The sequence below is a fragment of the Acinetobacter sp. RIT698 genome (assembly GCF_009668065.1).
Classification (GTDB): domain Bacteria; phylum Pseudomonadota; class Gammaproteobacteria; order Pseudomonadales; family Moraxellaceae; genus Acinetobacter; species Acinetobacter guillouiae.
In genome coordinates this window covers 1-115,343 of record NZ_WJYH01000008.1, presented here as the reverse complement: position 1 = coordinate 115,343, position 115,343 = coordinate 1, and the positions used below count along the sequence as shown (strand labels likewise).

Here is a 115,343-nt window from a genome sequence, read left to right as displayed (position 1 = left end):
AATTAGTTCTTGAAAATTTAAATTCTAGTTTTTCTCCTGATTCAAGGGAATACAAATATTTAGAAACTATAATTTAGCGCTGGATAAGTAAAAAATAGAGCCATTAGGCTCTATTTTTTTAATGACAACTTATATGTCACTTCTTACCAGCTCAACGCACCACCAGTTTGATAATCAGTTACACGCGTTTCAAAGAAGTTCTTCTCTTTACGCAAGTCCATCATTTCAGACATCCACTGGAATGGGTTATTTACACCAGCAAACTGCTCAGGTAAACCTAACTGCGCCAAACGACGGTTACAGATGAATTTCAAATACTCTTCCATCATCGCTGCGTTCATACCCAATACACCACGTGGCATTGTGTCACGCGCATATTCGATTTCAAGCATAGTACCTTCAAGAATCATTTGAATGATTTCTTCTTGGAATTCAGCAGTCCACAAGTTTGGATTTTCGATCTTGATTTGGTTAATCATGTCGATACCAAAGTTCAAGTGCATAGACTCATCACGTAAGATGTACTGGAATTGCTCAGCAACACCATTCATCTTGTTACGACGACCCATTGACAAGATCTGGCTGAAACCACAGTAGAAGAAGATCCCTTCAAGTACGCAATAGAATGCGATCAAGTTACGCAGTAAGATTTGATCGTTTTCAGGTGTACCTGTTTGAAAGGTTGGATCACATAAAGACTGAGTATATTTCAAGCCCCAAGCCGCTTTACGAGCAACTGACGGAACTTCACGGTACATGTTGAAGACTTCGCCTTCATCCATACCTAAAGATTCGATGCAGTATTGGTAAGCATGCGTATGAATCGCTTCTTCAAATGCTTGACGCAAGATGTATTGACGGCATTCAGGGTTGGTGATGTGACGGTAAATCGCCAACACCAAGTTGTTTGCAACCAAAGAATCCGCAGTAGAGAAGAAACCTAATGAACGCATCACGATGGTACGCTCATCTTCGGTTAAGCCATTTTCAGACTTCCAAAGTGCGATATCGTGGTTCATGTTAACTTCTTGTGGCATCCAATGGTTTGCACACCCGTCTAGATACTTTTGCCAAGCCCACTCGTATTTGAACGGTACAAGTTGGTTTAAGTCTGCGCGACAGTTGATCATGGCTTTATCATCAACTTGTACACGTTGTGCACCCATTTCAAGCTCTTCTAAGCCAGGTGCAACGTCTAACTTTTCTAAGGCGTGAGATGCTCTTGCCAACGAATCGGTTGGATTTGTTGATCTTGCTGTATAGGTTCCAGCGGATTGTGTAGTTGCCACATTCTGCGATGACTGCTTTGTATCAGATACCACTTGCGAATCAGTCGTTTTTTTCTGTTCGACGGGCGCAGGCTGGTGAGCTTGTGCAGCTTGTTTCTGTTCATCATCTTCAAAATCGTCCCAACTTAGGATAGACATCGTTGTTCTCTCTTCGTTGTTAATATCTATGTTCGACATCTCACAATGGAAGATGTCACTACTATACGCTTATTCTGTGCAAGCAAAATTAAGTTTTGCCGATAGTTGTTTTGTTCTTGTTCGAAAGAACAGATATCCACACTACTTATTTTGCTTACGCTTTTGCTGCTTACGGATCGCAAAGAATGCATAGACCGCAGGCACGTAAAAAACTAAAAAGGCTAAGATCAGCACGATTACGCCTAACTCATAGTTATGACTTAAATGGAACATTTCTTCGCCTTTTATAATTTCAGATTTTTTGAATCCCCCTAAACCCCCCTTTTTTTAAAGGGGGGACTTTATTCCCCTTGAGGATTGGGGAGGATTACTTACTGACAAGCTTCACAATCTGGATTGTCGATTGAACATGCTTGTGGTACTGGTGCTGCTTGAGCGAAACCATCTTCTTCAGCAGGCGCTTCAGGTTTAGTTTCTTGAGCAACCGCAGCCACTGGTGCAGCAACAGTTGTTGCTTTTACTGCGTTTAAAGCACCCGTGTTAATGGTTGATTTTTCCGCAGAGGTTGCACCTAATGCACGGAGGTAATAAGTGGTTTTAAGACCACGTAACCAAGCCATCTTATAAGTGATGTCTAGTTTCTTGCCATTTGCACCAGCGATATAAAGGTTCAATGACTGTGCTTGGTCGATCCATTTTTGACGACGTGATGCAGCATCTACGATCCAACGTGTATCGACTTCAAATGCAGTCGCAAAAATTGCTTTTAACTCTTCAGGGATACGTGCAATTTTTTGTACTGAACCCTCGAAGTGTTTCAAGTCGTTAACCATCACAGAGTCCCAAAGACCACGATCTTTTAACGCACGTACCAAGTACGGGTTGATCACTGTAAATTCACCAGAAAGGTTAGATTTTACATAAAGGTTTTGGAACGTCGGTTCGATAGACTGTGAAACGCCACAAATGTTTGAAATGGTTGCTGTAGGTGCAATCGCCATCACATTTGAGTTACGCATACCGTCTTTTTGAACTTTAGTACGTAATGTATCCCAGTCCAAACGTTGAGTACGGTCAACTTCAAACATACGCTCTGGACGTGATTTTGCAACGATATCTAAAGAGTCGATTGGCAAGATACCTTGATCCCACAATGAACCTTTAAATGTTGAATACACACCACGTTCAACAGCAAGGTCGCTTGATGTTTGAATCGCGTAGTAGCTGATCACTTCCATTGATTCATCAGCAAAATCTACTGCTGCATCAGAACCATAACCCATACCCAATTCATATAAAGCATCTTGGAAGCCCATGATACCCATACCGACAGGGCGGTGTTTCATATTTGAATTACGTGCTTGTTCAACTGCGTAGTAGTTGATGTCAATCACGTTGTCGAGCATACGAACAGCAGTTTTAACTGTACGCGCTAATTTTTCACGGTCTAATGCACCACCTTGAACATGTTGTACAAGGTTGATTGAACCTAAGTTACATACTGCGATTTCATCTTTATTGGTATTTAAAGTGATTTCAGTACATAAGTTAGATGAATGCACTACACCTACGTGTTGTTGTGGTGAACGTAAGTTACATACGTCTTTGAATGTGATCCAAGGATGACCTGTTTCAAACAACATCGATAACATTTTGCGCCATAAGTCTTTCGCACGGATTTTCTTATGCAGCATGTTGTTTTCTTTTGCAATGCCTTCGTAGTAAGCATAGCGTTCAGCAAATTCACCGCCAGTTAAATCATGCAAATCAGGCGTTTCAGATGGCGTGAACAATGTCCACTCAGCATCTTCAATTACACGTTGCATAAACAAATCTGGAACCCAGTTAGCCGTGTTCATGTCGTGAGTACGACGACGGTCATCACCAGTGTTTTTACGAAGCTCTAGGAATTCTTCAATGTCCAAGTGCCAAGTTTCTAGGTATGCACATACTGCACCTTTACGTTTACCACCTTGGTTTACTGCAACCGCAGTATCGTTGGCAACTTTAAGGAAAGGTACAACACCTTGTGACTTACCGTTGGTACCTTTGATATATGAGTTCAAGGCACGTACTGGTGTCCAGTCATTGCCTAAACCACCTGCCCATTTAGAAAGAAGGGCATTGTCACGCATCGCACCATAGATGTCGTATAGATCATCTTGAATGGTGGTTAAGTAACAGCTCGACAATTGTGGACGTAACGTACCTGAGTTAAACAGTGTCGGTGTAGACGCCATATAATCGAAGCTAGACAATAAGTCATAGAATTCGATTGCACGGTCTTCACGCTGTTCTTCATTTAATGCAAGTCCCATTGAAACACGCATAAAGAATAATTGCGGAAGTTCGAAACGTACATCATTTGAGTGAATGAAGTAACGGTCAAATAAAGTCTGTAAACCTAAATAGGTAAATTGGTTTGAGCGTTCTGGTTTGATCGCAGCTGCCAATTTTGCAAGGTCAAAGTTTAAAAGCTCAGGAGAGAGAAGCTCAAGCTCGATACCTTTATTTAAATAAGTTTCGAGTGCATCGCCTTCGATAGTATCTGTGGCTAAACCTAAGAATTTTAAACCTGTCGCAACCAAGTCATCACGTAATAAACGTGCAGTTACATAAGTATAGTTTGGTTCTTGTTCGATACGGGTACGTGTTGCCATCATCATCGTGGTTGAGATGTCTGACTGTTTTACACCGTTATATAAGTTTTTAACTGTTTCATCGACAATGGCTTGAACATTGATGCCTTCTAAGCCTTCACTTGCTTTTTCAATCGTGGCTTGAAGTTTGCCCAAATCTAGAGGCTGAAGCTGACCGTTCGCATCTGTGATTTGTAAGGTTGGGTGATGATGAGCACCGGTTTGTTTACGTGCATCAGAACGTTGTTCACGGTAGATCACATATGCACGTGCAACTTTTTGTTCGCCTGTACGCATAAGCGCCAATTCAACTTGGTCTTGAATTTCTTCAATGTGAATTGTTCCGCCAGAAGGTAAACGACGATTAAAAGTATTCATCACCATCTCTGTGAGCTGAGTGATGCGATCATGAATACGGCTTGAATCTGCACTTTGTTGACCTTCTACAGCCAAAAAAGCTTTACCAATTGCTACAGAGATTTTATCTGCATCAAAAGCGGCAACATCACCAGTGCGTTTAATCACTTGTAGTTGACCAGGGGTTGTAATGGCGTTCATTGTCAGCGTAGCTCCATTGTCATCATTGTTATGTTTATGGACCATTTGAATCGGACAAACTGCAAAATTTGTTGTCACGATGTTTGAGGACTAAACACAATACTTAGTGGTTTAATTTAATTTAGAACACAAGATACGGTAATTTTAAGGGTAGATCAATATTGACATTTCAAGAATATTTTATCCCTGAAAAGTAAATTTTTATTTGCATCTTTTTACCTCAAAGCGTCATTTTTCTTATATGCCTTATGAGACAAGCACATAGCATAGCAAAGACTCCGCAGAGTGCTTATAGATAAGTGTGTGGATAACTCAAAAAACGATAAACTGATGAGACAGAATATGAACAATGAAATATTTTGTATAAAAATTAGTCCAGCTATTGATTGTCTTGAAGAAATTTAAAAATGATGTGTATTGATTTTATAAAACTGCCTACAATTCAATAGTTAATAAAAATATAACAAATTGATACGCTCATGTATCAGTTTGGTGAATGAGGTCTTGTTTACATTGTAAACGTGTGTATATTGCAAAACATAGTGTGTTGAATCTGCGAGATTTGTAGCAGACTCCAAAATCAAATATAGGGGCAAATAGATGAGCCAAGAAGAAAAGTTACCAAAGATTCTGATTGTTGAAGATGACGAGCGCCTAGCTCGCTTAACTCAGGAATACTTAATTCGCAATGGATTGGAAGTTGGGGTAGAGCCAGATGGTAACCGTGCGATTCGCCGCATCATTGCTGAACAACCAGACTTGGTTGTGTTGGATGTGATGTTGCCGGGTGCAGATGGTTTAACCGTTTGTCGTGAAGTTCGTCCACATTATCATCAACCGATTTTGATGTTGACTGCACGTACTGAAGATATGGACCAAGTTCTTGGTCTAGAAATGGGTGCAGACGACTATGTTGCTAAACCTGTTCAACCACGTGTCTTGCTTGCGCGTATTCGTGCATTATTACGTCGTACAGACAAAGCGCCTGAAGATGAAGTTGCACAACGTATTGAATTTGACGATCTTGTGATCGACAATGGCGGTCGTTCAGTGACACTGAATGGTGAGTTGGTTGACTTCACCAGTGCTGAATATGATCTACTCTGGTTATTGGCATCGAATGCAGGCCGTATCTTATCGCGTGAAGACATCTTTGAACGTCTCCGTGGTATTGAATATGACGGTCAAGATCGTTCGATTGATGTACGTATTTCACGTATTCGTCCAAAAATTGGTGATGATCCTGAAAATCCGAAACGTATTAAAACTGTACGTAGTAAAGGTTATTTGTTTGTTAAAGAGACTGGTCTATAAACGATGGGTCAGTCATCTAAGATGCTTGTCCATCACAGGACAGGCATAAAGAAGGTTAGTTTGCGTGTCTAAACACAGTATATTTTTGCGCATCTATGCAGGATTAGTCATTCTTGTTGTGTTGGTTGCATTGTTTGGATATTTACTTGTCCAAATAATTAATTATCAACGTGCGCAGGAATATCGTGAGTCTCTCACAGATGGAATTTCATTTGTGATCAGTGAAGGTGTGGCACGTCAGCAAACTGAACAGCAGCGCCTAGATTGGATTTCAGATGCATCTGATCTATTAGAACTTCCCATTTATTATCTCGAAGCACGCAAAGTTGACTTATCTCGTACTGAAGAAAAACGTATAGAAAGTCAAAAGGCAGTGGTGCGTTATGATGCAGAACAAGGGATTGCCTATCTGGTGATAGGGATCAGAAATGACCCTAAACACTATTTATATATCAAAGTCGATCAAATTGGCGAACGCCAAATGAAGGCACTTCCGGTATTTATTCTGGATTATTTGGTCTATTATCCCGGTCAAGAACAAGAATATCTTAAAAAAATTCAACAACATTTCTCTTATCATGTCGGTGTGGAAAAGATTTCTCAGCTCAATCTCGATTCAGAGCAAATTGGTCGTTTAAGGTCAGATCAAAGTGTGATTTTATGGCGTGACAGTGCAACTGTACGCGGTACCACCATTTCGATTGTTTCACCCTTACCAAACTCACCTACAGATGTGTTAGTGCTTGGCCCCGTTCCAATGTTTAACTGGATGCCCGTCAAATTGGCAGCCGGAATTACATTGCTGAGTATGTTCTTACTCTGTTTAGGGGTGTATGGCTTGATTGTGCCGATGCAACGTAAGTTGAAACAGGTGAATGAAGCCTTGGATGTGATGAGAACAGGGGATATGTCGCAACGTGTACCTGTTGAGGGTTATGACGAAATGGCCAGTCTAGCCACCAGTTATAACAGCATGTCTGACCATATACAGCGTTTGATTGAAGCACAGCGTGAGTTAATGCGTGCGGTATCACATGAGTTACGTACACCTGTGGCGCGAATCCGTTTTGGTATGGAAATGCTGGCAGATGAAGATGACCATGAATATCGTTTGCAACAGGTCGAGATGATTGATAAAGACATCGAAGCGTTAAATACGCTGATTGATGAAATCATGACTTATGCGAAATTAGAGCAAGGTACACCTTCATTAGATTTTGAAAAAATTGTATTGATTGATGTATTAAAGCAAGTTGCAGTAGAAACCGAAGCATTAAAAACCCAAAAGATTATCCACCTCAACCCACTTTCATCTGATGTGATTGTGGATGCAGAACGTCGTTATTTACATCGTGTTGTGCAAAACTTGGTGGGGAATGCAATACGTTACTGTGATCATCAGGTCAATATCAGTGGTGGTGTCAATCACCAGACCAATATGGCTTATGTCTGTGTAGAAGATGATGGCCCCGGAATTCCAGAGGAAGACCGTAAACGTGTATTTGAGGCATTTGCACGTTTAGATGATAGCCGTACCCGTGCTTCGGGTGGTTATGGTTTAGGACTTTCAATTGTTAGTCGTATTGCGTATTGGTTTGGCGGGACGATTGAAGTTGATCAAAGCTCAGATTTGGGTGGTGCAAGATTTACCATGTCTTGGCCTGTAGAGCGTTTTAAAAAGAAAAAAGCTTAATTGTTAAATCATGCTGTTAAATATTATCAATTAAGCGCTATTTGACTTGGTTCATCAGTCATCTTTAAAGTCATTATTTAAGATAAAACCACCCTCATCCTAACCTTCTCCCAACAGGAGAAGGGACTTTCAATACAAAAAATCACTCAAAAATGTTGGATGCCTTTTGATCTATATTTTTAGAAGATTGGAATTACTCCATCCACGGCAATGCGAGAAGTTGGGAACAGAAAATGACAAATGAAAATATTTTTCTAAGAGAATTTCCAATATATAAAGAGTCAATGATAAAAATATTGAATCTGATGATTTCTGATGACTATGAGGAATTGGTGAAAAATAAACTGGCCTATCCATCAACGGCAAATGAATATAGAGTTGCTGTAAATGAATTTGCGCATTTAAGTGGATTTGTGAAAATGACACAAATCCCTGACGATGTACTGGAGGATACAGAGGTTTTCTCTCTCAAAGGAGATCGTGTTAATAAATATATAATCGATGTCCAATTATGGTTTGATGATTCTGAATCAGATTTATATGCTGTTTTTTGTGCACCAATAAATGCAAGTAAACTATTACATTTGTATGATATTCGCGTTATGTAAAAATAACGATATCTATCGGAACATCAAAACGGACTCTTTGTCAGACCTTTCTAAGCATAATTACGCAGACCAAACTGAATAGCTTGAGCATTGATGTTGATATTGATAATGATAATATTCATTAAGGAAATTTGAATGGTGAACGCTAATTTTGATATTACTATTGATCATGCATTTAATGGAAATGGGCATCCTGCATTTATAATAAAAATTGCCAACCAATTTATTGAAATTAATATTTATATTTCAATTGACCAAGTGGAAGAATTGAAAAAAATAACAACAGATACTGTTACTTGTATACAGGCAGGAGAATCTGCCAACAGTCCAGTTCATTGGAAAAAAGGTGATGATGGCGAGATTTATATTTTGATCGGGGAGGATTGTGAATCTTGGGATATCGTATTAACCATCAGCATTGATTTAATTGCAGAAATTATCACAGGTATTAATGATCTTGTATAAAATTGAGTTTTTCAGAAGATTTTGACGTCACTACGAATGATCAAGGTTTATTTTTGCATCTTCGGTTTCAAAGGCCATTGGCAGTGTTGGTCTATACTGCCGCCAGTGAACTGATCCATGCCATCAACCTAGCATGCGATACTGGGTTCAAGTCATCAGCTTCGAGCACGACACCATGGGACAGCGATCCTGTTGGGCTTCGTGTAGTGTGGAATACTGGATGAATAAGAACAATGCTATTGTGGACTGAAGGCTTGGTTTCAAATAAAAAAACCACCGAAAATTTCGGTGGTTTTTTATGTCTGGATGTTGTTCAGTCTAGATTTTATTGTTGAAGCGTCGCATCAGGCGCAATGATTGGCTTACTGTCTCGCAATGCTTGTAATGCATCATGATTAAAGTCAATCAATAAGCTATTTTGTTCAGCGTCAATTTTATAACTGCTAATGATTTTTTGATCACCTTGAATGGTATCAATACGATATTCATCCGCGATATTTAAAATCCCTTCTAGATTTGTCGTGGTTGCGGCAAGATCTTGGCGGAAAAGCTCATAAACATCTCTTAGATCAAAAATTGCATTTTGTGCATCAGCGTGTTTTTTGACGTAATTTTCAATATGACGAATCAGTAATTGTGCAAATAAAAAATAGTTTGGCTTGCTGCTGAATTCCATCTTGTTTTACCCCTAAATTATTGATTTAAAGTTGTTCATATTGAATAGCATATACATAAAAGTCGTTCAATGTGTATAGGCTCTGTAGACAATTCGTCTAAGTTTGCGACAACGAACACCTTTTACTGCAATTGGGTGTTAAATATACAATTTACTGATTTAAGTGGCGATAAGTTACTCACCTTTCAGACGGCTTTGGCTTGGGCCAGTTTGGGTGAGCTTAAGTAGGTGGTGTGTGCGAAAAATGACATGATTGACAGTGCTGACTATTTTGAAAATTTAAATCAGAAAATCACAGGAGGACACAAGGTAGGTCAAAAGTAGGCATTGAGCATTTGGCGCTGGATGGTTTAAAGCGGGTTATTTCACTGAAATAAGTTGGTTTTGATAATAGTAAAGTATAAAAAATTATAAATAACTTTGTAATATTTAAAAATTATCACAATAAGATAATTTTTATCACTTGATTGATCTAATGTGACTATTTTATCACATAGAATGTAACAAAATATTTTAGGTGGTAAATCCTTATATTTGTAGAAATTAGCCAATTAAATCGCAGAAAAGCATAGATAAATCGAAGCTTTTATTTGGACTGAATCGGATTAAGCTACTGATTTGTCATTTTTAATTCATGATTAAAAAATAAACTTCGGAAAAACTAATAAGAATAGGGATGGAAATTTGATAAAACGATAAGTCAGCGCTGTATCGCTGTGAATCAGGAAAAATTATGGCTTTTGTCTAAAAAATCATCCGAAAGACTTAGAGCTATTAACTAGCAACAGATGACATCAATCGGGTACAATTGACCAGATTTATTTTGTGTTTGGTGTATTTGCAAGGCCAATACATACATTCTTTGTTAAATAATAGGCCTGCCAGGAGTTATCCCCGCATGAGTGCCATTACTCCATACGATTGGGCAATCATTGCCTTCGTGATCGGCGTGACATTTTTATGTGTCTTTATGCTCACCGTTCCTTTGCTCCTTGGGGGTAAATCATGGGGACGTGCGAAGCAAGAGCAATTTGAATCAGGTGTGGTTAGTGCTGGTGGTGCACGTATCCGCTTGTCTGCGAAATTCTACCTTGTTGCAATCTTCTTTGTTGTATTCGATTTGGAAGCCCTCTATTTATATGCATGGGCGACATCTGTACGTGAAGTAGGTTGGGTTGGTTTTTCAGCTGCAGCTGTATTTATTTTAGTTTTACTCGTTGGTTTGATTTATGAATTATCTACAGGTGCATTGAACTGGTCACCTTCAGATAAACGTAAAATCGCAGGGATTAAACCTAAAATTGGTTCACCAAATATGGACCTTGCAGAAATTACTCGCTTCAATTCAATTGAAGAGTTGGTGATGGATCCTACTGGAACTATTCCAGCTCAATCTTCTGGTCGTGTGAAAGATAAAACACCGACCATGTCTCTGAACAAGGAGTAACTCGGGAATGAAATATACTTTAACCCGTGCGAATCCAGAAGCTGAACAATATCCGCTTCAAGATCGTCAAATTGTGACAGATCCACTTGAAGAAGAAGTGAATAAAAATGTGTTCATGACTCGCTTAGAGGATGTGGTACACACAGCTGTAAACTGGGGCCGTAAAAACTCAATATGGCCTTTTAACTTTGGTACATCTTGCTGCTACGTTGAATATGCAACCACGTTAACCGGTGTGCATGACTTGTCGCGCTTTGGTGCCGAGGTTATTCGTGCTTCGCCACGTCAGGCAGATTTGATGATCGTTGCAGGAACTTGCTTTGTTAAAATGGCACCTGTAATTCAACGTTTGTATGAACAAATGCTTGAGCCTAAATGGGTGATTTCAATGGGTGCTTGTGCAAACTCTGGTGGTATGTACGACATCTATTCTGTTGTACAAGGTGTGGATAAAATCATTCCTGTTGACGTGTACGTTCCAGGTTGCCCACCACGTCCAGAAGCATTGATTCAAGCCTTGATGTTATTGCAAGACCAAATTCAATTAGAACGTCGTCCGCTCTCTGCGGTAATCGGTGATGATCTTCAGCCAGTGTATAAGCCAAAGATGATGCCAGAACGCGACCGTAAGAACGCTGAACGTATTGCAGTGAAAAACTTACGCTCTATGGATGAAATTGAGTAATTTTTTCTGATGAGTATTTGACATATCTGATGGATATGGTCATCAGGGAATTTGACAGAATTTGTATTAAATAGGAAGCCAAGCCAATGGCTGAAACTGAAATTGCTATGCCAGAATCGACTCCAGTTGATTCCCGCCCAGCATTTGCAATTGTAGAAGATCTCAAAGCCAAATTTGGCGAGAACTTTTACGTGCAACCGACGTTTGAAGATTTTCCGACGGTCTGGGTTGAGCGCGCACGTGTACAAGAAGTTCTAATGTACTTGCGTACAGTACCACGTCCTTATGTGATGCTGTTTGACTTATCTGCGGTCGATGAACGTTTGCGTAACAACCGTGATGGTTTACCTGCATCTGATTTCACAGTGTTCTATCACTTACTTTCATTAGAACGTAATAGTGATATTCGTATCAAAGTGGCGTTGAGTGAGAACGATATTAACGTTCCAACAGCGACCAATATTTGGCCAAATGCCAATTGGTACGAGCGTGAAGCTTACGATATGTTTGGGATCAATTTCGAAGGGCATCCAATGCTTCGTCGTATCTTGTTGCCAACCTATTGGGAAGGTCATCCACTACGTAAAGAATATTCTGCACGTGCGACTGAATATACACCGTACATGCAAGACAAGGCTAAACAAGATTTCGAACAAGAACATCTTCGTTTCGTTCCAGAAGATTGGGGTCTAACACGCGGTAACGCCGATGAAGACTTTATGTTCTTGAACTTAGGGCCTAACCATCCATCTGCGCATGGTGCATTCCGTGTAATTTTGCAGCTTGATGGCGAAGAAGTGAAAGATTGTGTGCCTGATATTGGCTATCACCACCGTGGTGTGGAAAAGATGGCTGAACGTCAAACTTGGCATTCATTTATTCCATATACAGACCGTGTTGACTACTTAGGTGGTTGTGCGCAAAACATGCCTTATGTCATGGGTGTGGAGCAACTTGCAGGGATTACCGTTCCTGATCGTGCACAATGTATCCGTGTCATGATGTCTGAATTATTCCGTATCAATAACCACTTGTTGTATATCGGTACTGCGATTCAGGATGCCGGTGGTATGACACCAGTATTCTATATGTTTGCGGATCGTCAAAAAATCTATGACGCAATTGAAGCGATCACAGGTTTCCGTATGCACCCAGCATGGTTCCGTATCGGCGGGACGGCACATGACCTTCCAAACAACTGGCAAAAACTGATTCGTGAAATTCTCGAATGGATGCCAAAACGTTTGAAGGAATATCATACTGCTGCACTGAAAAACTCAGTATTTGTGGGTCGTACCCGTAATGTTGCGCAATACGATGCTAAATCAGCATTGGCTTGGGGTGTAACAGGTACCGGTTTACGCGCGACAGGTATTGATTTTGATGTTCGTAAATATCGTCCATACAGTGGTTATGAGAATTACGACTTTGAAGTGCCGTTAGAGTATGAAGGCGATGCTTACGCGCGTGTGATGGTTCACTATCGCGAAATCGAAGAGTCGTTAAAAATCGTCAAACAGTGTTTGGATAATATGCCTTCTGGTCCTTATAAAGCGGATCATCCATTGGCAGTTCCACCACCAAAAGATAAGACTTTACAAGATATTGAAACTTTGATTACGCACTTCTTGAGCGTGTCATGGGGTCCTGTAATGCCAGCTGGTGAAGCCTCTGTAATGGCAGAAGTGGTGAAAGGTGCGTCTAACTATTACTTGACTTCAGATAAGTCAACCATGAGTTACCGTACCCGTATTCGTACGCCTACTTTCACCCACTTGCAGCAAATTCCTTCCGTGATTAACGGCAGTCTTGTATCTGACTTGATCATTTATTTAGCGACAATTGACGTCGTTATGGCTGACGTGGATCGCTAAGGGGTAAACGCATTATGATGATTTTGACTGATAAAAAGCCACGTGTGAATGTTGAAGGGATTCTGACCAGCGAAGAAATCCATGAAATTGAACATCACATGGGTCACTACCCATACCCACGCGCAGCGTCTTTGGATGCTTTAAAGTGTGTACAACGCCGTAATGGTTGGGTGGATGACGCGCAGTTACATGCAATTGCTCAATTATTGACAATTACAACTGCGGATTTAGAAGGTGTTGCAACATTCTATAACCGTATATACCGTCAGCCTGTAGGTCGTCACGTAATTTTATTATGTGATTCGATTGCATGTTTCTTGATGGGTGCGGAAACTTTAGCAGAAGCTTTCCAACGTGAACTGGGTATCCAATTTGGTCAAACGACAGCTGATGGTCGTTTTACTTTATTGCCGATCTGCTGTTTAGGGAACTGTGACAAAGGTCCAACCCTAATGATTGATGAAGATACACACGGTTTGGTTGAAGTGACTTCTGTGAAACAGTTATTGGAGAAGTATGTATGAATACCGAACCAAGACCAATTTATGGCGAAGGAAACCCTGAAACTCACCCATTAACATGGCGTTTGAGTAAGCAGGAATTTGTTCGTAGTGCTGATGACTATGAAGCTTTAGAAGGCTATGCAGGCTTTAAAAAAGCGCTTTCAATGCCACCTAAAGATGTTCTTGAAGTCATCAAAGCAGCGACTGTAAAAGGTCGTGGTGGTGCAGGTTTCCCAGCAGGGATTAAATGGTCATTGATGGCACCCAATGATGGTGGTCCTCGTTACCTGATCTGTAATGCCGATGAAATGGAACCGGGAACATTCAAAGACCGTTTGTTGATGGAAAAACTTCCACATCAATTGATCGAAGGGATGTTGATTGCAGGTTATACCCTCGAAGCGACTCAGGGTTATATCTTCATTCGCGGTGAATACATTGAAGCTGCACAATACTTAAATGAAGCTTTAGAACAAGTGCGTGCTAAAGGTTATTTGGGTGACAACATCTTAGATACAGGTTGGAATTTTGACCTGCATGTGCATACCGGTGCGGGGCGTTATATCTGTGGTGAAGAAACTGCATTGATTAACTCACTCGAAGGCCGTCGTGCAAATCCACGTACTAAGCCGCCATTCCCGCAAGTTGCAGGTGCATGGGGCCGTCCGACCATCGTAAACAACGTAGAAACCTATAACAACTTGCCAGCAATTATGTTGCGTGGGCCTGAGTGGTATATCGGTTTGTCTGCGGGTAAATCTAAAGATCCAGGCACTAAAATTTATGGTGCATCAGGTAAAGTGACTTTCCCTGGTCTTTGGGAATTGCCTTTTGGTACGACTGCACGTGAAGTGATTGAAGACTATGCTGGCGGAATGCGCGATGGTCTTAAACTGAAAGCATGGTTACCGGGTGGGGCATCGACTGACTTCTTGGCTGCTGAACACATTGATCTTCCAATGGATTCAGAAAGCATTATGAAAGCAGGTTCTCGTCTAGGTACATGTTTGTTAATGGTCGTTGATGAAACCCAGTGTATGGTTTCTGCAACGCGTAACTTAGAAGAATTCTTTGCACGTGAATCATGTGGATTCTGTACGCCATGCCGTGATGGTTTACCTTGGGCGGTCAAAGCACTTGTCGCAATTGAGAAAGGTGAAGGGAAGATGGAAGACATTCAACATCTTCAAGAACTGACTCGCAAATTGTGGATTGGTAAAACATTCTGTGCTCACGCACCAGGTGCGATGGAACCATTGATGGGTGCACTCAAATATTTCCGTAGCGAGTTTGAAGCTAAAGTGACAGATCGTCCTGTAGCCCAAACCAGCCACGTAGAACAAGTTTAAGGAATTCGACTATGGCTACAATTCATGTCGATGGAAAATCGTATGAAGTCAATGGCTCGGAAAACTTGCTACAAGCATGTTTGAGTCTTGGCATCGACATCCCATATTTTTGTTGGCATCCAGCTTTAGGTTCTGTCGGTTCTTGCCGTCAATGTGCTGTTACTCAATATGCGAATCCAGAAGATACTCGTGGTCGCTTAGTAATGTCATGTATGACTCCTGCATCTGACAATACCTTTATTTCGATTGAAGACAAAGAAGCAAAAGATTTCCGTGAATCGATTGTGGAATTCTTAATGACCAACCACCCACACGACTGTCCAGTCTGTGAAGAGGGTGGTCATTGTCATTTACAAGATATGACAGTAATGACGCAACATGATCGTCGTCGTTATCGTTTTACCAAACGTACGCATCACAACCAAGAGTTAGGTTCTTTCATTGCACATGAGATGAACCGTTGTATCGCATGTTACCGTTGTGTTCGTTACTACAACGATTATGCCGGTGGTACAGACTTTGGTGTTTATGCCAATGCATCACGTGTCTATTTCGGTCGTCCAGAATCAGGCACTTTAGAGTCAGAATTCTCTGGTAACTTGACTGAAGTGTGCCCAACAGGTGTATTTACCGATAAAACCCATTCGGCACGTTATAACCGTAAGTGGGACATGCAGTATGCGCCTAGCGTATGCCAAGGCTGTTCTTCAGGTTGTAACATCTCTCCAGGTGAGCGTTATGGCGAATTACGTCGTGTAGAAAACCGTTTCAATGGTGACGTTAACCAATATTTCCTTTGCGATAAAGGTCGTTTTGGTACGGGTTATGTGAACCGTGAAGATCGTCCACGTCAGCCGCAATTCCGTGCTGCAACAGAAGTTAAAACTGTTTCTGTTGATGTGGCACTGGATTCAGTGATTGAAAATGTTCAAGGCAAAAAAGTCTTGGGTATTGGTTCTCCACGTGCATCGTTAGAATCAAACTATGCGTTGCGTGAGTTAGTTGGCCAAGAAAATTATTCAACTGGTCTTTCTCAAAAAGAACAGAACTTGGTTGAACTTGCTGCATCGATTATGCAAGCTGAGGGTGTTTATAACCCAAGTATGCGCGAAATCGAAAGCTATGATGCAGTCTTGATCTTGGGTGAAGATTTAACGCAAACTGCACCACGTATGGCACTGTCTGTTCGCCAAGCTGCGAAAAACAAAGCCAAACAAATGGCTGCAGACCGCCGTACCCAAGATTGGTTAGCTGAACCTGTAAAACGTATTGGTCAGGATGCAAATTCTCCAATCTACATCTTGGCTGCAACACAAACACGTTTAGCTGATATTGCTGAGGGTGAAGTTGTTGCTTCTCCAAACGATATTGCACGTTTAGGTTTTGCGATTGCTGCGGGTGTAAACGGTGATGCGATTCTTGGTTTAGATGATGATGCTAAAGCATTTGCACAAACCATTGCAGATACGTTAAAAGCTGCGAAAAAACCATTAATCATCTCGGGTACTAGCTTACAAGATGCTGCCATCATGGAAGCTGCTGCACAAGTTGCACAAAACCTAGGTGGAAATGCAGGCTTAACATTGACAGTTCCAGAAGTGAACTCAATGGGTATGGCTTTGTTTGGTGGTTTAAGCTTAGAACAAGCATTTGCTCAAGATTATGAGTCAATCATTATTGTTGAAAATGATTTGTTCCGCCGTTTACCTGCTGTACAAGTTCAGGCTGCTCTAGACAAAGCGCAAAGCGTGATAGTGCTTGATCATTCTGAAACTGAAACCGTAAAAGCGGCTGATGTTGTCTTGTCTGCTGCAAGCTTTGCAGAAGGCGATGGAACAGTGGTCAGCCAAGAAGGTCGTGCGCAACGCTTCTATCAAGTTTATGACCCAAGCTATTACAAACCAGAATATGCCATCAAAGAATCTTGGCGCTGGTTACATGCCATTGAAACGGGTGTGAAAGGTAAAGCGATCTCGTGGACATTGTTGGATGACGTAATTGAGTCTGTGGTCAAAAATGTTCCAGTTCTTGAAGCAATTCAAGATGTTGCACCTGATGCGGGTTACCGTGTTCATGGCTTGAAAATTGCCCGTGAACCACGTCGTTACTCAGGTCGTACTGCAATGCGTGCACCATTAAACGTACATGAGCCGAAACAACCTGTAGATGTCGATTCCGCATTAACATTCTCTATGGAAGGTTATGTTGGACCGCAAAATGCATCGTCATTGGTTCCATTTGCATGGGCACCGGGTTGGAACTCACCACAAGCTTGGAACAAATACCAAGATGAAGTGGGTGGTCACCTTAAAGGTGGTGATTCAGGCGTTCGTTTGTTTGATCGCTTAGTAAAACGTCCTGCACGTAGCTATGTGGCGCCAACTGCGGTTGTGGCAAATCCAGAGAGTTTCCGTCTGGTTCCAATGCATCATATTTTCGCTTCAGGTGAATTTACGATTAAAACGCCGGTGATGGAATCGCGTATTCCAGAAGCGACTTTTGCCGTAGGCGAGCAAGATGCAGCACGTTTAAATGTTCAAGATGGTCAACAACTGACAGTGAAAGCAGGCGAAACGACGATTAGTCTTCCTGTGCATGTGATTGAATATTTACCAACAGGTTATATCGGTTATCCAGTCGGCCAAGCACCAACAGTTTCACTTGCTGAACCTGTATCTGTAACGGTAGGAGTGTAATCATGAATGAATCTTTACGCGCACTACCGACATGGGCACAAGACTGGCCAATCGCTTATTCAGTGATTCAAGCCATCGTAATTTTGTTGGTTGTGGTTTTACTGGCCGCTTTGATGTCATTTATTGAACGTCGTTTGCTGGGCTTATGGCAAGACCGTTATGGACCAAACCGTGTTGGTCCTGGCGGGATGTTCCAGATCGTTGCCGACATGTTGAAAATCATGTTCAAAGAAGACTGGACACCAAAGTTTGTAGATAAGTTAACCTTCCGTTTAGCACCAGCAGTGGCAATGGCGACTGCAGTACTGTCATTCATGGTTATTCCTGTTTCACCTTACTTAGGTGTTTCAGACATGAGTATCGGGCTATTGTTCTTTATGGCAATGGCAGGTATCGCAGTATATGCGGTGTTATTTGGTGGTTGGGCATCCAACAACAAATATGCGTTACTAGGTGGTCTACGTTCAGCAGCACAAACCATTTCTTATGAAGTCTTTTTAGGGATTTCATTGATGGGTGTGGTGGCAATTGCAGGTTCATTTAACTTGCGTGACATCGTAGAAGCACAACGTGATGTATGGTTTGTGATTCCGCAATTCATTGGTTTCATGATCTTCGTGGTTGCAGGTGTTGCGGTAACGCATCGTCATCCATTTGACCAACCAGAAGCTGAACAAGAATTGGCAGAAGGTTACCATGTCGAATATGGTGGTATGAAATGGGGGATGTTCTTCGTTGCTGAATACGTCAACATCATTTTAATTTCAGCACTGATCGTGACTTTATTCTTTGGCGGTTGGTTAGCACCATTTAATTTAAATATTCCATTCATTCCAGATGCGTTCTGGTTCATTGCGAAAACAGCATTCTTTGTAATGATGTTTGTCTTGGCACGTGGTTCTTTAATGCGTCCACGTTATGACCAAGTTATGAATTTTGGTTGGAAAGTGTGTTTACCACTTGCATTGGTCAACCTTTTGGTGACTGGTGCTGTGATTCTGATGAATCAGGCCTAGGACAGCAGGGAGTACAAAATGTATAAAATTCTAGCTGGCGTAGGATCAATTGTTCGTTCGTTGTGGATGGTGTTTAGCCATGTCACACGCAAACGCGATACGATTTTATATCCAGAAGTGCCAGCCGAACAAATCGTACCTCCACGCTACCGTGGTCGTATCGTATTAACACGTGACCCAGACGGTGAAGAGCGTTGTGTTGCGTGTAACTTATGTGCGGTTGCATGTCCTGTTGGTTGTATTTCATTGCAGAAAGCTGAAAAAGATGATGGACGTTGGTATCCAGAATTTTTCCGCATTAACTTCTCACGCTGCATTTTCTGCGGTATGTGTGAAGAAGCATGTCCAACAACTGCTATTCAGTTAACACCAGATTTTGAGTTAGGCGAATATGTCCGTCAGGATCTTGTTTATGAGAAAGAAAACTTACTCATTTCAGGACCGGGTAAATACCCAGACTACAATTTCTACCGTGTAAGTGGTATGGCAATTGATGGTAAAGAAAAAGGTCAAGCGCAACGTGAAAGTGCGCCTGTAGATGTACGGAGCTTATTACCATGATGTGGCCATTTTATTTAATGGCTCTCGTGGCCATTGTTTCGACGATTCGTGTTGTGACCAACACCAATCCAGTACATGCTTTATTAAGTTTGATCGTCTCTCTACTTGCTGTTGCAGGGATCTTCTTGATCATTGGTGCACCATTTGCAGCTGCGCTTGAAGTGATTGTTTATGCGGGTGCGATCATGGTGTTGTTCGTATTCGTGGTCATGATGCTCAACCTTGGTCAACATACAGTTGACCAAGAACGTAAATGGTTGACTTCAGATGCTTGGGCTTATCCAGCACTCATGAGCTTCTTAGTTGGCTTATGTTTGGTTTGGGTATTAGGTTCAGACTATACCCAACATGGTGCAGTACTTGGAACTCAAGTGATTGGACCTAAAGCAATTGGTCAAGCACTCTTTACCCACTATTTATTATTGGTTGAAGTTGCCGCAATGTTATTGCTTGCAGCATTGGTTGCAGCATTCCACTTAGGCAAACGTGAACCGAGTGCAGCAGAGGATAAACAGTAATGGGCAACATTCCTTTAGAACATGGTTTGATCGTCGCAACTATCCTTTTTGCACTGGGTTTTTACGGTGTAATGGTGCGACGCAACCTATTATTTATGTTAATGAGCCTTGAGATCATGATGAATGCAGCAGCATTGGCATTCGTTGTGGCAGGAAGTGCATGGGCACAACCTGATGGTCAAATTATGTTTATTTTGATCCTCACACTTGCTGCGGCAGAGGCTTGTATCGGTCTAGCGATCGTCCTCCAGTTCTATCATCGCTTCCATCATCTGGATGTAGATGCTGCTAGTGAGATGCGCGGATGAGTTATTTATATTTAACGATTTTATTTCCGCTGATTGGCTTTGTACTTTTAGCGGCAGGACGTAATAAACTTCCTGAAAATGTAGCAGCAATTATTGGTGCGGGTTCTGTTGGCCTTTCTGCTTTATTTGCATTGATTGCAGGTATGGACTTTGTTCAGCAGGGTTCAGTTGCGCAAGCACAGCATTTATGGACTTGGTTCAATGTAGGCGGTTTTGCACCGGGTGTAAGTTTGCATCTTGATGGCTTGTCATTGTTAATGATGGGCATGGTGACAGGTGTAGGTTTCCTGATTCACATCTTTGCAACTTGGTACATGCGTGGTGAAGAAGACTTCGCACGTTTCTTCTCATACTTCAACTTATTCGTTGCCAGCATGTTGGTGCTTGTATTGGGTGATAACTTAGCGTTGTTATTCTTAGGTTGGGAAGGCGTAGGTCTGTGTTCTTACCTGTTGATTGGTTATTACTACCAAAACCCTGCAAATGGTTTTGCGGCAATTAAAGCATTTACAGTAACGCGTGTTGGTGATGTATTCTTACTGATCGCATTGTTCTTGCTTTACCAACAATTTGGTACTTTACACATCGGCACGATTGTTGCCAATGCTTCACAAGTTCTCGCACTTGATCATAACTTGGCATTGATCACGTCACTGATGTTGTTCTTGGGTGCAGCAGGTAAATCTGCGCAAATCCCATTACAAACATGGTTGGCAGATGCAATGGCTGGTCCGACACCAGTATCTGCATTGATCCATGCTGCAACAATGGTTACCGCTGGTATCTACTTATGTTGCCGTATGTTCTCTGTGTTTGAAATGACACCAGAAGTGATGCAGTTCATTTCGATTACGGGTGCTGTAACATTGTTGGTTGCTGGCTTTGCGGCTTTGGTTCAAACAGATATCAAACGTATTCTGGCTTACTCTACCATGAGTCAGCTCGGTTATATGTTTATGGCTGTGGGTGCAGAAGCGTATCAAGCAGGTCTGTTCCATATGCTTGCACATGCATTCTTTAAGGCATTATTGTTCTTGTCTTCTGGTGCGGTGATCTTGGCTTACCATCATGAGCAAAACATCTTTAAAATGGGTGGCTTGTTCTACAAAAATAAATTCTTATTTGCTTGCTTCGCGATTGGTGGTGGTGCACTTGCTGCAATCCCATTTATTACGATCGGCTTCTTCTCAAAAGATGCAATCTTGGGTGCTGTTTGGGCGCAAGGTCAATCTGTCGCATTGTATAACTCATTGTATTGGGTTGGTGTTGCGGGTGCATTCTTAACTTCGATTTATACATTCCGTTTAATTTGGGTTGTATTCTTTGGTGAAGAAAAAACACATTATCACGAAATCAAAGGTGCAACGTATTGGGCGCCTTTAGGTATCTTGGCTGTTCTTTCAACAGGTTTGGCTTACTTCTTAAAAGCGCCAGTGATGAACATTTTAAATGCAGCACATATCCCTGCATTTGAGGTTTCTCAAGCGATTGAAGAAGGAATGCATGGTGCAGAACACCTTGCAGTCGGTATCGCATTGGTCGGTTTAGCTGTAGGCGTGGTGTTATTTGCTTTCGCTTATAAAGCGGTGCAAGGTTTTGCAGCCACTTCATTTGGTGCTGGACTTGCAAATATCTGCCGTAATGCATTTGGTTTCGATTCTTTATACAACCTTGTATTTGTTCAACCTTATTTACTCATTGCGAAAATTTTAGGTCGTGACCCAATTGATGGTTTATGGCTGGTATTACCTGCAATCGTAAATAGTGGGAATAAATTTACAAGTACCCGTCAAACAGGTTCATTACGTGAATATGCATCAAGTATGTCACTCGGTGTAGTGGTATTGCTGATGATCTTGATCGTGATTCAGGTAGTGGGGAAATAAGATGGAAATCACAAACAATTGGATTTTACCCGCACTGATTCTTGTACCTTTTATTGCAGGTTTCGCGTGTTGGTTGGTCGATAAACTTGATAAACATTTGCCACGTTATATCGCATTAGTCGGTATGCTCGTTACATTGGGCTTAACACTGATTTTGTGGAAACAAGGTGGCTTTAGCTATGAGTTGGGGGCGAAGACTCCAACTTGGGCAGCAGAATTTTATTTACCTTGGATTAAATCACTTGGTATTAACATTCATTTGGCTGTAGATGGTCTTTCATTGCTGATGGTGGGATTGACTGCATTACTGGGTGTACTTGCAGTTGGTTGTTCATGGGGTGAAATTCAAAAGAATGTCGGCTTCTTCCACTTAAACCTGTTATGGTCTTTGGGTGGGGTAATCGGGGTTTTCCTTGCAATTGATATGTTCTTGTTCTTCTTCTTCTGGGAGATGATGTTAGTACCTATCTACTTCTTGATCGCACTTTGGGGTCATAAAGGCGCAGACGGTAAATCACGTGTTTATGCTGCAACCAAGTTCTTTATCTATACCCAAGTCGCAGGCTTGATCATGCTCATCGGGATCTTAGGCTTAGTGGTCTACGGTTCTCAGATGTCAGGTACGATTAGCTTCGACTATAACTACTTACTTGCAGTTGCAAACACTTTAGATGCTCAGGCACCACATATTGCCTATGCATTGATGATCTGTTTCTTTATTGGTTTTGCGGTCAAGCTTCCAGTATTTCCATTACACGGTTGGTTACCAGATGCCCATGCACAAGCACCTACAGCAGGTTCTGTAGACTTAGCGGGTATCTTGATTAAAACTGCTGCGTACGGTTTACTGCGCTTTGTATTGCCATTCTTCCCAGCAGCATCTGCACAATTTGCCGATATTGCGATTATTTTAGGTTTGATTGGTATTTTCTACGGCGCTTGGTGTGCTTTCCAGCAAACAGATATGAAACGCCTGCTTGCTTATACTTCTATTTCGCATATGGGTTTCGTATTACTTGCACTTTATGCCGGTAATATTCTGACGTTCCAAGGCTTAATGATCATGATGTTGGCACATGGTTTGTCATCTGCTGCATTGTTCATTATGTGTGGTCAAGTGTATGAACGCTTACATACCCGTGACTTACGTTTGATGGGTGGTATTCGTGGTCAATTCCAGTATTTACCATTCTTCTTGATGTTCTTTGTCTCTGCGCTTGTGGGTATTCCAGGTCTAGGTAACTTTATTGGTGAATTCCTGATCTTGATGGGTTCATTTGCTAAGTTCCCAACATTTACCATCATTGCGGCGATTAGCTTGGTCTTTGCCGGTCTTTATGGTCTGATCCTGATCCACAAAGCTTTATTTGGTACACCAAATGAAGAACAGAAAAAGCATTATGAAAGTCCATTAAAAGACTTGAATGTACGTGAAACAGTAATTCTATTGATCTGTGCATTTGGCTTATTATGGTTAGGTGTGTATCCACAAAGCTTCCTTGATATTTCTCACTCAAGTATGGCGTGGTTATCAAATAGCTATATTCCAGTTCAAGAAGTTGTTGATGCGGCACAACAAGTCGTATCTCAACAAAATGTGGAGATCCAATAGTCATGAACTTCACTATGTCATTTTCGGGTCTCATGCCTTTAGCACCAGTTTTTATTGTTGCTTTAACCGCTGTAGTGGTGATGATCCTAACCTCGATCAAGCGTAATCATAATTTGATTGCGACTGCATCGGTGGTGGGTCTAAACCTTGCTGCAATTGATATTTTATTCATGATGTTTGGTGGTTCATTTGCACCATCAAATGTGATGAACATGTTTGTGGTTGATCCATTTACATTGTTTTATCAATTTATTGCAGTAGTTGCTGCACTCGCATGCTGTACGTTATCTCACGCTTATATTGAAACTTATAAAGATAATCGTGAAGAGCTTTATATCTTGATGTTGATCTCTGTAACAGGGGCAATGTTGATGGTGGCAAGTTCTCATTATGCATCGTTCTTTATTAGCTTAGAGCTTTTGTCAATTCCTGTGTATGGCTTATTGGCATATACGCATCAGCGTGGAAAATCGCTAGAAGCAGGCGTAAAGTATTTGGTACTTTCTGCAACAGCTTCAGCAATCTTATTGATGGGTATGGCATACGTCTATGCTTATACAGGGACATTGTCATTTACTGACTTCCCAGGTTTGTATGGAAATCAGTTAGCACAAACGCAACAAATTGCGTCTTTGGCTGACTTTATTGAACAGTTAAAAGGTTTCCTTGCTCAACCGATGATTTTGTTGGGTTCAGGATTAATCGTGATTGCGATTGCGTTTAAATTATCGCTTGCGCCATTTCATAAATGGACACCAGATGTTTATCAAGGTGCGCCTGCGCCAATCGCGACCTATCTTGCAACTGTTGCTAAAGTTGCAACCATTGGTTTATTGGTACGCTTTATTTTAAGTTCAGGTTTCATTCTTGTACCGTCTATCGTGACTGTATTAACTGTGATCGCTGTACTTTCGATTTTAGTCGGTAACTTCCTTGCATTACGTCAAGTCAACTTAAAACGAATTTTGGGTTATTCATCAATCGCCCATTTTGGTTATTTATTGATTGCTTTGATTAGTTTAGGTTATGCAAGTTTAGGTAGTGTAAGTGTGTATGTGGTGACTTATACCTTAACTACGATTGGTGCTTTTGGTGCTGTCGCGTTAATGTCAAGCCCATATAACAATGTTGATGAAGCCGAGTCGCTTGCGGATTACCGTGGTTTATTCTGGCGTCGTCCAGTACTGACTGCGACGTTAACAGTGATGATGCTTTCTCTTGCAGGGATTCCATTGACCGCTGGTTTCATCGGTAAGTTTATGGTGGTGATTGCTGCTGTAACCACAGAACATTGGTTCTTGGCGGCTATGGTTGTGGTGGGTAGTGGTATTGGTTTGTATTACTACTTACGTGTGATGATCGTGATGTATATGACTCCACCAGATAATCCTCGTATTGATGCAGTTGATCATTGGGGACAAAAAGTGGGTGGTTTGATGGTGCTCGGCGCTGCTGCTTTGGTATTGATCATTGGTGTTTATCCAGATCCAATCATCAGCTTGGCGTTAAAATCAGAAATTTTATCTCCTTTACATTTCTTGATGAGCCAACAACACTAATCGCAATAAAATCCTGCTATTAACAAAAAAAGCCCTCATTCATTGAGGGCTTTTCTTATCTCTGATATAAAAAACATTTATAATAATGGAAATTTACTTTTATCCTTTTAGGTGTCCTCCCGTGTCTATTCAAGAAATTCGTCATCCACTTATTCGTCATAAATTAGGTTTATTACGCCGTGCTGACATTAGTACTAAGAATTTCCGTGAACTCGCTCAAGAAGTAACCATGCTTTTAACTTATGAAGCAACCAAAGATTTACCTGTGTGTGATCATGAGATTGATGGCTGGAACGGTAAAGTCACAGTAGACAGAATTGCGGGTAAAAAAATCACTGTAGTGCCGATTTTACGTGCTGGTATTGGCATGTTAGAAGGTTTTTTAAATCTCATCCCAAGTGCTAAAGTTTCAGTTCTCGGTTTAGAACGTGATGAAGAAACCTTGGAAGCACGTACCTATTATAAAAAATTGGTTCCAGATGTACAAAACCGTTTAGCCATGATTATTGACCCGATGTTGGCAACAGGTTCTTCTTTAGTTGCTGCAATTGACGTATTGAAAGCAAGTGGATGTAAAGATATCCGTGTTATGGTTTTGGTTGCAGCGCCTGAAGGGATTAAACGTGTTGAAGCCGCGCACCCAGATGTAACGATTTTTACCGCTTCAATTGATCAAGGTTTAAATGAACAAGGTTATATCGTGCCAGGTTTAGGTGATGCTGGAGATAAAATTTTTGGTAGTGTGCAAAAAGATTAAAATTTAGTATGATCAAAGGAGGCTATAGGGGGCCTCCTTTTTAATGATAAGAGAATAAAAAATGTTTAGAAAAGGGACTGTTACCTTTTTCGATAATGATTTAGGGCAAGGTCTAATTGAATTAAGTGATCATCAACAAGTTGTTTTCAAATTAGAAGATTTCTCAAATCAATTGCTACTTCCTCAAATTGGTGAGCGGATTAAATGTGTCGTTTTAGAGCAGAGTGATGGTTTATTTGCCAAATTTATCGTACGTTTAGATCATAAAAATTATGTGAATGATCAAAATAAGTCCTCTGTTTCACATCTTTATTCAGAAAATACCTATGAACATATTAGAAATGTTCGCAAAGCGCTGAAAAAGAGAAGGGGATTGGCTGATGAAGGCTTATTGACCCCCCAAACGAAAACTCAGGCTGAGCAAGCCGTTTTACCTGACACTATTCTAGATATTAACTTAGTTGTAGCAGATCAAAAAGTAACAGTTATTGAACCCATTCAAACAATAATCAATGATCCTGCAATCGAAGAATGGGGCGGAAACTTAAATCAAGCCAAAGAGATTGAACCTGTAACGCAAACACAAGTTGACCTTTCTGTTAAAGTTATCCAGAATACTGAATTGAAAGACGAAACTCATACATTTGATAACATTAAACCCGTTGAAGAAATTCATGCTATTACTGTTGTTGATGTGGGTGAGGCGAATCAAAACATTGAAATCACTGAGGGTAATCAGAGCGCAGTGTTGCTTAGCCCCTTAAAGGTGATAGAAGATGGTCAAAATTTTAAAGGGGATGATTTATATTTTAACAGCCAAATTGATCGGCAGTTGCTTGAAAAGCATATGGATTTAACGGCATTTCAACGTTTAATTCAAAAGTTGAAAGTTAAATTTTTATATTCCAAACGCAAACAAGCTGTAAAGAAAATTCGATCTGAAAAACGCAAGACTTTGAATCCTTGGGTGGCGATCGTCGCTGTGGTGATATTCATTGCGGTAAGTTCTGTGATGTATGCAATGGATCGTTATAAGCAGTACAAAGTTGAGGCTGAAATGAGACTTCAACAATATCAACAAGAACAAAAGGACAAGATTAAACAGCAGAAACGAAAGGCATATTCACACTAAACATCTGAAACGAGTTGAATATATTTTACGATTCATACTTATTTTAAAAGAGAAGTTATATGTTTTATTTGGGGCAAATCATTGAATATCATCATGATAAAGGTTACGGACTTTTATTGGATCATAATTCAGCGCAATCTGTAATATTTTACATCGCTGATTTTCCAAAAGAAGGTGGTCAACCGAAAAAAGGCGAAACCATAAAATATGTAATTATCAATGTACATGGAACATTGAAAGCACATCAAATGATTCGTTTAGATGTTGCGATGAGTAATGACTTAAAAAATAAAAAGATCAATATTGATAAGCAAAAAAATATTTTAAGACGAAGTAAAAATGAAGGGCAGAAATTCGGTTTTATGTCTGTGGTGATTTTGGTGATTGTTTTTGGTTTCGTTTATTTTAGCTTTGCCACATGGAATCAATACCAAACCTATCAGGAAGAACAACATGCTAAATTTGCCCTGTTAGAACAACAACAGAAGCAAATCGTTGAGCAACAGCGTAAAGACATTGGTTATGTCAAACCTGTAAAGTTTAGTGAAAAATCTCAAAATGCGTTAAATAGCCATCATCACTCAGCGCAAAAACAGAATGAAGCAGTATCGGTACAAAGCAACACAACTGTATCGACAACAGCATCAACGGAAAAATCACCTTATCAATGCGATGGTCGTACGCATTGTAGCCAAATGACATCTTATGATGAGGCGGTATTTTTTATTAAAAATTGCCCCAATACGCAAATGGATGGTAACCATGATGGTCGACCATGTGAACGGCAATTTGGTAAATAGCTTTTAAGTTAAGAATGAGGGTCTGATGATAATTCGTATACGTTTGCGACTGGGTGTGTTTTTTAGGCGATACTAGGCGCGAAGTATGAAATTTAGTCATTCTAAATGAATAGTTCGCAACAACGTAGCGGCAAAAATACGCTAGTCCCCCGCTGCGCCTTGCGCTGCAAACAAAGCAGTGCTTTGTTCTTGCTCAGGGTTGTGGCTAAAATTATCTCAGCCTAAATTGAAACTCGAGAATAGCCTCACTATTTTCATTCATGCATTACGACGTATACATCTCCTACTTAATTTTAATCTACAACGTAAACGATTTATGAAATGTCAGCAGACCCTATAAAAGCTCCAAGAGGAGCTTTGGTTTTAACCATTTTCACAAAATTTTAAGAAGGCTCTTAAGCCCGGTCCTTGGTACTTTTGACGATGTACCAGCATATATAGCGGGCGAGCAAGTTGCCAGAATGGTGTATTTAAAATCACCAATTGTCCTTTGTCGAGCAAAGGCTGAATCGCCAATTTAGAAATACATGACATTCCTAGACCACCAGCAACGATTTTTAAAATCGCTTCATTATGACCTAGGGTTAAACGGATATTGGCATCTTCAAGATCTTTTAGAATGGCATTGTCAAAGACTTCACGTGTTCCAGAACCTTCTTCACGTAATATCCATTCAACATGCTGAAAGTCAGACTGTTTTAATTCACGATGTAAATTTGCCAGTGGATGATTAGGCGAACAACATACCGCGAGTTCGTCGTCTCGCCAATGAATACATTGAAGTTGTGGTAGGAAGCATGAACCTTCAATCAATGCCAAATCGAGTTGGAATTGGTTGACCGCTTCAATCATTTGGCGGGTATTGCCGACTTGAAGCTGTAAATGCGCTTGAGGTTGAACTTGTAAAAAGTTTGCCATTAAGTCGGGCATTAAATAATCACTGATGGTCAGTGTTGCACCAATCCGTAAATCAATACTTTGTAGTTCACCTTTGGCTGCTTGTTCAAAGGCTTCACAGCGACCTAAAATTTCTAAAGCTTGAGGAAGTAAGAAGCGACCAAGATCATTAAGCTGTAAGCGCTTACCAAGACGATCGAAAAGCGGAGCACCCAGTCCATCTTCTAAATCTGCCAAAGCCATACTTGCCGCACTTTGAGTCAACCGAACCGCATCACTTGCTTTGGTCACGGTACCTTCTTGAGCGACAGCAACAAAAACCGCCAACTGGCGTAAAGTCATTCGCATAAGTAGAGCCTTAACATTTTAATATTCATAGATTATATAGTCATGCTACCATGAGGACTATGTTTCATGCCACGAAGAAATCATGTCAATTGAAAAATTTAGCATAGAAAAGGTTTTGTCTGTTCAGCGTTGGACCAATACACTTTTCAGTTTCACCATGACTCGACCTGCCCATTTTAAGTTTACCGCAGGGCAATTTGCTCGCATTGGTTTAAAAGTGGGTGATGATTTGGTGGTAAGAGCATATTCCGTGGTTTCATCCCCATTTGATGAAACACTCGAATTTTTTTCAATCGTTGTTCCTGACGGTGCATTTACTTCCAATTTACAGCATCTACAAGTCGGTGATGAGCTTTATTTGGAAAAAATCCCCTATGGATTCTTAACTTTAGCACGTTATCAATTGCCATTGCCTAAAGATTTGTGGTTGTTGGCAACAGGTACAGGTTTAGCGCCGTTTATTTCGATGCTACAAGATTTTGAAACTTGGTCAAAGTACGAAAAAATCAACTTGGTGTATAGCGTAAGAACTGAATCTGAATTGGCTTACGTCGATCGGATTCAAGAGATAGCCCAGCTTTTTGGTGAGGGGCATACAGGTTTTAAATTTATCCCGATTGTTACGCGTGATCCCAATGCAGCCTTGCATGATCGCTTACCAATTTTGATTGAAAATGGTGAATTGGAAAAAGCCGCTGATTTAAAATTCAATGCAGATACCACTCATGTCATGCTATGTGGAAATCCACAAATGGTAGATGACACCAAAGCCGCATTAAAAGCCCGTGGTTTAACGATGAATCGTCGTGGTGAAGGCAATATTGCTGTAGAGAATTATTGGTAAATCACTGGATCGGCATCAGCAATTGTATCAATCGTTTTAGATGAGAGACGCGGCTAAGCATCTTCTCTTTAATTCTTTCATGTCAGAACCAAATATTTTTTAGCTAAAAGATGATTGCTGAGTGTGTGGTGTATATGCTGTTAATCGCTCGGTTGAATAAGCTTTTGCATCAACACGTGTATCTTGATTGAGCATCAATTGTCTTAATAACTGTGCTGAAGCAGGTCCCATACATAAGCCATTACGGTAATGTCCAAAATTTGCCCATAAATTATTCAGTTCAGGCATTTTTCCAATATATGGAATGCCTGTTGGTGAACTTGGACGCAATCCTGCCCATTGTTTGACGATGGGGAAGTTTGCTAATTCAGGGACCATCTCGATACAGGCTTTATAAATATTTTGTTGTGTTTGTACATTTGGACGCTTATCAAATCCGATATGGTCCATGCTTGAACCGCATACGATATGACCATCTAGGCGTGGGATCAAATACATCACATTGTTCATACACATGGTGGGTAACCAGTTTTCAGGGGTTTTAAATAACATCATTTGTCCCTGAACAGGCTCTACTGGGATCGAAAGCTGTAATTGATCTGCCCAGCAATTTGACCATGCACCCGTTGCAATCACAAATTGGTCTGCGACAAAATGTTGTCCATTGGCACTTTCAACAGACTGAATTTTTTGATTTTGAATATTAAATTTTTCGATCCATGTATTTTCATACACTTCAACTTGAGGGTGTTGTTTGAGGTAGCTAATCAGTGATTTAAGAAGTCGCGGATTTCTAACATTGGCTAGATGTGGAAAATAAATTGCATGTTGAAACTGTGCTGAAATATGGGGGTTGACGGTTTCAAGCTGCTCTCTTTGCAGGTATTCACAATGCTGCATAGGGTCTTGATACTGGTCTTTATAATTCAGTCCAAGCTCAAAATCTGCTTCGTCAAAAATTAACATTCCCGTGTCATGGATTTGAAAGTCTATCCCTGTTTTAGGTTGTAGTTTCTCATTCCATTGTTGGTAAAGTTGTTTGCCGTGTTGTGCCAGATGATTGACTTCATTGGGATATCTCCACGGATACATGGGTGACAGAATACCACCACCCGCCCATGAGGCGGCATGTCCAGCATGTTGTTGATCGAACAGGGTGATGGTGCAGCCTTGTTCAACAAGTTCAAGCGCGCTGAGTAAGCCACTTACTCCAGCACCGATAATGGCGATATGCATTGTGTATTCTGTACCAATTTAGAATTTTAATCCCCACCTGCAAAAGCAATACTGCTTATCTTTTGAAAGAGGGGACTTTCCGTCCACGACTGAATCAGTAATGGACGCTTCCTTTTTTTAAAGGTGAGGAACCATGAGTTCAGTAAGGGAGGAATGATTTACTTCATCTCTTTTAACTGACGTGCTGCATCTTCCGCATAATAGGTCCAAATACCATCTGCACCTGCACGACGGAAGCACATCAATGATTCCATAATCACGCTTTCAGATAACCAACCATTTTGGATAGCTGCTGCAAGCATGGCATATTCACCACTGACTTGATAAACAAAGGTCGGGACACCAAAAGTATCTTTAACTTCACGTACTACATCCAAATATGGCATACCCGGTTTAACAATCACCATGTCCGCGCCTTCTTGAATATCGAGGGCGATTTCATGCAGTGCTTCAGCACGATTACCGACATCCATTTGGTAGTTATACTTATTACCACCTTTTAGGTTGGATGATGAGCCAACTGCATCGCGGAAAGGGCCGTAGAAACTAGACGCGTATTTTGCAGAGTACGCCATGATGCTGGTATAAATAAAATCGTTACTTTCTAAAGCTTGGCGGATTGCACCAATACGGCCGTCCATCATGTCACTTGGCGCGATCACATCTGCACCTGCCTCAGCATGGCTTAAGGCTTGTTTGATCAGGCATTGAACTGTTTCATCATTTAATACATAGCCTGTATTATCAATAATGCCGTCCTGACCATGTGTGGTATAAGGATCTAATGCACCATCCGTGATGAGTACCATCTCAGGTAGTTCTTTTTTTAACAAACGTAAAGTATTTTGAACTAAACCGTCTTCATGCCACGCAGCTTCAGCTGTTAAACTTTTGTCTTGTTGTGGTGTAACGGGGAATAAGGCAAGTTTTGATACACCAAGTTCTAATAGGGTTTCTGCTTTTTTCAACAATAAGTCTGCTGACAATCGTTGAACATTTGGCATACTTGGTACATCTTGGCTTTGGTTTTGTCCCGGAAGTACAAATACTGGATAAATGAGATGATCTGCCGTGAGTTGAGTCTCTCTTACCATTGCTCGAAGCTTATCGTTTTTACGGATACGGCGCATACGAGTAGCTGGAAAAGCAGGACGATTGAACGTATAAGTCATAACAATCTCGATGTTCAGTATTAAACTAGGCATATATTGTAGCCCTTTCATATATTTTTTGGGAAAAAGCTGAAAATTTTTCTCAATATTGGTTTCGAAATGATGATGAGTGATTCTTCTAAAACTGATTCTGCGCCTAGCGAATCGCAAAAAAAGTGGACTGGTAATTTACATTTAGGTGCGAAAGCAGATTTAAATGTGGTGCTTAACCAACTCACTAAAGCGTTTAATGGTTCGCCTTATTTTTCACATAACAATATGCAAATGCGTGTTGTCAATGATGAGATTGAAGGCTATATCGAAATGAAACCGTATTTGATTGGCAATGTCGCATTTCAAATTTTACATGGTGGTGTGGCTGCGACATTGCTGGATAGTATTGGTGGAATTGTGGCAATGGGGGAGCTGTATAAACGTGCAGAGCCAGACCAATTGCCAGACACGTTAAAAAAAGTTTCTCGTTTAGCAACAGTCGATATGCGTGTGGATTATCTTGCACCTGGGCGCGGTGAATACTTTATTGCCAAAGCTGAAACCTTGAGAATGGGGCGTAAAGGTTGCACCATGCGTATGACGATGTTCAACAATGAAGGTAAGGCGATTGCAACAGCCATTGCTTCTTATGCCTATTGATCAAGCTGACTAAGTGTACTAATCAGTACACTTTTGTATTCATTGTGTCAATATAAGCCAGTAAAATACATATTTTGCTGGCTTATTTTTTTTCAAAAAAATATGAATATCAATAAGATCGACCTCTTTTATAAAGATAAACTATAGAGTAATATTTTTATTCTCATAATATGATTTTTACCTGTAAAATTGGGCACCACTATTTTAAGAAGTTGACTTATTCAACCATCAAGCAACGTCATATAGATATGATTAAGCAGTTTTTCAGTTTATATCTCCAAAATGCAAAGATGTTTTGACAAGTCCAAGTAAGCTAGGAACATGCGATGACTGACGCGCAAACGACGAATGCCTCTCCAAATGATGAAAATCAAGCGCAAGCGGATTTGGAAGCCAAACAAAAACGTAAAAAAATGCTGAAGATTTTTGCCATTATTGTTGTTGTAGCTGCAATTCTATATGCAATTTGGGCTTTTATTTTTGGCAACATTGTTGAAACGGACAATGCCTATGTCGGTGCTGAAACTGCTGAAATCACCTCAATGGTCAGCGGACAAGTTGCTGAGGTTTTGGTCAGTGATACTCAACAAGTGAGAAAAGGCGATGTACTTGCGATTATTGATAATCGTGATGCAAAAATCGCTGTTGCAGAAGCTGAAGCGGCATTGACCAAAGCCAAGCGTCAATATACACAAAGCTCGGCAAATAGCAGTTCATTGTCCTCACAGATTTTAGTCAGTGCAGATGATATTAACAGTGCCAAAGCACAAGTGGCGCAAGCCGATGTGGCGTATCAACAAGCACAGCAAGAGTTTGCCCGCCGTCAGCAGTTAAGCGCGACAGGTGCAATCTCTAAAGAAGAATTTAGCAAAGCACAAAGTGCTTTAAACAATGCTAAAGCAAATGTCGATGTGGCAAAAGCAGCATTGGCGCAAACAGAATCTAAACGTAAAGCTGCACAAAGTAATTTAGATGCCAATGAAGCTTTAATTCGGGGGACCTCACAAAGTTCAACCCCTGACGTATTGGTGGCTCAAGCCAAACTTGATCAAGCACTTTTAGATTTACAACGTACAGAAATTAAAGCGCCGTTAGATGGTGTGATTGCCCGTCGTAGTATTCAAGTGGGGCAACGTATTGCACCTGGGACAAGTTTGATGAAAGTGGTGCCTTTGGCTGAACTTTATGTGGATGCAAACTTTAAAGAAAGTCAGTTGCAAAACGTGAAAGTTGGTCAGAAGGCAACCCTCACTTCAGACCTCTATGGCAAGAAAGTAGAGTATCACGGTACGGTGATCGGCTTTTCTGGTGGTACAGGTTCAGCATTTGCGTTGATCCCTGCACAAAATGCGACAGGTAACTGGATTAAAGTGGTTCAACGTCTTCCTGTACGTATCAAACTCGATCCTAAAGAGTTGGCTGAGCATCCATTACGTGTGGGTTTATCCATGAATGCTGAGGTTGATACCTCTTCAGCGAAGTAATCACTTATGAATACAGCAACGTTTCAAAGTGAGCTTAAAGGTGGGCGCTTACTTCTCGCCGCCTTCTTTTTAGCACTTGCCAATTTTATGGTCGTACTGGATATGACCATTGCCAATGTTTCTGTGCCCCATATTACCGGAAGTTTAGCAGTATCAAGTTCTCAAGGGACTTGGGTGATCACCTCCTATGCCGTTGCTGAAGCCATCTGTGTACCTTTAACCGGTTGGCTTGCAGGACGTTTTGGTGCTGTTCGGGTATTTACCATCAGTTTAATTGGATTTACCACATTTTCAATTCTTTGTGGTTTATCCAATAGTTTGGCGATGTTAGTGATCTGTCGTATCGGACAAGGTTTATTTGGTGGTCCAATCATGCCACTCAGTCAAACTTTGTTGATGCGTATTTTTCCACCCGAAAAGCATTCTCAAGCAATGGGGATGTGGGCAATGACGACGGTTGTTGGACCGATTCTAGGTCCTATTTTAGGTGGTACGATCAGTGATAACTGGTCATGGCATTGGATTTTCTTTATCAATATTCCAGTGGGTGTGATTTGTGCTGTTGGGGTGATGCGCCTATTAAAAGTTGCTGAAACACCAATTGCTAAACTCCCGATTGATACCATTGGTCTAACGCTGCTGATCGTTTGGATTGGCGCATTACAGTTAATGCTCGATTTGGGGCATGAGCGAGATTGGTTTAATAACAGCTTTATTTGTATTTTGGCTGTGATTTTGGTGGTTGGATTTATTGCCTTTTTCATCTGGGAATATTATGAAAAACATCCCATCGTCAATATACAAATTTTCCGATACCGTGGCTTTACCATCGCAACAATCTCATTGGCTTTTGCCTTTGCGGCATTTTTTGGCAGTATTGTACTTATTCCACAATGGTTACAGATTAACTTGGGCTATACCGCATCTTGGGCAGGTTATCTGACTGCGACAATGGGCTTTGGTAGCTTGATGATGTCGCCTGTGGTTGCCAAACTTGCGACTAAATATGACCCGAGAGCCTTGTCGAGTTTTGGGCTGATGATTTTGGGTGGCGTCACATTAATGCGTTCATTTTGGACCAGTGATGCTGACTTTATGGCGCTGGCATTACCACAGATTATTCAAGGTTTTGCGGTACCGTTTTTCTTTATCCCACTGTCTAATATTGCTTTAGGTGTGGTACGTCCAGATGAAGTGGCTTCTGCTGCGGGTTTGATGAACTTTATGCGAACCATGGCAGGGGCGATTGGTGCATCTATTGCTGTGACCATTTGGGATGATCATACCAAGCTGGCACGTAGTGAAATCGTGTCAACTATGCATGTTGAGGAAACTCAGCGTAATTTGGTCAACAGTGGTTTTAGTCCTGAAATGGCGTTGGGTACCATTTCCAACTTGGTGGATAAAGAGGCTTTAACGCTTTCGGTTAATCATGTGTTTTTGATCTTTGCGATGATCTTTATTTTTGCAGGATTGATTATTTGGTTATGTCCAAAACCGAAAGGGAATGTCGGCGCAGGGCATGCACATTAGAATTTAAGTTGTATAGAAGCCTACTGAAAAGTGGGCTTTTTTATCGCTGCAATTAAGATGAGGCAAGACTATTTTTTGCTATTTTATCTATTGATCAAGATCAGGGTATAATACAGCGATTGTGTACCGCGATGAGTAATATGTATGAAGCCTGAATTCCAGCAAGGAAAAATTAAACAATACGATGCCGATAGAGGCTTTGGCTTTATTGGTGGACTTGAACAAGATATTTTCTTTCATATTTCGGATTTTCCGCTTGCAGAGGGTGAGCCAAAGCGAAATGAAAGAGTTAAATTTATCGTTGTTGAAAATAACGGCAAGTTAAAAGCAACCAAAATTGAGCGTGTTGAAGATCAATCAGCAAAAGCAAAAAAGACTAGAATTGTTGAAAACAATAAGTCGATTACTAATAATTTGTTGTCTAATTTTAGAAAGTAATAGGCGTATAGATTTAGGCCATTTTATTTTTGGGTTATTGGGTCGTAGTTTTTTAGATAAATCCCTTTAATTGAAGGGATTTTGTATGAGGGAATTGGTTTTTTAATATAAAAATATTCCTTTGCGCTGCTACAATCGCAGTTTCCCTCTTTTTTGAAGAGGGGAATGTGCGAATTTTATGATGGTATTGGATTCGCAAAATTGCTTGCTGAAAACGAAGTGCAAGAAAGGGCAATTGGAAAAGATTAAATAAATTTAAAAGAAGAACAGCAATGCAACCCTATAACAAAAACTTAAAACAACTGTCTCGTGATCTTAGGAATAATATGACGGATGTAGAATTGTTGCTTTGGTCAAAGTTACGACGCAAGCAAATTTTAGGTTTACAGTTTTATCGTCAGAAACCGATTTTAAATTACATCGTCGATTTTTACTGTCCTGCTATAAATTTGGTGATTGAATGCGATGGTGGGCAGCATTATACAGATGAGGGTTTAGAAGCTGATCGTATCCGTGATGAAGCATTGACTCAACAAGGTTTAGTTATCTTAAGATTTGATAATGGTCAAATTTTGCTGGAAATTGATAGTGTGATTTCGAAGGTTTTTGATGTGGCGAGTCAGCATTTGGAATCCCCCTAAATCCCCCTTTGATAAAGGGGGACCTGCCGTGAATTGGAAGATGGTATTTGATTTGAGCTATTCCTCTCTTCTTGCACTTCGTTTTAAAGGAATACTTTAAAACTTGTTCAGGGACGAGCTTTCACGTAATTCAATCGAGACGCGCAGTTCCCCTCTTTGAAAAGAGGGGTTAGGGGAGATTTAAATAAATCTAAGCAATCGAATCATCCAAATTCGGTGCTAACCAACGCTTCGCTTCATCCAAAGTCCAATTCTTACGCTTTGCATAATCTTCTAGCTGATCTAACGCGATTTTACCTACGTTAAAATATTCAGATTGTGGGTTGGCATAGTAGAAACCACTGACACTTGATGGTGGCCACATTGCAAAACTGCTGGTCAATTGCGTACCAATCTTATCCGTGGTGCCTAACCAATCAAACAAAGACGCTTTTTCAGAATGCTCAGGACAAGCAGGGTAGCCTGGCGCAGGGCGAATACCGACATACTTCTCTTTGATTAATTCTTCATTAGAGAGTTGTTCATCTGCCTGATATCCCCAGAACTCTTTACGAATACGTTCATGTAAATGTTCAGCAAACGCTTCAGCAAAACGATCACCCAAAGACTGTGCAAGGATGGCCGAGTAATCATCACCTTTGGCTTTATACTCATGTGCCATTTCTTCTGCGCCAAAAATTGAGACGGTGAAACCACCCAAGTAGTCTTCGGCTTGTGCTTTGGTTGCAACAAAATCAGCCAAGGACAAATTCGGTTTACCTGTAACTTTATCTGATTGCTGACGAATATGATGGAAGGTATGGGTTACAGATTGACCATCTTCGCTAAAGACCTCAACAGAGTCTGCGGCTGAACGGTTTGCAGGATAAATCCCAAAAACGGCACGCGCATCAAAACGTTTATTATCAATAATGTCTTTTAGCATTGCCTGAGCCTGATTATATAAATCAGTTGCAGCTTCACCGACAATCTCATCGTGTAAAATTTTCGGGAATTTACCCGCCAAACTCCAAGAGATAAAGAATGGTGTCCAGTCAAAATATTCCACCAATGTATCAAGTGGATAATCGGTTAAGGTTTGCAAACCAATAAAGTTAGGTTTTACGGGTGGATTGGCGGCAAAGTCAATTTTTAGACCATTTTCAATGGAATCTGTATACGACAATTTAGCTGCTTTGGGTTGCTTATTGGCAATACGTTCACGTACTTTTTCGTATTCAGCACGATGTTCATCGACAAATTTAGGTTTCATTTCAGGAGACAATAGGGTGGTTGCAACACCCACCGCACGAGAAGCATCGGCAACATAGATCACTGCATCATTTGAGTATTGCGGATCAATCTTTACTGCGGTATGTGCTTTCGATGTGGTTGCACCACCAATCAACAGTGGGATTTTAAAACCCTTGCGTTGCATTTCTTTTGCAACAAACACCATTTCATCAAGTGATGGGGTAATCAAACCTGATAAGCCGATAATATCGACTTTTTCATCAATCGCAGTTTGTAAAATTTTCTCGCAAGACACCATGACACCAAGGTCAACAATGTCATAACCATTACACCCAAGTACAACACCAACAATGTTTTTACCAATATCGTGTACATCGCCTTTTACAGTCGCCATCAATACTTTACCTTTGGATTGGCTACCTGTTTTTTCAGCTTCAATGTACGGGTTTAACCATGCTACAGCTTGTTTCATCACGCGTGCAGATTTGACCACTTGAGGTAAGAACATTTTACCTGAGCCGAATAAGTCACCGACCACATTCATACCGTCCATCAATGGACCTTCAATCACATCAAGTGGACGTTTGGACTTTAAGCGGGCTTCTTCAGTATCTTCATCGATAAAGCTAGTAATCCCTTTGACCAATGCATATTCAAGACGCTTTTCAACAGGTTCATTACGCCATTCAAGGTTTTCAACCTGTTTTTGAGCAGCACTTTGACCACGGTACTGTTCAGCAACTTCAAGCAATTTTTCTGTTGCATCTTGACCGCTGTCACCTTGATTCTGATTGAGAATGACATCTTCAACAGCAGCTTTCAGTTCTTTAGGAATATCATCATAGATGGCCATCTGACCAGCATTGACAATCCCCATGGTCATGCCTTGTTTAATGGCATAGTAAAGGAATACAGAGTGAATGGCTTCACGAACAGGTTCATTGCCACGGAAAGAGAACGATACGTTCGACACACCACCAGAAATCATGGCATGTGGTAAGTTTTGTTTAATCCAGCCCGTTGCTTCAATAAAGTCCACAGCATAGTTATTATGTTCTTCAATCCCCGTTGCGACAGCAAAAACGTTCGGGTCAAAAATAATGTCTTCCGCAGGAAAACCGATTTCATTCACGAGCACATCATAAGAACGCTTACAGATTTCACGTTTACGTGCGGCAGTATCTGCCTGACCGGTTTCATCAAATGCCATCACAATGACAGCTGCACCATATTGACGGCATAAACGTGCTTTATGGACAAACTCGTCATAACCTTCTTTTAAGGAAATCGAGTTAACAACAGGTTTACCTTGTACACATTTTAAACCTGCTTCAATGATTTCCCATTTAGAGGAGTCAATCATGATTGGCACTTTAGAAATTTCAGGCTCAGATGCAACCAGATTTAAGAAATGTACCATCGCATTTTGCGAATCGAGCATTCCTTCATCCATATTGATGTCGATGATTTGCGCGCCTGAAACCACTTGTTGTAATGCAACATCAAGTGCTTCGGCAAAGTTTTCTTCACGGATTAAACGGAGGAATTTTTTAGAACCCGTGACATTGGTACGTTCACCGACATTGACGAACAATGAGTCGTCATAAATATTAAATGGCTCTAAACCACTGAGGCGACATGCAGGCTTGATGTCAGGAATTTTACGCGGTGGTATGTCTTTGACCGCATTATAAATGGCACGAATATGGTCAGGTGTTGTACCACAACATCCACCAGTGATATTGATCAAACCACTTTCAGCAAATTCTTTTAAGAAGGCTGCTGTTTCTTCTGGTGTTTCATCATAGCCACCAAATGCGTTCGGTAAGCCAGCGTTTGGATGCGCTGAAACAAAAACATCGGCAACATCTGATACAGTTTTGACATGTGGACGCATGGCATCTGCACCCAAGGCGCAGTTAAATCCAATCGACAATAAATCGCCGTGACGCACAGAGTTCCAGAATGCTTCTGCAGTTTGTCCTGTTAAGGTACGACCAGAAGCATCAGTAATTGTGCCGGAAATCATCAGTGGTAATTCACGACCAAGCTGTTTAAAGACTTCTTTTACCGCAAAAATTGCTGCTTTACAGTTTAAGGTGTCAAACACCGTTTCAATGAGAAGGATGTCTGCGCCACCTTCAATTAAAGCATGCGTGGCTTCAATATAATTTTCTTTGAGTTCATCAAAGGTAATGTTACGAAATGCTGGATCATTCACATTTGGTGAGATAGAACAGGTACGTGATGTTGGCCCCAATACTCCAGCAACAAAACGTGGTTTGTCAGGGGTTGAGTATTTTTCACAAGCAGCTTTGGCAAGACGGGCAGCTTCAAAGTTAATCTCATGGACTAAATCTTCCATGTGATAGTCAGACATTGAAACCCGTGTGCCGTTAAAGCTATTGGTTTCAATAATATCAGCACCAGCATCTAGGTAAGCTTCATGGATGCCTTGAATAATTTGTGGCTGAGTTAACACCAAAAGGTCATTGTTGCCTTTTAAATCAGATGCCCAGTCAGCAAAACGCTCACCACGGTAATCAGCTTCTTCCAGTTTATGGCGTTGGATCATAGTTCCCATTGCACCATCAATAATTAGGATGCGTTTGGCAAGAAGCTCTTTTAACGTGGTAAGCGTGGACATTAAAACTCTCAATAAAATCGGATTTTAAAAATAGCCGATATGTTATCAGAATGTAGACTTTCAAGGTACCAATCTTGACACACTTCCTGATGACAGATTTTTGATCTAGACAATTTAAAAAAATTCAAATAATTCATTCTAAAAAATCATGCATTTAGGGGAATACATGATTTTTTTGCACAAGCGTAAAAAAATGTTGAAACTCCAAGCTTAAGTGTTAACTTAATCACATAATTTATTATAAATGTGAGATAAAACTATGAATAAGGTCTATAAAATTGTTTGGAATGAATCTTTGGGCACTTGGTGTGCTATTTCTGAGGTATCTAAGACACGGGGTAAACGATCTTCTGCTAAAACAACTGTTGCAGGTGCGTTATTGGCAATTTCAGCATTGACTATGTCGAGTATGGCTGCTGCGGCTGATCACTATGTCAGTATCAATGATGGTGGTACTCAAGGGGGGAATTATAATAATGATGGAGCAACAGGTCTAAATGCGATTGCTGTAGGTGTGGGTGCGAGTGCAACTGGTGAGAGTGCGATTGCTATTGGTAATGTCACCAGCGATGCTGCAAATAGTATTGCGATTGGTAACAATAATTCGCTAAGTAATAGCGCAAGTTCTAGTACTGCAATTGGGCACAATAACAATGTTACAGGTAATGAAGCTTTAGCTTTAGGTGCTAACAATACTGTAAAAGATTTCTCTGGTGTTGCAGTAGGCAGTTATAACAATGCCGAGGGATATCGTTCTATTGCAGTCGGTGCGGAAAATAAAACTAAAGGTCAATGGTCTTCTGCATTTGGTGTTTGGAATATCGCAGAAGGAGAGCGAGCTACAGTTTTAGGTGCCAATAATACAATCCAAGGTCGTCGTGCTTTAGGTATGGGTGTCGCCAACGAGATTTCAAGTGCAAGTGAATATAGTTCAGCTGTTGGTGCATTTAATAAAATTACAGACAGTATTAAGTCCTTGACTGCGGGTTTTGGTAATACAGTTATTGGCGGTGAGAAAAATAATGTTCTTGGGAACGAAAATACACTGAATAACGCCAAGAATACGACTGTATTAGGCAATAAAAACACGGTTGCTCAAGAGAATACTCAAGTCCTTGGTAACAATGTCACAACGACTCAAGCCAACAGTGTTGTGTTAGGTAACGCATCCACAGATCGTGCAGCGACTGCTGTAGATAAAGTCAGCATTAATGGTGAGGATTATGCATTTGCAGGTGTGGGTTCTGCTACCAATGGCGTCGTCAGTGTGGGTAAAGTGGGCGGTGAACGCCAAATCATCAATGTTGCTGCAGGTGAAGTCAGCGCAAGCAGTACAGATGCAGTGAACGGTTCGCAGTTATATGCAACCCATAAAGCAATTGCTGATAGTCAAACCCATTATGTCAGTATCAATGATGGCGGTACCCAAGGCGGGAATTATAATAATGACGGGGCAACAGGTAAAAATGCTGTAGCAGTAGGCGTAGGAGCGAGTGCAACGGGTGAGAATACGATAGCTATTGGTCTAAATGCAGGCACTAACAATGATGGTAGCTTGAATACCAGTGTTGGATCGAACAGTGGACAAAATATTAACGGCCACAAAAATACAGCTTTAGGTGTTGGCGCTGGTCGTGATGTCACGGGAAATAACAACACAGGATTAGGTGTGGATGCGGGTATAACTGTTACTGGTGATAGCAATCTTGCTGTGGGTGATTTTGCTGGAGCGAAGGTAAGAGGAAGTGGTAACACCGCTTTGGGTAAGATGTCGGGTTTTATAGTAACTGGTACCGCAAATACTGCGACTGGCCAAGAGTCAGGCCGTAATGTCGAGGGGCATAATAATTCTGCTTTTGGTGTGAAGTCAGGTAATAATGTCCAAGGGGATAGCAATCTTGCTCTCGGTGATTCAGCAGGTGAAAACGTTACGGGTAATCGTAATGTCGCCTTGGGGCGAGCAGCGGGTCAGGGACTAAATAATGTAGATGATGCAACTAGTCTAGGAAGTGGGGCAAAGGCAGCTGTTCGTAACAGTGTTGCCTTAGGTGCAAATAGTGAGGCGATCCGTGATGTAAACAGTGAAGTTGCCTATGTACCCTTAGGTACAACGATTGTTGCAGCTAAGGCGGCGGGTGGTGAAGTATCAGTGGGTGCGGTTGGAAAAGAACGCCGTATTAGCAATGTTGCAGCGGCGAGCCAAGATACTGATGCAGTAAACCTATCACAACTTAAAGCAGTTCAGGCTGCAACAACTACACATTATTTAAGTATCAACGATGGTGGTACTCAAGGGGGGAATTATAATAATGATGGAGCTGTTGCAAGTGGTTCAGTGGCAATTGGAGTAGATTCGAGCAGCTTTGGTACTTCGGGTGTTGCAATTGGTCACAATGCAGATGTAAGTGGTTTACAAGGTATCGCTATTGGTAACAATGCTCAAGCTGGTTACCAAAGTATAGCATTAGGTTTTGATACTGTAGCTACAGCTTTTAATAGTATGGCACTCGGTAATCGAGCAATTGCCTATACTGATGGTACAACTTTGGGGCAAGGTACTTATGCTAATAAATTAGCCACAGCAATGGGCAATGGTGCATTGGCAGTCGGTCAGGAAAGTTCAGCTTATGGTTATAGTGCCCTAGCAGGTACAGACTCATTTAATCAGCCTTCAGCAGGCACAGATCCAGACACAATTGGTAAAGCATATGCCACAGCTATGGGATCCAGAGCCAAAGCTAGTGCTCAAGGTTCTACAGCAGTTGGCGCTGGAAGTGTGGCTGAAGTTGATAATGGCATTGCTCTTGGAGCAAATTCAGTAGCAAATACAGGAGCTGGTGTTGCAGGTTATGTGCCGATCAGTGCAAATCAGCCACAAAAAGATGCAATAAATGCAACTCAATCTACATTGGGTGCAGTCAGCGTAGGTAGTGTGGGTAATACACGTCAAATCACAAATGTAGCCGCTGGTACGATAGATAGTGATGCTGTAAATGTAGCACAACTTAAAGCAGTTCAGGCTGCGACAACTACACATTATTTCAGTGTTAATGATGAGGGTATTCAAGGTAACAATTATAACAATGATGGGGCGACTGGTAAAAATGCTTTAGCTGTGGGCATCGGAGCTAAGGCGGTTGGGGAAAATGATATTGCCATCGGTTCAGGTGCGCAAGCAATGGGTGGTCGTGCTGTGGTGATCGGCCTCAATGCAGGGAGTGGAAATATTTCGGATGGGGATGCCAATGTATTGATTGGTATGAACGCTGGCACTAACAATGATGGTCGTTGGAATACCAGTGTTGGATCAAACAGTGGGGATAACACCAAAGGACAAAGAAATACAGCTTTAGGTGACTATGCTGGTCGTGATGTCACAGGGAATGGCAACATAGGATTGGGTGCAAGTGCGGGTGTAAAAGTTACAGGTGAAACTAATCTTGCTGCGGGTGCATCGGCTGGCGGTAATGTAGAGGGAAGCTATAACACCGCTTTGGGTAGAACATCAGGTGTAGACGTAATTGGTAACTCAAATACTGCGACTGGACTAGACTCTGGCAGTATGGTTAGGGGAAGTAGTAACTCAGCTTATGGTCAGATGTCTGGTCGTAGTGTTACTGGCGATAGCAATGTAGCTATTGGTGTAAGTTCTGGCAACAATATTTCAGGGAACTACAATGCTGCATTAGCCTATGGAGCAGGTAACAACAGTGTGGGAAATCTTAACACTGCTTTAGGCTTTACATCGGGTATTGAAGTTAAAGGTGATTCCAATAGTGCGGTGGGTGATTCAGCAGGACAAAGAGTTATAGGTAACCAGAACACTACTCAAGGTAGGGTGGCCGGCCAAGATATTTTTGGTCACCAGAATACAGCAGTAGGTGCAGGAGCTGGTTCTAATGTGGGCACCAATATCAATCCTAGTAATTATAACAGTGCTTTGGGTATCAATGCGGGGCGTAATGTCCAAGGTAACAGTAATCTCGCTCTTGGTGATACTGCGGGTAATAACGTTACAGGTAGCCGTAATGTCGCCTTGGGGCGAGCAGCGGGTCAAGGGTTGAGCAATGTAGATGATGCAACCAGTTTAGGAAGTGGGGCAAAGGCTGCTGTTAGTAACAGTGTTGCTTTAGGTGCAAATAGTGAGGCAATCCGTGATGTAAACAGTGAAGTCGCTTATGTACCGTTAGGTACAACGATTGTCGCAGCCAATGCAGCAGGTGGTGAAGTATCTGTAGGTATGGTTGGAAAAGAGCGCCGTATTAGCAATGTTGCAGCGGCGAGCTTAGACACCGATGCTGTAAACCTATCACAACTTAAAGCAGTTCAGGCTGCAACAACTACACATTATTTCAGTGTTAATGATGAGGGTATTCAAGGTAACAATTATAACAATGATGGAGCAACTGGTAAAAATGCTTTAGCTGCAGGCCGCGCTTTAGCAGGTGGTGAATCCTCAGTTGCTATTGGTGAAGGTGCATCTGCAAAAGCCGATTTTTCTACCGCAGTGGGCTTTTTGAATACTGTAACTGGTCAAACATCTGTTGCAGTGGGTGGTGGCAATATTGTAGCTGGTAAAAACTCTACCGCGGTTGGTGCAAGTAATAACGTTACTCAAGAGAATACTCAAGTCCTCGGTAATAATGTCACAACAACCCAAGCCAACAGCGTCGTTTTAGGAAATGAATCCACAGATCATGCAGCGAGTGTTGTAGATAAAGTGACGATTAATGGTGAGGATTATGCCTTTGCAGGTGTGGGTTCTGCTGCCAATGGCGTCGTCAGTGTGGGTAAAGTGGGTGGTGAACGTCAAATTATAAACGTTGCTGCAGGTGAAATTAGTGCAACCAGTACAGATGCTGTCAACGGTTCACAATTGTATGCGACCAATAAAGCAATTGAAGACAATAGGATACATTACTTTAGTATCAATGGAGGGCCGACTAGTTTGAACAACAGTAATTATTACAATAATGGGGCTACTGGTACGGATTCGATGGCAATAGGTATTATGGCGAGTGCTAGCGGTGATGGTGGTGTAGCGATCGGTTCTTTGGTTGATGCTCACGGACTCCTCTCTGTTGCACTTGGGAATAGCAGTTCGACTAGTGGCATAAAGGCCGTTGCAGTAGGAACTTACAATATTGCACACAGTGATAGTAGTGTTGCTATGGGCTCTGAAAATAATGCTTATGGTAAAGAGTCTATAGCCCTTGGATACCTAAACTTTGCAGATCAAGACCATACAGTTGCCATTGGGCGATATAATTTTGCATCTAGCATTGGATCGGTGGCTGTGGGTAATGAGAATGTAATATCGTACAATGCTAATGAGAGTTCAGTCTTGGGCAGTTTTAATAAAGTTCAAAACAGTATTCAGGCTTTGGCTATTGGTGGGAAAAATACAATAACAGATAGTGATAATAGTCATGCTATTGGTGGATCCAATACATTGAATAATGCTAAAAACAGCACGCTTATTGGTAATGAAAATACTTCTTCACAAGACAATACCTTTGTTCTAGGAAATAAAGTTACTACCAGCCAAGCCAACAGCGTCGTTTTAGGAAATGAATCCACAGATCGTGCAGCGACTGCTGTAGATAAAGTCACTATTAATGGTGAGGATTATGTCTTTGCTGGTGTAGGATCAACAGCCAATGGTGTCGTCAGTGTCGGTAAAGTCGGTGGTGAACGTCAAATCATCAATGTAGCTGCAGGTGAAATTAGTGCAAGCAGTACAGATGCCATTAACGGTTCACAATTACATGCGACAAACCAAGCGGTTGAAAAACTTTATGCTGGTGCAGGGGATACAACCCATTATGTAAGTGTCAATGATGCTGGTACCAAAGCTAATAATTACAATAATGATGGTGCAAGTGGAGCGCTTGCTGTAGCGGTAGGTATTGGTGCGAGTGCAAAAGGAGATGGTGCTACTGCGCTTGGTCTTAATTCATCTGCCAAGAGTAAAGATGCGGTTGCGATTGGAACGGATACGCGTGCCGAGCTGGAAGGTAGTGTTGCTCTTGGTAAAGGCTCAGTTGCAAATACTGCGGCGGGTATCGCTGGCTTTGATCCATTGACAGGGTTTGGTTCTACCAATACTGGTAGTACATGGCGAAGTAGTGCAGCGGCATTTTCCGTGGGAGATGTCTCAAGGGGTATCACTCGTCAAATTACTGGTGTAGCAGCGGGTACAGCAGATACAGATGCGGTCAATGTTGCACAATTAAAGGCTGCAATATCTAAAACCAATGAAGCTAAAGGATCTACAGAAACTGTAAGTGCAGGTAAAAATACTGAAGTAACAAAAACTACTAAGGCTGATGGCTCAACTGATTATCAAGTTGCAACCAAAGATGATGTAAGTTTTGAGTCGGTAACAGTGGGCAATATTAAAGCTGATTCACAAAGCAATACCATCAGTGGTTTGGCTGACGGTAAGGTGAGTGCTGATTCTGATCAAGCAGTTAATGGTAGTCAATTGCATGACACCGCTGAAAGTGTTGCAAATGCATTGGGTGGAAATGCAAAAGTTAATCCAGATGGAACGATCAAAACCAGTAATATTGGAAATACAGGTAAAGACAATGTACATGATGCGATTGCTTCAATACATGGACAGGTTGCTGGCGCTAAAACCAGCGTGTCTGCTGGTAAGAACACTGTTGTAAACAGTAGTACCAATACGGATGGTTCAAATAACTATCAAGTGGCTTTGGCAGAGGATATACAGTTAAATTCTGTTACTGCGAATCAAGTCACTGCAAAGCAAGTTACAGCGAATAAGGTCAATGTGGGTAAAGTCACGATTGATGGGACAACAAATAAAGTCAGTGGTTTAGCAAATGGTGAAATTACCTCAACCTCTACTGATGCCATTAACGGTTCACAATTACACCAAACCAATAGCAGTGTGGCGCAACATTTAGGTGGCAGTTCAACACTGAACAAAGATGGTTCGATTGGCGCACCTACCTATAATGTCGCTGGGGGAACTTTCCATAATGTAGGGGATGCCTTGGGCGCTATAGATACTCGGGTAAGTAATCTGGAACAAGCTTTCTATGACACCAATAAAAACATGGATGACTTGCGTAACGATACTTATGCGGGTATCGCAGGTGCGATGGCGGTAGGTAACTTACCACAACCCACTGAAGCGGGTATGAGTATGGTCAGTGCGGGTGTCTCTGGTTACCGCGGTGAAACTGCTGTGGCGATCGGGGTGAGTGCGATTACAGACAGTAATAAGATCGTTTGGAAAATGGGTGCTTCTGCTGACAGCCGTAGCAATATTGGTGGTGCAGTGTCTATGGGCTATCAGTGGAAATAGTTTTAATTAAACATACGTATTAACTTTATATTCAAGATCGACTTTCAGGATAATCTTCAACAAAAAACTCAGTGTTTACAGAATGCTGAGTTTTTTTATGCACATTAGAAATTGAAAAGTAAACGATTGCTTGATCTGTTAGAGCAAGCCTTTAAAAATGTGTGGAACTTTCTTCGGATGATCTCTTTATTTGTTTGGCACATTCAATTCAAGACGATTTGTTGATGAGGCAGAGTACTTTAGTGAAAGGAAAATTGTTGGCCTTAAACTTGCTTAGATTCGGTAAACGGAATTTATTGGAACATATATAAAAATAAACTTAAAAGGATGTTTGTTTTTTCATCAATTTGTCATAAATTTCATGAAAAATAGGCATGCCAAATGGTAAATAGTTCAAATTGGTCTGAAATATTACAAATATTATTTCAGCCTGAAATATAATATTTTGCTTAAGTTGTATTGGGTTTGTTGGCATAAGATACTAATTATAAATAATAAAAATATTAATTTTGTCGCTTGTGTAGCGAAACACTGAGGTGAAATAATTATAAATTTCACTTCATATGACCTCTATTTGTCATATAATTGTCACAATTTAATTGAACAATAAGCGCATTCTAATATTCGCTAACTTTCTGCATGAATTCGAATTTACCTCCCGTCTCAGATTCTGCACAATCGTCTCAAGCTGCTAAATCGACGAATGTCCATGTACCTACACCGAAATTTTTTATGCCGGTGTTTCTGACGATCATTATTGCTACCTTGATTTATATTGGGGTACAAGTTAGTGCAGATTTAGCACATGTTCCACCGTTAAGTCTTTATTCAGTGATCCTTTTAGCGACAGCGTTATTTATCGCTTTGGGTTTTGAGTTTGTAAATGGTTTTCATGATACAGCCAATGCTGTAGCAACCGTGATCTATACCAATGCATTGCCTGCACCTGTAGCAGTCATGTGGGCAGGCTTTTGTAACTTTCTTGGGGTAATGGTTGCCAGTGGCGCAGTTGCGTATGGAATTATTGCCTTACTTCCTGTTGAATTGATCATGAATGTAGGCAGTGGTGCTGGTTTTGCTATGGTTTTTGCCATGCTGATTGCGGCGATTCTGTGGAATTTAGGCACGTGGTTCTTAGGGATTCCAGCATCGAGCTCTCACACTTTGATTGGCTCAATTTTGGGTGTAGGCATCATGAACTACATTTTGCACGCTTCAACTGGTGCAAGTGGTGTAGACATGGATCAAGTGCTTAAAGTGGGTAAAGCATTACTGTTTTCTCCTTTGATTGGTTTTGCATTTGCAGCAATTGTATTTTTGATTGTTAAAAAAATATTTAAAAAACAACTTGAGTTGTTCCAGCCCCCTGAAGGCAATAAACCACCACCACCTTTGATTCGTGCGATTCTGATTTTCACCTGTACCGGTGTAAGCTTTGCGCATGGTTCAAATGACGGCCAAAAAGGTATGGGCTTAATCATGCTGATTTTGATTGGTATTGTGCCTTTGGCTTATTCGTTGAATAGAGGATTAGACCAACAGCATTTACAGTCATTCTCACAATTGTCTGGTCAAACTGCGACGGCAATTTATGCTCAACATGCTGATATTCCAGATGAACAAGCGCGTGTAACCATTACTAAATTTATCCAGACCAAAGAAATGAATCCTGAAGTTGTTCCTGCATTGGCCAGTTTGACTGATCATTTGGGCGAGCGTGTTGGAAAATTTGGTGATCTAAAAGATATTCCAGAAGCAGAAGTATCGTCATTGCGTAATGATATGTACTTAAGCACCACGGCTTTTAAACGCTTGGATAAAGCGGATCAACTTCCAAAAATGGATGAAGCTCAGGGCAAAGTAGTAAAAGAGTATCGCAAAAACTTAGATTCTTTCCTTCAATATATTCCAAACTGGGTAAAAGTTGCTGTGGCATTGGCACTGGGTTTAGGAACAATGGTCGGTTGGAAACGTATTGTGGTTACTGTGGGCGAGCGTATTGGTAAACATCATATGACCTATGGTCAAGGGATGTCTGCTGAACTTGTGGCAATGTCGACAATCGCTGCTGCAGATGGTTTTGGTTTACCCGTTTCAACGACTCATGTACTCAACAGTGCGGTTGCGGGAACCATGGTTGCCAATAAAACTGGATTGAATTTTGCAACAGTCAAAACGATTCTTTCCGCATGGATTTTTACCTTACCTGCAACGATTTGTTTATCAGGCGGTTTATTCTGGTTATTTTTAAAAGTATTTTAATTTAAAAGCTAGAGATGGCGATTGTTTTAAAAGTTGAATGATCGCTGTTGCTTGAATTAAAAAGAAAATGAGTGCACTCCGGTGCACTTTTTTCATTTGGATAATGAATGTTTAAATTATGAATAACACAATTTCACCATTGAAAAAAACTTATAAAAAAATTAAGGTGTGGTTGTAAATCAAACTTGAGAAAAATGAGCATGTATTTAAGAAAATCACTTTGTGCTGCTGTATTACTTGGAATGTCTTTACCTGTATTTGCACAGGGAATCGTATTAAATAATGAAGATCTTCGCACAGATTTGAACTGGTTAAATCAGCAAGGTGTGATTCAAATCAGTACATCGACTTGGCCAATGAGTGGGGATGAAATTCAACGTGCCTTATCTCAAGCAAAAGTATTAAACAACACCCAACAAAAAGTTATTGATTCAATTCAAAATGCATTAAAAGCAGATAATCAAACTGCAAAATTAGGTTTATTTGCCGAAACTGATCAAAAAAATATTCCTCAAGCTTTTGGGGATAGTGCAAAAGCACAATATGTGGGTTCATTAGAATTTAATGCGGGCGGCGAAAACTGGGATGCAAAGCTTCGTGTTAATGGTGAAAAAGATCCACAAATTGACAATGGTCAAGATGTCAATGTGGAAGGTTCATATATTGCAGGGAAGTTATGGAATCAATGGGTTATTGCGGGTCAAATCCCAACATATTGGGGACCGGGACATGATGGTAGTTTGATTCGTGGTGATGCCAGCCGTCCAGTTTATGGTTTTACGGCGCAACGTGCTGAACAAAAAGCTTTTGAATCTAAATGGTTGTCTTGGATAGGTCCTTGGCAATATCAGGCATTTGCTGGGCAGTTAAATGATTATACGGCTGTGCCTGATGCGCGTTTAATGGGATTGCGCTTAACTGCTCAACCATTGCCATATTTAGAAATCGGGGCATCACGTGCTTTCCAAATTGATGGAGAAGGTCAACCAGGAAGTGCAAAAGCTTATTGGAATGCTTTTATTGGGAAAGACAATGAGTGTGCAGATAGCACTTGTACAGGGGTGGGTAATCCATCCAACCAGCTTGCTGGATTTGATGCGCGTTTAAATCTTCAATCTTTGCTGAATGTTCCTATGAGTTTTTATGGGCAATATATTGGTGAAGATGAAGCTGGTTTACTACCCTCTAAAAAAATGTATTTAGCTGGTGCTGACTATTCGTCAAGTTTTAAAAATTTGCCATACCAGCTGTATGTTGAATGGGCGAATACAGAAACAAATGGTGATCCATTAGGTGTTTCTTATAGTCATCATGTTTATAAAGATGGTTATTACCAGCAAGGTTTCCCATTGGGGCATGCAATGGGTGGTGATGGTGAAATGATTTCTGTCGGTGGTGATATTCGTTTTGATGTGATGAATCGTTTATCTGGTCGTGCACTGTATGCCAAAGTCAACCAATCTGCTGCTTTCTTTGGTGATAAGCAAATCAACTTAGCCTTCCCAGAAAAAGACAAAATTAAAGCTTTAGATTTAACTTGGACACATTATATTAAACCAACCATGCCATTAAAAATTAATGGTTGGGTCAGTGGTTCTGATGTACATGGCAATGATGCAGGTGCTTCTGTAGGGATTGAAATTCCTTTAGACAAAGCATTGTTCGGTCATTAAGTCCATAGTTTTCGGCTGTATATATCCAAGTTTCGGCATATACAGTTTGATAAGTTGGGACTAAGCTAAAATCGCTTCTTTAAAATTTTTACAAAAGAAGCGATTTTTCGTTTTTGATTGTTGGTTGAATTATTTGATATGCAGATCTTCAATTTTTTAAAGGCTGACTTGAAAAGGGTGAGCCTTTTTTATGTTTAGGCTTGATCTTTCTCAAGCGGGAGCGTTTAACGGTCATTATTAAATGAATTACATCTATTAGGGTCTGTTGACATTTCATAAATGGCTGCGTTGTAGGCTAAAATTGAGCAGGCAAGGCATGAAACGAAGAGAATAGCGAGACTATTTTCGAGTTTCATAACGCAGACTGAGATAATTTTAGCCACAACCCTTCGGGACTAGAGTGTTTTTTGCTGCTACATCGTTACGAACTATTTATTTAGAATGACTAAATTTCATATTTCGTGCCTTGTATCATCTAAAAATCACTCGTAGTCGCAAACGTAGACGAATTGTCAACAGACCCTAGTTATGCTAATGCTTTTTTATATTGGATAAATCCTGTTTTACTCGCAATACGATCATATAGATGTTGGGCAGTAATATTGGATTCTTGAGTAAGCCAATAAACGCGGTCAAACTTTGTTGCGCAGACCAGATAACAATGCTCAATTAATTGTCGTGCTAAACCTTTATTCCTAAAAGCTTCATCCACAAATAAATCTTGTAGATAACAATAGGGTAAATCTGTCCACATGCTCATATGTGCAATCAAATCTACAAAGCCAACCACTTGACCATTTACTTTGATGGCAAAACCAAACATATCAGCTTGTTCAGGATTTGTGATTCGCTTCCAAGATAATCTTATTTGTTCGTCACTGAGTTGTGATTTATAAAATGTTAAATAGCCGCGCCAAAGTGGAAGCCATTGCTCAAAATCAATCTGTTCTAGTGCAATAATTTGTGTGGTTATACTGATCTCTTGTTGTTACTTATGATGTTTTTATATATGAATATAAAAAAACAAGCAAAAGGGTTGAGGTGTAAATCACTATAATGAATATAAATTTTAATATGTGTAATAAGTACACGTTTTTGTGAGCTGGTGCTGTCAATGCCTATATCTGAGGAAAGACTTACTCATCTAAAACAGCTTGAAGCTGAGAGTATTCATATCATCCGTGAAGTTGCTGCTGAGTTTGAAAATCCAGTGATGCTTTACTCAATCGGGAAAGACTCAGCTGTCATGCTGCATCTTGCTTTAAAAGCATTTTATCCTGCTAAACTTCCTTTCCCACTGTTGCATGTCGACACAGGTTGGAAGTTTAAGGACATGATTAAATTCCGTGACAACATGGCAAAAGAACACGGTTTTGATCTGATCGTGCATCAAAACAAAGAAGGTAAAGATGCAGGCGTAAACCCATTTGATTATGGTAGCTCAAAATATACCGATATTATGAAAACCCAAGGCTTAAAACAGGCATTGGATAAATATCAGTTTGATGCTGCATTTGGTGGTGCACGCCGTGATGAAGAAAAGTCACGTGCAAAAGAACGTGTTTATTCTTTCCGTGATGCTAAACATCGTTGGGATCCTAAAAACCAACGTCCAGAGCTTTGGAATCTTTATAACGGTAAAGTTAATAAAGGCGAGAGTATCCGCGTATTCCCATTGTCAAACTGGACTGAGTTAGACATTTGGCAATATATCTACCAAGAAAGTATTCCTTTGGTACCTTTGTATTTAGCAGCTGAACGTCCAGTTGTTGAGCGTAGTGGTACGTTGATCATGGTGGATGATGAACGTATGCGTTTAAAAGAAGGTGAAGTTCCACAAATGAAATCGGTACGTTTCCGTACTTTGGGCTGTTACCCGTTGACAGGTGCGGTTGAATCAACGGCAACAACACTGCCTGAAATTATCCAAGAAATGCTTTTAGCCACAAGCTCTGAACGTCAAGGTCGTATGATTGACCATGATGAAGCAGGTTCGATGGAAAAGAAAAAGCAAGAAGGCTATTTCTAAGTATTTTTTATATGAATCTCCCCCTAACTCCTCTTTATAAAAGAGGGGGAACTCCAGCAAGAAAACGGAGGACTTAGGAGGATTTAAAGATATAGCAACCGATTTCAAAATATTGTGGAGCTTTGAGCAATGTCTCATCAATCAGAATTAATTAGCCAAGATATCTTGGCATATTTAAAACAGCACGAAAATAAAGACCTGTTACGTTTTTTGACTTGCGGTAATGTGGATGATGGTAAATCAACATTAATTGGTCGTTTACTTTATGATTCAAAATTGATTTATGAAGATCAATTACAAGCAGTAACCCGTGATTCTAAAAAAGTGGGCACCACAGGTGATGCACCTGACTTGGCCTTGCTTGTCGATGGTTTACAAGCTGAGCGTGAGCAAGGTATTACCATTGATGTGGCTTATCGTTATTTCTCCACTGAAAAGCGTAAATTTATCATTGCTGATACCCCAGGGCATGAGCAATATACCCGTAACATGGCCACAGGCGCATCTACCGCAGATCTTGCAATCATCTTAATTGATGCTCGTTATGGCGTACAAACACAGACTCGTCGTCATACCTTTATTGCGAGCCTATTGGGTATTCGTAATATCGTAGTTGCGATTAACAAAATGGACTTGGTTGAATTCTCTGAAGCGCGTTTCAATGAAATTCAAGTTGAGTACAATAATTTTGTTAATCAATTGGGTGAGCGTAAACCTGCCAATATCATCTTCTCGCCAATTTCTGCATTGAATGGCGATAACGTTGTAAATAAATCCGAAAATACGCCGTGGTATCAAGGTAAAACCTTGATGGAAACATTGGAAACTGTTGAAATTACACATGATGTAAGCAAGCATGAATTCCGCTTTCCTGTGCAATATGTGAACCGCCCTAACCTCGATTTCCGTGGTTTCTGCGGCACGATTGCTTTAGGTGAAATCAAAGTTGGTGATGAAATTGTGGCTTTACCGTCTGGTAAGAAGTCAACAGTTAAAGAAATTGTCACTTTTGATGGTAACTTAGCGCATGCTATTGCTGGTCAAGCAGTGACTTTGACCTTGAATGATGAAATTGATATTTCGCGTGGTAATGTCTTGGTCAAAGCAGGTGAGCAACCGCTCATTTCACGTTCTGCTCGTGCGACAGTCGTATGGATGACTGATCAGCCTTTAGTGTTGGGCAAACTTTATAATGTGAAGTTTGGTACACAAACCATTCCGGCTAAGGTTGCGAAGATTAACTATCGTACCAATGTCAACACATTGGAAAAAATGCAAGTTGAACAGCTTGATTTAAATGCAATTGCAGATGTAACGATTGAGTTTGATGCACCAGTGGTATTTGACCGTTATCATGATAGTCGTTATACGGGTTCTTTTATCTTTATTGACCGTTTAAGTAATGTGACTGTTGGTGCGGGTATGGTTGAAGCTGCGGTTGAATGGACTGCACACAATGAACCTGTCACTGCTGAAGCTCGTGCTGCACGTTTAGGTCAAAAACCTGCTGTGGTTGCTGTATCTGTTCAAGCACTTAAACATGCACAATCTCTTGAAAGCTTGCTGATTCAACAAGGTGTTGTTGCGATTGCAAAAGCAGGTTTATCAAGCGATCAAGTTGCATTGCTTCGTCAAACTGGTGTTGTGGTGGTGACGGATGTTGAACAGGGTGCTGATGTAGCATTTGCTCAAGAAGCGGTTGAAGAATTGGCTGAAAAAATTGTGGAATTGGTTCGTCTTTAAGAGATTGGATTGGTTGAAAACCCGCGCAAGCGGGTTTTTTTGTATACAATATCAAAGTTAAATTTATTGTTAATCATAGATATGGATGAATTCTTAGTTTTTTTAAAAGCTAATACTGGCTTAATTACATTATGTGCAATTTTAGTAACTATAATATTTGGTTTATTGACTGCTAGACATAATAGGAAAAGTAGAGAGTTACAGCTCAAGTTAAATATATTTATTGATTTGGCAGAAAATATAGTACTTGCGTTATATGAACTGAAACATCCGATTTATGTAAAGATTGAAGAAAATATTGAATTTCCAATAGAGTTTTTTCAAAGTCTTGCAAAAGTAAAAATTGTTTTAGGCGCAAATTCTTTGGAATTAGTCAGTAGATGGGAAAATGCTTATACGTCTATATACTTTGAAATGATTGAATTAGGTTATAAAATTGTTGATATTAAAAGTAAGATTTCTGCAATAGACCCTGTAATCAGTAGACTGGAAAATGAGCTAATATTTTTACAACAAAAATATTATGACTTTTTTATTAAAGGTGATATGGATGCTACAGAACGAGCTTTTGAGCACAAAGAGTCTATTAATGATCTAAAAGAAGAATATGTAGAGAAAAGACTAAATTTAATTTTAGAAAAATGCAGATTAGAAGACATAGCGAATATTAAACTTTTTGAAAGGAAATGTGAAATGGCTGAAATTAATACAGACTTACTTAATGCTTTTCGTTCAGAATTAGGAATAAAGACCATTAAGTTTAACAAAGCTAAACACGAAGAAACTATGAAACAGTGGGATAAAAAGCTAAAGGACTTGATAAAAATTAGTAATGAAAAAAATAGTTATTACTAATTTTATTAATAAGGTAATTTTACTGATTTTTTATAAACTTGAATTAATATAGCTATAACTCTAACAAAGTCAAAAGCTAATAATCAGATTCTAAAAATTATAAATCTGAGTATTTATCTATCATGAGGAAGCAGTTTAGGTAAATAGGGGGGCATTGATTAGTAGCCATTGCGAAAGCTAATTAGTGTTCAACGTAATACTTAAACAGACTTGCAACAGCACAAGCAATAAAATTTAGTTTTAATTCAAGTTAAGATTTAATGGTAGGTTATGTAATGAAAACATTTTTCCTGATTGGTATTGCAAGTATATTGACAGCCTGTGCCTCAAACCAATCGAAGAAAATACATGAGCCGACCAAAGAATGCCGAAACTATCATGCAATGATGACGGCACCTATGGAGCCGATGGCAATACAACGTTTAAAACAAGCTTGTGATGAGTCCGAACAACAAAAATAATTAATGATAAATCGTGTGTCGAAGATTATAAAAAATGCGCTAATCCCAAAGGCTTGGCGCATTTAATTTTTATATTGTTGCGAATATTGTAGTTAAAAAGCATGTTGCGTTTTTAAAGTCAAATACGCTCGTAAATCTTTTGGATAGTCTTGAATCAATTCTAAAAACAGCGCTTGATTACCTTGATATAAAGCACGCGTGGCTTCCTCATAATTTGGCATATTGCCTGACATTGCAGACATAAAACGATCAGTTGCTTGTTTTGCCAGCATTTTATTACTTGCTGAATCGGGGTTATTTAACTCTTGGTCAATCAATTTTCGAATCACAGCAGACGCACTAGAACTTTGTTGATCTAACCAATCCCAATGCTTTTGCTGTAAAGTGATTTCACGAGAAATTACCCCTAATTTAGGGCGACCAACTTTTTTAACCGCTTCAGGTTCAGCATAACGTTGTTGAATATCGGCTATGGATCCGATGATATTAACATCAATGGCTTGACCTGTTTGATCATTAAAAATCAACACAGGTGTGGAGGTGTTTTGATGAGCCTTAATGGTTAATGCCACGTTTAATAGAGAATCAGTGATTAAACGCTCATTGCCAATAAAGGCAGTGTAGGTATTTTCAGTGTTCATTTTAAAACCTTTAGATATTTTTATCTGGGTAAAATTAATTTGTGTTTGAATATTATCAGGGTAAAATTAAATTAGCAAACAAAAAATGATCAGTATGGTCTTTGATGCTTAAAAATGGCAATAAAAAAGCATGTAAATCGTTAAGAATTACATACTTACTTATCAAAATATAATCAATTAAAAGCGATAACCTATTTTTAAACCATAAGCGAGTGCATGGTTATCTGTAAAATCAGCAACATAACTTGTTTTACCTGACTGTGAAGCGATTTGCCCTTCAGCATCACCCAACCAAAAATATTTAACACCACCAGCAATAAAGGTCTGAGCTGTAGGGCTAAATTGAGCACCAATACCGACATTCCAATAGCCTTCAGTTGGCCCAAGTGCTGTAACTGGATTTCCTGCACCAGAGTCCCAGCCTACAGAAACATTAGCCATCCATTGTTCGGTAAGTTTACGTCCTACACCAACATTGGCAGACCATTGATCTTTAGAATACGACAATAAATTAAAACCATTGGGTTGCGCGACAGAAGGTAGCTGTCCGACGATTTTAGAAATTGCACCAAATTGAACGGGCTGAATTCTAAAATTTTTCCAATTCACCCAGCGTACATTGGCAAAGGCAACAGTGTCTTTCATGATGCCACTTTGTAAATCTAAATTCACCGATTGAGGTGTGGTGATTTTAGATTCACTCTTGCTACTGGCAATTTTGTTTGCCACAGCATCAGAAATGACACCAAGTTTAACCAGTGCAGGTAAGCTTGAAATATTTTCAGTCGTCGCGGCTTCATGGTCGATTTCAGAACGGTAGGTTATAGAGGTTTTGAAGGCAATTTCAGGAATTTGATAAGCGATACCTGCGAGCCAGCCGACACCACTATCTTTTTTCATTGTGACATCATAACCATTGTATACACTGGTGGCTTGACCTCTTAAATGTAGTTCTCCTTTAATGGTTTGGTAAACACCTCCTGCATATAAATTTAAATTTTTTATAGGTTGGTAACCAAAAATCATACTGAGACTATCTGAGTCTACTTTGGCAGATGTATTACCTTTACCAAGATAAGCTTTAGTGGCATCGACTTGGTTGCTAATCTCTGCTTTAACGCCAGTATTAATCTGGTTTTTTATCGTTTCATTGGTATTGTATGCATTAAGGGTTTGATTGTACTTGATTTGACCTTCGGCCGAATTTAAGTTAACCCCTTGAGCTTGCAATGTTAACGCGACTTTTTGTTCCGAACTTAAAGCAGAAAATTTTTGATCAATCATTGAATTAAGTAATTTTTGATCTAGTATCGTTGTCTTATCATCTGTGACAAAAATATTATTGCCAGCGTATTTTACTTTTGCCCCAAAGGGTTGATCGTATAACAAACCAAATGAAACTTTGTCTGCGATTTGCAATTTGATTGCTGCATTTGGAAAATAGTAGTCATCTCCCATATCTTGAATATTACGACGAGTCGCTGAAACATCTGCTTCTTTACCCGTCACCGTTGGATCTAGTATTGAAATTCCTGCTTCAAAATAATGATTGGGTTGAAGGAATGCAGAAATAGATTGTCCTGATCTATCCATTGCTGCTGCATAGAGTGCTGAACTCGGTATATAAATCGAGAAGAGCGCAAGCAGTACTTTGTTGATTTTCATCATTATCAGCTCCTTGATAATATGTTTTATTGAGATTATTTTTATTTCAAATTATAGGTTGAAGCTTAATCACATACGCTATGATTGGTATGACCATAGCAAAAATACAATTTGAATCAAGTGCTAAACTGGACATTGTGACTAAATGTTTATGTCATTTATGCAAGTCTTTATTTTAAAGCTGTTTTAGCCAGCTTTTAGCTATATAAACAATTGAAAACTATATTTTTGTAAGGATACTCACTCTATTTTGTAGACATTGGTGGCGAAATATTTGCACATGCACTGGTTTATGTTCAAATACAGAAAACATGAAAAGTAATGAATGGAATAGGAAAGAAAGTATGTCTACAAATAACATGCAACAGGTCATTATTACAGAACCCGGTGGTATAGAAAAACTGGCTTATGAAACGGTAGAAATTCCTCAACCCAAAGCAGATGAAGTTTTGGTTAAAGTCCATGCATTTGGGATTAATCGGCCCGATATTTTACAGCGTCAAGGCTTATATCCTATGCCAAAAGGGGTGACACCTGTTCCTGGTTTGGAAGTTGCTGGAGAGGTGATTGCAGTAGGAGAAAAGGTCACTTTATTCACTGTCGGGGATAAGGTTTGTGGACTGACCAATGGTGGTGGTTATGCAGAATATTGTGTCGTGCCAGAATCTCAAACCATTAATATTCCAGAAGCTGTAAGTTTTGTTCAAGCTGCAGCAATACCTGAAACCTTCTTTACGGTATGGGCCAATCTTTTCCAAATGGCACATGCCAAAGCAGGTGAAACACTATTGGTACATGGCGGCACAAGTGGTATTGGTACAACCGCGTTAATGTTAGCGCAATCACTTGGTCTGAAAAGCTTTGCAACTGTAGGTTCAGATGAGAAGATTCAAGCCATTCGCCATTTGACCGATGCGATTAATTATAAAACTCAAGACTTTGAACAGGTCATTCATGAAAAGACCCAAAATGAGGGTGTCGATATTATTCTTGACATGGTTGGGGCGCCTTATCTAGATCAAAATCTAAACCTACTCCGTAGAGATGGGCGTTTGGTCTATATTGCATTTTTGGGTGGTGCAAAGGCCAAAGAAGTAAAATTAGGGCAGATTATGATGAAACGCCTCACTATTACCGGTTCAACTATGCGTGCGCGTACAACTGCTGAAAAAGCTGAAATTGCCAAAGGTTTGATGGAACATGTCGTTCCATTGTGGGCAAAAGGTGAATGTTTACCCATGATTTATAAAACATTTAAGTTTGATCAGATCCAAGCTGCGCATGCATGTATGGATACAGGTGAGCATATTGGTAAAGTTGTGGTGGAAGTGATTTAAGATAAGTTTTTTCTATTTAACTTTGTAATTATACTATTTCTCTAAAACTTGATTCATATTATTAAAGAATTAGCACTGCCTCATCTTAGGTCGAAAAGTTTAAATTAATTTGTGTAGGCAATGCCTCACCCTTGCACTGCGAATAAAGCAGTGCTTTGTTCTTGCTCAGGATGAAAAGTGAGAAAAATCCTTTGTTGAGCGAGGGGTACGTCCTGTACCCCCGCTCAACCGCGACATCCATGTCGCCACGCGATAGATACACCATGTATGATTGAATGATACAAAAAGGTTCAATTTATATTTAGTTCATTACATTGATTAGTATTCACAGGGCCGTTTAAATCCTCTTATAAAAATTTAAGCGACTTCTAAAATTAAATTTTATTCGGGTGGTTAAAAGCCTGCTAATACGATCTTACCAATGCTTTTACCTGACTCAATCAGTGTATGAGCTTGGGTTATATGCTCAACATTGATTTGACCGAGGTTTTGTCCCAAAGTAGTTTTGATTCTTTGGTCATCAACTAATTTTGAAACTTTATTTAAAATATCACCTTGTCGACTGAGATCTTTGGTTTGGAATGTAGAGCGGGTAAACATCGATTCCCAATGAACAGAAACAGACTTAACTTTAAACGGGTTAATGATAAAGTTTTCAGGATCATCAATTAAACCAAAATGACCTTGAGGCGCAATCAAATTGGCAATGGCTTGTGTATATCGCCCTGTACCATTAATTGAAAAAATATAGTTGGGTAGCCCAATATTTAAGTCTAGGACTTGCTGTTCTAAAGGTTGGCTATGATCCACAATATGATCAGCCCCAATTTCAGTCAGCCATGCTTTAGATTCTGGGCGGGAGGCTGTGGCAATAACAGTAAATCCAGTCAGTACTTTTAACAATTGAACCGTAATAGACCCTACACCACCTGCAGCGCCAATGACTAAAATCACAGGTTTTTCAACTTTGGTGTCTTGGATTTTTAAACGGTCAAATAACATTTCATATGCTGTGAGTGACGTTAAAGGCAAGGCTGCGGCTTCAGCATCACTTAATGATTTAGGTTTTAGTCCAACGATACGTTCATCGACCAATTGGTATTCAGCATAAGAGCCTTGTCTTTGGTTTGAACCTGCATAAAAAACTTCATCACCCACTTTAAAATTCTGAACTTTTTCTCCGATTGCTTTCACGATCCCAACCGCATCATGACCCAAAATTTTCCAAGTATCATTGTCAGGCGAAGTACGCTGTCGCATTTTGACATCGACTGGATTGATTGAAATGGCTTTAACCTCAATCAGTAAGTCATGACCTGTTGCAACTGGCTGTTCGATTTCGATTTCGGAAAAAACATTGGTTTCTGAAATTGCGAATGGTTTTTTATAAGCAACAGCTTTCATACGGTTTCACTTTTTATTGGCATATCAAATCAATAGCAAAAAAATCTCAATTAAGAAAGAAAAAAATTGTCAGTCTATACTTATTGATAACATTTTATCGAATGGTCTTAATCAAAAAATTTGGACAGTAGTAAGCGTATAGGCAAGATAAACAATTGCCAGCATGTGTAAAGCGGCAAGGTCAGCCAATTTCCATGATTCAAGGTGCGGTTAAAAGTTTGTCGTTCCTTTTGATAAACCGCAGGAGTAATTTGGTAAGCAAATACGAATAAAATCACTGCCAGCACAAGGAACAGAGGTCGTGGTTGTTGAGCAAAATAAAAATAGATGAGATACAAGGCGGAATAAAAACTGGTACCAGCGAGTAGGGCTAAAACAGACATTGAAATATCATCCTTTATTGTTATTTGATCAGGTAGAGATACATCGTAGTAGAGTAAGATTATCTCTGACTTAATTTTAAAATTGTGCGAAAATAGAGTTTCTATTTATTTTTGTTTTAGGACTCCCATGACAGATTCTTCTGCTTCATTAAGTGATATTGAAATTTTAGACATTCTTCAGTCGATGAAATCGGATGAACTGAATGTTGAAGCACAAAAAATCATTCGTGATGGTGGAAAAGCAGGGCGTCAAGAAGCACATAAACAGGCATTAGTTGCTTTACATCAAAGCTTTGAAGACAAACTTGTTGAAGCAGTGACTTTGGCTTTAAATTTAAATGAAGCGCAAGCCAAGAAAATTCGTTATAAGAAAGATCGTGTTCGTATTTTAAAAGCTAAAGGTATCGATTATTTAGCCATTGATGGTGCAGAAACCGCTCAAGTGCTATCGCAAGTTGCTCAAGCGATTATTCGTGAAGATGCAACCGTGACGCGTGACCTGCATAATATTTTCCCTTTCTGGAAAGAAGGCTGGCCAATGGTGCAGTTCGATAGTGCCTATAAAATTTTAGAAGATGACATTTCAATTCATTATCAAGCATTGCTCGATGTCTTGATTCATCCTTAATTGGATTTGATTCTGAATAAATCATTGTTTTAAATAGATGATGAAAATAAACTATTTAAGATGAAAAAAAAGCCGATATAAATATCGGCTTTTGTCTATTAGTGTAGTGTTGAATAGAGTGGGAATACACCGAGTAGCATGGCTGCAACCAGCATTACCAAACAGGTCAGAATCGCCCATTTAATGGTGAACTTTTGATGCTGTCCAAATTCGATACCAGCCAATCCACATAATAAATAGGTAGAAGGAACCAATGGTGACAGTAAGTGCACAGGTTGGCCGACAATTGAAGCACGCGCCATTTCTACAGGTGTAATACCATAATGACTCGCCGCTTCTGAAAGAATCGGTAACACCCCGTAGTAGAAAGCATCATTCGACATAAAGAAAGTCAAAGGCATACTAATCACAGCAGTAATTGGCGCTAAGAAAGGCCCCATACTTTGTGGAATAATCGCCACCAATTCTTTAGACATCGCATCAACCATGCCTGTCCCTGAAAGAATCCCAGTAAAAATCCCTGCAGCAAAAATAATACCCACAACGTTTAAGGCACTACCTGCATGATGAGCAACCAAAGATTTTTGCATATCGACATCTTTATAGTTCACCACCAATGCAATACAAAGCGCGATCATAAATAAGATCGGTAAAGGCAACACCCCTTTCACCAAACAGATCATCAGTACAACGGTTAATAAACCATTGAACCATCTTAAATGTGCACGATTTGCTTCTGGGTTACTTGAAATTTGAATGTCATCACCATGACTAACATCAAGTTCAATAATACCTAAGCGTTTACGTTCCATACGGCCATACATAAAACCGACAAAGTAGAGCCAAAGAATAGCAGCCAGCATTGGTAAAACCATAGGCACAAAGATTTCACTTGCCTCTACATGCAGCGCACTTGCAGCACGTGCCGTTGGTCCACCCCACGGGGTAAGGTTCATGATTCCGCTTGCCAGCATCATTAAACATGCCATGATCAACGGACTCATACCTAATTTTTTATAGAGTGGGAGCATCGCTGCCACACAAATCATGTAGGTGGTTGAACCATCACCATCAAGAGAGACGATGAGTGTCAGAGTAATGGTACCAATTACGACTTTAAGTGGATCACCTTTGACCAGCTTTAAGATAAATTTTACAGAAGGATCAAACAATCCCGTGTCAATCATGATGGCAAAATAGAGAATTGCAAAAAGTAGCATTACGCCTGTTGGTGCAAGTTTTTTCACACCATCAAGCATCATTTCACCGAGCTGTTTGATTTCTAAATGCCCAAGGCTATCGAAATAGAAGCTAAGACCGTAAGCGATTAATGCAAATAAAATTGGAATAAGTGTGAGTGCTGCAAGTGCAGTCATTCGTCTAGACATGATTAAGTACATAAAGCACAAAATCATGCCCAAACCTAATACGGTTAGCATAGTTCGATCCTTGAATGAGACTTTTTTAACAGAAGTCTTTTAGTTTTTTAAGCAGAAGCATGCTAATAGTTATTTGATTAAATTAAAATATCCTTGTAGAAATACTGAATTCAGTACTATTTTTTAAATAAATAGAGTATTCAAAACAGATATTTAAAAATGAATATTATTTTTGCACCAAAATGGTTATAAAATTTAAATTATTGATTTTTAAATTTATTATTTTTTTTATTTTATAAGTTGTGGTCATGTTAATTTTCATATTTTTAAAATTTATAAATCAAAAGCCCATAATCTAATCAATGACCTTGTGAATCTCTCGATATTGAAGCACCACTTTTCATAAAAAAAGCTTAGCAAGGTAATTGCTAAGCTTTAAATACGCAAAAGAAACTTATTGTGAAGAATCTTCTGATGTTGATGGTTCTGCTTTTTCAAGTAATCGTGTGACAAGTAGCTGGTCAATTTTAAAATGATCAACATCGACCACTTCAAATTTATAACCACCAAAAATCACTGTGTCAGCTGGTTTAGGAATTTTTCTTAACTGATACATCATAAAGCCTGCCAGTGTTTCGTAGTTCTCTTCATCTGGCATCTCATCAATGGCTAAAGCATGCTTCATGTCTTCAATTGGGGTACTCCCATCAATCAACCATGAGTTGTTATCCCGTTTAATGATTTGTAGCTCTTCATCCATTGGTGTAACCCAGTCGCCCATCACTGTGATCATGATATCTGACAGGGTAATAACACCAACCACAAGTGCATATTCATTAAATACCACCGCAAATTTTTCTTTGCTTGAGCGGAAGCGGTCAAGAAGTTCAGAAAGGGTCAATGAGTCAGGAATGGTTAATACTGTACGAATAGTTGATTCATGTAATTGATTAATTTTCTGGTTATTCAGAATACGCACCAAAATATCTTTGGCATCTACATAGCCAATCACTTGATCAATGGTTTCGTTACAAACCAGGAACTTTGAATAAGGGTATTCAGCTAGCTTTTGGCGGATACTTTCTTCTGGTTCTTTTAACGTAAAAAACACCACATTTTCACGTGGGGTCATACTGGATGGAACATTACGTTCTTCAAGCTCAAATACATTTTCAATAAAGTGATGTTCTTGCTTTTGTAAAACACCTGCCTGAGCACCAGCATCCATTACCGCTGAAATATCATCAAAGGTAATGTTGTCTTCACGTGTTGTATTGACTTTAAACAAGCGGAACAACAAATTAGCCACCGCATTGATAAACCATGCTAAGGGTTTACAGACCACGATAAAGATCTGGATGGGATTAATGACTGAAACCGCAATTTTTTCTGGTGCAATCATTGCCATACGTTTTGGCATTAAATCGGCAAAAAGAATAAACAGTGAAGTGACTAAAGTAAATGAGAGGACAAAGCTAATGGTTTCTGTCCAATTTCCAACATAGAAACGCGAGACAAATTCAAGAAAATAAGGGCGAAAGGCACCTTCACCTAAAATACCGCCAAGAATAGCAACAGCATTTAAACCGATTTGGGATGCGGCAAAGAAATCGGCAGAGTTTTGCTGTAAGTCTAAGACTTTTTGTGCTCGCTCATCGCCAGATTCGGCAAGAATTTTGAGTTTAACTTTACGCGCACCTGCAAGGGCGATTTCAGTTAAAGATAAAAAACCAGCTCCTGCGATGAGGACAGCGATGATTAGGATATTCTGGAACAGGCTCACGAATCCACCTATGGATCATCATTATTATGAGATATTTTTAACACATAAAAGGGGGTGGTAGTGAGTAACACACTACCGATCTGGAATTAGTATAAGCTTGAAATGATAAGAATTTAAGAAAATTCCTATTAATATTGAGAAAAATGCGAATTATTTTGCATAAATTCACGATTTTCTTCTTCAATCATTTGACGTGCAACATAAAGAATCAATTGGCGTAACCATCGATGTGCAGGGTGATGATGAAGTAAAGGACACCATGCCATTTTTAATTCAAACTCAGGAATGTAAAAAGGCGGATCTTTAATGAGTAAATTTTGGCTTTTGGCCTGCAAACGTGCGATACGGGTTGGTAACGTCGCAATCAAATCAACATTTGAAGCCAACAATGCTGGCATTTGATAATGACGGGTAAAGACTGAAATTTTACGCTTTTGACCAATTCGCTCTAAAGCTTGATCGATCCAACCTAATCCTGCTTGTTTCTCAGGATTCACACCAAATCCAACACCCATACCTGTTTTAGATACCCAGATATGTTGTGCATCTAAATAACTTTTAAGATTTAAATTACTCGAAGCGGGATGTTTGTTATTGAGTAAGCAAGAGAAACTATCACGCCACACTAAAACTTGGTGAAAACTTTGTGGGATTTCATTAAAACGGTTGATGGCTAAATCAACTTTACCTTGTTCCATGTCACGATATGACACGTCACTTGGTGTTAAAAAGTCGAGTACAACATTCGGTGCTTCTGAGCGCAACGCTTTGACTAGACGAGGAACAAGTGTCGCTTCGGCATAATCAGAGGTCATAATACGGAATACACGGTTTGAAGTATAAGGTCGGAACTCAGTACGAGGTTCCAAAATCATTGATAAATCAGACAGTGCGTCACGGATGCGGGGTTGTAATTCTAAAGCACGTTCTGTTGGTGTCATACCTTCAGAAGAACGAATTAAAAGAGGGTCATTAAATAAATTACGAAGACGACGTAAAATATTACTCATTGCGGGTTGGGTAACACCAAGCTGTTCAGCAGCACGAGTCACATTTTTTTCACGTAAAAGAACGTCAAGGTAAATTAAGAGGTTGAGATCGACCCGCTCCAGATTCATAAAAAAAATACCGAAAATAAAATTTAGAAATCACAGGGGATTATGCCATAAGGAAATGCTTTTGTGTAAAAAGTAGATAAAAAAACAGCAGGCGATTTATTGTTGTAGGAGGATCAAGATTTATTGTCTTAGTTTTGAATAGAGATGCATGCTTGAATAAATCTTAATCTACTCATTATACCTCAAGACCAGCAGATTTTTGAGCAGTAACACCATTTATCGATGAATGAATTAGATTATTATGCTTTGTATAATTATTGATCATTCAGGGTATTTTTATATCAAAAAAAACCAGTTCTGGTTTTTTTGTTACAAGCTCAGACTTAAGTCTAATAGTGATAAAATGAATAAATTGCCTTATATTTAAGCAAAACATGGGCGGTCGCTATTTAAATAAAATTCTATAAATTAAAGGTTTATTGGTTTTTAATATAATTATAATACGACTTTGATCTACATATTTTTTAAATAAATACTGAAAATTAACTCAGAATATTGGATTAATTTGAGGAGTCAATCTAAGCTAAGACCATAACAACGAAGTGTTCTAAATCTGAACAAACAAATACCGAGTGGATTTAGCTCTTCGATTGATGAAATCCTAATATTATTACAGGAACATATCATGACTACATACCAAACAGCGATTGATGCAATCCGTGAATTAAAAGCAAAATTCGGAAGCACATGGCGCGATATTAGCCCAGAAGATGCTGCGCGTATGCAACTGCAAAACCAATTCAAAACTGGTTTAGATATCGCTAAATATACAGCTGCGATCATGCGTCGTGATATGGCTGAATATGATGCTGATTCTAGCAAATACACTCAATCTTTAGGTTGCTGGCATGGTTTTATTGCGCAACAAAAAATGATTGCGAACAAAAAATATTTCGGTACTACAAGCAAACGTTATATCTACCTTTCTGGTTGGATGGTTGCTGCACTTCGTTCAGAATTCGGTCCACTTCCTGACCAATCTATGCACGAAAAAACTTCTGTACCTGCTTTAATCGCTGAAATCTATACATTCTTACGTCAAGCTGATGCGAAAGAACTTAACGATTTATTCCGTGCGCTTAAAAAAGCAAACGAAGCTGGTGATACTGCTAAAGCTGCTGAAATCACTGCTCAAATCGACGGTTTCCAAACTCACGTTGTGCCAATTATTGCGGATATCGATGCTGGTTTCGGTAACGAAGAAGCGACTTATTTACTTGCACGTAAGATGATTGAAGCTGGTGCTTGTGCACTACAAATCGAAAACCAAGTATCTGATGCTAAACAATGTGGTCACCAAGCTGGTAAAGTAACAGTTCCACATGAAGACTTTATCTCTAAAATCCATGCATTACGTTATGCATTCTTAGAAATGGGTCTTGATGACGGTATCATCGTTGCGCGTACTGACTCTGAAGGCGCTGACTTGACTCAAAAAATCCCAGTGGTTAAAGAGCCAGGTGATATTGCTTCTCAATATATCAGCTACTTAGACACGACTGAAATTGATATTGCTGATGCTCAAGAAGATGAAATCTTAATTAAACGTGATGGTAAATTACACCGTCCTAAGCGTTTAGCTTCTGGCTTATATCAGTTCCGTGAAGGTACTCAAATTGACCGTGTTGTACTTGACTGTGTGTCTAGCTTACAAAACGGTGCAGATCTTCTTTGGATCGAAACTGCGACTCCAAACGTTGAAGAAATTGCACACATGGTTAACCGTGTACGTGAAACAGTTCCAAATGCGAAGCTTGTTTATAACAACAGCCCATCATTCAACTGGACTTTAAACTTCCGTCAACAAGCTTACGATCGTTGGGTTGCTGAAGGTAAAGACGTTTCTGCTTATGACCGTGCTAAATTAATGAGCGCTGAGTACGATGCTTCTGAATTGGCTGCTGATGCTGACTCGAAAATCCGTACATTCCAAGCAGATGCTTCTCGTGAGGCTGGTGTATTCCATCACTTGATTACACTTCCGACTTACCATACTGCTGCGCTTTCTACTCATGAGCTTGCACAAGGTTACTTCGGTACTGAAGGTATGTTGGCTTATGTTGCTGGCGTACAACGTAAAGAAATCCGTGGTGGTATCGCTTGTGTTAAACACCAAGCAATGGCGGGTTCTGACATCGGTGATGATCACAAAGAAATCTTCTCTGGTGACAATGCACTTAAAGCGCATGACGATGCTAAAAACACAATGAACCAATTCGCTGCTCACTAAGCACTGATTTGATTCGAAAAACCCAGCGTAAGCTGGGTTTTTTTATGGCAGAAGATAAGCAATTGTAGGGTTTGAGATTGCTAGCTTTAAATGATATCAACCAACAAGATGTACACTTTAGCTGGTAAATAGGGGGGATATTGAATAATAATTATAAAAGTAAGCATACTGCTATTTGAAGTAAATCAAGATTGGGTGAAATTAAAATATGGTTAAAGACTGAATGAAATAGTGTGACTCTATAAAAGTTTATTTATTCATGTTGATGTGTATAAGTATTTAAATCATTGTATTCAATAGTGATGAGGATACGTTTGAGAGTTTTGAGATATACATTGAGAAAAAGAGGGCTATATAAAATAAAAATGCCCAATGAAATTCATCAGGCATTTATTGATTAACAATATTGAGTTGTATCGTGTTATTCGCGTATTTAGTCGTTAAGCAAACTTTGCCAATACGTCTAAGAAACCTTCTTTTTGACGCGGATATTCTGCGATCACATCATGAATACGTTGACCTTCAGGATTGGTTGCATTGATGTCTCGACCATCAGCAACAAATTTGGTCAACAAACGTTCATAGTCAAACGGGCGCATATGTTTAAATGCGTGATAAAGTACATGAAAATCTGTATTGGTACCTTCAGGAGGAAGTTGATCTAAGTAGGCAAATACACGCTCGTCTGACCATTCTTCATTGAACGTTGCTGGCTGTGAAAGTGCCATAACAGCATCTCCTCAAAATAAAATAATTCTAAATCAAATGATTGATTTGCAGCATTATATAAACCTTATTGAGCTTTTGTTTAATAAGGATAAATACAATATTTAGCTGAAAAAAATCTAAAATAAAAAGGGCAAAATATATTGCATGAGTAAAAGCAATGCTTTTTGACTCTGCCTTATATTTTGCCCTGAATCAATTCACTTGACTAATCAATAATGAAATTATCGTTCTTCAGGTAAATTGATATTCATTTCCAACATTTCAATGTTGGCTTCAGAACGAACTTGCATTTGAATATGCTGTTCATCCACACCACGGACATAACGATTAACCACTTGCATGATTTCTTTCTTCATTTGGTCAATCTTGTCTTGGCTTAAACGTTTGCCCAAACCGTTTTCAGAAGCAACAATAACTTTTAAGCGGTCTTTAGCAGTTTGGGCGCTAGATGGTTTGTCATCATTGCTAAAAAGTTTACTCCAAAATCCTGCCATTTCTACGCTCCAAATAACCGTGCTAACCAACCCTTAGGTTTCACTGTAATATGTCGATAAGGACGTTCCTCACCCAAGAAACGCGCAACTAAATCATCATATGCTTGCCCAGCAGATGCTTCTTGATAAAGAATGACAGGTTTACCTTCATTCGATGCCTGAAGCACGCTAGGGCACTCTGGAATGACGCCTAAAGTTGGTACACGTAAGATATCTTTTGAGATATCATCAATGGTCAACATTTCTTGTTTATCGGCACGCTCAGGGTTAAAACGCGTAATACATAAATGCTTACGAACACGCCCTTCGTTGTTTTCTACTTTTTTCGTCTTACTGTCGAGCATACCGATAATACGGTCTGAATCTCGAACAGAAGAGATTTCTGGGTTTGTTACAATAATTGCTTCATCTGCATGATACATGGCTAAAATCGCGCCACGCTCAATCCCCGCAGGTGAGTCACAAATAATATAATCGAACTCTTGCGAAAGCTCATCGATTACACGAGCAACACCATCATCGCTCAACGCATCTTTATCACGGGTTTGTGATGCAGGTAAAATATATAGATTTTCAATATCTTTATCACGAATCAATGCTTGTTGTAAGCGTGCTTCGTTATTGATGACATTAACAAAATCATACACCACGCGGCGTTCACAGCCCATGATCAAATCTAAATTACGCAAACCCACATCGAAATCAATCACAACAGTTTTATGACCACGTAGGGCTAATCCTGTTGCAAAAGATGCACTCGTCGTAGTTTTACCTACGCCACCTTTGCCTGATGTAACGACAACAATTTTGGCCACCGAATCCACTCCTGTTATGGTCATTTTACCCGATTAAACGAGTTTTATATGGTGTTAATTTATACCTTAAAATTGCAAAGCTTCAAACACTAGCTCTTGCTGGTCATTCAAGTAAATATGTACAGCCTTTTTAATGACATCTTGAGGAATGTCATCTGCCACACAATATGTTCCTGCAATAGAAACCAATTCGGCTTCTAGTGAATGACAAAAAATTCTTGCAATGGTGTTACCACCTGCGCCTGCAATGACTCTACCACGAACACTGCCATAGATATGTATATTTCCTGAAGCAATCACTTCCGAACCACTGTTAATACCAGCATTCAGTATGATGTCCCCATGATCTTGAACTAGGCATTGACCAGTTCTTAAAATTTCATCATGGTATGAGGTTATATGACTCAATGTTTTAGGTGTATCAACGCTTGCATTTGGGGTCGCCACAGTTGGAGCTTTTACTGGTGTTTCAACCACTTGCTCTTTCGTCGGTTTAATCCGTTGCAATGGACGATCGGCAGGCAAGACTGGAAATTGAATTGCACGTGCTTGATCACCCAATAAACCATCAATCACAGCCATAGGCTGTAAATCTAGACTGATAATGAGTTGAATCAGGGCAATAAGCTCTTGTTCAACTGTGCTATCAATAATGACTAAAGCCCCTTGATAAGAGGTTTCACTCATCATTGAAGTTAATTGCTGGCGGATGGCATCATGATCATTAGTATCGAAGGTTAATCGGGTAAAATTAACCATTCTGCCTGTAATCCGTATATCAGCCATAATTATTCCTTAAAAGGCGTGTGACCTAAATTTTCTATCTAAGCGTCAAAAATTGTGAAATAGGGCAAATGCTAGAACATATTGAATGATTTCTCTAGCAAAGATACAAATATTTTCAATGAATTGCTTATTCTTTGAATCACTTAATCTTTTACTTGATCATTTTTTTCTAATTCAAGCTGCCATTGTTTTACTTTCACTTGTTTCCTTAACGATTCTAAACTTTCATAGACCACAGATTCAACCAGTTCTTCAAGCTTCTGATTTTCAATATTTAACTGGCTTAATTTGGTTGAGATCAGTTGATAGGTCGCGTTTGGATTATGTAGATTGCCTTCTGTAAAAGGTTCAACCAATCCTTGGGTAATGTTCTCACCTAACTGTTGTCCAATATTTTGAATCTGATTTTCAATCATACTGCCTGCAATTGGGATCATGCGCAATAACTGGGTCAATTGTGGGGTGTCCTCAATCGCTTGACGTACAATCTGTCCGACATTATGGCTAATCACATGACTTTGTGCTTTTAGTTCAGTGGCCAAAGACTCTTGTAAGACTTCAGCTAAAGTTTGTGCAAAACGCTCTCTATGATGATCAATTAAATCATGAATGATTTTTTTATGACTTGAGCTGGTGTCTAATTCTTGTTTAATTCCATCAATGACTGTAATCACAACACGATCAGATAATTCTTCCATCAGCACTCGATAATAAAACAGCACACGTTTTAGAATGTTATCGGGAATAACCTTATAACCTAACTCATGAAAATGATAAGCAATAATACCGACGCGAATTAAACGTAAAAAACGTAAATAAGGAATAATCGCTAAAATTTCGTACCAATGAATAAATGGAAAGAAAAACCAACGCGCATGGTGTTTGTTGATAATTGCGATGAGCCAGCGAATGCCTAATTCAACAATCAAAAAGGTGATAAACCAGCTTTCCGTTTTAATCACCCATGGATGCAGATCTGTTTTGTAATACTGTAAAACTTGTGGTAAATGAATTTCATTGAAAAGCCAGTCACCAAAATTACTCATTAAAAAAGCGTTGGCACATAAACAGAATAGATTGAAGACGATGATAAACATCATAAAGATGTCATAACCAAAAGCGATCCACCATCCTCGTGACATATCGTTTTTCGTTTCTGTACTGTTTTCGAGTGGTGGAACTTGCTCTGTCATATCCATCCTATTCTGTGGTTTTTTCTTCAATTGAACGTTAGTGGTTATATTTTTGTTTTATGGTGCTAATCAGTTGATCTTTTTCAGTCCATAAATCATCAACCCAGTTTTGAAAGCGTTCGCGATATTCTGCATCATCTTCATAATTGCCACCCAATACCCATTCAGGAATCTCAATTTTACGCATATTGACCACAATTCGTGGTACTTCACCTAACCAAAATTCTCCATAACCGGGTGCACCATCTGGATAAACAATGGTCATGTCCACCAGTGCGTCAATCTTATCACCTAAGATATTTAAAGCGAGTGCGAGTCCACCTGCCTTAGCTTTAAGTAAATTGGTAAAAGGGGATTGTTGTTGAGCATGTTTTTCTGGGGTAAAGCGTGTTCCTTCAAGATAATTGAGCAATGTGAAAGGCTGGCTTAATAACTGTTCACAGGCTTTACGTGCTTCTTCCATATCACGTGTTTTCAGTTCAGGATTCTTTGCAATTTGCTCTTTGGTATGGCGTTTCATCATCGGAAAGCCAAGAATTTTAAATGCTTGCCCGACAAACGGTATAAAGATAAGTTCCCATTTGGTGAAAAAACGGGTGAGTGGCATACGGGTTAGACCAAAATACTGGTTTACTGTGGTATCGACCCAACTTTGGTGGTTACAGGTCATTAAATAACGACCTTGCATATTTAAATCCAAGTTTTCATCAACGGTAATGTCCCATTGTGTTTCGGGAAGAACATGATCAATCAACCAATTATTGACACTTAACCAACTATTGGTGATATTGATATTGGTTTCATCCACCTTTTTTGACTTTTTAAATAATTTGGTCAAGCCTAAAGCTAAAACAGGTGGGCCGTGAAAAAAAGTACTGCCAGTAATCACTGAGCCAACGGTTAAACCTTTCGTAATTTTTTTTAAAATAGGTTGCTTCTGCTGTTGAGATGACATAGAACAGTCCTAATGATTTATTGTGAGTGCCAGTTCAAGCGACTAGATATTTTTTACTGCTACGTTGCGACATTGGAAACCATGTTTATCATTATTTAGAATGAATAAATTTCGTATTTGTTGCCTCGTATCACCCAGAAATATACATAATCGCAAACATAGACGAATTGTCCACAGCCCTTAAATATAATCGTTACAATGCAATTTAAAAAGACACATTTAATGACTATGTATAAATTATGATGATCACTTTTGTAAATTTCATTGTAAATATTACAAAATGTAAAAAAATACGTGATTGTTAACAAAATGCCTATAGTGGCACTTTGTTTTTTATACCAAAATTAAGTTAACAAAAAACACAACTTGGAGGCATGCAATGCGTGCACTATTAATTACAACACTTACAGCAGGGGCTTTAGTACTTTCTGGCTGTCAATCAACTGGTAATAACATCGGTGGTATGGAGTACGACAAATCTGCTATTGGTGGTTTGATCGGTGCAGCAGCGGGCTATGGTTTGTCTCGTGGTAATGCAAACTCATCTGCACAAAACAATCGTGCAGCAGCAATTGGTGCGCTTTTAGGTGCGGGTACTGGTCTTTATTTAGACAATAAAGAAAAGAAATTACGCCAACAAATGCAGGGTACTGGTGTAGAAGTTAACCGTAATCCAGATGGTTCTGTTGCTTTAGTTATGCCAGGTAGTATTACATTTGATACCAACAAGTCATCAATTAAACCGAACTTCTACGGTACTTTAAATAAAGTTGCACAAACTTTAATGGAAGACAACAAGAGTGTAATTCTTGTAACGGGTTATACCGATAATACAGGTAATGATTCAATCAATATTCCATTGTCTCAAAACCGTGCGTACTCAGTTGCAAACTACCTTAAAGGTAAAGGCGTGCAAAGCCGTATTGATACTCAAGGTTATGGTTCACAAAACCCAATCGCAGATAACTCAACTGCAGCGGGTCGTGAACAGAACCGTCGTGTAGAAATCAGCATTTATGCGGCAAACTAATATGCAACAAACCAAGAAATCGCAATAAAAGTAACGTATTTTTTGGTTGAAGGCATTGAGTTGAAAGCATTGAAAAGGAGTCATGGTTCGCTATGATTCCTTTTTTTATTTTCCAAATTTTTGCTTAAATCTTATCAATTTGTTTAGGCATGAGGTTAAGGTTTTTTATCATTATAACTAAAGTCGATGCGGTGACAGTCTTTCTTCTTGCTGCAATGAGTTATCCGTTATGATGGCTTTGGGTGATAGCTTTTGGTTAAGCTTTCGCCACTTGATCACCAGTCAACTGAATAACAACAACTCATAACAAAATAGAGTATTGAAATAAGAAGGTTTGAAACTAAAGCAGAATTTAACTGAAATGATTTTTATCTGGTTTTTATATTGGAAAAATTCAAATTAAGCATTTTGCAACTCTACTTTAGATGACTATAATCGAGCTCGAAGTTTTTAGAGGATGAACAATGTCGAAAGCAAGTCAACTGAATGACAAGCAACTTGAAGCCATGAAATATACTCAAGGACCCTTGTTAGTACTTGCAGGGGCGGGTTCAGGTAAAACCTCAGTAATTACAAGAAAAATTGCGTATTTGGTCCAGCAGTGTGGGATTCCTGCGCATCGAATTACCGCAATGACCTTTACCAATAAAGCTGCACGTGAAATGAAAGAACGTGTGGGTAAGTTGTTAGGTAAAGAAGAAGGGAAAGGGCTTTCAGTTTCGACCTTCCATACCTTTGGTTTAAATTTATTACGAATTGAGCTGAAAAATACCCCACTTAAAAATAATTTCTCAATCCTTGATGCAGATGACTGTAAGCGTATTCTTATGGACTTGATGCATCGTGATAATTTATCGGGTGCTGAAAGCAAAGAATTGATTGCTAAAGCCATGAAGAAAATTTCTGATTGGAAAAATGATTTGATTGTGCCTGAGCAAGCACATACGACTTGTGAAACACCAGAAGATGTGCAGTTTGCCCACTTGTATCAATTATATGAACGAAATTTACGTGCTTATAACGCTGTAGATTTTGATGATCTGATCGTGATGCCAACACGTCTCTTACAAGACAATGCAGAAGTTCGTGATCGTTGGCAAAACCGGGTTCGCTATCTACTCGTGGATGAGTATCAAGATACCAATACCGCGCAATATATTTTGGTAAAATTATTGGTCGGTGTGATGGGGCAGTTCACCGCTGTAGGTGATGATGACCAATCCATTTATGCATGGCGTGGCGCAAAGCCTGAAAATATGGCATTGCTAAAAGAAGATTTCCGCAATTTAAAAGTGATTAAACTGGAGCAAAATTACCGTTCTACCAGTCGTATTTTAAAAGCCGCGAACCATGTCATTGAAAATAATCCACATATCTTTGATAAAAAGTTGTGGAGTGATAAAGGTCATGGTGAAGTCATTAGAATCATCACCTGTCGTAATGATGATGATGAATCTGAACGTGTGGTAAAAGACCTGCTCACGCATAAATTGATGAATGGTAAAAACTGGAAAGATTATGCGGTGTTGTATCGCGGAAATTTCCAAGCACGTGTATTGGAAACTCAGCTACGTCAAATGCAGATTCCATACAAGCTCTCTGGTGGTCAATCTTTCTTTGGTCGTGCAGAAATTAAAGATGTGATGAGCTACTTACGCATCATCATTAACCCTGAAGATGACAGTGCTTTCCTTCGTATTATCAATACGCCTAAACGTGCAATTGGCCCAGTAACACTTGAGAAGTTAGGTCTTTTTGCCCAAGAAAATCATTTATCACTGTTGGCTGCGGCAAGTGATCAACGCTTAACTATGGTGATGCCGAAAAAGGCCACCACACAATTGGCTGAGTTTGCTGGCTTTATCAATGATTTCACTCGTGAATTGTTAGATGACGATGAACCTGTTCCTAAAATTCGTCAAATGATGAATGATGCAGGCTATATCGATTATTTACGTGAAACGGCTGCAACGCCTGCACAAGAAAAAACCAAGATTGATAATGTGGAGATGCTCTATACCAGTATTCAAAGCTTAATCAATCGTGCTGAAGATGTAGATGAAAAGAACATTGAAAGTGTGATTCGTAAAATGGTGTTGCTGGATATGCTTGAGCAACAACAGGAAGATGAAGACACTGATAAGGTCAACCTGCTGACATTACATGCATCTAAAGGTCTGGAATTTCCATTTGTTTATATTATGGGCTTAGAGGAAGAGCTTCTGCCACATAAGAACTCTATTGCCGCTGAAACGATCGAAGAAGAACGCCGTTTAATGTATGTAGGCATTACCCGTGCACAACAAGGTTTGACCTTAACTTTGGCTGAGCAGCGTAAAAATGGTGGGCAAATGAAACAAATGACCCCAAGCCGCTTCTTAGATGAATTACCACAAGATGAGTTGGATTGGTTAGGTCGTAAGAAAAAATTAGCTGAAAATGTTGATCCTAAGCAACAGGCACAGCAATATTTACAAAACTTAAAAGCGTTATTAAAACGTTAATTTTTTAAATCAGTTCTTTTATTTTTCTTTCGATTTGCTTTTAAACAGATCGGAAGACATAGAAGAACCTTTAACAGCTTTATTTAACCAAGGATTTCAATATGAAAGTTCAAGTAAAAGTACTTGATCAACGTTTAGGTCAAGAATGGCCAATGCCAACATATGCAACAACAGGTTCAGCGGGTTTGGACTTACGTGCATGTGTTGAAGAAGCAATTCAAATTGAACCTGGTCAAACTGTGTTGGTTAAAACAGGTATGGCCATTTATATTGAAGATACTAATTTTGCTGGTCTGGTTTTACCACGTTCGGGCTTGGGCCATAAGCATGGGATCGTATTGGGCAATTTGGTTGGCTTAATTGATTCAGATTATCAAGGCGAATTGATGGTTTCTGTTTGGAATCGTGGTCAAACCACCTTTACTTTAGAGCCAGGTGAGCGTTTAGCACAGTATGTTTTAGTGCCTGTAGTTCAAGCGCAATTTGATATTGTAAGCGAATTTGAAGCGACTGAACGTGGTGCTGGTGGTTTTGGTCACACTGGGAAGAACTAGATTTCTCTCATTATTTTAAAGCCTGATTTATCAGGCTTTTTTAGTATTATGTTTATTTGTAACAAAAAGTATGTATAACGCTGTATATAAAATTGAATATATTATCAAGAGTTTTTTAGTATATTGCATTTGACCCGATATAAATATTCTCATATAAATGAATTGCTTGCTTATCATTAGAGCGATAAAGCTGACGAAATAAAGGGTTAAGCAAATAGAAGTTTTGCTTATGAAAAAGATGAATGATTTTCCTTTTCAGATTTTCCGCGCCTATGATATTCGTGGAAAAGTTGAAATGATGCCACCTGAATTGATTCAGGCAATCGCATATGCTTTAGTTGATCAACTGATTGAAAAGGGTCAATCAAAAATCACCTTAGGATACGATGCACGATTAAGTAGTCCTGCATATGCTCAAATTATCAAACAGGTATTTCAAAATAAAGACATTGAAGTCACTGAAATAGGTTGTTGTGCTACGCCACAATTGTACTTTGCTGCAAGAAATACGCAGGGCAATGGCATTATGGTGACAGCGAGTCATAATCCAAAAACCGACAATGGTATTAAATGGATTATGCAGTTTGAGCCACCGTCTCCTGAAATGATTCAAAACATAGGCACTCAAGCAAAAAGTTATCTGCAAAGTGAGCAGTTTCCATTGCTTGATACAGGATCGTTTGTTCAAACAGCGGCTCATCAAATTAAATCTGAATTTTGTTTATCCTATAAATCTGCATTATTAAAAGATATTCACTTAACCCGACCGCTCAAAGTCGTGATTGATGGCTTAAATGGTTCCGCAGGCTTTTGTGCTAATCTTGTTTTAAAAAAATTGGGCTGTGAGGTGATTGCATTACGCTGTAATGCTGATGGAAACTTCCCTGACCATGCACCAGATCCTTCACAAGCCACACATTTAGAATTATTACGACAAAATGTACTCAATCATCAGGCAGACATTGGTATCGCTTTAGATGGTGATGGTGATCGCGTGGTTTTATTGGATGAAAATGCCCATATTATTTCAGCGGATCGGCTTTTAGCATTGTTTGCCCAAATGTGTTTAAAAGATCATCCACAGCATGAAATTGTGTTTGATGTGAAATGTTCATCTATGGTACGTCAAGTGGTTGAACGTTTGGGCGGTCAAGCCAAGATGATTCGAACTGGTAGCAGTTTTTTACGCAAATACATGTCGCAATCAAAAGGCCAGGCTGTCTTTGGTGGTGAGTACGCAGGTCATTATGTATTTAATGATGGGCGTGGACTTGGTTATGACGATGGTCTATATGCTGCCTTACGTGTGATGGAATACTTATGTGGTTTCCCTCAAGCAACATTGTCTGAAATCTTAGCTTGTTATCCAGATCGTTTTTATACTGAAGATACCTATATCAGTACCCATCGTACTGATCCGAAAATTGTTTTGAATGAGATCGAACAGCTCAGTCAACAATTTGGTGCTGAGCTGAGTAAAATCGATGGTGTTCGCCTTGATTTTGAGCATGGTTTTGGCATTATTCGGGCATCAAATACAGGTGAATATTTTACCGTACGTTTTGATGCAGATTGTCCAAATTGTTTAAATGAAATTCGTCAGACATTTGCGTCTATGCTCAGTGATCGTTATCCTATGATCGCCCAAGATATTCTACAGGCACACTGATTTCTTGCATCATCCATATTCATCAGTCTAATTCCTACAGCTCACTAAGGAGAGGCGAATGCCACATCAGCATACTGGCATCGACAAAGCGCAAATATTGACAGAGGCTTTGCCATATATTCAACGATTTTCAGGTAAAACACTCGTTGTAAAATATGGTGGCAATGCAATGACTGATCCAGAGTTGGAAAGCTCATTTGCTCGCGATATCGTTTTACTCAAAACTGTAGGTTTAAATCCGATTGTCGTACATGGTGGTGGTCCACAAGTAGATTCATTGCTTAAACAGTTGGGCCGTGAGTCTGATCGTATTGATGGAATGCGGGTAACGGATCCTGCAACCATGGAAGTGGTCGAGATGGTTTTAGGCGGCAGCGTCAATAAATCTATCGTTAATCTGATTAATCAGCATGGTGGACGTGCCATTGGTTTAACGGGTAAAGACGGTAATTTATTGCGTGCTCAAAAGCTCTTGATGGAAAAGACACTTGCAGATGGTACAGTCACGCAAATTGACTTGGGTCTAGTTGGGGAAGTGACTGGGGTTAAAACTGACGTTTTAGAAATGTTTACCCAAAGTGATTTTATTCCAGTGATTGCGCCTTTAGGTGTAGATGAAGACGGTCAAACTTATAATATCAATGCAGACTTAGTCGCAGGTAAAGTGGCAGAAGCTTTGGGCGCGGAAAAATTGATTCTATTGACCAATATATCAGGTGTTTTAGATGAAAATAAAAACCTCCTGACTGGACTAAGTACTCAAGAAGTCGATCGTCTCATTGAAACTGGGGTGATTTACGGGGGGATGATTCCTAAAGTGGGTTGTGCCTTAGATGCGGTTAAAGGTGGGGTTGTGAGTGCGCACATTGTAGATGGGCGGGTACCTCATGCAACACTCTTAGAAATCTTTACCGATCATGGTGTAGGAACGTTAATTACCAACCGTGCCAAGCCTCAGAAATAATTTTTAATCAGTACATTATTTTTCTTCAAAAGCCAGTGTAAAACATTGGCTTTTTTGTTTTGCCGATTTTATTTCAAATTAACCATTCATAGCGTGTTTTTAAACGGTCATTTTTTCGTCATATAAGTGTCATCGGGATTGCCTAGTGTAAGTAAAAGCTCAAGGAGTCGAAAATATGTTCGCAAAATTAAATCAGTATCGTCAGAACTTCCAGAACTTAAATTTACCGTTACCAAAACCTAAAAAAGCACAATCACAATATAAATTTGAATGGGTTGAAGACCTGAAACAACTCAAAGAAGTACAAAAATTTCGTGCAGTACAATTCGCAGATCAGTTTGGCATTACATTTGAAAATGGATTAGATCAAGATTTATATGACCTTGATTGTGAGCATGCGGTATTACGTGATAAATGGAGCAATGAGATTGTTGCCTATACACGTCTGAAGTTGATTCAGGGGCATGAGCTTGCACGTAGTTATAGCGCACAAGAATTTGATGTTTCTCAACTTTCACATCTATCCAATATTGTGGAAATAGGCCGTACGTGTGTACATCCGCGTTATCGTAATGGACGTGCATTGTCGATGTTGTGGTTAAATTTGGTTCCGACAGTGCTATGGAAAATGAAAGCAAAACACTTAATGGGATGTGTCAGTATCCGTTTGGAAGACAATAAGGCACGTGCTTACTATACGCATCAGCATTTGAAGAAAATGACTGCCAAACAGTCGATTGATATAAAGGCAAATCCCGCTTTTGAACCGAGCCATCCAGAGTATAGCTTTCCACAAGATGAACGAATTCCAAAGTTGTTTGATGTCTATTTGAAAATGAATGCGCGTTTATCGAAACAGGCATATCACGATGAAGCATTTAATTGTTTAGATTATTTTGTCTTTTTAGATGTCAATGAAATTGCCAAAAACTTTGTTTTAAACAAAATGGTTAATCGCTGAGTGTCCGAAAAATAAGGGGACTTAGAGTTTGATATCCTAAAAGTACCCAAATCATTTTGCTGATCTGGGTTAGGTCATGGGTATAATATGCATCTGTTTGCAGTTATTTTCAGTTATTGAGATTTGCAAGCAGCTGTGTAGTCATGCACAATATTCTTATAAATAAAATGTTGTATGAATACACTATGTGCCAATTGCTTGGAATGAACTGCGCTGCTCCCACTGATATTACTTTTTCGTTTCGTGGGTTTTCTCAACGTGCAGGAATAACCTCTGATCATTCTGATGGGTTTGGTATTGCCTTTTTTGAAGATAAAGCATGTCGTTTATTTGTCGACAATCAATCTGCAGTCTTGTCACCGATTGCTGAACTGGTACGTAACTATCCAATCAAATCACGGAATGTGATTGCGCATATTCGCAAAGCAACTCAAGGTAAAATCACCTTAGAAAACTCCCACCCCTTTATTCGTGAGTTATGGGGTAGACAGTGGATTTTTGCGCACAATGGTGATTTACATAACTTTCATCCACATTTGTCAGGGCGTTTTACCCCTGTAGGCAGTACCGACAGTGAGCTGGCATTTTGTTATTTGCTTGAACAACTGGTTTTAAGATTTGGTTATTTTGAACCGAGTTTAAATGATGTATTTGCCTTGCTTGAAGAAATTTCACCTAAAATTGCAGAATATGGCACTTTTAATTTTTGCCTCTCCAATGGACAAGCATTGTTTAGTTATGCGACAACGAAGCTGCATTGGATTGTACGCGAGTATCCATTTACATATGCACGCTTGGTCGATATTGATGTCGATATTGATTTTAGTCAATTTACGACAAAAGAAGATCGTGTTGCCGTGATTACCACAGAGCCATTAACTCAAAATGAAGTTTGGACCGCATACCAACCTGGTGAGATGATTTTATTTAAAGATGGTCAAGTGATAAAAACAGCAACAACACATGTTGAAAGACTTGCTCGTGAGGCTGCTGATCCAAGTTTGGTTAGAGTCACCAAGGCAGATCAATATTAGTTTGATCTGAATGAATTCATATGATGATTGGGGGGAGGTGTTATTCGCTAACTCCATGTTTTTCAAGTATAAATCATTGTAAAAATAAAAAACAATTCAATTTAACTAGCCCATTCAGGTTTTTATAGGTGCTTTTGTACTAGCTATAGATGCAAGAATTATCTTAGATCGATAGCAATTTCCTTATCATTCGGTTACAGGGTTTTTTTCACTAAATCCTGTAAAAATTACTTCGAATTATTTATTGTAAATCGCATTATTTTGAATGATCAAAGTCTCATATTAAATTGTATAGGATGGTCATCTTTGATACTTAACGGAGTATTTTTATGCTACTACAACAAACAGAAGACAATCAAAATAATAATGTTTAATCATATTCTCTTGAAAAAAATGAGTAATAATATCGTTATAATTGTTTAAATATTAAAGTTGTTTCATAAATCAAAAAATGATTATGTGGCATGAATCATATTGGTATTGAAAGTTCCTTCTCGCTTTGGGAGAAGGCTAGGATGAGGGCGCTTTTATGTTGATTTATGGTTTTAAAAAGGACTTATGAAAGAAGTCTATTATATAAAATTGTCGTGATAAAATTTATATTTCAACTCTTTTAAGAGTAAATCATGAAATAAGCGGAATAAAAATAGAAAATAAATTTCACTTGAATAAAGAAATTATTTAAAAATATAACAAAATCACAAAAGAATATTTTTTCTTATTTTGCAAAAATGATTGAGTGATTTTATCACGAGAAATCGTGTTGAAAATAGTAAGTAAAATATCATTTGAGTGGTTGTTTAAAATTTTTAGATTACACATTCATAATCATTTATTCATTCTAAATAATAAATATAGACAATCAATAAAATTATTTAAACTTAATAATTGGTTAAAAAATATCTTACTCTTTTAGTGCGGATTAAAATATTATCTAAGTATAAACAATAACTTAATTTATTTCATAGTTTTTTTAATGAATCCCGACTAATACAGTTCATTTTTATTTATAGAGATAGCCGTTAATATGGTTGCTGAAGGTCAAGACATTATTTTAAGGTGATCGTATGAAGATGAGATGGATTCCAGAATATAATACGGGTATCGATGTGATCGACGATCAACATAAACGGATTTTGGATTATATCAATGAAATTGATGAAATCGGTATGGCAACGGATCGTACTCGTATTAAGCAAATTCTTGATAATATTATTGACTATACACAATCCCATTTTACCTTTGAAGAAAGCTTACAAGAAGAAGCGGGTTATAAATACCGTGTTCCTCATAAACGCGTACATGACTTATTTATTAAACGTATCGAAAGTTATCGTACCAGTTTTGAAGAAGGGCATTCTATAGAAAAAGAATTGCATGAAGTATTGTCTAAATGGTTAATTAATCATATTCAGCATGATGATGCAGATTATGTAGGGGCTGTAAAATTAAATATGATGGGGATCATTAAAGAAAACGAAAAGAAAAAAGGCAAAAATTGGTTTGCAAGATTTTTTTCATAATTTACAGGCATTTTATGATTGTGAAATTATGGGAATCACCAGCTCTCTAACTAAAAAAATTCAGAGGGGATAAAAAGAAATAACAAAGATTATAACAATATCTAGCGCAGCAAATCATCGAGGGGTGATTTGCTTTTTTCTTTTAAGCTTTGATTTTCAGCATCGACAAAGGCAAAATAGCAGAACTTTTTACGAAACACCTCATGCAGGATTATTCTATGTCACGATGGTTATCGCCGCTCATGGCATTTTGTTTATCATTTATGATTATCGCAGGTTTAGCTCCAAGTCTGGGTATTCAAATTGATCGACAAATTGATTTTTGGATATTGTGGTTAGTGTCAATGCTGGTGTTGGCATTGCCGATTACTTATTTAGAAGTTGCTTTAGCAAAGCGTTCTAAAACAACTGCACTCAATGCCTTGTCTAGCTTAACTCGTGATGCTGATGCATCACAATCGTGGCGTATTGTGGGTTGGCTGGCTGTTATTTTTATTCCATTCTTAGCGGGTGGGATTTTATCGAATATCAGTCAAAGTGCTGTGCAGATTGCGAATTTACCGATAGAAGGCCATCTGTTATTTGCAGGTGTCGCTGTGGTGGCTTTTGCTTTGTCTTTTGCGCCTCGTCAAATTTTAGTGGGTTTGATCACGATAGGCGTGCTGCTTTCTTTAATCCTTGCACAGATTTTCGGTACACACTTACAGGCTTGGCATGTTACTCCTGTAGAGTTTAAGGAGTGGGGCAATGCAACGATTTTAGCCCTTGTGGCCACAGGTCTCGGTTTAGGCTTGTATTGGCAAACTAGCTTGTTGAATGTTCAACAGAATAATGAGGCATCTAAAACAGCTTTACCGATTTGGATTGCGCAATTGGTTGCTGTGATTGCCTTTGGTTTTTTTGCGGCTTCAGCACAAATCCCTGCGTATACTTTATTATTTACTGCAGTCATTTCAGCCGCGTTATTATTACAACTAGGCAAAGAACAGTTAGCTCAACGTCAAGTCGCAATACTTATTCAATTTGTAGTGTTGTTGCTGGGATTGTTCACTTGGGCAATTCCAAACATTGCAGTGCTGTTTAATCCATTGCTGATGATTTGGGGCTTGGTCATTTGCTTGATTTATTCGATCTTTGTGGGTTGGATCATGAAAATCAGCCATCTACGTAAAGCAATCAATTTTAGTTCAGAAGCATTTTATAATATTTGGCGTATTGCGGTACGAATTGTTTTACCTTTGAGTATTGTGTTGGCATTGGTATCCTATATTGGACAGTTAATTTAAGGGTCAAGGTGAATCTCGTGGCAAAGATTTGGGTGGCATATGCTGCCGAAAAGCAACAATTTCACATTGAGTTACAATTTTCTCAAGGCATGACGATTGCCGATGCAATTGCGCAAAGTGGATTGGCGCAACAAGTAGAATTACCTGAAAATTTTAGTTTCGGTATTTTCGGAGTGAAAATAAAAGCGCAATCGCATTTGCTACAAGCAGGTGATCGTGTTGAAATTTATAGAGCTTTAACGATTAATCCAAAAGATATTCGTCGCAATCGCGCAAAAGCAAATCCTGTCGGACGTTACTGCCGTGGCAATCGCTATCAACAATTGTTATTTAAATAAGGCGTTATTTACAATAATCGCTTTAAACAATTGAATGCATATGAAAAACCCCTCATTGAGGGGTTTCTTTTTATCGCAAAGTGTCTATAGTGGGGGCGCATTCAATATTGCTTCTTTAGAAGCAGGTAAACCAGGTTGAGACTCAGGAATGGTTTCTAAACCTTCAATTTTGTTTACGACACCTGATTGATCAAAATAAACCTTTAAATGTTGGCCATGTGCTGCGGGAATCTTCGCTTTTTTCGCGTAAGTTCCTGGGATATAGTTGTAAATGTAATCCCATCGTCCTGGATTCAATGGATCTGAGACTGTTGGGCTACCCAACAAGAACTGTACTTGTTGGTAGGTCATACCGACTTGAATTTTTGAAGCTTGAGCTTGGGTTAACGGTGTTCCCTGAGGAATATCGACTTTGTATACTCCAAATACAGAACAACCACCAAGTAAAGAAGCGACGAATAACGTCAGCATGATTTTTTGCATTTTGCTACACTATCCCAAATTAATTATGATGCAATTGATCCAAGGATAGATCATACTGCATCTCAACTCTGTTGCATATTCCAACTTAAAATTTGTTGAGAGACCTTTTTATATGCCTATTTCAAATCAAGATTTACGCAAAGCTGGACTTAAAGTTACCCTACCACGAATCAAGATTTTGGAATTATTAGAAAATTCAAGACAACACCACTTGAGCGCGGAAGACATTTATAAAACATTACTCGAACAAGGTGAAGATGTCGGTCTAGCGACCGTATATCGTGTGTTAACACAATTTGAAGCTGCTGGAATTATCCAGCGCCATCATTTCGAAAACAATCATTCTGTTTTTGAAATTATGCAAGAAGATCATCATGATCATTTGGTTTGTCAAAATTGTAATAAAGTCGTTGAATTTACTAATGAAACCATCGAGCATGAGCAACATTCGGTAGCTGAGAAACACGGCTTTCAATTGACTGGACATTCTTTGAATCTGTACGGTTATTGTGATGAACCTGCATGTCAGGAAGCTTATCGTAAGCGCTAGAATCACATAAATACAACAAATGAAGAGGGGGCTTAACTAAGCCCCCTCTTTTTATATCAGCTTATTTTTTGCTTTTGAACTATTGTCCATCAAAGGTGAGTTTGCTATTTGAATTGAGTAGCTGTGCACCACCTTCTTCATCCAATTTGATTTGTAGACGTAAATCATTTGGAGAATCAGCATGTTTAAGTGCGTCTTTATAGGTAATTTGTCCCGCTTTATAGAGGTCAAATAACGCTTGGTCAAATGTCTGCATACCTAATTCACGAGAGCGCTTCATCAAATCCTTAATTTCATGTACATCACCTTTACGGATTAAGTCTGAAACTAACGGTGAGTTGATGAGAATTTCAATTGCAGCACGACGAGAATTACCGTCTGGTGTTGGAATCAATTGTTGCGCAACCATGGCTTTGAGGTTAAGTGATAGATCCATAAACAACTGGCTATGACGGTCAGACTCAAAGAAGTGAATAATCCGGTCAATTGCTTGGTTGGCGTTGTTGGCATGCAGTGTGGCAAAGACTAAGTGGCCTGTTTCAGCAAAGGCAATGGCATAGTCCATAGTTTCACGAGAGCGGATCTCACCAATCAAGATCACATCTGGTGCTTGACGCAAAGTATTCTTAAGCGCAATTTCAAAAGAATCTGTATCAATTCCCACTTCACGTTGGGTAATAATACATCCTGCATGTTCGTGTACAAATTCAATTGGGTCTTCAATGGTGATGATATGACCTTTAGAATTTTGATTGCGATAACCAATGATGGACGCAAGCGAAGTTGATTTACCTGTTCCTGTTGCACCAACAAAGATGATGATCCCACGTTTTGTCATTGCAAGATCTTTAAGAATAGGTGGTAATTTAAGCTCATCCATGGTCGGAATTTGAGTTTCAATACGACGCAAAACCATTCCAGGCATATCACGTTGTTGAAAAGCGCTGACACGGAAACGCGCAGTTTTATCGCGATTGGTAATGGCAAAGTTACATTCACGGGTCTCAGCAAATTCTTTACGCTGCTTTTCACTCATAATAGAGTTAAGCAATTGCATAATAATTTCGCCGTTTAACTTGGTTTTTACCACAGGAACAATTTGACCATTAATTTTCATTGATGGTTCAACATCGGCGGTAATAAATAAGTCTGATGCTTTTTGCTCAATCATCATGTTGAGCAAGTCATTAAAGTCCATCTTTTTTAAACCTCAATAATCCATTTTATAAGAATGATTCTGGTTGTTTTGCTACATTTCTTGCAACTTGAGGACTAATAACACCTTTGGCGACCAGCGTTTTTAAACTCTGATCCAATGTGGTCATACCATAGTTTGCACCGGTTTGAATTGCTGAATACATCTGTGCAACTTTGTTTTCACGAATCAAGTTACGAATTGCAGGAATACCAATCATGATTTCATGTGCTGCAACTCGTCCGCCACCATTCTTTTTCAGCAGAGTTTGTGAAATAACCGCTTGTAATGATTCTGATAACATGGCACGGACCATGTCTTTTTCTTCAGCAGGGAATACGTCAATCACACGGTCAATGGTTTTTGCCGCTGATGTGGTGTGTAGTGTACCGAAAACCAAGTGACCTGTTTCTGCTGCTGTTAAAGCCAGGCGAATGGTTTCAAGGTCACGCATCTCACCAACCAAGATAATGTCAGGGTCTTCACGTAATGCAGAACGCAGTGCTTCATTAAAGCCATGTGTATCTCGATGCACTTCACGTTGGTTGATAAGGCACTTTTTAGATTGGTGAACAAATTCGATTGGATCTTCGACCGTTAAAATATGGTCATAGCGACTGTCATTAATAAAGTCAATCATAGAGGCCAATGTGGTTGATTTACCGGAACCTGTTGGACCTGTTACAAGGATCAAACCACGTGGTAACTCACAAAGATCCTTAAAGATTTGTCCTAAACCTAAATCTTCCATGGTCAATACTTTGGAAGGAATGGTACGAAATACAGCACCCGCACCACGGTTTTGGTTGAATGCGTTGACACGGAAACGGGCAATACCTGGAACTTCAAATGAGAAGTCAGTTTCTAATTGTTCTTCAAAATCACGACGTTGTTTATCATTCATGATGTCATAAACCAGTCTGTGAACTTCTTTATGTTCCAGTGCTGGTAAATTGATACGACGGACCTCACCATCGACACGAATCATCGGTGGCATACCTGCTGAAAGGTGTAAGTCAGATGCACCGTTTTTGACGGAAAACGCCAATAATTCTGTAATATCCATAATGTCCCCGAATAAAAACCTATTTGCCTAGGGGGGTGTAGATTATTCATCTATGCTTGCGACTAAGCCTGTTTTTTAGGGTTACTAGGCGCGAAGTACGAAATTTAGTTATTCTAAATGATGAGAAACATCGTTTCGCAAGGTAACACGCAATAAAAAAACAGTAAAAAACTTAGCTTCGCCTTGCGCTAAGAACAAAGCAATACTTTGTTCTTGCTCAGGTTGTGGCTAAAATTATCTCAAACTGCGTTATGAAATTTGAAAATAGTCTTGCTATTCTCTACATTCCATTCCTTGTTTGCTCAATTTTAGCCTACAACGCAAGCTATTTATGAACGATCAACACACCCTCATTATTTTGTAGAATAATAAGGCCTTTCACTCAGCATAACCAACAATTTCATTGCTTGGAAGCTGAAATTTTTATGAAATGAGAACCTTGTCAATGAATGATCTAAATCAAGCTCGAAATCATGTACTCGCGCAAATTCAGCAGGCCTGTTTGGCTGCAAATCGAGATGTGAGTCAGGTACAGTTGTTGGCAGTTTCCAAGACACATCCAAGTACACTATTAAAAGAAATGTATGCTACGGGTCAGCGTGCTTTTGGCGAGAATTATTTACAAGAAGCGCTCGAAAAAATTGAAGATTTAAAAGATTTAGAGATCGAATGGCACTTTATTGGTCATGTGCAGCGCAATAAAACCAAGCATCTTGCTGAAAAGTTTGCGTGGGTGCATGGAGTTGATCGTTTTATCATTGCAGAGCGTCTCTCAAATCAACGAGAAGCTACTCAAACGCCATTAAATATTTGCTTGCAAGTCAATATTGATGCACAAGACAGTAAAGATGGTTGTCAGCCTGATGATGTGGCAGATCTGGTGAAACAAATCAGTCAATTAAAGAATTTAAAGTTACGTGGTTTAATGGTGATTCCTGCACCTGATCATCCGCAAGCATTTAGTGATGCAAAGCAATTATTTGATCAGGTTAAAGTTCATCATGCGCATGCTGAAGATTGGGATACGTTGAGCATGGGGATGTCTGGAGATATGGTGGAAGCCATTGCCGCAGGGTCAACCATGGTACGTATCGGGACGGCTTTGTTTGGTGCACGAGATTATTCAAGTCAGCGTTAAAGGTTGTAGCGAAATCGGCGAGGAGGCTGACTTAATTTTCGCTGGGTGTAAGTTTATTTTAATTTAGATTTAATGCTGTAAACGTATAAGGCATCAATAATTCTAATCCGTTGAGATTGTTGATGACTATTTTTCATGTACTTATTCTTGCCATCATACAAGGGTTTGCAGAACTGCTGCCTGTATCCAGTTCAGCGCATGTGATTGTGGCTGAAAAATTGATGGGTTTTGACCCATCAGCGCCTGATATGACGTTTTTATTGGTGATGCTACATACAGGAACCATGTTTGCGGTCATTGTGTATTTTTGGAAGTCTTGGCGCACAACCTATTTTTCGTCATGGGATCGTTTTAAAAAACAAGCATGGTTTGTGATTGTTGCAACAGGCATCACGGGCGTACTTGGATTAGCGTTGCAATCGATGATCAAACATGTTTTTTTTGCTGGGGCAAACCACTTTGAAATTGAGCAATTGTTTAGCAATTCAAAATTAATGGCTGCTGCTTTAGCTTCTGCTGGTGTATTGATTATTTTATCCTCTCGATTAGATCGTGGACAGGCTGGTGATGTGACGATGAAAAGTGCGGCATGGATTGGTGCAGTTCAAGCTTTATGCTTGCCGTTCCGTGGTTTTTCACGTTCAGGTGCAACAATTTCAACAGGATTATTCTTAGGTGTCGCTCGCCAAAAAGCGGAAGAGTTTAGTTTTGCCTTGGCAGTGGTGTTAACCCCAGCGGTGATTGTAAAAGAGCTTTATCGATTGCTACATGCCGAGAATTTTCAAAGTATTCATTTAGCTCAACTGCTTTTACCCAGCATGTTTGGGATGCTGTTTAGCTTTATTGCAGGTCTTGTTGCTTTAAAATGGCTATCGAGTTGGCTTGAACATGGCCGCTGGCATTTCTTTGGTATTTATTGTCTGATTTTTTCAGCTGTCGTTTTACTCATCGGTTAAATATAGGCTTTCAAATACTGACTTTTCAATATGTCACTCTTTTTAATATCTCACTTTAAATTTAAGCGTTCAATCCAGTGTGAAAATATTGAACGCTATGGGTCATTTTTCCTATTAGTATTAGACTTCTTTGCTTAAGTCGAGTACAAAAATAATGCGGAATTATATGTATAGCGAATGATTTTTAAGAGTGATAGGGAAGTTTATGTCTGCATATTATCAATTGATTCAGCGTCATATCGATGAGCAGGGTGTAGTGACTGCACATTATCAATCGACACATCATGCTCAAGGGGCTTGGAATGCGCATGAGCAACATATGGCACCAGCGACAGGGGTTATTTGTGCTGAATTAGAGCAGTTTTCACCTCGAAATGATGTTCGAATTGGTCGTATAAGTTTAGATATTCTTGGATTAATTGCGGGTGGTGAATTTTATATTCGGACAAAAGTGATTCGTGCTGGCAAGACCATTGAACTGATTGAATCCGAAATGGTCACACAAGGTAAAATAAGCATTGTGGCGAGAACTTGGCGCATGATGACCAATAATAGTCAAATTGTTGCAGGTTTAGAGGATCAATCTATTGGTACGCCTGAACAGTTACCAATTTGGGATGAAATACGTCAATGGCCTGGTGGCTATATTCATTCGATTGAAGCAAGGACTGAGCAACGTCGACAAGGAGCTGGTATTGTGTGGCTTAGCAATACTTTGGATATGGTTGAAGGTCGACCGACATCGTCATTTGTGAAGTTAATGGGAATGGTCGATACTGCAAATGGTGTCGTGGCGAGACAAACACCCCCTTTTAATTGGGGCTTTCCAAACTTAGATTTACAAATTCATTTATATCGTTTGCCTCAAGGTCAATGGTTAGGTTTAGAAACCGTACAACAATATGGTGACGATGGTATTGGTTTAACCAGTTCCGTCTTACATGATATTTATGGGCCATTTGGACGTAGTGAACAGATTCTAACTCTAAGACCTATACAAGCTGAGTAGTTGCATCAATGAAATCAAAAACTGTATTTCTACATACAGTTTTTTGATTTGTGTTGGTATTTATTCTTTTGAATAGTAATTAGATTTTTACATTGGCTAAGATAAATCACTATAAAAAAACAATTCTATGTACTGGTAAAATGAAGCTGATGAGTATCCGTTTAAGCATTTGGAATTTACTTTAGGGCAAACTATTCAGTTAACTTTTTTAAAATATACTCAACAATTCTAGATGTAATATGATCCTCAATTTGACTATACTGATTTGAATAAAATTTAAAAACTGGAAATAGAATATGTATAAATCCAAACTATTATTATGGTTATGTCTTTGTGCTTTAATCAGTGCTTGTAGTACTGCAAAATATTCTTCAACTCAGGATGCTACTTCGCAAGAAATCGAATCTGCACCTTCACCTACCTCAGCAACAGCTAAGGCTGCACCAGCGCCAATTTCCAACCAAAATCGAGTAAAGTCGGAAGAGCGTTTGGGAACGAAATGGGGAGATGACGTGAGTTCGTATGTGACTCAAGTTGATTTAAAACGTTTAAGTAGTCATCCTATTGATGAAACTCAAATTCGTTATGCCAGTAAGCAATTTTCAGGACGCAGTATTAACAGCATTTCTTTAGCCGCTGGAAAAATTAGCTTTTCTGTTGTGGATGATCGTGGGCGAATTTTACCACTGTATCGCGATGGTGAGCGTTATTATCTCTCAGCCCGTGATGGACAAAGCTATCAATTGCGTTATGCCAATACCAGTAGCCAAACCTTTGAAGTTGTTGCAAGTGTCGATGGCCTAGATGTTCTTAATGGAAGTAAAGCTTCACGTTCAAATAGTGGTTATGTGTTAAGACCTTATAGCTCATTTGCGATTGAAGGTTTTAGAAAAAGTAACTCATCTGTAGCTTCATTTATTTTTAGTAAGCCAAATGATGCTTATGCTGCCAACTCTGCCAGTGGTTCTATTCAAAATACTGGTGTGATTGGTACAGTGGTGTATGAGTTAAAAGCACCTAAATACGATCTACCCAAAAAATCTAAGGATACTTATGCGCCCGCACCAAATGCCTTTCCTGCGGATTAATTAAAAATATCAAAACGAGAGAGGGGGATATTATCCCTCTTTTTTTGAGATGTTATAATGTTACATAATTGCAATAATTTAAAAATAGCGCAGTCAAAACAGCTGCGATATTATGACTTTGATAATAATCTACGTAACTTATAAACTTTAAAATAGGTTTTATAATGAAAAATATAAATATATTTCTCTGCCTTTTGTTGTGTATTTTTCTAGCTGCATGTTCGAAAAAATCAGATGAAAGCGCATCACAATCTCAAACCGAAGCGACCAGTGCAGATGCAGCCGCTGAAGCAGCCAACAATCAAGTTGCAGCTGACGAAAAGTTAGGCACAAAGTGGGGTGATGAAATTGATTCACATGTGACTGAAGTGCAGTTAAAGCGTAAATCTGATTCACCTCTTGCTGAAACTATCGTGCAATATGCAGATAAGAACTACAAAGGTAAAACAGTCAATGCAATTTCTATAGCTGCAGGAAAAGTGAGTTTTTCTGTTGTAGATGATCGTGGAAACCGAATTCCAATGTATCGTGTTGGACAAAGCTACTATTTGTCAGGGCGTGAAGGGCAAAGCTATCAACTTCAGTATGAAAATAACACAGCGAAAACCTTTGAAGTGGTTGCAAGTGTTGATGGTGTAGATGTCATTGATGGCAGTGAGGCGTCCCGAAGCAATTCCGGTTATGTCTTACATGCACATGATTCTTTAAAAATTGAAGGTTTCCGTAAGAGTGAATCTGCTGTTGCTTCCTTTACTTTTAGTAAGCCTAAAGATGCGTATGCTGCGAACTCAGAGAATGGTTCAATTCAGAATGCTGGTGTAATTGGTACAGTTTTATATGAGTTGGAAGCACCAGAAGATGAGGCTAAACCCGTGAATAAATATGCACCTCCACCAAATGCATTTCCCGCAGATCGATAAAGAATAAAGTAAAGAAGTGCTTATAAGCACTTCTTTTTTAATTATTTGGAAGAATAATGAAAAGTATTAAATATTTACTATCAATTCTATGTTTATTGGTTACATCTTTAATTCATGCAAATACAAGTGCAAATCTTGAGCTGAACAAAGCGATTGTTTCAGAGCAAAAGACTTATCAAGCGTTTAAGGAGGTTTTTGAATCCCTTGTTGCATCTCTCATGGGTTCAATTGCGAATACGGCTCAAGATGATAATATAATGAGCGCGCATAGGAGATGTGTTCATCAACAGCAAATCGTTAAAATGTTGTTGAATAATCAAAAGTATAAAGAGCAATTCGATCAAGAGTTTGCTGAAGATCAGCGTACATTTGATGAAGCTTTGAACGGTTTTAAAAATTCAGTGACTGCAATGAAACCTTATTGCGATAAGATACAAGCAGAATACGATAAAAATTTAAATTAAGAAGTGTGAGTTAAACACTAACTCACCACTTCAATCGTACTTGCACCCGCCCCTAAAGGGCGCACTTGAATTTGCACAGGAATACGTTCATGCATTTCCTGTATATGTGAAATCAATACAACTTTACGCCCTTGATTCTGCAATTGATCTAATGCATTCATGACCATATGTAAAGAAGATGCATCCAATGTTCCAAAACCTTCATCAATAAAGAGCGATTCAATTTTCATTGAACCCGATGCCATATTGGCAATTGCCAAAGATAATGCAAGGGCAGTCAAGAACGACTCCCCCCCTGAAAGTGAGGCAACAGATCGGGTTTCACCATCCATATCATGGTCAATGATCGCAAGGCTGAGTGAGTTGTCTAATCGCTTTAAGGTATAACGTTGAGACAACATCGCTAATTGTTGGTTGGCATGTTCGAGTAAAATATCCAGATTATACTGTTGTGCATAATCACGGAATTTCTTACCGGTCGCATCTCCCATTAAGCCTGAAATTTTGCCCCAGCGATGTTCTTCCTGTTGTACTTGTTGAATCTGATCAGCAAATTGCTTTTGCTTAGTAACATTTTGCTGATGCAATTCAAGTTTGAGTTTTAACTGATCGCGGATTTCAAATTGGGTTTTTAAAGCATTCACATTATCCAAAATCAATTGTTGTAGCTGTTCAAAATCAATTTCGGGTTGATGGAGCTTATGTTCGATTAATTGCTCTTGTATGGTGTTAAGTGCTGAGTTGGCCTCATTTAACATTCGTTCAGCATGTTGCAGTTGTTGGCGAATCTGTTGTTCTTGTACCGCCGTGATTTGAGCCAAGTGCTCTAAATCATCAGGCTGAAAAGCTGGATGCTGAGTGAGCCATTGCTGAATATCCTGATTCACTTGATTGAGGCTATTCTGATTGTGTTGTTGCTGGGCTTTAAGTTGTTCGAGCTGACTTTTTTCCTGCTCAAATTGATTGCGTAATTGGTTAAAACTTTGCTTTTGTTGTTGGTAAAGCGTCTGGGTTTTCTGGTATTCATGCTCATACTGAGTTAACCATTCATTCGGCTTAACCTCTGTTAATCCAGTCATGCTATGAATGAGTCGATTTGCCAATTCTGTATTTTGTTGCCCTTTTAGTTTTATCTCGTTCAAGCTGTGAGCAGTTTCAGAAATCTGTTTGGTTGCATTCGCTATATTGAGTTGAGCTGTATTGAGTTGCTGTAGATATTGATCATGCTGTTTCGACAATAACTCAAATTGTTCAAGTTGTTGTGTACGCGTATTTAATTGACTCAAGATATGTTGTGCAGTCTGTACGCTGTGCTGTTGCCAGGTATCTTTTTCACGGTCAGCTAAGCAATTGACAATATGCTGAACCTGATTGTGTAGGTTATTGGCATTTTGCAATAGATGTTCAGTTTGCTGAATGCTTTGACTTAATTGCTGCTGAATTTTGATGTTTTGAACGCATTGCTTAGATTGCATTTCAAACTGTTGAATATCAAGCTGATATTGCTGGGTAAGTTGCTCCAATTGCTGCTTGATTTCAGATTGTGTCTGAGTTAAGTCCACTGGGATTTGGGCAGATTGACCTTGTTCAATACATTGGTGTTGTGTGATCGTGATTTTTTCAGTCACATTTTGAAGAGTAGTCTTAAGCTGTTGCTGTTCGACACTCAATTTGGTCAAGTCTTGTTGAACCGCTTGCCAAAAGTTAAAGGTTTCTTGTTCTTTGAGCGTGGCTTGTTGTTCCTGTTGCTGTTGTAGCTCAAACAGTACTTTAGATACAGCAGAATCATCAAGACGATAAGGATGAGAAATGCTTCCACAGACAACACAAGCTTGACCATCTACTAATTCAGCTCTTAAATGTTCTACATTTTCAGCATGTAATAAGCGTTGTTGTTGTAAAACCTCTTGCAGTTTTAAACGAGCTTGTTTCGCCGTTTGAGCATCTTGCTCAGCCTGTATTGTGGTTTTTTCAAGTTGTTGAAATTGCGCTGAGCAATGATTCAATTGGTTATTAAGCTGCTGGGATTCAATCTTTAATTCAAAAAACTGGGCTAATTTTTGTTGTAACGTAGCCAATTGGTTGAGTTGGCTCAGTTTCGATTCACGTTGTTGGCGTGTTTGTTCAAGCTGAGTTTCAAGTTGCTCCGCAGTTCCAAATTGATGAATTGAATCTTGTAATTGTGTTTTTTGCTCAATTAATCTCGTTTCAGCTTGAGACAGATTCCCTAATTGATTTTCAATAGATTGATAGTGCTGAATAAATTGAGTTAACTGTTGCACATGTGCAGTTAAACCTTTATCCAAACTTGAGAACTGTTGAGTGTCTGCAAGTTGCTGATTTAAAATATTTCGTTTTTCTGTAATCTGCTGAATATGATGTTCTAGTTGTTGTTGTTGATTGAGTAGTGGAGTTTTAGACGATTCTAAATCATTTAATCTGGTCTGAATTTTCTTAAATTCGACCCCAATAAAATCCCGCTCCTGAATACATTTCCGTACTTCACTCAAAGACTCACGATGGGTATTTTCGAAATTTTGTTGTTCAGTTAAAGTGCTTTCAGTTTGGAGAAAACGGGTCTTTTCAGTGTCAAATTGAACTTGTAATGCATCAAAAAGCTGTTGTTGTTTTTGAATTTGTGGTGCGAGTTGCTGTTCGGTTTTTATCAGTTGTTGCTTTTGAAAAATGCAAGAGCGAATCTCTGAGAATATTTCTAAACGATTTAAACGTTCACGCTCAGGGATTAAGCCTTGTTGGGTTTGTAATTGTGTATCAAGCAACTGTTGCTTAACGACAATTTCATCATTCAGTTTTTGTTTACGCTCAAACCATTGCTGTTGTTTTTCAAGTTGCGATTTTTCATCTTCAAGTTTTTTATAGTCTTGATTGATGTGTTGGAATTGTATGTCTAATTCAGCGGCATCTTCCTCAGAGAGGAGTTCAATATGGCCGAGAAGATTTTCCAATTCCTTACGTTTTGATGCCACCAATTTGGTTTTTTCGTAGGCCAATTGACCGACTTTTCCAAAAATGGATGAATTGGTTAAATACTCAAGTAATTCACCACGTTCATTGTCACGTGCTTTTAAGAAGGCTGTTACTTCGGACTGTGCCAAAAGAACTGCACGGGTAAATTGCTCAAAACTCAGTTGGGTAATTTTATAGATCGCTGATTCAACAGCTTTGGCTTTATCTGCTACTACTGTTCCATCAGTTAAGCATTTTAAATAGCGTTGGACACTTTGTAGTTTTCCATCTGCTTTTTCACGGGAACGTTTAAGTTCCCAACGTGCCAAATAATGCTTTTGGTCTTGTGCCACAAAACATAATTCAGCAAAGCCGTGTGCGGTACCACGGCGTAGTACAGTCAGTGGTGAGTTGGTTAAAAGATCAGAGCCATCAACATCCTGTAATTTACCATCACTGTCTTTTAAACGTGGGATTTTATTAAACAGAGCAAGGCACATGGCATCCAAAATGGTTGATTTTCCTGCTCCTGTTTTTCCAACAATCGCCACTAAACCTGCTGAAGCTAAAGGTTCAGATTCAAAATCTATAAAATGTTCACCCGAAAGAGACGCGAGATTTTTGAGTCGTATAGATAAAATTTTCACGGCAAACTCCTATGCGTCATGTTGATTTTCAAGCGTTTTTTCGGCTTCTTGTAATAAGCTTAAAAAATCTTTCAAGACTGCATCATCATTGGTATAGCCATTTTTTTCCCAAAGTTGTTGAAAGAGTTTTTCTGGTGTCGGTGGTTCCAAATTGATTGAAGTAATTTCATCGCTATTTTTTTCTGATGCGAAGTATTGTCTTGAGATGCGAACTAAGCGGTAACGGCTTTTAGGCAAGGCATCTTCAAATTGTTGGCGCAAATTGGCCGGAGGTGGAACATCGGTATGGTATTCAATATCGACATATTCACGCTGATCAATATTTTCAATTTCACCGCTTGCTAACGCCTTTAATTTGGCTAAAACTTCATTCAATTCCCCTTTAATTTTATGCAGTTGTACACTACGGGGAATAAATACACTTTCAAATGAAACCCGTGACTCATCTGTTTTAAGCGGGTCAATATTAACGTCGACAATTTGGTGTTTATAATTGATTTCACTAAAGGATAAGGGAATAGGCGAACCACTATAACGGATATGTTCCTGACCAACTTTTTGTGGTTTATGTAAATGTCCGAGCGCAACATAATCAATGCTATCTTCAAACAATGTGGTAGACAGTGCTTCCTCATTGCCAATGATAATAGGCCGTTCAGAATCAGAGGTTTCCCCGCCTTGCATATGGGCATGTGACATTAGAATGAGTGCTTGATTATCCGTCTTTCTTTTTCGTACTTCAGAAATCACCTGTTGATGTAAATAGGCAATGGCATTTTGACTGTTATTGGTTTGTTCATTAAAGCCAGTAATTTCGGCTGGGCGTAGAAATGGTAAGCTTAGGCACCAAGCAATAATATTTTTTTGTTCATCATAAATTGGAATCAGTAAACGATCTAAATCAATTTGACCAAGCTCGTTTTTATGAATCACACCGACTGTTTTGGCGTGATATTTTTCAAGTAAGGGCTCAACCTGTTCAATCCGATAACCTGAATCATGATTACCTGCAATCATTAAGGTTTGCATATGTGGGGCAAGATGATGTGCATTGGCTAGGAATTGATAGAGCTGTTTTTGCGCAGCAGATGCAGGATTGATGACATCGAATATATCGCCTGCAATCAATAGGGCATGGGGTTGCTTTTCTTTGATTTGAGCTAATAACCACGCTAAAAATTGCTCATGTTCATACTGGCGAGAATGGTTATAGAAGAATTGTCCCAGATGCCAGTCTGAAGTATGAAGAAAGCGTACAGTCATTAGTTGGATAAGCCTTACAGAATTTAAAATTAAGGTAGCACAAATTGAATGCTTAAATCAGCTGTAAGGCCTTAATCACTTAATATGATCTGTATTTTTTATAAAAATTCTTAAAAATATTCGCTATCTTTTAATCTCAACTGTTTCATACAGCCGAATATAGACTGGTTTTCTCAAACATTCATTTAGATTTTCAATCAATCAAGCTTATTTTGCATTGGGATCAACTTGGACTAATCCAAAGGTATTATGATCTGCATCTAAAAAATAACCTTGCCAACATTTATTGGGAATAGCAAATTTCTCCATTGCTACTTGCCCACCCAAAGCTAAAATTTTTTCAGCAGTCGTATCAAAATCTTCAACTTCAAAGGAACAGGTAAAGGCATTGGTTCCACAATGGGTGGGTGGTGTTTGAGCTGGACGCTCCAATAAGCCACCATGTATGTTGGCTGTTTCAATTTGAAAATATTGAATGGGTAGACCGTCAACTTTGCTAAATTTCCAACCGAAAACTTCATGATAAAATTTAACTTCACGCTCAGGATTTGAAGACTGAATTTCAAAGTAGCTTAATGTGTTCATTGTTATTGTCCAATTTTAAATGTTTTGATTAAGATAATAGAATTTGCAAAGTTGTGATGTATAAATATTGAAAATGAAAGAATGAGGCAATTAAAAGTGATGTGTTATGGATAAAGAAAAATTGCATGAATTACGCACAAAAATTACCATTTCAATCTCAGATGCTTGCGCTTTATTAAAACAATATGATGAGATAGAACATTGCATACAAGTTTATCATCAGCAGAATATTGAAAAAATTTGTGCAGCAACAGATTGTGAGGCGGAGCTTGCTCAAGAGTATTATGATGATCCTAGATATCATCACAATCTTGAAAAAATCATTCAAAAAATTAATGAATTTAATCAACGCACAATCAAATTGAGCATAGATGAAAATCCAAAATATGTTGATAAAGTGGGTTTCTTTATTTGGGCAGAAGATGAAAACTTAGAGAGGATACAAAATAAAGGCAATAGAACTTATTTTATTCCGCAAGATGATTTTGCTTATGTCATTAAAATATTTAGATCTTTATTTCCGTTGTTTAGCCCACTGAGAAATGAATTTGAGTGTAGTTTTGATCCTTGTTCAGATAACTATTTTGATCAAAATGCCATACAAGACATTATCTTAAAAATTAAAGATCTGCATTTTAACGAGAGCAAAGTGATGAGTTTTTTAGAAAAACTGGTTTGTTGTTTAGAGGAAAAAATAAAAATAGGAACTTATGTCGTTATTTTTGGAAATCAATAAATGAAATTAAAACGGCAGTTAGAAGTCGATGTGAAGTGATTTAGTGATGTCGATAAGTTAAGACAAAGCTTTTAAGCTTATTTAAAATTTTATAACCAATAAAATCGTTAAAATTTGGATATTTAATCCGATAATACTCATTCCAATAGCTGACAATTCTACTTTGAGTCGTTTGGTCATATTTTGGATTTTGCAGCATAAATGCTGCAAAAAGTCCTTGATTATTTGCATCTAGAATCGGTTCAATGGCCTCTAAAATTTCTTGAACATATTCACCCAATAACTGAAAAATGAAAGGGATCATAAAACTTGTAAGGTCAGTTTTAATGAGTCTTTCGAGCGCTCTTTGCCGAACAAAACCATTGTGATGGCGAGTAAGAATACACCATAGAATTTGACGTTGTGTTAAAGAAAAATTATGAAACTCAATACATTGTAACTGAGTTATATAGATCCTTGATGGTACAACGATATGTTCGTGATGAATCAACACTTCGCATTGAGAGCTTTCATGAATTTTTATTTTTTTACTTTCTAAGTATTTTGATATTACTAAAACATCATCTAATAGAGCTTTAGGAAAAGCTCGGATTAACTTTAGATGATTGCTCACGGATTTGCTGCTCTCAGTTATTTTAAAGTCGGTGCAAAATGAAAATCATAACTCTCAGAAATAGGAATAATTTTTTTATCCACTTGTTCGATATCCTTACCTTCTTTGGTAAATAACATGGGCATAAAACTAAAGACTTGGTTGCCATTGAGACTTTGAAGATCTGTCTGCCAGTTTTGCCAACGGAATACTTGATAAAACTGAGCAATATCTCCATTGAATGCCCAAGTCAAAAATTCTGAATAGCTCACATCAAGATTTTCCCATACCAATGTATCTGGGGCAAAATAGTAAATCTTTCCAATTGCTTCACCTAATTTTCCATTATTGATAGCAAAGTAACCCCCTAAAACATCATCAGCAATCAGTAGATAGGTTAGCTCCAGATCAGATTGATGAAACGTTTTATGATGATTCCATTCAGTAATACCACGATCTAATTTTGGATGTCCTGAAGCTAAAATTCTCAACCATCCATGATCAATCAGTATTCCACCTGTTTCATAAATAATTGAACCCATAGGTGAACGTGTTGTGACTTGAATGCTCAGTAACTCTTGTTCAGCTCTTAATTTGTTCTTGGGTAAAACTTCAATATGGTTGGTGGCTTGAGTCATCCATTCTTGTACCAATATCCAGCCTGAATCTTCAATATTGATTAATTGTTCTAAAGTTTTCATTGTTCGCTGTTATCCAAATAATACAATGAGCTTAAGTGGTTTCCCTCGGATACTCCAAAATTCGAGGAAAATGGAAATCATAACTTTGTAGTGCAAACTTATACAATTGAGCAGGGCGTTTTCCCGCAATTTTAGTTTGGTCTGTTTCCTCAACTGCGCCAGCTTCAATCATACGCCGTCTAAATGACTTCTTCTCTAAGCTTTGTCCCAAAATAATTTCATAAATCTGCTGTAGCTCAGTCAAAGTAAACAGTTGAGGCATCAAACTGACTGGTAAGGCTGTATAACGTGCCTTACTACTTAAACGGTCAACAGCCATATCTAAAAGCTGTAAATGATCAAAAGCCAAGTCTAATTTTTTTGCCTCAGTAATTGAAACCCACTCGCTATATTCATTTTGTTCAGTGGCAATGTGTTGAAATGCTTTGAAATCAATCAGGGCAAAATATAAAGCTGTTACAGCCCACCCACGAGGATCACGTGTTGCATTGCCAACCGTCGCAACTTGTTCCAAATGCGGTGATTGAAGTCCAGTTTTTTCAACCAATTTACGATGTGCTGTTGCCATCAAATCTTGATCTTTAGACAAATCGACAAAACCGCCTGGGAGTGCCCATTTATCTTTTTGTGGGAAATTAGAACGTTTAATCAATAAAACCTGTAGTTGACCCGCATCAACAGAAAAAATCGCCATATCCACTGTAAGTAATGGGGATTCATAGTCCTTTTTATTATAGTTAGAGAGAAATTCCTGTTCAGAGTTAAAGGTCACTGTAAGGCTCACTTAATTTTATTAAAGTAACGGATTGTGTTGGATTATTGCAGGGTGGAAGAGATTCGCCAAGTAGAAAATATGTTTAGCAAGAATGAGATTGGCAATGGTGCAGCTTAAGCGTAGAAACCTTGCGATAAAAAGCAAGGTTTCTACAAATGGTTGTTATAACTGATTTGTCAATCGCTCCCGAATTTCATTCAAACGACACGCTCGAATCAATTGCCCATTTTCAAACACCATTTTTAACTCACCTTGTTGCTCTTGTTCCATGGTTTGCTGATCAAATAACACAAATCCATCTTCAGTTTTTTCTACACGAAGTAAACCTTTGGCAGATTTCTTTATACCAGAATCAGTGATCGGATCTTTAAATAATTCACGTGGAACACCGTTGACTTGTCCCCAAGTGGCTTTAACTGCAAAACCAAATGTGTCACGTGTTAAATAGTTATAAGTATAACTACCGATGCCAAAGACCAGATTATTTGAAGCATAGCCCTTCGCTTCCAGCCCTTGAACAATATTTAAAGCACGTTCCAAAGTAATCGAGTCACCATAAATCAAACCAACACGCTCATTTAAAACTTTATAGCCTTGATCTGTTTCGGTTCCGCCAAAGATTTCCCATAAACATTGCACAGCGCCTTTATAAGCTGGACTGCCCATTTCAGCTTCAGGGTCACCGCAAATGATTTTTACAGGATCACCAGAGTCAGGACGAAAAACCAATTTAGCCAAACCTAAAGCATTTGGCTGGCGAGCTAGAATTTCGTCTTTTAACTCCACAGTAAATTCTGTAATCACTCGCCAAAAATCCCAAGTATCCGATACGATACTGACCACACCTGATGGATAAAGCTCAGTGATTAAACCTCTAAAAGTTTCAATTTCATTGTCTTCACTGCCCATACACATCACACTATGTTCGGTTGCTGGAACTGAAACACCTACAATGCCGTCTGCATCGTAATATTCTTCTGCATAATCAATCGCTGAAACTGCGTCTGTACCGATAAAGCTGGTTAAATGTCCTACACCATTTTGTGTGGCATCATAAATCCCACTCATGCCGCGACTGCTAAAATCATGGCCTTGTACAGCAACGAAGTCTAAAGGTGCACCTGTTTTAATCGCATATGCTGTCAGTAAGCGTTTGTATTCAAATGCAATCGTTGCTGTCGTACAACTTTTCCATAATTCAGCACTGAGTACTGTTTCTAAGTAGTTGGTTAACCAAAAGAACTCAGGTAGGGTATTTACAATAGTGAGTACAGGTACTTTTATATTGACACGACTGCCTTCTTCTAGCGCCTTGATTCGGATTGGTAAATAGCCTAAGTCATATAAAGCTTCGATATGATCGACTGGTACTGCGCCGTCACCCAATGCGTTATCCATTCTACGTTTATATCTAGCTATGACTTTTGCCTTATCTTGTTGGAAAAAACCTTCATTCCAAGTCTCGATCAAAAAGTGTTTGATAAAGCCTTGTAAGCCAAAGAACACGATTTTATCGTCGAAATCAGGCAACATTTTTGCTAAACGAGAAGATCGTGGCGTGAAATTGGCATAAACATATTCTGTGCCAGCAGGGTACTGACGTCTGTGATCTGCTTTATAAAAGTCGATTGCATTCAGTGGATTGATTTTTAAGCTCATTCTTATTCTCCAAAATAATTAAAATGAATTGAAACGACTAAATGAAATGACGTTTAAATTTGGGTGTTCAGTTTGTGGAAAGCTCGTCGTGGTAAAAATTTGGTCAACCAAGCCTTCAAATACGTGCATACCTTTACTAAAGATCCCGTGAGTCACATACAAAATCACATGTTGGCAATTTAATTTTTTTAACTCTTGTGCAATACCAATAAAAGTTGCACCACCATCACAAATATCGTCCGTGATCACAGCTGTTTTGCCAGTTAAATCAGTTGCATTGACTTGAGCATTCTGAATTTTTCCTGTGACGGCATCACGTTTTTTTTCACAGTAGACCATTTCGATTTCGTGATCCCTTAAGCTATTGATGACTTTGGCAATCATTTTGGTCCGTTGTTTTGCACCTGCATCTGGACAGATTAAAACGGTGTCTTGAGCAATTAAAATGTCTTGTAACTTTGAATTTTGCAGAATGATTTCACTTGGTTGAACATTCTCAATCTCAAAAAAATGGGTGTTTTCATTTAAAAGTTTTTCAGTAACACAACTATGTGCATCCCAAACTTTGATTGATTTACGCTGTTGTGGAAATTGCTCAGTATTGATATTTAATAATTTTGTCATCAGTTCTAATGAGAATGCCTGTCCCATCGCACAGATTCGATCTTGGCGTGCGTATGGGAAATAGGGGATTTCCAAATCAATTTCTAAACCTTGATTGAGTAATACATTTTCAATTAACAAGTAATCCATCAAATCTTGCGTGTTACTGATTTTGGCTTGAATCTGAATTTGCCCTTTCAATGTTTTTAATGTATCTGCTGAAATTTGAACATGTCGTTCGCCACCCGCAAACTGGATATTTTGAATAGGGATAATCTTGTTATTTGAATCTTTGACTTGGATAGACATGTTATTTATACCTATAAAGTGGCTTATTGCCAATACATATATAGTGTCATAAAGCCTATTTAATTATCAATATTACTTTACAAAAGATTACAAACTGCGGTTTTAGAGACCATTAAAATGAATTTATTTTATTAAGTATTTGTTTTTATTGTATAATTTTAAATGGGTGGGAACATGCTGATTTTTAATGCTGTCTATTATTCGAGATTTAACAGGTTTTAATCCCTAGACATTTATTATGTAAGAAAAAGCAGGGGATCGCTAAAAGACGATAGCTATATAAAGACAGCTACGATAAAAAGCCCTTAGTATAAGAAAACATGTACTTTAACAAGCCAGGTGGGATGATTCATTCGTTGAAATATGCTTGTATCAACTGATACAGAAGAATAGATTTTTTAAAAATTAAAAAAATGATTATGTGAAGTAAATCATATTGGTATTGAAAATTCCTTCTCCACCTTTGGAGAAGGTTAGGATGAGGAACGTTTATGTTGAACTCAGATTTAAAAACGCTTTTGAAAGAAGCCGAATAAAAATATTTTAAAATGACTTAAATTATTGAAGGCAGTTAAATAAAGCTGCTCTAATCCAAGAACACGGTAAAGTTTTCAACAGGTTCACGCGGGGTAATAAATGTATTTACCATATGATCTGGATCGGCATAACCCAACACAACAGCACAGACTAACTCTTCATCATCAGGCGCATTGAGTACCTCTAAGACGATACGATGAAAATGATTCCATGCAGCTTGAGGGCAACTGTCTATACCGCGAGCTTTGGCTGCAATCATGACATTTTGCACCATCATGGAAATGTCCATTTTAGCGCCAGTCCCCATAATTTTATTTACAGTAAAATACAGCACAACAGGCGCATCAAAAAGCTGATAATTCCTTAAATGTTGTGCAGCCATTTTTTCTTTTTCACTTTTTTGAATTGCTAAAAGTCCATATAGCCCCCAACCATTTTCACGACGACGATCAATAAATGGTGAAATCCAAGTGGTCGGGTAGTATGAAAAACTCGCTGTATGCTGATCAGCAAGTTCTGGTCGAGTAAATAATTCGATTTGAGCAGCACAAACTCGGTCAATCATTTCTTGGCGTTTATTGCCTGTGACTACATATACTTTCCACGGTTGGGTATTTGCTCCAGATGGTGCACGACATGCAACATTTAAAATATCTTTAATAATGGCTAAATCGATAGGTTTATCCAAAAAAGCACGTACTGAATGACGGCTTGTAATTACTTGATCTATCACTTGAACCTGTTCGAAAAACATAAAAATCCTTTAATGGTCTAGTTTTCCATCAAATAAACTATATACGATAGTCGTAGAAGCGTTATATTCATTTTTTGAAATTTTAGCTAAGCCTTAGATTATATAATGATTATAGAAATACTAATCTGAAAAAAGAATTGAAATTAAAGTCTTATTCGATAAAACTGATTTAATAAAGGGGTTGAGTTACGCTAGATTACAAAGGTGTAAGAATTATACACAAATTGTTACTTTTGGGTTTTAACTTAGTTTCAACGCTTTCATAATTTAATAGCAAGCATATATGTGCAAAGTTTTTTTTATGTGGTGTCTGAGAAACTACTGAAGAAAACAAGAAAAATTGATTTTTTAGCAAAGTATTGGGGTTAAAAGATCAAATTGTACGGATGCACATCATAAATAAGGCTAGGAGTATTTCATGAGTCTATTCACAAATCGCAAGTCATTGATCGTCAAAAGTTTAGCATTAACAGTAACAGCTTTGATGGTAAATACAGCTCAAGCTGCTACTGACAGTCAAGAGATTCAACAATTACGCAATGAAGTTCAAGAATTAAAAGCACTTCTTCAACAGCAACAGCAGCAAGTAAGATTAGTTGAATCTAAAGTTCAAGCAGCTCCATCTTCTTCTTCAGTTGGCTTAAAGTCTAAGTCTGGTGCAGATATCAATATTTATGGTTTTGTTCGTGGTGATGCGAACTATATCATTGAAGGCGGTGATGACGACTTCAACAAAATCAGTTCAACCAATGGTGAAGCGAGAGATAAACTCCGCGCGACAGCAAAAACTACACGTATCGGTTTAGATTTTAATACGCCAGTAGGTGATGCTAAAGTTGGTGGTAAAGTTGAAGTTGACTTTGCAGGTAATGGTGTAAATGAAAACCTTCGTATTCGTCATGCTTATTTAACCTATAACAACTGGTTGTTCGGTCAAACAACATCTAACTTCTTGTCTAGTCACGCACCAGAAATGATTGACTTTGCAACTAACGCTGGTGGTGGTACTACACGTATTCCACAAGTACGTTATGCATACAATTTGGCACCAACTACAAAATTATTGGTTGCTGCTGAAGAAGGTAATAGTGCTGGGGCTACAGGTACAGCAGTTAAATATAGTCTCCCTGTGTTAACAGGTAAAATTACACAATCATATGCTGATGGCAACGGTAATGCATCTGCACGTGTCTTAGTAGAAAATTATAAAGATAATAATGCAGGCAAAGACAAGACTGGTTGGGGTGTTGCACTTGGTACAGACTTTAAAGTTGCAGATCCTTTAAAACTTTTTGCTGATGCATCTTATGTGGTTGGTAATAGCAATTACCTATACGGAAGTAACAATGCGTATTCTGTTGTAAATGGTGATATTGAACAGAATGAATTCACTGCACTTCAAGTGGGTGGAACATATAAAATTTTACCTAACTTGCGTTCAACTTTAGCGTATGGTGCATTGTTTGCTGACAATGGTACTGATTTTGCCAAATCAAACCAAACTGCAAATGAAAAAATTCAACAAGCTTGGTTAAACGTGATTTATTCACCAGCTAAACCGATTGATTTAGGTATTGAATATATCAACGGTAAGCGTGAAACTTTTGCGGGTCAATCTTATAAAGATAACCGTGTAGGTTTAATGGCGAAATACAATTTCTAATTTTAACTTAGAAATTTATTGATCCAAAAAGCCGAGGAATGATCCTCGGTTTTTTAATACCTGAGTATTCATATTAAAAATAATCATCAAATCAATATCATTTCAAATAATGAATAATATTGTAAAAACATAAGACATTTGCTTAAAAAAATGCATAATTAACCCACTTTTTTTCTATGTTCATATTATCGTATAGATAAATGACCTGTTTTGGCCTGTTCTTGTAAAGCGAATGACTTATGAGGACTGTATTTCTCATTGTTTGATGAAATGATCTTTTATCAATAATAGGAGTAACATCATGACCATTTTCTTTTCTAAATTTTTGCAGCATTGCAATTCTGTTTATATCTAATCGCTAATGTATTTATCGCGATGAGCCTATTTGATTTTCAATGTTGAAAATCTGCATTTTATTTTAATTTTTTGTTGTATATATCAGGCAATTAGGTAATCACCAAATCTGAGTGATTTTAAGTCTGCTACTATGGAATAGCATTTCTATATCTATACAACAAAAAATCTAGCCAAAGAATGGACAATTACTTATGGAATTTTCTTTTAATGCCTTCTATACGTTGATTGCAGCGGTCATCGTATTGTTATTGGGTCGTTTCCTGGTCAATAAGATTGATTTTCTCCGTAAATATAATATTCCAGAACCTGTTGCTGGGGGACTTGTTGCCGCAATTTTGTCTTTACTCATCCATAATTTCTGGGGCTATAGCATTACCACGAGTAGTGAATTGCAAACCAGTTTCATGTTGGTATTTTTCGCTTCGATTGGTTTAAGTGCAAACTTTGCAAAATTAAAAGAAGGCGGTTTTGGTTTAGTCGTTTTTTTAATCTGTGTTGCCTCATTTATTGTCGTACAAGACTTTGTTGGGATTGGGTTGGCAACGGCCATGGGTCTAGATCCGCTGATTGGTTTGATTGCGGGTTCAATTACCCTTACAGGTGGACATGGTACAGCAGGTGCTTGGGGTGAGATTTTAGAAACCCAGCATGGTATCCAAGGTGCATTGGCTTTGGGTATGGCAAGCGCAACCTTTGGTTTAATTATTGGTGGGATCATCGGGGGTCCATTGGCCAAGCTACTAATAAACCGTTATCAGTTATCTAATCCAAAGACACAAAAAGAAGTGGATGAGACCAATCAGCAAGCTGTTTCTGATCTTGGTGAATATGTTCCCTTTGAATATCCACATCAAGTCCGTTTGATTACTGCAGATAATGCGATTACAACATTGGGACTTTTTGCAGCATGTCTGGCTTTTGCTGAATTCATGACAGGTTACAGTAAAGGACAATGGTTTGAGCTGCCAACATTTGTTTGGGCACTCGCTGGCGGTGTTATTCTTCGAAATGTACTCGAAGGCATTTTAAGAGTTAAAATGTTTGATCGTGCGATCGATGTGTTTGGTAACGCAGCATTGTCACTTTATCTAGCGATGGCTTTACTTTCATTAAAACTTTGGCAATTAGCAGATTTAGCCGGGCCATTGGTGATTATTCTGAGTGCGCAAACATTAACGATGGCTTTATATGCTGCTTTCGTGACATTCCGTGTAATGGGGAAAAATTATGATGCAGCGGTATTGGCCGCAGGGCATTGTGGTTTTGGTATGGGTGCAACACCGACAGCTGTTGCAAATATGCAGGCCATTACCAATATGTACGGTCCTTCACATAAAGCATTTTTGATTGTTCCGCTTTGTGGTGCTTTTTTTGTCGACTTAATTAATGCCACAGTGATTCAGCTAATTCTAAAATTTATCGCTTAAATTTTAGATTTAACAAGCCAGTGATATCACTGGCTTTTTAAATGAAATTCAGCAAGGCATAATGAATAAATAAAAGACTAGGAATACTGATAAAAATTGAAATTTTAAGTTTTAGACTTAACAGCATTAAACAGGCTGTGAGAATATCTAATGGATTGCCCATGGTTTTTTGTAGCATGGGGACAATCACAGACAGGATAAATCCAACAACTGCGGCATTGATGAGCATTACAGAATTTTCAATATAACGATTCTCAAGTTGCTTAGACCAGTAAGGCAAAGCTAAAAAAACTAAGAAAAAAGACGGCAGAAAGATCAACAGTGTTGTTATGGCAGCATTAACAATGGGAAATGTTGTAAGGGGCAAATACGCACCAAGATAACTGGCAAAGCTAAACAGTGGCCCTGGCATAAATTGCGCAAATGTGTAACCTAATTCAAAGTTTTGTTTGCTGATTAGACCTGTATCGACCAAATCTTGATGAAGCATGGGAAGAACTACATGGCCACCACCGAAGACCAGAGCGCCTGTTTTATAAAAACTAAAACTGGCTTGAAAGAGCAGTTTGTTGGAAAAAAGCATGGCTAAGCACAAGGCTAAAAAAATTGAAATAAAGCCAATCAACCAGATTGAATGATGACGATGAGCGATTGGCAAGACCTTAAAATTTATATGCTGCTTTGCGATAGTAAGATCATTTGAATCCTTTTGAATATATGCAAATCGCGTCATTAAAATGGCTAAACAACCAGTACCAAGGATAATCGTAAGTTGTATCCATGCATTGGAAAATAGGAGCAGTAGCACAGTACTGACAAGCATTAAGGCAACTTGTAATTTGGTTCTACAATAGCTTTTAAACATCTGAAAAAAAGCAAAGACGATAATTGCCAAGATGATCGAATGGATTGTTGAAAATAAGGTTACATTAAAAATTGGATGATGTTGAATGAATCGTGCTAAGCCAAACATTAGCAATGCTGAAGGGAGGGTAAACCCAATCCATGCAGCAACTGCGCCTAAATATCGATGTTGCAAATAGCCGATAGCCATGCCCATTTGACTACTACTTGGGCCTGGCAGTAGTTGGGTGAGTGCAAGCAGTTGAGCATACTGCTGCTCATTTAGCCAATGCTTTTTCTCTACAAAAGTCTGTTTAAAAAACACTAAATGTGCGGCTGGACCGCCAAAGCTACTACAGCCTAATTTTAAAAAAATCCAAAAAATTTCAAAAAGTGTGGGCATATTTTTAGGATTATTTTAGACATTGATTTTTATAATCTAATCGAAAATCATGACAGAATAAATAAATACAACAGCAAATCATTGCTAATTATGCTTATATACATGCGAATTTAGATTGTGCCATGATCTGAGAGTATATGTCATTGTTAAAGAAAACCTTAGCTTCTTTGTTTTGTGGTTTGTTACTAACTGCATGTGCACACACACCCGAAAAAAAATCGCAAGCCAGTAGATTAGCACCACAGCAAGTTTTAGAAGCCTCTTCGCGATTGGACAATACTTTTTATCAGTACAAACAGTTATCAAAGAAAAAACCTGTGATTGCTTTGGTTTTAGGCAGTGGGGGCGCGCGTGGTTACGCCCACATTGGTGTAATCGAAGTGCTGGAACAACATGGTATTAAACCTGATTTTATTGTTGGAACAAGTGCGGGAAGTATTGTTGGTTCAATTTATGCCAGTGGAAAATCGCCTGAACAATTACGCCAAATTGCACTCAATATGAAAGTGGGCGATGTGCGCGATTTCAAAATTGGGATGAAAGGTTTTTTTGATGGGCAAAAAGTTGAAGATTATGTCAATAAGCAAATCGATCAGATGCCTTTGGAAAAAATGAAGATCCCGATGTATGTGGTTGCTACAGAATTACAAAATGGTGAAAAAACAATTTTTAATTATGGCAATACTGGGCAGGCTGTGAGAGCTTCTGTATCTATTCCAAGCATGTTTATTCCCACCAAAATTAAAGGTAAGGAATATGTCGATGGTGGTTTAGTTAGCCCAGTACCTGTGAATATCGCCAAAGAATTAGGTGCAGATATCGTGATTGCGGTGGATATATTGGCGCAACCAGTTAACACGGAAACCACGAATGTCTGGGGACTGTTTAATCAAAATATCAATATCATGCAAAATAGATTAGCCGCAGAAGAATTAAAAAATGCAGATATTGTGATTCAGCCAGATTTGCGCGAAAAAGCGCATATTTTTGATGTAAAAGGTCGTCAGGATACCATGCAAGCTGGAATCGATGCTGCCAATCAACGTATGCATGATCTAGATGTGGTTATTGCCAGTAAGAAAAGTCTTGAAACTGCTCAGCAGCAATATCAAGTTCAAAACTAAGATCAATCGTAATAGATCCATTTAAAAATATTATACTTTTATCACTGTATGATTATTTGAATAAGGATGATGTGCTATTTCAGTAATCACTTTATTGAAATCTATGATGATTAAATTTGTTAAGTCTAAAAAGTGAAAATTGTGATACAGCCTAATATAATTTTAGAAACCATTCCTGTAAACACTGAACATTGTTATCAAATTTAATGCCAATTATCGGATCAACAGCGGCTTAAATATGGCAAGATTGCAGCGGAAATATTGTAAAAAATAGAAAATGATTGATAAACCAATAAGATATACCTCAAATAAATGACTAGGTTTATAATCATAAATTGAGAGAATGGTCAATTGCCGAATTAAACATGTTTTTTAGCTGAAAAGATATATAATAATAGGCTTAAATCTCCTGCCAAAATAGAGTCTAGAATACGATGTCTCCATTAGATCAAATGATCCCAGCTACAGATGACCAGTCAGAATTAACCATGTCCGTTTTGATGACCCCAGATATGGCAAACTTTTCAGGTAATGTACACGGTGGAACCATCCTTAAGCTACTTGATCAAGTTGCTTATGCATGTGCAAGTCGTTATTCAGGAAGTTATGTTGTGACACTTTCAGTCGATAAAGTGAATTTCAAAGAGCCAATTCATGTGGGTGAAATGGTCAGCTTCCTTGCCAGTGTCAACCATGTTGGTCGTACCTCCATGGAAATCGGGATTCGTGTTGAAGCACAAAATATTCAAAAACGTACAGTACGTCATACCAACAGTTGCTATTTCACCATGGTGGCTGTAGATGAAAATGGTAAACCACAACAAATTCCAGCTTTAAATCTGGATAATGATTGGAAACGCTGTCGTTTTGAAGCGGCTGAACAACGTAAAGTGGCGCGTTTACAAGAAAATCATCATCCTTCTTGCAGTATCTATAAAAAAGCTTCAAATGGTTAATTGATTAAGTTTCCCCCTCATTGCCAATGAGGGGGGCTTTAGAGAGTCTCAAAATTTAAATGAAATGTGGTTAGCGTGATACGCTATATTTGCCAACACTAAGCTATTGACGCTTAAACATAGATTCAAAAGATAAAAATTTGATAAAGACAGAGCAGTACTTTTAATTGACTTTGTTAAGAACACGTCCATCTACAGTCATGCTCCATGTCCCATTGGCAGTTTGTTGCGGTGCTTGAGAAACTTTAAACTCAGTTGAAAGTGGTCCAATGCCAGCACTAAAGTTATTGCCTTCAAATTTAGAAATTGGGGCAGATACAGATGAACTTGAATTAGGTTGTTTATTGCTATATTCAACACGGCCTTCAGGTGTAATCATCAAATTTACACTGCCATCCTCACTTTGCCACGCGCCTGAGTAGTTTTGCTTATCTGTCGGTAACGGTTTGCTACATGCAACAAGTAGGGTGCTGATGACGCCTAAACCGATCAGTTTTTTTAACATTTTAGATTCCTCGTTAGTCTTGATATGTCAGGTTTTAGTTATAAATTTATCAATTTTACAAACTGATTTAAGTGCAAAATAGTATAGCTGAATTATTCAATAATTCGAATTAGA

94 protein-coding genes and 1 pseudogene (1 of these 95 running past the window's edge) are annotated in these 115,343 nt (G+C 38.9%); 59 read left to right on the top strand and 36 right to left on the bottom strand.

What is annotated here, in order from left to right; genetic code table 11:
* On the top strand, positions 1–77 hold part of the coding region annotated (locus GJV03_RS21425) for a hypothetical protein (RefSeq protein ID WP_171501833.1) (this coding region is incomplete at its 5' end). The annotated region extends 238 nt beyond the left edge of the window; 77 of 315 annotated nt are visible.
* A 66-nt stretch (positions 78–143) separates the two neighbouring features.
* Here GJV03_RS21425 and GJV03_RS05610 read toward each other — a convergent pair.
* The 3 genes from GJV03_RS05610 to GJV03_RS05600 form a co-directional block, all read right to left on the bottom strand.
* Positions 144–1,427, bottom strand: coding sequence for a ribonucleotide-diphosphate reductase subunit beta (locus tag GJV03_RS05610; RefSeq protein ID WP_004722861.1), 1,284 nt, complete (start codon positions 1,425–1,427; stop codon positions 144–146).
* A gap of 141 nt (positions 1,428–1,568) precedes the next feature.
* Positions 1,569–1,700, bottom strand: coding sequence for a preprotein translocase subunit YajC (locus GJV03_RS05605; RefSeq protein ID WP_004722859.1), 132 nt, complete (start codon positions 1,698–1,700; stop codon positions 1,569–1,571).
* Positions 1,701–1,798: 98 nt separating this feature from the next.
* Positions 1,799–4,669 carry a ribonucleoside-diphosphate reductase subunit alpha gene (locus tag GJV03_RS05600; RefSeq protein ID WP_081407422.1) on the bottom strand — a complete coding sequence of 957 codons (2,871 nt, stop codon included), beginning with the start codon at positions 4,667–4,669 and terminating at the stop codon, positions 1,799–1,801.
* Between the two features lie 555 nt (positions 4,670–5,224).
* Between GJV03_RS05600 and bfmR the strand changes: the two genes are divergently transcribed.
* The 4 genes from bfmR (at position 5,225) to GJV03_RS05580 (ending at position 8,704) form a co-directional block, all read left to right on the top strand.
* Positions 5,225–5,938 carry a response regulator transcription factor BfmR gene (gene bfmR, locus GJV03_RS05595; protein WP_004722855.1) on the top strand — a complete coding sequence of 238 codons (714 nt, stop codon included), beginning with the start codon at positions 5,225–5,227 and terminating at the stop codon, positions 5,936–5,938.
* Between the two features lie 64 nt (positions 5,939–6,002).
* Positions 6,003–7,631 carry a sensor histidine kinase BfmS gene (gene bfmS, locus GJV03_RS05590; RefSeq protein ID WP_004722852.1) on the top strand — a complete coding sequence of 543 codons (1,629 nt, stop codon included), beginning with the start codon at positions 6,003–6,005 and terminating at the stop codon, positions 7,629–7,631.
* A gap of 233 nt (positions 7,632–7,864) precedes the next feature.
* Complete coding sequence (locus GJV03_RS05585; RefSeq protein WP_154129650.1) at positions 7,865–8,239, top strand: hypothetical protein; 375 nt, start codon at positions 7,865–7,867, stop codon at positions 8,237–8,239.
* A gap of 135 nt (positions 8,240–8,374) precedes the next feature.
* Positions 8,375–8,704, top strand: coding sequence for a hypothetical protein (locus GJV03_RS05580; RefSeq protein ID WP_154129649.1), 330 nt, complete (start codon positions 8,375–8,377; stop codon positions 8,702–8,704).
* Positions 8,705–9,029: 325 nt separating this feature from the next.
* Here the strand turns inward: GJV03_RS05580 and GJV03_RS05575 are convergent, their stop codons facing one another.
* Positions 9,030–9,380: a hypothetical protein gene (locus GJV03_RS05575; RefSeq protein ID WP_004722847.1), complete on the bottom strand. Its 351-nt coding sequence runs from the start codon at positions 9,378–9,380 to the stop codon at positions 9,030–9,032.
* An 898-nt stretch (positions 9,381–10,278) separates the two neighbouring features.
* Between GJV03_RS05575 and GJV03_RS05570 the strand changes: the two genes are divergently transcribed.
* The 16 genes from GJV03_RS05570 to GJV03_RS05495 all read left to right on the top strand — a co-directional run bounded on the left by GJV03_RS05570 (position 10,279) and on the right by GJV03_RS05495 (position 28,083).
* Complete coding sequence (locus GJV03_RS05570; RefSeq protein WP_004722844.1) at positions 10,279–10,827, top strand: NADH-quinone oxidoreductase subunit A; 549 nt, start codon at positions 10,279–10,281, stop codon at positions 10,825–10,827.
* 7 nt (positions 10,828–10,834) lie between these two features.
* Positions 10,835–11,512, top strand: coding sequence for an NADH-quinone oxidoreductase subunit B (locus tag GJV03_RS05565; protein ID WP_004722842.1), 678 nt, complete (start codon positions 10,835–10,837; stop codon positions 11,510–11,512).
* A gap of 86 nt (positions 11,513–11,598) precedes the next feature.
* Positions 11,599–13,386, top strand: coding sequence for an NADH-quinone oxidoreductase subunit C/D (gene nuoC / locus GJV03_RS05560; protein WP_004722840.1), 1,788 nt, complete (start codon positions 11,599–11,601; stop codon positions 13,384–13,386).
* A 14-nt stretch (positions 13,387–13,400) separates the two neighbouring features.
* The gene (gene nuoE / locus GJV03_RS05555; RefSeq protein WP_004722839.1) at positions 13,401–13,910 is read left to right on the top strand and encodes an NADH-quinone oxidoreductase subunit NuoE; all 510 of its coding nucleotides are present in this window, start codon (positions 13,401–13,403) and stop codon (positions 13,908–13,910) included.
* Entirely contained in the window at positions 13,907–15,238 is a 1,332-nt protein-coding gene (gene nuoF / locus GJV03_RS05550) for an NADH-quinone oxidoreductase subunit NuoF (protein WP_004819326.1), read from the top strand. The genes nuoE and nuoF overlap by 4 nt, the downstream gene beginning before the upstream one ends.
* Positions 15,239–15,249: 11 nt before the next feature.
* The gene (nuoG, locus tag GJV03_RS05545) at positions 15,250–17,934 is read left to right on the top strand and encodes an NADH-quinone oxidoreductase subunit NuoG (protein WP_004819329.1); all 2,685 of its coding nucleotides are present in this window, start codon (positions 15,250–15,252) and stop codon (positions 17,932–17,934) included.
* Between the two features lie 2 nt (positions 17,935–17,936).
* Positions 17,937–18,950: an NADH-quinone oxidoreductase subunit NuoH gene (gene nuoH / locus GJV03_RS05540; protein WP_004819331.1), complete on the top strand. Its 1,014-nt coding sequence runs from the start codon at positions 17,937–17,939 to the stop codon at positions 18,948–18,950.
* Between the two features lie 18 nt (positions 18,951–18,968).
* Complete coding sequence (gene nuoI, locus GJV03_RS05535) at positions 18,969–19,511, top strand: NADH-quinone oxidoreductase subunit NuoI (RefSeq protein WP_004722835.1); 543 nt, start codon at positions 18,969–18,971, stop codon at positions 19,509–19,511.
* Complete coding sequence (nuoJ, locus tag GJV03_RS05530; RefSeq protein ID WP_171066894.1) at positions 19,511–20,029, top strand: NADH-quinone oxidoreductase subunit J; 519 nt, start codon at positions 19,511–19,513, stop codon at positions 20,027–20,029. The genes nuoI and nuoJ overlap by 1 nt, the downstream gene beginning before the upstream one ends.
* On the top strand, positions 20,029–20,337 hold the full coding sequence (gene nuoK, locus GJV03_RS05525) for an NADH-quinone oxidoreductase subunit NuoK (protein ID WP_004722831.1): 309 nt from the start codon (positions 20,029–20,031) through the stop codon (positions 20,335–20,337). The genes nuoJ and nuoK overlap by 1 nt, the downstream gene beginning before the upstream one ends.
* Positions 20,334–22,223: an NADH-quinone oxidoreductase subunit L gene (gene nuoL / locus GJV03_RS05520; RefSeq protein WP_151801202.1), complete on the top strand. Its 1,890-nt coding sequence runs from the start codon at positions 20,334–20,336 to the stop codon at positions 22,221–22,223. The genes nuoK and nuoL overlap by 4 nt, the downstream gene beginning before the upstream one ends.
* A 7-nt stretch (positions 22,224–22,230) precedes the next feature.
* Positions 22,231–23,835 (top strand): NADH-quinone oxidoreductase subunit M, encoded by a 1,605-nt coding sequence (gene nuoM, locus GJV03_RS05515; protein ID WP_171066950.1) that lies wholly within the window; start codon positions 22,231–22,233, stop codon positions 23,833–23,835.
* A gap of 2 nt (positions 23,836–23,837) precedes the next feature.
* Positions 23,838–25,394: an NADH-quinone oxidoreductase subunit NuoN gene (gene nuoN / locus GJV03_RS05510; protein WP_154129648.1), complete on the top strand. Its 1,557-nt coding sequence runs from the start codon at positions 23,838–23,840 to the stop codon at positions 25,392–25,394.
* A 121-nt stretch (positions 25,395–25,515) separates the two neighbouring features.
* Positions 25,516–26,151 carry a uracil phosphoribosyltransferase gene (gene upp, locus GJV03_RS05505; protein ID WP_004722821.1) on the top strand — a complete coding sequence of 212 codons (636 nt, stop codon included), beginning with the start codon at positions 25,516–25,518 and terminating at the stop codon, positions 26,149–26,151.
* 61 nt (positions 26,152–26,212) lie between these two features.
* Positions 26,213–27,283 carry a hypothetical protein gene (locus tag GJV03_RS05500; RefSeq protein WP_154129646.1) on the top strand — a complete coding sequence of 357 codons (1,071 nt, stop codon included), beginning with the start codon at positions 26,213–26,215 and terminating at the stop codon, positions 27,281–27,283.
* 59 nt (positions 27,284–27,342) lie between these two features.
* Positions 27,343–28,083, top strand: coding sequence for an excalibur calcium-binding domain-containing protein (locus GJV03_RS05495; RefSeq protein WP_154129645.1), 741 nt, complete (start codon positions 27,343–27,345; stop codon positions 28,081–28,083).
* A gap of 363 nt (positions 28,084–28,446) precedes the next feature.
* Here GJV03_RS05495 and gigC read toward each other — a convergent pair whose 3' ends face one another.
* Positions 28,447–29,328: a LysR family transcriptional regulator GigC gene (gene gigC, locus GJV03_RS05490; protein ID WP_004722815.1), complete on the bottom strand. Its 882-nt coding sequence runs from the start codon at positions 29,326–29,328 to the stop codon at positions 28,447–28,449.
* 82 nt (positions 29,329–29,410) lie between these two features.
* On the opposite strand from gigC, the gene GJV03_RS05485 reads away from it, so the two are divergent.
* Positions 29,411–30,172 (top strand): ferredoxin--NADP reductase, encoded by a 762-nt coding sequence (locus GJV03_RS05485; protein ID WP_056514680.1) that lies wholly within the window; start codon positions 29,411–29,413, stop codon positions 30,170–30,172.
* 99 nt (positions 30,173–30,271) lie between these two features.
* On the opposite strand, the gene thiO is transcribed toward GJV03_RS05485, so the two are convergent.
* Together thiO and hemB are read right to left on the bottom strand one after the other, a co-directional pair.
* The gene (gene thiO, locus GJV03_RS05480) at positions 30,272–31,408 is read right to left on the bottom strand and encodes a glycine oxidase ThiO (RefSeq protein WP_154129644.1); all 1,137 of its coding nucleotides are present in this window, start codon (positions 31,406–31,408) and stop codon (positions 30,272–30,274) included.
* 158 nt (positions 31,409–31,566) lie between these two features.
* Positions 31,567–32,580: a porphobilinogen synthase gene (gene hemB, locus GJV03_RS05475; RefSeq protein ID WP_171500326.1), complete on the bottom strand. Its 1,014-nt coding sequence runs from the start codon at positions 32,578–32,580 to the stop codon at positions 31,567–31,569.
* 99 nt (positions 32,581–32,679) lie between these two features.
* On the opposite strand from hemB, the gene GJV03_RS05470 reads away from it, so the two are divergent.
* The 5 genes from GJV03_RS05470 to GJV03_RS05450 all read left to right on the top strand — a co-directional run bounded on the left by GJV03_RS05470 (position 32,680) and on the right by GJV03_RS05450 (position 37,309).
* Positions 32,680–33,213 carry a thioesterase family protein gene (locus GJV03_RS05470; protein ID WP_004722808.1) on the top strand — a complete coding sequence of 178 codons (534 nt, stop codon included), beginning with the start codon at positions 32,680–32,682 and terminating at the stop codon, positions 33,211–33,213.
* A gap of 326 nt (positions 33,214–33,539) precedes the next feature.
* The gene (locus GJV03_RS05465; RefSeq protein WP_004722805.1) at positions 33,540–34,697 is read left to right on the top strand and encodes an HlyD family efflux transporter periplasmic adaptor subunit; all 1,158 of its coding nucleotides are present in this window, start codon (positions 33,540–33,542) and stop codon (positions 34,695–34,697) included.
* Positions 34,698–34,703: 6 nt separating this feature from the next.
* Positions 34,704–36,230 carry a DHA2 family efflux MFS transporter permease subunit gene (locus tag GJV03_RS05460; RefSeq protein WP_004819350.1) on the top strand — a complete coding sequence of 509 codons (1,527 nt, stop codon included), beginning with the start codon at positions 34,704–34,706 and terminating at the stop codon, positions 36,228–36,230.
* A gap of 144 nt (positions 36,231–36,374) precedes the next feature.
* The gene (locus GJV03_RS05455) at positions 36,375–36,668 is read left to right on the top strand and encodes a cold shock domain-containing protein (protein WP_004819352.1); all 294 of its coding nucleotides are present in this window, start codon (positions 36,375–36,377) and stop codon (positions 36,666–36,668) included.
* A gap of 272 nt (positions 36,669–36,940) precedes the next feature.
* Positions 36,941–37,309, top strand: coding sequence for an endonuclease domain-containing protein (locus GJV03_RS05450; protein ID WP_151956532.1), 369 nt, complete (start codon positions 36,941–36,943; stop codon positions 37,307–37,309).
* A gap of 190 nt (positions 37,310–37,499) precedes the next feature.
* On the opposite strand, the gene metH is transcribed toward GJV03_RS05450, so the two are convergent.
* A complete protein-coding gene (gene metH / locus GJV03_RS05445; RefSeq protein ID WP_154129643.1) occupies positions 37,500–41,189 on the bottom strand; it encodes a methionine synthase in 3,690 nt (1,229 codons plus the stop codon).
* A gap of 259 nt (positions 41,190–41,448) precedes the next feature.
* Between metH and GJV03_RS05440 the strand changes: the two genes are divergently transcribed.
* The 3 genes from GJV03_RS05440 to GJV03_RS05430 all read left to right on the top strand — a co-directional run bounded on the left by GJV03_RS05440 (position 41,449) and on the right by GJV03_RS05430 (position 52,463).
* Entirely contained in the window at positions 41,449–48,528 is a 7,080-nt protein-coding gene (locus tag GJV03_RS05440; protein ID WP_154129642.1) for a YadA-like family protein, read from the top strand.
* A gap of 639 nt (positions 48,529–49,167) precedes the next feature.
* Complete coding sequence (locus GJV03_RS05435; RefSeq protein WP_096733332.1) at positions 49,168–50,790, top strand: inorganic phosphate transporter; 1,623 nt, start codon at positions 49,168–49,170, stop codon at positions 50,788–50,790.
* A gap of 200 nt (positions 50,791–50,990) precedes the next feature.
* Entirely contained in the window at positions 50,991–52,463 is a 1,473-nt protein-coding gene (locus GJV03_RS05430) for a capsule assembly Wzi family protein (RefSeq protein ID WP_154129653.1), read from the top strand.
* A gap of 526 nt (positions 52,464–52,989) precedes the next feature.
* On the opposite strand, the gene GJV03_RS05425 is transcribed toward GJV03_RS05430, so the two are convergent.
* The gene (locus GJV03_RS05425) at positions 52,990–53,436 is read right to left on the bottom strand and encodes a GNAT family N-acetyltransferase (RefSeq protein ID WP_354666836.1); all 447 of its coding nucleotides are present in this window, start codon (positions 53,434–53,436) and stop codon (positions 52,990–52,992) included.
* Positions 53,437–53,583: 147 nt separating this feature from the next.
* Between GJV03_RS05425 and cysD the strand changes: the two genes are divergently transcribed.
* The 4 genes from cysD (at position 53,584) to GJV03_RS05405 (ending at position 57,551) form a co-directional block, all read left to right on the top strand.
* Entirely contained in the window at positions 53,584–54,492 is a 909-nt protein-coding gene (cysD, locus tag GJV03_RS05420) for a sulfate adenylyltransferase subunit CysD (protein WP_171066897.1), read from the top strand.
* Between the two features lie 129 nt (positions 54,493–54,621).
* Complete coding sequence (gene cysN / locus GJV03_RS05415; RefSeq protein ID WP_154129641.1) at positions 54,622–56,235, top strand: sulfate adenylyltransferase subunit CysN; 1,614 nt, start codon at positions 54,622–54,624, stop codon at positions 56,233–56,235.
* 81 nt (positions 56,236–56,316) lie between these two features.
* Positions 56,317–57,090 carry a hypothetical protein gene (locus GJV03_RS05410; RefSeq protein ID WP_154129640.1) on the top strand — a complete coding sequence of 258 codons (774 nt, stop codon included), beginning with the start codon at positions 56,317–56,319 and terminating at the stop codon, positions 57,088–57,090.
* Between the two features lie 275 nt (positions 57,091–57,365).
* The gene (locus GJV03_RS05405; protein WP_056514653.1) at positions 57,366–57,551 is read left to right on the top strand and encodes a hypothetical protein; all 186 of its coding nucleotides are present in this window, start codon (positions 57,366–57,368) and stop codon (positions 57,549–57,551) included.
* A 92-nt stretch (positions 57,552–57,643) separates the two neighbouring features.
* On the opposite strand, the gene GJV03_RS05400 is transcribed toward GJV03_RS05405, so the two are convergent.
* Together GJV03_RS05400 and GJV03_RS05395 are read right to left on the bottom strand one after the other, a co-directional pair.
* Positions 57,644–58,192 carry a DUF2239 family protein gene (locus GJV03_RS05400; RefSeq protein ID WP_154129639.1) on the bottom strand — a complete coding sequence of 183 codons (549 nt, stop codon included), beginning with the start codon at positions 58,190–58,192 and terminating at the stop codon, positions 57,644–57,646.
* A gap of 177 nt (positions 58,193–58,369) precedes the next feature.
* On the bottom strand, positions 58,370–59,857 hold the full coding sequence (locus tag GJV03_RS05395; protein ID WP_154129652.1) for a long-chain fatty acid transporter: 1,488 nt from the start codon (positions 59,855–59,857) through the stop codon (positions 58,370–58,372).
* Between the two features lie 344 nt (positions 59,858–60,201).
* Here GJV03_RS05395 and GJV03_RS05390 point away from each other — a divergent pair, with 344 nt between their 5' ends.
* Complete coding sequence (locus GJV03_RS05390; protein ID WP_154129638.1) at positions 60,202–61,194, top strand: NAD(P)H-quinone oxidoreductase; 993 nt, start codon at positions 60,202–60,204, stop codon at positions 61,192–61,194.
* A 393-nt stretch (positions 61,195–61,587) separates the two neighbouring features.
* Here the strand turns inward: GJV03_RS05390 and GJV03_RS05385 are convergent, their stop codons facing one another.
* Together GJV03_RS05385 and GJV03_RS05380 are read right to left on the bottom strand one after the other, a co-directional pair.
* Positions 61,588–62,598 (bottom strand): zinc-binding alcohol dehydrogenase family protein, encoded by a 1,011-nt coding sequence (locus GJV03_RS05385; protein ID WP_154129637.1) that lies wholly within the window; start codon positions 62,596–62,598, stop codon positions 61,588–61,590.
* 107 nt (positions 62,599–62,705) lie between these two features.
* Positions 62,706–62,981 carry a hypothetical protein gene (locus GJV03_RS05380; RefSeq protein WP_154129636.1) on the bottom strand — a complete coding sequence of 92 codons (276 nt, stop codon included), beginning with the start codon at positions 62,979–62,981 and terminating at the stop codon, positions 62,706–62,708.
* Positions 62,982–63,108: 127 nt separating this feature from the next.
* Here GJV03_RS05380 and GJV03_RS05375 point away from each other — a divergent pair, with 127 nt between their 5' ends.
* Positions 63,109–63,609: a hypothetical protein gene (locus GJV03_RS05375; RefSeq protein WP_004819381.1), complete on the top strand. Its 501-nt coding sequence runs from the start codon at positions 63,109–63,111 to the stop codon at positions 63,607–63,609.
* Positions 63,610–63,707: 98 nt separating this feature from the next.
* Here the strand turns inward: GJV03_RS05375 and GJV03_RS05370 are convergent, their stop codons facing one another.
* The 3 genes from GJV03_RS05370 to GJV03_RS05360 form a co-directional block, all read right to left on the bottom strand.
* On the bottom strand, positions 63,708–65,048 hold the full coding sequence (locus GJV03_RS05370) for a CitMHS family transporter (RefSeq protein ID WP_004722773.1): 1,341 nt from the start codon (positions 65,046–65,048) through the stop codon (positions 63,708–63,710).
* 394 nt (positions 65,049–65,442) lie between these two features.
* Complete coding sequence (locus GJV03_RS05365) at positions 65,443–66,771, bottom strand: hemolysin family protein (RefSeq protein WP_056514641.1); 1,329 nt, start codon at positions 66,769–66,771, stop codon at positions 65,443–65,445.
* A 128-nt stretch (positions 66,772–66,899) separates the two neighbouring features.
* Positions 66,900–67,889 (bottom strand): LysR family transcriptional regulator, encoded by a 990-nt coding sequence (locus GJV03_RS05360; RefSeq protein WP_004722769.1) that lies wholly within the window; start codon positions 67,887–67,889, stop codon positions 66,900–66,902.
* Between the two features lie 625 nt (positions 67,890–68,514).
* On the opposite strand from GJV03_RS05360, the gene GJV03_RS05355 reads away from it, so the two are divergent.
* A complete protein-coding gene (locus tag GJV03_RS05355) occupies positions 68,515–70,119 on the top strand; it encodes an isocitrate lyase (RefSeq protein WP_056514634.1) in 1,605 nt (534 codons plus the stop codon).
* Between the two features lie 440 nt (positions 70,120–70,559).
* Here the strand turns inward: GJV03_RS05355 and GJV03_RS05350 are convergent, their stop codons facing one another.
* From GJV03_RS05350 to GJV03_RS05325, 6 genes are all read right to left on the bottom strand, one after another.
* Entirely contained in the window at positions 70,560–70,847 is a 288-nt protein-coding gene (locus GJV03_RS05350; protein WP_004722766.1) for a PA4642 family protein, read from the bottom strand.
* Positions 70,848–71,069: 222 nt separating this feature from the next.
* Positions 71,070–71,342 (bottom strand): cell division topological specificity factor MinE, encoded by a 273-nt coding sequence (minE, locus tag GJV03_RS05345; RefSeq protein ID WP_004722763.1) that lies wholly within the window; start codon positions 71,340–71,342, stop codon positions 71,070–71,072.
* Positions 71,343–71,344: 2 nt separating this feature from the next.
* The gene (gene minD, locus GJV03_RS05340) at positions 71,345–72,157 is read right to left on the bottom strand and encodes a septum site-determining protein MinD (protein ID WP_004722761.1); all 813 of its coding nucleotides are present in this window, start codon (positions 72,155–72,157) and stop codon (positions 71,345–71,347) included.
* Between the two features lie 66 nt (positions 72,158–72,223).
* Positions 72,224–72,943, bottom strand: coding sequence for a septum site-determining protein MinC (gene minC / locus GJV03_RS05335; protein ID WP_004722759.1), 720 nt, complete (start codon positions 72,941–72,943; stop codon positions 72,224–72,226).
* 143 nt (positions 72,944–73,086) lie between these two features.
* Positions 73,087–74,085, bottom strand: coding sequence for a preprotein translocase subunit SecA (locus GJV03_RS05330; protein WP_252720679.1), 999 nt, complete (start codon positions 74,083–74,085; stop codon positions 73,087–73,089).
* Positions 74,086–74,173: 88 nt separating this feature from the next.
* A complete protein-coding gene (locus tag GJV03_RS05325; protein WP_056514633.1) occupies positions 74,174–75,091 on the bottom strand; it encodes an acyltransferase in 918 nt (305 codons plus the stop codon).
* Between the two features lie 379 nt (positions 75,092–75,470).
* On the opposite strand from GJV03_RS05325, the gene GJV03_RS05320 reads away from it, so the two are divergent.
* The 10 genes from GJV03_RS05320 (at position 75,471) to GJV03_RS05275 (ending at position 86,954) form a co-directional block, all read left to right on the top strand.
* Positions 75,471–76,121: an OmpA family protein gene (locus GJV03_RS05320; protein ID WP_056514630.1), complete on the top strand. Its 651-nt coding sequence runs from the start codon at positions 75,471–75,473 to the stop codon at positions 76,119–76,121.
* Between the two features lie 464 nt (positions 76,122–76,585).
* Positions 76,586–78,625, top strand: coding sequence for a UvrD-helicase domain-containing protein (locus GJV03_RS05315; protein WP_004722749.1), 2,040 nt, complete (start codon positions 76,586–76,588; stop codon positions 78,623–78,625).
* A gap of 101 nt (positions 78,626–78,726) precedes the next feature.
* Positions 78,727–79,179: a dUTP diphosphatase gene (gene dut, locus GJV03_RS05310; protein WP_004722748.1), complete on the top strand. Its 453-nt coding sequence runs from the start codon at positions 78,727–78,729 to the stop codon at positions 79,177–79,179.
* A gap of 229 nt (positions 79,180–79,408) precedes the next feature.
* Positions 79,409–80,848, top strand: a complete 1,440-nt coding sequence (locus GJV03_RS05305) for a phosphomannomutase/phosphoglucomutase (protein ID WP_154129633.1) — start codon at positions 79,409–79,411, stop codon at positions 80,846–80,848.
* Positions 80,849–80,906: 58 nt separating this feature from the next.
* Positions 80,907–81,812 (top strand): acetylglutamate kinase, encoded by a 906-nt coding sequence (gene argB / locus GJV03_RS05300; RefSeq protein WP_004722746.1) that lies wholly within the window; start codon positions 80,907–80,909, stop codon positions 81,810–81,812.
* A gap of 175 nt (positions 81,813–81,987) precedes the next feature.
* Entirely contained in the window at positions 81,988–82,773 is a 786-nt protein-coding gene (locus GJV03_RS05295; protein WP_105713223.1) for a GNAT family N-acyltransferase, read from the top strand.
* A 185-nt stretch (positions 82,774–82,958) separates the two neighbouring features.
* A complete protein-coding gene (locus GJV03_RS05290; RefSeq protein ID WP_016539214.1) occupies positions 82,959–83,807 on the top strand; it encodes a class II glutamine amidotransferase in 849 nt (282 codons plus the stop codon).
* Positions 83,808–84,874: 1,067 nt separating this feature from the next.
* Positions 84,875–85,330, top strand: a complete 456-nt coding sequence (locus GJV03_RS05285; RefSeq protein ID WP_056514616.1) for a bacteriohemerythrin — start codon at positions 84,875–84,877, stop codon at positions 85,328–85,330.
* 218 nt (positions 85,331–85,548) lie between these two features.
* On the top strand, positions 85,549–86,616 hold the full coding sequence (locus GJV03_RS05280; RefSeq protein ID WP_105713222.1) for a hypothetical protein: 1,068 nt from the start codon (positions 85,549–85,551) through the stop codon (positions 86,614–86,616).
* Positions 86,617–86,624: 8 nt separating this feature from the next.
* Positions 86,625–86,954: an RnfH family protein gene (locus tag GJV03_RS05275; protein ID WP_035371671.1), complete on the top strand. Its 330-nt coding sequence runs from the start codon at positions 86,625–86,627 to the stop codon at positions 86,952–86,954.
* 84 nt (positions 86,955–87,038) lie between these two features.
* Here the strand turns inward: GJV03_RS05275 and bamE are convergent, their stop codons facing one another.
* The gene (gene bamE, locus GJV03_RS05270) at positions 87,039–87,437 is read right to left on the bottom strand and encodes an outer membrane protein assembly factor BamE (RefSeq protein WP_004722739.1); all 399 of its coding nucleotides are present in this window, start codon (positions 87,435–87,437) and stop codon (positions 87,039–87,041) included.
* Positions 87,438–87,549: 112 nt separating this feature from the next.
* Here bamE and fur point away from each other — a divergent pair, with 112 nt between their 5' ends.
* Positions 87,550–87,987: a ferric iron uptake transcriptional regulator gene (fur, locus tag GJV03_RS05265; RefSeq protein ID WP_004722737.1), complete on the top strand. Its 438-nt coding sequence runs from the start codon at positions 87,550–87,552 to the stop codon at positions 87,985–87,987.
* A gap of 79 nt (positions 87,988–88,066) precedes the next feature.
* On the opposite strand, the gene GJV03_RS05260 is transcribed toward fur, so the two are convergent.
* Positions 88,067–89,185, bottom strand: a complete 1,119-nt coding sequence (locus GJV03_RS05260) for a PilT/PilU family type 4a pilus ATPase (protein WP_004722736.1) — start codon at positions 89,183–89,185, stop codon at positions 88,067–88,069.
* Positions 89,186–89,210: 25 nt separating this feature from the next.
* Positions 89,211–90,248, bottom strand: a complete 1,038-nt coding sequence (locus GJV03_RS05255; RefSeq protein ID WP_004722735.1) for a type IV pilus twitching motility protein PilT — start codon at positions 90,246–90,248, stop codon at positions 89,211–89,213.
* 445 nt (positions 90,249–90,693) lie between these two features.
* Here GJV03_RS05255 and GJV03_RS05250 point away from each other — a divergent pair, with 445 nt between their 5' ends.
* From GJV03_RS05250 to GJV03_RS05225, 6 genes are all read left to right on the top strand, one after another.
* Positions 90,694–91,386: a YggS family pyridoxal phosphate-dependent enzyme gene (locus GJV03_RS05250; RefSeq protein ID WP_154129632.1), complete on the top strand. Its 693-nt coding sequence runs from the start codon at positions 90,694–90,696 to the stop codon at positions 91,384–91,386.
* Positions 91,387–91,508: 122 nt separating this feature from the next.
* Positions 91,509–92,342, top strand: coding sequence for an undecaprenyl-diphosphate phosphatase (locus GJV03_RS05245; RefSeq protein ID WP_154129631.1), 834 nt, complete (start codon positions 91,509–91,511; stop codon positions 92,340–92,342).
* 205 nt (positions 92,343–92,547) lie between these two features.
* Positions 92,548–93,351 (top strand): thioesterase family protein, encoded by an 804-nt coding sequence (locus GJV03_RS05240; RefSeq protein WP_154129630.1) that lies wholly within the window; start codon positions 92,548–92,550, stop codon positions 93,349–93,351.
* Positions 93,352–93,647: 296 nt separating this feature from the next.
* Positions 93,648–94,439 carry a hypothetical protein gene (locus tag GJV03_RS05235; RefSeq protein WP_034610965.1) on the top strand — a complete coding sequence of 264 codons (792 nt, stop codon included), beginning with the start codon at positions 93,648–93,650 and terminating at the stop codon, positions 94,437–94,439.
* Between the two features lie 164 nt (positions 94,440–94,603).
* The gene (locus GJV03_RS05230; RefSeq protein WP_154129629.1) at positions 94,604–95,359 is read left to right on the top strand and encodes a hypothetical protein; all 756 of its coding nucleotides are present in this window, start codon (positions 94,604–94,606) and stop codon (positions 95,357–95,359) included.
* Between the two features lie 56 nt (positions 95,360–95,415).
* A complete protein-coding gene (locus GJV03_RS05225; protein ID WP_154129628.1) occupies positions 95,416–95,823 on the top strand; it encodes a hypothetical protein in 408 nt (135 codons plus the stop codon).
* 17 nt (positions 95,824–95,840) lie between these two features.
* On the opposite strand, the gene GJV03_RS05220 is transcribed toward GJV03_RS05225, so the two are convergent.
* The 3 genes from GJV03_RS05220 to GJV03_RS05210 form a co-directional block, all read right to left on the bottom strand.
* Positions 95,841–99,437 carry an SbcC/MukB-like Walker B domain-containing protein gene (locus GJV03_RS05220; protein WP_354666835.1) on the bottom strand — a complete coding sequence of 1,199 codons (3,597 nt, stop codon included), beginning with the start codon at positions 99,435–99,437 and terminating at the stop codon, positions 95,841–95,843.
* 9 nt (positions 99,438–99,446) lie between these two features.
* Positions 99,447–100,700: an exonuclease SbcCD subunit D gene (locus GJV03_RS05215; RefSeq protein WP_154129627.1), complete on the bottom strand. Its 1,254-nt coding sequence runs from the start codon at positions 100,698–100,700 to the stop codon at positions 99,447–99,449.
* 207 nt (positions 100,701–100,907) lie between these two features.
* Complete coding sequence (locus GJV03_RS05210) at positions 100,908–101,285, bottom strand: VOC family protein (RefSeq protein ID WP_154129626.1); 378 nt, start codon at positions 101,283–101,285, stop codon at positions 100,908–100,910.
* Positions 101,286–101,391: 106 nt separating this feature from the next.
* Between GJV03_RS05210 and GJV03_RS05205 the strand changes: the two genes are divergently transcribed.
* On the top strand, positions 101,392–102,021 hold the full coding sequence (locus GJV03_RS05205) for a hypothetical protein (protein WP_154129625.1): 630 nt from the start codon (positions 101,392–101,394) through the stop codon (positions 102,019–102,021).
* A gap of 40 nt (positions 102,022–102,061) precedes the next feature.
* Here the strand turns inward: GJV03_RS05205 and GJV03_RS05200 are convergent, their stop codons facing one another.
* The 6 genes from GJV03_RS05200 to GJV03_RS05175 form a co-directional block, all read right to left on the bottom strand.
* Positions 102,062–102,634: a hypothetical protein gene (locus GJV03_RS05200; RefSeq protein ID WP_096733358.1), complete on the bottom strand. Its 573-nt coding sequence runs from the start codon at positions 102,632–102,634 to the stop codon at positions 102,062–102,064.
* Between the two features lie 17 nt (positions 102,635–102,651).
* A complete protein-coding gene (locus GJV03_RS05195) occupies positions 102,652–103,314 on the bottom strand; it encodes a DUF2625 domain-containing protein (protein WP_004722708.1) in 663 nt (220 codons plus the stop codon).
* Positions 103,315–103,345: 31 nt separating this feature from the next.
* On the bottom strand, positions 103,346–104,086 hold the full coding sequence (locus GJV03_RS05190; protein WP_354666834.1) for an NUDIX domain-containing protein: 741 nt from the start codon (positions 104,084–104,086) through the stop codon (positions 103,346–103,348).
* Between the two features lie 165 nt (positions 104,087–104,251).
* Complete coding sequence (locus GJV03_RS05185; RefSeq protein ID WP_154129624.1) at positions 104,252–105,748, bottom strand: nicotinate phosphoribosyltransferase; 1,497 nt, start codon at positions 105,746–105,748, stop codon at positions 104,252–104,254.
* Between the two features lie 18 nt (positions 105,749–105,766).
* Complete coding sequence (locus tag GJV03_RS05180) at positions 105,767–106,660, bottom strand: phosphoribosyltransferase family protein (RefSeq protein ID WP_154129623.1); 894 nt, start codon at positions 106,658–106,660, stop codon at positions 105,767–105,769.
* A gap of 586 nt (positions 106,661–107,246) precedes the next feature.
* Positions 107,247–107,951 carry a nitroreductase gene (locus GJV03_RS05175; RefSeq protein ID WP_151956062.1) on the bottom strand — a complete coding sequence of 235 codons (705 nt, stop codon included), beginning with the start codon at positions 107,949–107,951 and terminating at the stop codon, positions 107,247–107,249.
* 418 nt (positions 107,952–108,369) lie between these two features.
* Here GJV03_RS05175 and GJV03_RS05170 point away from each other — a divergent pair, with 418 nt between their 5' ends.
* Both GJV03_RS05170 and gltS read left to right on the top strand, forming a co-directional pair.
* On the top strand, positions 108,370–109,614 hold the full coding sequence (locus GJV03_RS05170) for a DcaP family trimeric outer membrane transporter (RefSeq protein WP_154129622.1): 1,245 nt from the start codon (positions 108,370–108,372) through the stop codon (positions 109,612–109,614).
* Positions 109,615–110,162: 548 nt separating this feature from the next.
* Entirely contained in the window at positions 110,163–111,398 is a 1,236-nt protein-coding gene (gltS, locus tag GJV03_RS05165) for a sodium/glutamate symporter (protein WP_004819437.1), read from the top strand.
* 37 nt (positions 111,399–111,435) lie between these two features.
* Here gltS and chrA read toward each other — a convergent pair whose 3' ends face one another.
* Positions 111,436–112,644 (bottom strand): chromate efflux transporter, encoded by a 1,209-nt coding sequence (chrA, locus tag GJV03_RS05160; protein ID WP_154129621.1) that lies wholly within the window; start codon positions 112,642–112,644, stop codon positions 111,436–111,438.
* Between the two features lie 308 nt (positions 112,645–112,952).
* Here chrA and GJV03_RS05155 point away from each other — a divergent pair.
* Both GJV03_RS05155 and GJV03_RS05150 read left to right on the top strand, forming a co-directional pair.
* Positions 112,953–113,768, top strand: a pseudogene (locus GJV03_RS05155) (patatin-like phospholipase family protein); the annotation flags it as partial.
* A 434-nt stretch (positions 113,769–114,202) separates the two neighbouring features.
* Positions 114,203–114,724, top strand: a complete 522-nt coding sequence (locus GJV03_RS05150; protein WP_004722691.1) for an acyl-CoA thioesterase — start codon at positions 114,203–114,205, stop codon at positions 114,722–114,724.
* 163 nt (positions 114,725–114,887) lie between these two features.
* Here the strand turns inward: GJV03_RS05150 and GJV03_RS05145 are convergent, their stop codons facing one another.
* A complete protein-coding gene (locus tag GJV03_RS05145) occupies positions 114,888–115,229 on the bottom strand; it encodes a hypothetical protein (RefSeq protein ID WP_154129620.1) in 342 nt (113 codons plus the stop codon).
* Positions 115,230–115,343: the final 114 nt, after the last annotated feature.

What these genes read in the sequence shown, in the direction of transcription:
- GJV03_RS05170 (WP_154129622.1), top strand. Translation starts at nt 108,370, where the DNA reads ATGAGTCTATTCACAAATCGCAAGTCATTGATCGTCAAAAGTTTAGCA.
- GJV03_RS05370 (WP_004722773.1), bottom strand. Translation starts at nt 65,048, where the DNA reads ATGCTAACCGTATTAGGTTTGGGCATGATTTTGTGCTTTATGTACTTA.
- GJV03_RS05285 (WP_056514616.1), top strand. Translation starts at nt 84,875, where the DNA reads ATGAAGATGAGATGGATTCCAGAATATAATACGGGTATCGATGTGATC.
- GJV03_RS05215 (WP_154129627.1), bottom strand. Translation starts at nt 100,700, where the DNA reads ATGACTGTACGCTTTCTTCATACTTCAGACTGGCATCTGGGACAATTC.
- GJV03_RS05230 (WP_154129629.1), top strand. Translation starts at nt 94,604, where the DNA reads ATGAAAAATATAAATATATTTCTCTGCCTTTTGTTGTGTATTTTTCTA.
- GJV03_RS05245 (WP_154129631.1), top strand. Translation starts at nt 91,509, where the DNA reads ATGACTATTTTTCATGTACTTATTCTTGCCATCATACAAGGGTTTGCA.
- dut (WP_004722748.1), top strand. Translation starts at nt 78,727, where the DNA reads ATGAAAGTTCAAGTAAAAGTACTTGATCAACGTTTAGGTCAAGAATGG.
- GJV03_RS05175 (WP_151956062.1), bottom strand. Translation starts at nt 107,951, where the DNA reads ATGTTTTTCGAACAGGTTCAAGTGATAGATCAAGTAATTACAAGCCGT.
- GJV03_RS05485 (WP_056514680.1), top strand. Translation starts at nt 29,411, where the DNA reads ATGTCAATTGAAAAATTTAGCATAGAAAAGGTTTTGTCTGTTCAGCGT.
- GJV03_RS05325 (WP_056514633.1), bottom strand. Translation starts at nt 75,091, where the DNA reads ATGTCATCTCAACAGCAGAAGCAACCTATTTTAAAAAAAATTACGAAA.
- GJV03_RS05400 (WP_154129639.1), bottom strand. Translation starts at nt 58,192, where the DNA reads ATGAACACTGAAAATACCTACACTGCCTTTATTGGCAATGAGCGTTTA.
- nuoC (WP_004722840.1), top strand. Translation starts at nt 11,599, where the DNA reads ATGGCTGAAACTGAAATTGCTATGCCAGAATCGACTCCAGTTGATTCC.
- GJV03_RS05355 (WP_056514634.1), top strand. Translation starts at nt 68,515, where the DNA reads ATGACTACATACCAAACAGCGATTGATGCAATCCGTGAATTAAAAGCA.
- nuoK (WP_004722831.1), top strand. Translation starts at nt 20,029, where the DNA reads ATGGGCAACATTCCTTTAGAACATGGTTTGATCGTCGCAACTATCCTT.
- GJV03_RS05395 (WP_154129652.1), bottom strand. Translation starts at nt 59,857, where the DNA reads ATGAAAATCAACAAAGTACTGCTTGCGCTCTTCTCGATTTATATACCG.
- GJV03_RS05360 (WP_004722769.1), bottom strand. Translation starts at nt 67,889, where the DNA reads ATGAATCTGGAGCGGGTCGATCTCAACCTCTTAATTTACCTTGACGTT.
- GJV03_RS05455 (WP_004819352.1), top strand. Translation starts at nt 36,375, where the DNA reads ATGAAGCCTGAATTCCAGCAAGGAAAAATTAAACAATACGATGCCGAT.
- GJV03_RS05315 (WP_004722749.1), top strand. Translation starts at nt 76,586, where the DNA reads ATGTCGAAAGCAAGTCAACTGAATGACAAGCAACTTGAAGCCATGAAA.
- bfmR (WP_004722855.1), top strand. Translation starts at nt 5,225, where the DNA reads ATGAGCCAAGAAGAAAAGTTACCAAAGATTCTGATTGTTGAAGATGAC.
- thiO (WP_154129644.1), bottom strand. Translation starts at nt 31,408, where the DNA reads ATGCATATCGCCATTATCGGTGCTGGAGTAAGTGGCTTACTCAGCGCG.
- GJV03_RS05465 (WP_004722805.1), top strand. Translation starts at nt 33,540, where the DNA reads ATGACTGACGCGCAAACGACGAATGCCTCTCCAAATGATGAAAATCAA.
- GJV03_RS05260 (WP_004722736.1), bottom strand. Translation starts at nt 89,185, where the DNA reads ATGGACTTTAATGACTTGCTCAACATGATGATTGAGCAAAAAGCATCA.
- nuoE (WP_004722839.1), top strand. Translation starts at nt 13,401, where the DNA reads ATGATGATTTTGACTGATAAAAAGCCACGTGTGAATGTTGAAGGGATT.
- GJV03_RS05250 (WP_154129632.1), top strand. Translation starts at nt 90,694, where the DNA reads ATGAATGATCTAAATCAAGCTCGAAATCATGTACTCGCGCAAATTCAG.
- GJV03_RS05585 (WP_154129650.1), top strand. Translation starts at nt 7,865, where the DNA reads ATGACAAATGAAAATATTTTTCTAAGAGAATTTCCAATATATAAAGAG.
- GJV03_RS05610 (WP_004722861.1), bottom strand. Translation starts at nt 1,427, where the DNA reads ATGTCTATCCTAAGTTGGGACGATTTTGAAGATGATGAACAGAAACAA.
- GJV03_RS05235 (WP_034610965.1), top strand. Translation starts at nt 93,648, where the DNA reads ATGTATAAATCCAAACTATTATTATGGTTATGTCTTTGTGCTTTAATC.
- GJV03_RS05320 (WP_056514630.1), top strand. Translation starts at nt 75,471, where the DNA reads ATGCGTGCACTATTAATTACAACACTTACAGCAGGGGCTTTAGTACTT.
- GJV03_RS05460 (WP_004819350.1), top strand. Translation starts at nt 34,704, where the DNA reads ATGAATACAGCAACGTTTCAAAGTGAGCTTAAAGGTGGGCGCTTACTT.
- GJV03_RS05255 (WP_004722735.1), bottom strand. Translation starts at nt 90,248, where the DNA reads ATGGATATTACAGAATTATTGGCGTTTTCCGTCAAAAACGGTGCATCT.
- hemB (WP_171500326.1), bottom strand. Translation starts at nt 32,580, where the DNA reads ATGACTTATACGTTCAATCGTCCTGCTTTTCCAGCTACTCGTATGCGC.
- GJV03_RS05330 (WP_252720679.1), bottom strand. Translation starts at nt 74,085, where the DNA reads ATGTCACGAGGATGGTGGATCGCTTTTGGTTATGACATCTTTATGATG.
- nuoG (WP_004819329.1), top strand. Translation starts at nt 15,250, where the DNA reads ATGGCTACAATTCATGTCGATGGAAAATCGTATGAAGTCAATGGCTCG.
- GJV03_RS05225 (WP_154129628.1), top strand. Translation starts at nt 95,416, where the DNA reads ATGAAAAGTATTAAATATTTACTATCAATTCTATGTTTATTGGTTACA.
- GJV03_RS05495 (WP_154129645.1), top strand. Translation starts at nt 27,343, where the DNA reads ATGTTTTATTTGGGGCAAATCATTGAATATCATCATGATAAAGGTTAC.
- GJV03_RS05145 (WP_154129620.1), bottom strand. Translation starts at nt 115,229, where the DNA reads ATGTTAAAAAAACTGATCGGTTTAGGCGTCATCAGCACCCTACTTGTT.
- GJV03_RS05290 (WP_016539214.1), top strand. Translation starts at nt 82,959, where the DNA reads ATGTGCCAATTGCTTGGAATGAACTGCGCTGCTCCCACTGATATTACT.
- GJV03_RS05385 (WP_154129637.1), bottom strand. Translation starts at nt 62,598, where the DNA reads ATGAAAGCTGTTGCTTATAAAAAACCATTCGCAATTTCAGAAACCAAT.
- GJV03_RS05375 (WP_004819381.1), top strand. Translation starts at nt 63,109, where the DNA reads ATGACAGATTCTTCTGCTTCATTAAGTGATATTGAAATTTTAGACATT.
- cysN (WP_154129641.1), top strand. Translation starts at nt 54,622, where the DNA reads ATGTCTCATCAATCAGAATTAATTAGCCAAGATATCTTGGCATATTTA.
- nuoJ (WP_171066894.1), top strand. Translation starts at nt 19,511, where the DNA reads ATGTGGCCATTTTATTTAATGGCTCTCGTGGCCATTGTTTCGACGATT.
- GJV03_RS05600 (WP_081407422.1), bottom strand. Translation starts at nt 4,669, where the DNA reads ATGGTCCATAAACATAACAATGATGACAATGGAGCTACGCTGACAATG.
- GJV03_RS05305 (WP_154129633.1), top strand. Translation starts at nt 79,409, where the DNA reads ATGAAAAAGATGAATGATTTTCCTTTTCAGATTTTCCGCGCCTATGAT.
- GJV03_RS05410 (WP_154129640.1), top strand. Translation starts at nt 56,317, where the DNA reads ATGGATGAATTCTTAGTTTTTTTAAAAGCTAATACTGGCTTAATTACA.
- GJV03_RS05440 (WP_154129642.1), top strand. Translation starts at nt 41,449, where the DNA reads ATGAATAAGGTCTATAAAATTGTTTGGAATGAATCTTTGGGCACTTGG.
- GJV03_RS05180 (WP_154129623.1), bottom strand. Translation starts at nt 106,660, where the DNA reads ATGTCTATCCAAGTCAAAGATTCAAATAACAAGATTATCCCTATTCAA.
- GJV03_RS05575 (WP_004722847.1), bottom strand. Translation starts at nt 9,380, where the DNA reads ATGGAATTCAGCAGCAAGCCAAACTATTTTTTATTTGCACAATTACTG.
- argB (WP_004722746.1), top strand. Translation starts at nt 80,907, where the DNA reads ATGCCACATCAGCATACTGGCATCGACAAAGCGCAAATATTGACAGAG.
- GJV03_RS05380 (WP_154129636.1), bottom strand. Translation starts at nt 62,981, where the DNA reads ATGTCTGTTTTAGCCCTACTCGCTGGTACCAGTTTTTATTCCGCCTTG.
- GJV03_RS05185 (WP_154129624.1), bottom strand. Translation starts at nt 105,748, where the DNA reads ATGAGCTTAAAAATCAATCCACTGAATGCAATCGACTTTTATAAAGCA.
- GJV03_RS05430 (WP_154129653.1), top strand. Translation starts at nt 50,991, where the DNA reads ATGTATTTAAGAAAATCACTTTGTGCTGCTGTATTACTTGGAATGTCT.
- nuoI (WP_004722835.1), top strand. Translation starts at nt 18,969, where the DNA reads ATGTATAAAATTCTAGCTGGCGTAGGATCAATTGTTCGTTCGTTGTGG.
- GJV03_RS05435 (WP_096733332.1), top strand. Translation starts at nt 49,168, where the DNA reads ATGAATTCGAATTTACCTCCCGTCTCAGATTCTGCACAATCGTCTCAA.
- GJV03_RS05450 (WP_151956532.1), top strand. Translation starts at nt 36,941, where the DNA reads ATGCAACCCTATAACAAAAACTTAAAACAACTGTCTCGTGATCTTAGG.
- chrA (WP_154129621.1), bottom strand. Translation starts at nt 112,644, where the DNA reads ATGCCCACACTTTTTGAAATTTTTTGGATTTTTTTAAAATTAGGCTGT.
- GJV03_RS05565 (WP_004722842.1), top strand. Translation starts at nt 10,835, where the DNA reads ATGAAATATACTTTAACCCGTGCGAATCCAGAAGCTGAACAATATCCG.
- GJV03_RS05280 (WP_105713222.1), top strand. Translation starts at nt 85,549, where the DNA reads ATGTCACGATGGTTATCGCCGCTCATGGCATTTTGTTTATCATTTATG.
- GJV03_RS05405 (WP_056514653.1), top strand. Translation starts at nt 57,366, where the DNA reads ATGAAAACATTTTTCCTGATTGGTATTGCAAGTATATTGACAGCCTGT.
- GJV03_RS05295 (WP_105713223.1), top strand. Translation starts at nt 81,988, where the DNA reads ATGTTCGCAAAATTAAATCAGTATCGTCAGAACTTCCAGAACTTAAAT.
- GJV03_RS05580 (WP_154129649.1), top strand. Translation starts at nt 8,375, where the DNA reads ATGGTGAACGCTAATTTTGATATTACTATTGATCATGCATTTAATGGA.
- fur (WP_004722737.1), top strand. Translation starts at nt 87,550, where the DNA reads ATGCCTATTTCAAATCAAGATTTACGCAAAGCTGGACTTAAAGTTACC.
- GJV03_RS05350 (WP_004722766.1), bottom strand. Translation starts at nt 70,847, where the DNA reads ATGGCACTTTCACAGCCAGCAACGTTCAATGAAGAATGGTCAGACGAG.
- nuoN (WP_154129648.1), top strand. Translation starts at nt 23,838, where the DNA reads ATGAACTTCACTATGTCATTTTCGGGTCTCATGCCTTTAGCACCAGTT.
- GJV03_RS05470 (WP_004722808.1), top strand. Translation starts at nt 32,680, where the DNA reads ATGATGATGAGTGATTCTTCTAAAACTGATTCTGCGCCTAGCGAATCG.
- gltS (WP_004819437.1), top strand. Translation starts at nt 110,163, where the DNA reads ATGGAATTTTCTTTTAATGCCTTCTATACGTTGATTGCAGCGGTCATC.
- GJV03_RS05570 (WP_004722844.1), top strand. Translation starts at nt 10,279, where the DNA reads ATGAGTGCCATTACTCCATACGATTGGGCAATCATTGCCTTCGTGATC.
- GJV03_RS05390 (WP_154129638.1), top strand. Translation starts at nt 60,202, where the DNA reads ATGTCTACAAATAACATGCAACAGGTCATTATTACAGAACCCGGTGGT.
- metH (WP_154129643.1), bottom strand. Translation starts at nt 41,189, where the DNA reads ATGTCCACGCTTACCACGTTAAAAGAGCTTCTTGCCAAACGCATCCTA.
- bamE (WP_004722739.1), bottom strand. Translation starts at nt 87,437, where the DNA reads ATGCAAAAAATCATGCTGACGTTATTCGTCGCTTCTTTACTTGGTGGT.
- nuoH (WP_004819331.1), top strand. Translation starts at nt 17,937, where the DNA reads ATGAATGAATCTTTACGCGCACTACCGACATGGGCACAAGACTGGCCA.
- GJV03_RS05150 (WP_004722691.1), top strand. Translation starts at nt 114,203, where the DNA reads ATGTCTCCATTAGATCAAATGATCCCAGCTACAGATGACCAGTCAGAA.
- GJV03_RS05195 (WP_004722708.1), bottom strand. Translation starts at nt 103,314, where the DNA reads ATGAAAACTTTAGAACAATTAATCAATATTGAAGATTCAGGCTGGATA.
- GJV03_RS05210 (WP_154129626.1), bottom strand. Translation starts at nt 101,285, where the DNA reads ATGAACACATTAAGCTACTTTGAAATTCAGTCTTCAAATCCTGAGCGT.
- gigC (WP_004722815.1), bottom strand. Translation starts at nt 29,328, where the DNA reads ATGCGAATGACTTTACGCCAGTTGGCGGTTTTTGTTGCTGTCGCTCAA.
- minC (WP_004722759.1), bottom strand. Translation starts at nt 72,943, where the DNA reads ATGGCTGATATACGGATTACAGGCAGAATGGTTAATTTTACCCGATTA.
- minE (WP_004722763.1), bottom strand. Translation starts at nt 71,342, where the DNA reads ATGGCAGGATTTTGGAGTAAACTTTTTAGCAATGATGACAAACCATCT.
- nuoL (WP_151801202.1), top strand. Translation starts at nt 20,334, where the DNA reads ATGAGTTATTTATATTTAACGATTTTATTTCCGCTGATTGGCTTTGTA.
- GJV03_RS05605 (WP_004722859.1), bottom strand. Translation starts at nt 1,700, where the DNA reads ATGTTCCATTTAAGTCATAACTATGAGTTAGGCGTAATCGTGCTGATC.
- nuoF (WP_004819326.1), top strand. Translation starts at nt 13,907, where the DNA reads ATGAATACCGAACCAAGACCAATTTATGGCGAAGGAAACCCTGAAACT.
- GJV03_RS05205 (WP_154129625.1), top strand. Translation starts at nt 101,392, where the DNA reads ATGGATAAAGAAAAATTGCATGAATTACGCACAAAAATTACCATTTCA.
- GJV03_RS05500 (WP_154129646.1), top strand. Translation starts at nt 26,213, where the DNA reads ATGTTTAGAAAAGGGACTGTTACCTTTTTCGATAATGATTTAGGGCAA.
- GJV03_RS05240 (WP_154129630.1), top strand. Translation starts at nt 92,548, where the DNA reads ATGTCTGCATATTATCAATTGATTCAGCGTCATATCGATGAGCAGGGT.